Raw genomic sequence first — 87,346 nt, 5'->3', positions numbered from 1 at the left:
AACAGGGTTAGAAAGGTTGAGACTGAAGGTTGCCACCTCACCTTCAGAGACGGTCCCTGCGCCTGTCACGGTTAAGTCTGGGCGATCGAATTCATCATTGATCGTGCCCACTCCGAATTCATTGAGATTAAAACTCTCACCACCCACTGTGGCACTCGCATTAGCATCCAAAGTAAAGCTTTCGATTGCTTCGAAGATGTCATCATTCACGGTTTCAACAGAGACTTGTATATTGGTCGCGTTGCCCGGGATGGAATAACTGCCATCTTGGTTCGTAATAGCAGTTTGAGTAACACCCGCTATCTGAAAACTGACATTGATTGTGTTTTCAGCAAAGTCAGCGGCTTGAGCAGTGTCACCATTGAGATTAAGTGAAAAATTGTACGTTACATCACCGTCAACATTGTTTGACAGCGCAATATCAAAGACAGCAGTGTTGCCTTCAAGCACAGCTGCATTGCTGACAGTGAGTTGCGGAACATCTGATTCATTACTGGTATTGTCCAAAATCACGGTGCTTACACTGCTGCTACCAGCACCATCTCCAACCAGACCGAACAGAGGCAAAACGTTAAGTTGGTAGTCTTCCGAACCTTCAAATGTTGTGTCTTGGTTCGTATTGACAGTAACACCAAGAGAAGTGACACCCGCTGGCACTTCTACCGTTCCATCAGCACCTACTATGAGCGCAATTCGCTGTGACGGAATAGAATTGTCAGAAGAGTTCAACACTTCGACGCCCATCCCTGCCAAATCCGTTCCTTCAGCTGAGCCCAAGGACAAAGTCAATTTTAACGTTGTGGCTTGATTTGACGATTTATCGAATTCTATGATATAGCCAGCTTGACTACCTTCGTTAACTTGAGCATCTCCTAAAACAGATATCGCCGGAATTGGGATGACATCAACATTAACGATGACAGTGTCCGTCCCACCATTACCGTCATCTACCGTTACCTCAAACGAGTCAGAACCGTCGTAATTTTCTTCGGGAATGTACTCCCATACTCCAGATATAGGGTTGATTGACACAGAGCCATTTGCGGGGGGGGAAGAAATTAAAAAAGTGAGGGAGTCATCGGGATTAGGATCAGTAGCAGTCACCTGCCCACCTACCGATGTATCTTCATTAGTTGTTACAGATATGTCGTTAGAAAAAGGGCTGCTGTTTGTGCTCTGGTCAGTAAATGTAGGGGCTTGCTGAAAGGACTGGTACTGTTCCAATAGAGTGAGGCTCTGAGTTCTGGAAATACCAAGGTTTTCGAGACCTTGAGTAACAAACTCTGTACGGGCGATAGTTTCATCACCTGTTCTAACGATGGAGTCGATCGTCGTTAGGCTCGAAGCTATTTGGCCGCCTGCGGCAGTTGCAAACTCATCACCCAACTGGGTTGGGTCTTGGCCTTGTTCCAGCGCCGCGATGATATCATCGATTTCGTTTGTTAGATCTTGGAGTTCAGAGCTGTCATCAATAATGCCAATGTTCACGTCGGCGACATTCTGATTGGGCTCGCCCACGGACATCACCAACTCGCCGGGTGCAACGACTTCGTTGCTATCTAACACGCGAACTTTGCCGTCCTTATCTATTGCAATAGCCCTTCCAGCAGTCAGGTTACCAATTGCCACATATGCACCAAATCCCATGATAAACCCCTAATCCTTTACAGCGACTCCCTTGTCAAAGTGATAGCCGGTAACGTAACGACACACGTTGACACTATGGACAAATTAACATCGACGATTTTCAAAACAAACCATTTTTGCTTATTGTGTTAACGACCTCAGCTAAATTGATTGCTATTTCGGAACCATTTTTTGAATCAACATCACGCCCTGTTAACCTCTAAATGCAGTTTTATGTTGCATTTTTACGCAGGCATTCAAACTCTCTAAGCCGCGTTTTGCTAACGATCAATTCCCCCAGTTCCTAAATAGAGGTTAGTCTTCATAAGCGGACAGTGTTATTTTATTGACGTCGCAGATTGATAATTCTCATAAATGAGACCTTAACTTTAAGTAATATCTCTCGTTCAGAGGTACCCAAGGAGCCCCATCGTGAATTGGAATAGGATTAAGTTGTTGAGTGTTGTTACGATGCTCTCTTTTCCAGCGCAGAGTCAAACACTAGAACAAGCAGTAGCTTATACAATAACAAACAACCCTGACATTAAAGCTTCGTACAACGAATATATGAGTAAGCTTTATGATGCGAAAGCATCATCAGGTGCGTACCTGCCTTCCATCGACTTAGATGCTGGTATTGGTTATGAAAAGGTCGATTTAGCTTCTGGGACAGAAGATGAACTGACCAGAAAAGAAGCTACGCTGAGTCTAACCCAGTTAATCTGGGATGGTTCAGCAACGCTCAATGATATGGATAGAACAGCAGCCGACGCTGAATCTGTCAGACTTCAGTTGCTCGCAGACTCACAAGATATTGCACTCGAAGTTACCGACATATATCTCAACGCAACCAAAGCCTATGAGGTGCTGGCCCTTTCTGAGAGTAATCTGGCTGTACATAAAGAAATTTATAGCGATATAAAGAAACGCGTCGACTCGGGTATTGGTTCGACTGCGGATCTCTCTCAAGTTGAAGCACGTCTTGCGAAAGCTCACAGTAACCTACTCGCTGCTCAAAACAACCTTTATGACATTCATACCCAATTCACGCGTATTGTTGGTCAATCACCTCAAGCTTTGATTTTTCCAAGAGCCGATGAATATGCGATTCCGTTTTCTATCGATGAAGCTCTGGACTTTGCTTTTAAAAATCACCCAGTGATTAAAGTCGCTCAATCTGACGTCGACTCAGCACGTTTTCAGTATGACCAGACTAAGGGGGTAAACTACCCAACCTTGTCCATCGAAGCTAACCAAATTTGGCGTGATGATGCTGGGGGAATACGCGGTAATAGCAACGAGTCTTCCGCCATGCTTCGGATGCGTTACAACTTGTACAACGGTGGTTCCGATTCTGATCGAACTGAGAGTGCAGCTTACCAACTCAACAAAGCGAAAGATTTTCGTGATCGTACATTCCGCAGCCTTGAAGAAGGACTGCGTCTATCATGGAGTGCACTGGATCTCACGTTGCAACAAAAAGAGTTTCTTGCCGATCAGGTTGATTCAGCATCTGAAACCGTTGTCGCCTATGAAAAGCAATACAAACTTGGCAAACGAACCTTGCTTGATCTTTTAAACACAGAGAACGAGCTTTTCGAGGCAAGGAAAGATTACCTAGATGCTAAGTACGCAGAGCAGTATGCAAAGTATCGAGTCATGAATGCTACCGGCGGTTTGCTAGCAGCATTGCGTGTAGACACCCCTGAGAATTGGAATAAGGCGGTTGAGTATTAATATGAAAAAATCACTTTTCACCCTTACCGCTGCTGCTTGTCTATTGTCTACTGCAACCCATGCTGATGACATCTATGACTACCGAAAAACTCCCGTACCACATCAGGTAGCTGACTTACTCGATGATGACAAAGACGGTGTTATCAACGCACGAGATTTGTGCCCTGATACTCCATTGGGCGCCGATATCGATAACGATGGATGTGGGACATATGTTAAATCAGAAGAAGAAATGAACCTTCATATTTTGTTCGAGAATGACTCCAGTAATATCCAACCTGCATTCCTAACTCAAATTCGCGAGATGGCCGATTTTCTAAAAATTTACCCATCTACGTCGATCGAGCTGCAAGGCTATGCTAGTAAAGTGGGTAGCCACAACCATAACATGGCATTATCACAACGTCGCGCGGAAGCAGTTGAAAGAGCTCTAGTCAATAATGGAGTCAGCCATACTAGGATAAGAATTGTCGGCTTCGGTGATACTAATCTTTCTGACGTAGGAGATGACGAAATCACACATGCGAAAAACCGCAAAGTCGTGGCAACTGTCGTCGGCCATCAAGGCAGTGTAAAGAAAGAGTGGACAATCTTTACTAAAAAAGCGAAGTAACAGGCCTCCTATTGATTTAAATGGGCATTCAATGTGCCCATTTTTATTCAGCTTTCATAGCAACAGTGGTAACCTATGCGCGATTCTACTTATGAGATAAATCCTATGAGCAAATTAACTGCTGATATTCGAGCTAACCTAGAGCTATTCGTATCTGAAACCAAAGCAAATAGCTTGGTTTGGGGCCTTCGCAATGAAGAAGGTTGGCTGTCTTGCGACTCTACGGAATTTGAAAACAGCGAAGTCATGCCATTCTGGTCTTCTAAGGAAGACGCTCAAGCACATAACGTGGAAGAGTGGTCAGATTTTGAGGTTTTGGAAATTCCACTAGATATCTTCGTTGAAGACTGGCTACTAACCCTAGCGGAAGATGGCGTTCTAGTTGGAACAAACTGGAATGCACAGCTAGAAGGCAAAGAGCTTGAGCCATCTGAGCTTGCGAAAATGTATCTGGATTAATCACTCCTGATTAGAACAACGCCCTCATTTGAGGGCGTTTTTGTACTAGCTATCTTAGAAAGGCTCTACACTTCACTACTTTGCTTACTGACTAACGAGGCCATAACAGCGTCTCTGTTGTCGATATAATCATTTAAACCCGTTTTTCTTAAATCACACGCGGGGCAATCTCCACAGCCATCACCGATGATGCCGTTGTAACACGTCAGTGTTTTTTCTCTCACCAACTGCAGTGCATCGTATTGGTCAGCCAGAGCCCAAGTTTCCGCCTTATTTAGCCACATCAGCGGCGTAACAATATCTAGATTACGATCCATACCTTGAACCAACGCACTGTTCATCGCTTTAACGAAGTCATTGCGGCAATCAGGGTAACCTGAGAAGTCCGTCTCACACACGCCAGTAATCACAGTCTGAGCACCAATTTGATAGGCGTAAATACCCGCTAAGGTCAGAAAAAGAATATTACGGCCAGGGACGAAAGAGTTAGGTAAGCCATTTTCCTGCAGCTCATGTGAAACCGGAATGTCATCACGAGTCAATGAGCTAATAGCAAGCTCGTTCAGCAAGCCCACATCCATCACTTTATGCGCTTTAACACCGAGCTCTTTTGCAAGGGCTTGAGCCACTTCAATTTCTAGTTTATGGCGCTGACCATAATCGAAAGTGATCGCGTGGACTTCATCAAAATTCTTAAGTGCCTGCACGAGACATGTAGTTGAATCTTGACCACCACTAAATACTACAACTGCTTTTTTCATTTCGTTTCCCTTACGCAATACTTAGATACTTGTGTGTCTGGATAGAGAGTCTCCAGTTACGCGCAATACAAGTATCAATACATAGCTGAGTGGCGCGTGGTTTCTGGCTGATCGGCTGTAGGGCAACGGTCGTACTTTCAGGCACGCCTGCTCGCTCAATCAAAGCATCGAGTTGCTCAATGTCTTTATCGGTCGCCACTGGGTGTTTAATCTCATTGGCTCGGAGTAAAGCACAGTCCAGAACTGGCAGTTTACCTTTCATTGCCACCTTTGGTGACACTGTCACCCAAGTATTTTCACTCGCAAAAACTGGTGATGTACCACTGGTTTCAATTTGACAAGAACATCCAAGCGCTTCAAATGCTTCTGTGAGCGGACGCAAGTCGTAAATGCATGGTTCACCGCCAGTAATCACAATATGCTTAGCCTGATAGCCTTGTTGACGATACTGCTCGATAATGTCATCTCCAGACACACTACACCATGTTGGTGAGTCTTCCGTTTTCGCGAGCACTTCCGCTAACGGGCGTTCGTCTTGAGGTGTCGCATCCCAGGTTTGTTTAGTATCACACCAAGCACATCCTACCGGACATATCTGTAGGCGAACAAACACTGAAGGAACGCCGGTAAATACGCCTTCACCCTGAATGGTTTCGAACATTTCGTTTATTTTGTACAACTTTGTCTCAGCCTAACTCATCTTCAATATTTTGCAGGAACGAGACCATAAATGACTGCACTGCGAAGGTCAACTAAATCAGAAATTGATCATTGCGATTCACTCATTTAATCTGCTTCTTTCTTTAGTGATAACTTTAAAAAGTTTTAGGTAAGTATATGTACAAGCTAATTGCTTTGGATATGGATGGCACCTTGCTAACTAGCAACAAATCCATTTCAGAAAGAACAAAAACCGCCATAGAAAAAGCGCGCGCTAAGGGAGTAAAAGTCGTTCTTGCTTCAGGCCGTCCACTCGCAGGCATGCAAGAGAAACTGACAGAGCTCGGCATTGAAGGAAACGATGAGTTTGTTGTTTTTTACAATGGAAGTACTGTTAAAGAAATTGGCTCTGGAAAAGTCATTCATCAAGCCTTCATCGATGGTCGGCGTGCGAAGCAAGTGGCGAAGCTTGCTAAAGAGCTAGGATTGTACTGTCATGCATTTAGTACTAAGCACGGCTTAATTACACCTGAAAATAACGAGTTTACTACCTTGGAATCTGACATTAACCAAGTACCGATTACGCAAATGGCGTTCGAATTATTAGAGGATGACCACCCTATCATCAAAGCCATGATCGTCGGTGAACCATCAAAACTTACGCAAGCTGCGAAAGCCATTCCAGATTTACTCCATCAGGAATTCACCATTGTGCAAAGTGCCCCGTTCTTCCTAGAATTTCTCAACCTTGAGAGTAATAAAGGCGTCGGTGTTAAAGCGATTGCAGACTACCTCGGTATTCATGCCAGCCAAGTTATTTGCATGGGAGACGCGGAGAATGATCATCACATGATTCGCTATGCGGGGCTCGGAGTCGCAATGGAAAATGCCATGGAACAAACTAAAGCCATCGCCGATCACATTACCACCAGCAATGATGATGACGGTGTCGCATTAGTCATCGAAAAATACATACTCAAGTAATACTGAAACGTTAATGCTAAAAGCTGCCATCAGGCAGCTTTTGCGAATTTCCTAACGCCCACCATAAACAGAGCCATAAGTACTGGATAACGAACTACATCCAAACCAAATGACAAAACACTGCTTCTAGAAACCAATATTTCACTGTATTCGAACAACCAAAATACCGCGACCATGGATAAGGTGATTGGAACAAGAAGCTCTGATGTAATTTTCTTTTCACGTTCGTCGGTTGTGTACATCACTCCTAATGCCGTAATCATAATACCTAACCAAACACCAAATACGGGAATCGGCCATACGAAGACCATGACTAGCCCAGCAGCAATCAACCCCAACCACGTTACTTTGGATTGTATCAAAGGCATCACCTCTGCTTCAGGTTTATTATCTAACCGAATCAGATGCCAGGCACACAAACCGCCAATCAGCAACCCAGTCACCATGTCGACAATAAAGTGCGTACCAGTGTAAAAACTGGAAATAGCCAGCCAAGTAATCAAGCTCACACCCACACCTACTAGATAATCTGGCCTGTTTTCCCTCATTTTATTGATTAGTAGAGTAATAACACACATCCAAACAGCAAATGGTAAGCTCGGCAAACTATAACCTGAGAACTGTGGCAAAACACTGCTCGCAAGATAAACTTGTGGCGGTGGAAGCTGAAACCCTTGTTTCGCTAGTAAAACAAGCAGTGAAGTAATGGTTACAGCGAAAAACACTTTATAGCTAAAATCTCGCCCAAATCGCCAATAAAGATAAGGAAAGAGAACCAGCAACATGAGCGGATGATTGAGTTGAAGGCTTAACTTAAATAGCTCTTCAACAATAGCTTCAGCACGGATTGGTAACTTATCTAGTAACAAACGGAACTCATTTAACCAAGCCAATTCCATTTGATGTAATTTCGGTGCAGATTCGACCAAGTTATCGACATATCGGACAGACTGAGGCGTTGCTTGTTCAAAGTATTCTGCAATCCGTTTAAGTTGTTCAGGGAATCGATATTCGTGCGCATTGATCATCTCAGGTGGGATTAGCATTGCTGACGCAATTTCAACGCCATAATGCGGTGCAAACCATATTGGCATCTGGTGTGCATCAAATGAGTCATCAATATGGAAAGCAAGGATCTCCGAATCCGAAATACAATCGTAATAGATAGTGTTGTTTCTCTGTCCTAGCACTTTATTGATTGAAACAACCAGCCCCGTTTCTTCCCAAGTTTCTCTTTGCGCTGCCAAATCTGGCTTTTCACCTTGTTTGACATTGCCTGCTGGTAGCCATGACTTACCCGTCAAGATTTCATTAACGAGCACTAATTTGTCGTCCGCACGAATGACACAAGCTGCTCCTTCGATTTCAGGTTGTTTTTGTTCTGCTAATAATAGAGACGAAAAAAATGAGAGTGAAAAAAACAAAAACACTCGTTCCAACTGCTTAAAAATGGCCATTTATTACTTCTTGATTTAATCCACTGGCTTGCGGAGCCAATGGATATGATGTTCGAAACCGAATTCTTTATAAAAATCTAAGGCAATGCTGTTAAAATGCCACACTTCAACAAATATCTGCTTGACACCGCAGTCGTCAAAGCGCTGCTCGATCAACTCACATAATTGTTTTGCGATCCCTGACTTACGACACTCAGGCAATACATAAAGTTCATCGATACTTCCCATTTGCACAGGTCTACTCACACTAGAAGTCAGCTCACAAAAATGACCAGATATAAACCCGACAATCCGTTGTTTATAATTAGCGACGAGTACGATACATTCAGGGTCATCTAAATATCGACCAATACTTTTTTCCTGCTCAATTTCCTCAGCAGGTTTAAAGTGCTCTGAACATTGGTTATGGTGCTCATCGTGTAGTCTGAACATCAGATCATTGAGCTGTTCCAAATCATGTGGTTGGGCTGCTCTAATTTTCACTTCTTGCATACTTTATTTTCGCGCCACAAATAAAGCGACAGTGTGAGTCGAACATAAAAAATTATCAACTAAAAAGCCCCTTTCAAAAGGGGCGATTTAATAATTATGGAACGCCATCTCAACTATGAGTCGAGCGCTTTCTGAATTTCTTCTAAGCTTGAGGGGTCATCAATGGTGGAAGGAATGGTATAGTTTTCGCCGTCGGCGATTTGTCGAATCGTCTTACGTAGGATTTTACCGGAACGAGTTTTTGGTAAACGTTCAACAACCAGTGCGTGTTTAAAGCAAGCGACGGCACCGATTTCATCTCGTACCTTACCCACAAGTTCACCTTCAAGCTGCAAGTCATCGACTTTGACACCGTCCTTTAGCACCACAAACCCTAATGGTAACTGCCCTTTTAAGTCATCATGCACACCAACAACCGCACATTCCGCGATAGCAGGATGACCGCCAACAATTTCTTCCATTTCACCGGTCGACAATCGATGTCCGGCAACATTGATCACATCATCGATACGGCCCATGATAAACAGGTAACCTTCATCATCAAGATAACCACCATCACCAGACACATAATACCCAGAAAACTGACTTAAATACCCCGATTCGAAGCGGTCATGGTTGCGCCAGACTGTAGGTAAACAACCTGGTGGCAGCGGTCGTTTCAGAGCAACAAAGCCTTGTTTGTTCGGTGCAACCGACTCTCCCAACTCATCAAGAATCTCCACTTGATAACCGGGAATGGGTTTCGTCGCCGAACCTGCTCTCACTGGCAATAGCTCAAGACCTGTCGGATTGCCTGCAATAGGCCAGCCAGTCTCCGTTTGCCACCAATGATCAATCACAGTTTTTTGTGTTTTGGTTTCGACCCACTCTAGCGTTGGCGGATCCAAGCGCTCACCCGCCATAAAGAGCGCTTTTAAACTCGAAAGATCAAATTGCTTGATAAACTTCCCATCGGGGTCTTCTTTCTTTATTGCGCGAAAAGCCGTTGGCGCAGAGAAAAGCACATCGACTTTGTACTCTTCACATACTCGCCAAAAGGCGCCTGGGTTGGGTGTCCTAACAGGCTTTCCTTCAAACAAAATTGTTGTGCAACCATGAATGAGCGGCGCATAGACAATATAGGAATGCCCTACTACCCAGCCCACATCAGAAGCCGCCCAATAAACACCATCCTGAGGAACATCATAAATGGCACTCATTGAGTACTTCATCGCGACAGCGTGGCCTCCGTTGTCACGCACTACTCCTTTCGGTTTTCCGGTTGTTCCTGAGGTGTAAAGAATGTAGAGGGGGTCAGTAGCCAGAACTGGTACGCACGCATGAGGTAAAGCGTTGTTGCAAGCCTTTATCCAATCTACGTCTCGCGCCTGATTTAAATCTGCTTTACATTGTGAGCGTTGTAAAACCAAAACCTTTTCTGGTTTCCAACGGCTATCCATTACGGCTTTATCAACCATAGGTTTATATGGAATCACTTTATTAATCTCGATACCACAAGACGCTGTCATAATAACTTTTGGCTCAGCGTCTTCTATTCGTACTGCAAGCTCATTGGGAGCAAAGCCTCCGAATACAACAGAGTGAATAGCCCCTAATCGTGCACATGCCAACATCGCCATTGCAGCTTCTGGAATCATTGGCATGTAAATAACAACCCGATCACCTTTTTCAACCCCTTGTTCCGCTAGCATCCCAGCGATCTTAGCGACCTGATCCCTGAGTTCTTTGTATGTGTACTTTTGCTTGTTATTGGTGACAGGAGAGTCATAGATCAGAGCTGTGGTCTCCCCTCTTCCTTGTTCACAATGGTAATCAAGTGCAAGCCAACAAGTGTTAAGCACACCATCAGGGAACCAACGCTCAATACCGTTCTCATCCATTTGCAAAATGGTCTTAGGTTGCTCAAACCAGTCCAATTGCTCAGCTTGCGCTTTCCAAAACTGCTGTGGGTTTTTCTGTGCCCAAAGGTATTCTTTCTGATATGCAGACATAATGCTTCCTCCAGTATGTCCTGACATTACTTACATCGGGTTTGTTACCGACGAGTTTTATTCTTCAAAGACATTGGAGGGAACACGCACAAAGCCCTCCATCAAAATACGAGCGCTTCGGCTCATTGCGGCTTTTTCTACCACCCAGCCTTGGTTTGAATGAGCAGCCCGCGCGCCTACTTTTAGCGTTCCTGACGGATGCCCAAAGGTCACTGAATGTTTCTCCCCGCCTCCAGCAGCCAAGTTGACCAGTGTCCCTGGCACACATGAAGCTGAAGCAATAGCGACTGCAGCTGTACCCATCATTGCATGATGCAACTGGCCCATAGATAAAGCTCTCACCAGCAGTTCTACGTCATTTTCATCAATCTGTTTTCCGCTTGAGGCTTGATAGCTCTTCGCTTTGCTAACAAAAGCCACCTTAGGAGTGTGTTGGCGAGACTCCGCTTCTTCGACCTTATCGATAAGCCCCATTTTTAGTGCGCCGTAAGCTCGGACCTTTTCAAATCGTGCTAATGCCAACTCATCACTATTGATATCTTGTTGAAGCTCAGTACCAGAGTATCCAAGGGCATCGGCATCAATAAAAATGGTTGGGATACCAGCATTAATCAAAGTAGCGTTAAATGTACCAACCTCAGGTACTTCAAGATCATCGACTAAATTTCCCGTTGGGAACATACTTCCATCACCCGCAGCAGGGTGCATGAAATCCACTTGAATTTCAGCCGCAGGAAAAGTCACTCCGTCTAGCTCAAAGTCTCCAGTTTCCTGAACAAGTCCATTACGGATAGGCACGTGGATGACGATCGTTTTTCGGATATTGGCCTGCCACACTCTCACAGCAACCACACCATTTTCCGGTATACGCTCTGCAGGAATTAACCCAGCATGAATTGCAAACGGGCCAACCGCAGCCGATAGGTTTCCGCAATTTCCACTCCAATCAACAAAAGGCTTATCAATGGAGACTTGCCCAAATAGGTAATCCACATCGTGCTCTGGTTGGTTACTCGGCGAAACAATGACGGTTTTGCTTGTACTCGAAGTTGCCCCTCCCATACCATCGATTTGTTTAGCATAGGGATCTGGGCTACCAATAACTCTAAGCAGCAACGCATCTCGAGCCTTTCCCGGTTTTTGTGCCTCTTCAGGTAAATCAGAAAGATTAAAGAAAACACCTTTACTCGTACCTCCTCGCATATAGGTCGCGGCGACTTTTATCTGACTCGGTCTAATGTCATTCATAATCACTCCTTACTGAGCCAGAAAGTCTTGGGCGAAACGTTGTAATACACCGCCTGCATTGTAAACCGATACTTCATCGGCGGTATCGAGTCGGCACGTGACCGGTACGTCCAGCTTTTCACCGTTTTGGCGTGTGACTACTAAAGCTAGGTCCGTACCCGGCGTAATCTCACCAATCACATCATAAAGCTCGGTGCCATCAAGCATTAATGACTGACGGTTGACACCTTCTTTAAATTGCAAAGGAAGTACGCCCATCCCGACCAGATTGGTTCGATGGATACGCTCAAAACCTTCGGCAACGATAGCTTCGACGCCTGCCAAGCGAACGCCTTTTGCCGCCCAATCACGAGATGAACCCTGACCATAATCTGCTCCTGCAACGACAATGAGGGGCTGTTTTCGGTTCATATAGGTTTCGATAGCTTCCCACATACGCGTGACTTTTCCGTCAGGCTCAATTCGAGCCAGAGAACCTTGAACAACTTCGCCTTCGTCTCTAACCATTTCGTTAAATAACTTAGGATTTGCAAAGGTCGCACGCTGCGCTGTAAGGTGGTCTCCACGGTGAGTTGCGTAGGAGTTGAAGTCTTCTTCAGGAACTCCCATTTTCGCTAAATACTCACCTGCAGCACTGGACGCAAGAATGGCGTTAGAGGGAGACAAATGGTCGGTTGTAATGTTGTCACCCAATATTGCTAGCGGTCTCATTGAAGACAGTGTTCGCTCGCCCGCCAATGCGCCTTCCCAATAAGGAGGTCTGCGAATGTATGTACTTTGCGGCCGCCAATCGTATAAAGGATTACTGCTGCTTTGTTCATCATCGAGTTTAAACATCTGAATATAAACTTGATTAAACTGCTCAGGTCTGACGTACTTACCCACTACCGCGTCAATTTCTTCGTCAGTTGGCCAAAGGTCATTAAGGTAAATAGGCTTGCCCTTAAAGTCTGTACCCAACGCATCTCGCTCGATATCGAAGCGAATCGTTCCTGCCAACGCATAAGCGACAACCAAAGGCGGTGACGCTAAAAATGCTTGTTTCGCGTAAGGATGGATACGCCCGTCGAAGTTGCGGTTACCAGAAAGTACCGCCGTCGAATACAAATCTCGTTCAATGATTTCTTGCTGAATCTCTGGGTCTAACGCACCACTCATCCCGTTACATGTCGTGCATGCATACGCGACGATACCAAAGCCGAGTTTTTCCATCTCTTCAAGCAAACCTGCTTCTTCAAGATACAACTTCGCGACTTTTGAACCCGGAGCGAAAGACGACTTCACCCATGGCTTACGTACAAGGCCCAATTGGTTGGCTTTCTTGGCAACTAAACCTGCGGCGACAACGTTTCTTGGGTTACTGGTGTTAGTACAGGAGGTGATCGCTGCAATAATTACCGCACCATCGGGCAATTGACCTTCACTCTCTTGCCACTGGCCTGCAATACCTTGTGAAGCTAGCTCTGACGTTGGTAATCGGCGATGTGGATTCGAAGGGCCGGCCATATTGCGTGTCACCGCAGACAAATCAAATTCGAGCACTCGTTCGTATTGCGCTGAATCTAAGTCATCAGCCCAAAGGCCTGTTTGCTTGGCGTAGTTCTCAACCAGTTCAACTTGTTGGTCATCTCGCCCCGTCAATTTTAGGTAGGTAAGCGTTTGTTCATCAATATAGAACATGCCTGCTGTTGCACCGTATTCAGGCGTCATGTTTGAGATGGTTGCGCGGTCACCAATTGTCAGGTTACTGGCACCTTCACCGAAGAACTCAAGGTACGCTGAGATAACGCGCTCATTGCGTAAGAACTCAGTGATAGCCAGAACGATATCCGTTGCCGTAATACCAGGTTGGCGTTTGCCCGTGAGCTTAACACCCACAATATCTGGTAGGCGCATCATTGATGGTCGACCTAACATTACTGTTTCCGCTTCAAGCCCACCCACACCAATAGCAATAACACCTAACGCGTCCACATGCGGGGTATGACTGTCAGTTCCGACACAGGTGTCCGGATAAGCAATACCTTGTTTGGCTTGCACCACAGGTGACATTTTTTCCAGATTAATCTGATGCATAATGCCATTACCGGCAGGAATAACGCTGACGTTTTCGAAGGCCGTTTTACACCACTCTATAAAGTGAAAACGGTCTTCGTTGCGACGCTCTTCGATCGCACGGTTTTTCTCGAACGCATAGGATTCAAAACCCGCGTGCTCTACCGCCAGAGAGTGGTCGACGATCAGCTGGGTCTCCACCACGGGGTTCACTTTAGCAGGGTCTCCTCCTTGATCTGCAATTGCATCACGTAAACCAGCTAAATCAACCAAAGCCGTTTGTCCCAAAATATCGTGACACACCACGCGTGCTGGATACCAAGGAAAATCTAAATCACGCTTGCGATCAATCAGTTGTTTAAGAGAGGCCGTGAGAGACTCCGGCTCACACCTTCGAACTAATTGCTCGGCAAGAACACGCGATGTGTAAGGGAGAGTCTCATAAGCTCTTGGCGTAATATCATTGACTGCTTCTCGGGCATCGAAAAAATCAAGATCAGATCCCGGAAGCGGCTTACGATATTTTGAATTCACTGTACTACTCATATCATTGCTTCCATTCAGATAATATTCGGGTATCCGAGCCTCCTTACTAGCTGGTAAGGAGACTCATGGGTAACTGGGTGTTACCTCTTTTCGATAGGAACCCAATCCTGATGTTCAGGACCTGTGTAATCCGCACTTGGGCGAATAATGCGGTTGTTGGCACGCTGCTCATAAACGTGTGCAGCCCAGCCAGTCAATCGGCTCATGACGAAGATAGGTGTAAACAACTTGGTTGGAATGTCCATAAAGTGGTACGCCGAAGCGTGGAAGAAATCTGCATTACAGAACAGCCCCTTTTCACGTTTCATCACCGATTCGACTCGCTCAGAGACCGCATAAAGGTGTGTATCACCCACTTTATCTGAGAGCTCTTTCGACCAACGTTTGATTAATGCATTTCGAGGGTCACTTTCACGATAGATAGCATGACCAAAGCCCATGATTTTATCTTTATTGGCTAGCATCTGCATGATGTTGGTTTCTGCCTCATCAGGCGTATGCCAGTTTTCGATCATTTCCATCGCAGCTTCGTTTGCCCCACCATGGAGCGGACCACGCAGAGTACCAATTGCAGCCGTAATACAAGAATGGATATCCGACAACGTCGAGGCACAAACACGAGCCGCAAACGTCGACGCATTAAACTCGTGCTCCGCATAGAGAATCAGCGAGCAATGCATGACCTGCTTATGCAGTTCATTCGGATCTTTGTCTGTGAGCATTTTAAGAAAATAGCCACCAATACAATCTTGAGACTGATCTTCGGTATCAATTCGAACGCCATCATGACTGAAGCGGTACCAGTAACAAATGATGGCTGGGAATAGCGCCAGCATTCGTTCCGTCGCATCATGTTGCTCAGAAAAGTCCATTTCCTGTTCAAGGTTGCCCAGAACCGAGCAACCTGTTCGCATCACATCCATTGGGTGAGCGCTTGCTGGAACCAGTTCCAAAGCTTGCTTCAGCTCAGCAGGTAAGCCGCGTAAACCAATCAGGCGCGTTTTGTATTCATCCAGCTCCTGCTGCGTCGGTAAGTGACCACGCAACAGTAGATGAGCTACTTCTTCAAACTGCGCATTATTGGCTAGATCAGTGATATCGTAACCTCGATACGTCAGACCGGTACCTGTTTTACCGACGGTGCATAATGCAGTGCTACCGGCGCTTTGACCTCGTAGGCCTGCACCACCTATCTCTTTAGTTGGCATGTTGAACTCCTTTTCTGTCCGCTCTGCCCTCTGAATGGAGCATTTTTCTGTTCGGACAAGTTTCACGTTATTGAATTAAAAGTTTTCCGATACTTTTCTTGGGCTTCCGTTTGTTTCCGTTGGCTATTTTCCTTCTGAAAACAGCTGATCTAATTTATCTTCGTAATCGTGGTACTTGAGGTGCGCATAGAGCTCTTTACGCGTCTGCATCGAATCAAGCAGTGCTTCTTGATTTCCCTCTTTCAACAGGTGGGCATAAACCATTTCTGCGGCTTTATTCATTGCTCTGAAAGCACTTAGTGGATACAGCACCATATCAACATTTGATTTGGCTAACTCTTCACCACCGTACAATGGCGTTTGGCCAAATTCGGTAATGTTCGCCAATATAGGCACGTGTTTTCCGGTCGCTTGCTTTAGCGCTTCAGAGAACTGTGAATACTGATCTAATTTGTTCATTGCTTCTGGGAAGACCATGTCCGCGCCGGCTTCAACGCAGGCAATCGCTCGTTCAATGGCGCTATCCATTCCTTCAACTGCGAGCGCATCAGTACGAGCCATGATGACGAAACTCTCGTCATTGCGCGCATCTACAGCAGCTTTAATGCGATCAACCATTTCCTGTTGACTTACAATGGCTTTGTTTGGTCTGTGACCACAACGCTTTTGGGCCACCTGATCTTCCATATGAACAGCGGCAGCACCGGCTTTTTCCATCGCTTTAATCGTGCGACCAATATTAAATGCGCCACCAAACCCAGTGTCGATATCCACCAATAAAGGCAAATCACACGCGTTAGTAATGCGGTCAACATCGACCAAGACGTCATTGAGGGTCGTAATTCCTAAATCAGGGAGACCATAAGATGCGTTGGCAATGCCGCCACCTGATAAATAGATAGCTTGGTGGCCTATGTTTTTCGCCATCATGGCGCAGTATGGGTTAATCGTACCGACAATCTGCAAAGGATCATTTTGCTCTACGGCGGCTCTGAATTTCGCCCCTGGAGATAAACTCATGACAGTTTCCTTCTAGTCATTTTCAGCAAGTAAAATTTGTTGCTCTATTAACCGTCTGCTGCCTGAGATATGTCGTCTCATCAACATTTCGGCCAGCTCTTCATCACGATTACGAATCGCCTGAAGGATAAATTTGTGTTCGTTCAGCGCTTCTTTTGGTCTGGATTGAGCCCGCGGCGATTGGTATCGATACATACGCAGCAAGTGATACAGCTCATCACATAAGAGCGCGATCAACTTACTATTGCGACTCGCCTGAATAATGCGATAGTGAAAATCAAAGTCGCCTTCCTGATGAAAGTAAGAAGCGCCTGCAACTTCATCGATGTGCTTTGAGTGCTTGGCAAGCAATAGCTCCAAACTCAACAACTCTTCCTGAGAGATATAACGTGCTGCCAAGCGCGCAGCCATACCCTCTAAAGCCTCTCTAACCGCGTAGATTTCAACCAGCTTTTCAGGGGAGAAAGCAATCACTCGTGCTCCGACATGAGGAATGCGCTCAATCAACCCCAGCCCTTCAAGTCGCATGATGGCTTCTCGCAGTGGGCCTCGGCTTACCTCAAATCGTTTAGCCAACTCAGGCTCAGAGATCTTACTTCCGGGTTCTAAACTACCTTCTACAATTGCTTCAATCAGAATTTCGGTCAGGCTTTCTGATTTGGTGTTTTCTTTCTCTGTTGCTCTACTTTTCATACGAGTCGTGAGTTCATCATTCATACGTTTGCTCGCTTACCTTCTCAACCCAATGTGTCAACAGTTCTTATACGATACCTATAAAATAGCCGATCAAATTGTCGACAATCAAGAAAATTGTCGACAATTTAGACTAAGGTATAAGCTAATCCGTTATGGATATCTGGCTTTAAGGAAACAAAGTACGCGATTCTCATTGCTGTTTGTGAGCTCTATCGGCAAGAACAACACAAGAACAATGACTTAACTCTTACTTATCATTAGTATCGGTACTGTCGAAGTAACCACGGATATCTATGATAAGAATGCAGACTCTAATTGGTAAGATATCAATCGCTGCCGCTCTAGGCTTAGGCCTGACAGCGTGCTCAATGTTCTCAGAACCTAAGCGAGAACCCTATTACCCTCCACTTAGAGATACCGTCTATTCTGACGAAGACATTACGGTTATCGAATCAAACAATGTTCTTAAAGCCGCCATTAAGTCCAATCAATATGTCAACGTTGCCAACTACGATAATGTCAACGGCACTGCAGATAAAGTGTTTGCGGAAATATTAAATAGTTCTGCAGTAACACTGAAAGACATTCAAAATGAACAGTTTCATCAAGGCCTAGAGACCATCATCAAACAGTTCACTTGCGAGCTATATGCCAGCAAACAGCCTGCAGATTCAGTTCAGCTTTGTCCACTATCTTCTAAGATTGTCGACAATAATTTAAATTACCTTCCGTTTGAGGATGGATTGCGCTTTACTCAAAGACTGAGTACAACACTGTATGACAATGAGGATAGGCTCCAGATCGAGCTGTTTCTCAAAAGTACTCACGAGCGCTCACTCGATACTCTTTGGGGAGCAGTACATGAACTGGGGCATTTCAACAACAGCACCCTCTCGCCAGACAGCCTAGTCCTGACTGTGAATATGAAGGTATATAAGAAGTCGGACTCAAACTTACGTTGGATGTACCTTCACCCAGAGCCTTTAGTCTTCTTTGTGGTACTACCACCTGTGGACTTGATCATAAGCCGCCCAAATGAGGTAGAGAGTATGAATTTCTCCTATCGAAGCGCGAAACTGCTCGTTGTCGATAGCCGTTAAAAGAATGTTGGATTCTGAGAGCGGCTCACACATTCAGTTATTATGGGGCTAAACAGCCCGAATAATCAGTGGTAAGATTTATTTACGATAAGTTTACTGCTACTTTTTATAAATCCAACAAATTATACCTAGCGTATCAGTATAATTTTTAAGGTCTTTTTCGATCAGACTAATTATTTCAAGGATATTATATGGCTGATAAGTATTCAGCGTCGGCTAACTTAATTTCGGCAAAGGACTATAAGAATCAAGAGCATACAGTTAGCGAATTTACTGTAACTCAGGCTTTGTCCACTCCTTTTGAGATTACCGCCGTACTCGTCTCCTCTAGTTTCAGTGTTAAAGACCAACTTGGTCAGCTGTTGACGATAAATCGATATTCCAATGAGTCTGGCAGCAACAAGTTGCAACGCTCTTTTAATGGAGTTATTGCTCGCATCGAACAAATGGGGCTGGACGCTAATCTGCAATTCATGCAGTACCGAATCACGCTTCGACCATGGTTCTGGCTTCTCACCCACACACATTCTTTCCGTGTTTATCAAACTCAAACGACGAAAGACATCATCAGCGATATCTTCGATAACGCGGGTTTTAAAGGTAAATACAAGCTCTCTAGTTTACCTTCAACAAAAAGAGAATATTGCCTTCAATACAACGAGTCGGACTTCGATTTTGTAACACGTTTGCTCGCAGAAGAAGGCCTACATTACTATTTCACACATGAATCCGGTGATCACACTATGGTCATCCAAGATGCACAATCACCTTTCGACAAGGCTGATGTAGCAAAATTTGATATGCAGGAAACCCCTTCAGGAAGCTTGCCTCTGATTAAAACCTGGTCACCAGTTATGTCTTTTCACGGTGCTAGTGTAGAACTAACGGCATACGACTACTCACAGTCTAAATTAGTCACCAGCAAAGCAAAAACCAGCAGCAATACAATCGCAAATAATACGAAGCTGGCATCTGTCCACTATCCTGATTTAGGCATAAGTGGAGATATGACCGACTTATCTAGCAACTTGGCAAAAAGACGGATTGAGCAAATAGAGCAGGATTATCAATCTGTTATTGCTCAGGCCGAACATGATATGTTCGAGGTCGCCACTTGGTTTTCTCTGTCAAGCCACCTCGACAAATCACAACTTGGTGATTTTTCCGTAGTCAGCACATCAACGCATTATTCCGATGATGTTCGATGTGCTACAGAAATAAAACTAATACCCAAAGCAACACCAACATACCCAACGCCGCGTTCAAAACAAGTAGTGAATGGGTTGCAAAGTGCTACAGTTGCAGGCTCAACAGCAGGTGAAATCAACCAAGATGATCAAGGCAGAGTCCGTATTCAATTTCATTGGGATACTGAAGCCAGCGGCGATAAAACCAGTTGTTACGTGCGCGTCGCTCAAATGATGGCAGGTAGCGGCTATGGGACGCAGTTTATTCCGCGAGTAGGTCAGGAAGTACTGGTTTCCTTTATTGACGGCGATCCTGATCAGCCAATCATTACGGGCAGTGTGTATAACAGTAAAAACGCACCGCCCTATAAAGAAGCGAATACCACTAAAACTGGGATTAAGACGAAACTGACAGGCCAAACAAACGAGCTCTACTTTGACGACAAAAAAGACAATGAACTGGTTTATCTTCACGCCGCAAAAGACATCACACAAGAAGTCGAAAACAACCATACTGAAACCGTCAAAGGTGAACTCAGTCAATCAGTCACCAAAGCCATGACTATTGCCACTGAAGACAATTATACACTGAATGTCACTAAGGCGATGAGCGGCTCTGCGAAATCAATTACGCTGGAAGCAGATGACTCCATCGATCTCAAAGTTGGCTCAAGTAAGATTTCTATTTCCTCATCCTCAATATCTATCGAGGCCACTAATATTGATGTAAAAGCAAGCAGTGCGCTAAACCTAGAGGGAACGAATGTTACCAGCAAAGCCACCTCTGCGAATAAAGTTTCAGGAACAACAACAGCACTTGAAGCCACAAGTTCAAACAGTATTAAAGGACTGAGCATTGAAATCAAAGCCAGCACTACTCTCAGTGCTGAAGGTTCTCTCAGTGCCGAATTTAAGTCGGGGCTTAAAGGCACATTCGACGGTGGTGTATTAGGTGAACTCAAAGGCGCTATTGTGAAGGTTAATTAAATCTATGTATAAAAAAATCCCTTACCAGAGCAGTGCTCAAATATTACCAAGATTTCAAGCGTCAGACGAAGCCATGCAAATTATTGGCGATGAGTTACCCATCGACCAAGTCATAAGCAAGCTTCAGCAAGCAAAGTTGTACAACGACCTAGTGCAATTTCTGGCTCATGCTCTACCCGTTCGCGAGAGTATCTGGTGGGCATTGTGCTGTGTATCATCAAGAAATGATATTTGGAATGACACACAAAAGATGTCTCTTGACACGGTTAAACAATGGGCTCAGTCACCGTCGGAGGAACTTCGCAGACGAGCAGAGCTATTGGCGAATCGCCTTGAACTTAACTGTGGGCCATCATGGCTAACCCAAGCGGTGTTTTGGAACGGTTCTGGAAGCATAGTTGCGCCAGATCTACCAGTTGTGTTACCAGACCCTTTTCTTTACGCGAAAGCTGTCAGCGGTGCCATTAATCACGCGGCTTCGTTACCACAATGGGATAAATCCGAGCAATATTACGAAAAGGCAGTTCAAACTGCTCTCGACATTGCTTCAGGAGGCAACGGAGGTATTCAATGACACTACCCGCAGCAAGATTGACAGATATGCATGTCTGCCCGATGCAAACTCCAGCGGTTCCACCAATACCCCATGTTGGTGGGCCTATCACAGGGCCAGGAGCTCCAACAGTTTTGGTCGGGAGCCTGCCTGCAGCCACACTGGGAGATATATGTGTTTGTGTTGGCCCTCCTGATTCCATTATCAAAGGAAGTGCTACCGTTATGATAAACAGCAAGCCTGCAGCACGAATGGGAGACACGACCTCACACGGCGGAAGTATCGTATTAGGTATGCCTACCGTTTTAATCGGTGGATAGAATCAATTCTAGCTGCTTGTTACAAAACGACAGCCTTTTCGAACTTTGTGACTATCATTGACCAGTGTAAACACCTAATTTTGCCAGAAAATCACAACGCTGCATTTACAGAACGACACCCCTTAAAGACAATAAACTTCGACAAACCGCCTTAAGAGTACAAAAAATAGACACTTTTGGTTTTTGCAAACCATATAAAAAACAAGGTATTGATAAAAAATATACGTCATCCGGCCAATTTTCTAGAAGGGGATCACTTTTCAAGGTAAATAATAAAATTGGACGAGCCTTTTTCAAAAATAAGCCTAGACTATGGGAAATACGGTTTTATTAACTAATAATAAGTAAGCACACATTTTATAAACTTTCTTGTGAACTACTAATAACGGACGCTGTATGGTTGATATTGAAGCACTATTGAAACCTATATCTGAAGAACAACCGTCAGGAACATACCTGAAGCTAGATCGTAGTGCCTACCGTACGTTGAGAAACCACTACAACACTGCACAATCGTCATTCCGCCAGTTAATTGAAACCCCAGACGCTTCAAGTGATGAAGCGCTTATCGAAGCGAATCAGAGCAACTGGGACCTGTTGCGTACATCGACGTTTGACGCTCTGACTACGCAAACTAAAGATATTGAGTTTTTAGGTTGGTATATTGCTAGCCAGCTTTTTACTCCTGCACCTTATGACAACCTCGCTAGCTCAACGAAAGCACTAGTCGGGTTTGTTGAATCGTTTTGGCCAACGCTAAACCCTCATCCTCCAATTGAGAAGTTAAAAAGTAGTGACGAATCAGGTCAGGCTAAAGAACTCGTTGAGTTTCGAACAAAACCGCTTCTTCAGCTTGTTGGTGAAAGCCAAGATTCGACAGCACTTTACATGCCATTGCAAATGATCAGTCTTATTGATGAACTCTCTTTTGGTGATTTCCTACGTGCAGAAAGAGCAGGAAAGATTGCAGAGCTAAAAGATAGAGCACAAACCCTTTTCTCTAACGATGTGCTAAGTACACTAAATGGCCTGTCAGAAAGCTATCAAAATTTTGATGCGGCAGAAAAACTGATTGCAAAAGAATGTCAAACGCTAGGGGTTGCTCAAGTAAGCTTCAAATTTGTCAAAGCTAACATTGCCGACCTAATCAATGCGATACAGTTTTTAGTCGGCGACAAGTTTGCCCGATGGCCGCTAGATGATGAGTTCAAGCCTATTGTCGATGAACCGACACCAGCGGCTAGTCAAGAATCACAACCCGCTCCTGCTAACGAAACACCACAAACAGGTGTCGAACATTCAGGTCTGGTTGCCCCACAGCCTGTGGCTCAAAGTCCAAGTCAACCTCAGTCTGTAAGCTCGGTAGTCACTCATCGAGATCAAGCTTTCCACGAGCTGCGTAAGATCTCTGAATTTTTTCAAAAAACAGAACCTCATAGTCCTATTCCATTTTTGCTTGAGAGGGCAATTCGATGGGGCTATATGAGCTTGCCTGAACTACTGAATGAGATGACAGGCGGTAACTCCGGCGTCATCACTCATATTAATCAAGTTTCTGGCATGGATAACTTAGCGCAAGCAGATCTAAGTAACAAACCAGCCACTTCAACACAAACAGTTTCATCCGTACCTGGGCTATCACAGACAGGTGCTCATGTTCCGTCTCCGCAGACTTCAGCTCCTTCAGAGCCAGTCACAACGAGCGAACAAACTACTCAAACTCAAGCGAACACTACTCAACCTGAAAGTGGTATTAGTAGCTTCGAGTGGTAAAAACACTAAATGCTAATTAGCGAAGGAGATCAACATGGCTTCTATTTTCATGAGAATTGATGGCACTACACCTAAAGGTGCAGCAACTGTAGAAAAGATCGGTGGTAAAGATGGCTTCTTTGCTATTGACACCGTAACTTGGAACGCAGTTCGTGGTGTAGGTATTGATGTAGGTAACGCAAACAACGCTGACCAAGGTATGGTTGCGCTAGGTGAAATCAATATTACGCGTGGGTGTGACGGTGCAACCCCTTACCTAACGACCTTCTTGTACGCTCCGGGCGGCGAGGGTAAAACTGTTGAGATTGTAATGACTAAACCAAACCGTGAAGGTTCAGGTGCAGATCCTTACCTAATCGTTACTCTAAAAGCGGCTCGTATGTCTAGCTACAACATGGCTGGTTCTGACGGTACTCTTCCAAACGAATCATTCTCTCTAACTTACACTGAAATCTCGAAAGCTTACTACATCGAGGGTGAAGGCGGTAAGATCGAGAAAGGCCCAGAAGTAGGGTTCGACGCAACAACTGCAAAAGTGACATCGACAGCTAAATAATTAGCCAAGGAGAACCATTGTGGCACTAAACTCCCAACACAAACGTGTAAGTAAAAACCGCGTAAGTATTACTTACGATGTGGAAACTAATGGCGCGGTAGAAACCAAAGAACTCCCATTTGTGGTTGGGGTGATTGGTGACTACTCTGGTCATAAGCAAGACAAGGAAGACGTTGAAGATCGTACATTCTACAACGTTGACAAAGACAACTTTGACTCCGTGATGAAACGCGTCGGACCAGAGTTGTCTTTGAAAGTCGATAACGTACTTGCAGACGATGATAGTCAGTTTGAAGCAAATTTGACGTTCAATTCAATGAAAGACTTTGAACCTGAAGCCATCGTCGAGCAAGTTGAACCTCTTAAAAAGCTTGTTGAAACGCGTAACCAACTCAAAGTCCTACTTTCAAAAGCAGACCGTTCTCGTGATCTTGAGAAACTGCTGAAAGAAGTTCTACAGAGCGCAGATACTATCAACGCACTGTCAGAAGAGCTTGGTGTCAATAAGGAAGAAGGAGGCGAATAATGAGTACAGAAGCTGAAAATCAAACGCAAACCGAAGCAGCAGAAGGTTCGCTGAGTTTTCTAGACCGAGCAATCGAAGCGACTACTCAAACACCTGCTGATACAACAAAAGAGTTGTTTTCTGTTCTTGCGGAACAAGCGCTTTCAGGAACGGTAACGTGGGATAAAAACGTTACTAAAACAATCGAAAATGCAATTTCTGAAATTGACAAGAAGCTTTCTAAGCAGCTGTCAGAAGTCATGCAACAAAAAGAGCTTCAAAAACTCGAGGGCTCTTGGCGTGGGCTGCAGAAATTGGTTAAAGAGAGCGAACTAGGACGTGATCTAAAGATCAAAATGGTCGACTTCTCCCAAGAAGAGCTTCTAGACCAGTTTGAGGATGCTCCAGCAATCGACCGTAGCCCACTATTTAACGCTGTGTACCAGGGTGAATTCGGTACGGCCGGTGGTGAGCCTTATGGAACATTCATTGGTGATTACGAGTTTAGCGCTAAAGACGAAGATGTTGCCCTACTTCGCTATATGGGTGAAGTTGCAGCAGCATGTCATGCTCCATTTGTTGCAGCTGCAAATGCACAAATGTTTGAGTTTAATGACTTCACCACGTTCGACGAGGGCAAACCTGTAGCAGCTGGTTTTGATTCACCAGCATATGCCGCTTGGAATGCATTCCGTGAAAGTGATGACGCGCGCTATGTGACGCTGACTCTGCCACGAACGCTCGCGCGCCTACCATATGGTGCTAAAGGCCTTGGAACTGAGCTATTCGATTATGAAGAGCTTGGTACGGATATGGATGGTAATCCAAATCCAGAAAATAACGACCAACTTGTGTGGTCTAATGCAGCCTATGATCTGGGTCTCAAAATGACTCAGGCGTATACTGCTTCTGGCTGGTGTACTTCTATCCGTGGTCTTGATAACGGTGGTAAGGTTGAAAACCTACCTAATCTGACATACAAAACGGAAGCTGGCGACTTAGTTCAACAGTGTCCAACAGAAGTAAACCTCACAGATGAGCGAGAAAAAGAGCTTAGTGACCTTGGGTTCTTGCCTTTAGTTCATTACAAAAACTCGAACTACGGCGTGTTTATTGGTGGTCAAACGACTCAAAAACCAAAAACGTTCACTGACCCAGATGCAACCGCTAACGCAGCTATCTCCGCTCGCCTTCCATACATCATGGCAAGTAGCCGCATCGCGCACTACTTGAAAGTAATGGGGCGTGACAAACTGGGTTCGAACCTTGAAGCACCTGACATCCAGCGTGAACTTCAGTTATGGATCGACCAATACACTAACGCTGGTGCCATTGGTAACGAGCAACGTGCTAAGACACCACTTTGTGAGTCTCGAATTGAAGTAGTCGAGCAACCAGGTCGTCCAGGCTCCTACTCAGCTGTGGCACATCTACGTCCATGGCTACAACTTGAAGAATTAACAACCTCTGTACGTATGGTTGCTAAGATCCCAGGTTAATCAAATTTAAGGCCGGAGCAATCCGGCCTTCCTTTCTTCCTGTCTACAATCTAAGGACATTATGACATTGAATTTCAGCGCAGATTGGCAGCAGAAGCTTGCCTCTTTAGACAATAAAAAAAGCGACTTTCTTAGAGACGCGCTCTTTTTACTGTCTGAAGTTAACCCTGACGCATTAGCTAATAAACCGTCACTCGTTAACTTCGTGTCACGTCTTATTTCCTTCTTAGATGGAGCTTTGTCAAAGCAACTTGACAAAATCCTCCATGAGCCTGATTTTGAACACCTACACAGTAGCTGGCTGGGATTACAAGGCCTTGCAACCTTGCCAATCAATAAGCAGCGTACCAAGCTCAAGCTTCTTGATATGGATTGGGATGAAGTGTCAACCGACATCAACCAAGCTTACAATGTCAAAGCTTCCAGCCTATTCAACAAAATAGGTAACAAGGAGTTAAATACGCTGGGGGGTAGTCCATTTGGTTGTATTGTGTACACGCATCCAATCTCTATCGATATGGACTTCGATGCGGACTATGACGACCTTTTTACCGTCGAGCTATTGAGTAAACTCGGCGAATCAACCCTTTGCCCAATGCTTTTCTCACCCGATGAGAAATTCTTTGTTGATCCCGGAGCTGATTGGCTTTCAGATATCAATAGAATCGAAAAAATCATCACCGGCCCAGACTACGGCGCTTGGCAGTCCTTACGCACTAAATCAAGCTCAAGGTTTGTAGGTTTTATTATGCCTTCAATACGAATGAGACAATGCTATAGCAATACCAAGGCAGGCTTCATCTACAACGAAGTCGGAACTGGGCTTTGGGGCAGCGCGACCTTTGCGTTTGCCGCTACCATCATGCGCGAATATCACCGCGTAAATTGGTTTGGTTTTCTCAAATCGCGTTGGAATGACAAATCTCAAGGTGCCATTGTAAACATCGACAAACATAACTGCCTATTTTTGCGCGAACCTCAGACCAGTGTGGTCCTTTTTGGGCAGATATCGACGTTTTATGCACAAAATGGATTTGTACCCTTGACCAAAAGTCCACTCAGCGACAAATACTTTTTCAATGGAAACAACTCAATCTGGCAAAGCGGCTCTTCTGACAACGAGAAAATCTTAACTCAAATTCAGACTAGTCTGATGTCTTGTCGCATTGCCCACTATTTAAAGGTTCAGGTCCGCGAGATGCTTGGCAGTTTTAACACTGCGGCAGAATGTGAGTTGTTTTTAACCCAATGGATTGAAAAGTTTGCTAGTAATGTGACTTATGCGAACGAAGAAACGCTCGCTAAATACCCATTAAGCTTCGCTAAAATCAGCGTTTCAGAATCTGAAAATCAACCTGGTAGCTTTGTATGTACATTGAGGATTGTCCCACAATATCAATATGATCACTTCACTGGCGAGGTCATTTTAACCACAGAACTGGATGAGGCGGCCTAATGGGATTTTGGAAAACGTTTATAGAGCCGAATAGCTCAAGCCAAAGCGAAGAGATTGATGATATCAAATATCACCTAACTAAACTTCTCGAGTCAGAATCATCCCTAGTGGATATTGATGATCGATTCACAGAGCTACAGCGTTCTAATTTGCGCTTTGGCATAGAAGATGTTCAACTCTTGAGTGCCAGCTTAGATCAGACCCAACTAGCATTGCGTCTAGAGAGTTATATCAAGCACTTTGAGCCCCGCCTTACTCAGGTAATGGTTGAGTTACTTGAACGTAAGGAAAATGAGAACGCACTGGTTTTCAATATAATCGCTAGAGCAAGAACCTCCAAAGGAGAGCAAGAACTGATATTCGACTCTAAGATTTCACTCAACGATTTAACCACGGTAATGACGGAGGATAGTTATGACTGATCCTTTGATGCGTTACTTTGAACAAGAGCTGACTTTTGTAAGGCGTGCCCTAGGACAATTTGGTCAGCAACACTCAGAGCATGCAGAACGCCTCAATATTCATCAAGGCCAGATCGAAGACCCCAGCCTCGCTCGTTTGCTCGACGGCGTTGCGTTACTCAACGCCACTGTAGAAAAGCAGCTTTCCGAGCAACTCCCTGAAGTTGTACAAGGTCTACTCGGTGTGCTCTACCCTAGTTACATTCAAACTATTCCTAGTGCCGCCTACCTACAGTTGTCTCATGAGGAAGATGTTTCAGAGTCTGTTCTGATTCCGAAAGGTTCGCACTTTACCTCAGAAGCTAAGGGGAAACTTTGCCAGTTTACCACCGTTGATGATTTAAAGACGGCGCCATTCTCCTTAACGGATACAGCAGCAGCCAGTGCACCATTCAAGTTTAATCGTCCAGCTGGCACTGAGCAGTCTACTGCTGTTATTCAACTTTCGTTGTCAACAGGCGATCCCGACACCTATTTTTCACAACTGAGTCATCAAGATTTAGATCTCTTTGTGCAAGGTTTTGAGAACAACGCAGACTCACTGGTTGAATTACTGTTAGGTCAAACTAAGGCGGTATCCATCTCTGATAGCGAATGCAAAAAACACGTTGTTTTACCAGCAGAAAAGCTAAAGAGCCGTATCAGCGATCTCAACTTTTTGTTTTTGCCACAAAAGGGCAATCAGTTTTCAGGTTTTCAACTCATCAGCGAGTTTTTCTTTTACAAAGAGAAGCGCCAGTTTTTTCGCTTAAAGGATTTTGGGCAAGCCATTAAGCAATTCGACTGCGCTGACATCAAGCTCAACTTGTTTATGAATTCGATACCAACCGAGTTCATGCGTTTATTTGACAATCAAGTGTTTAAACTCGACATCATTCCTGCAGTCAACCTGTTTGAGCAAACGGGCGAGCCGACGAATTATGACCAGAGATGCTTAAGTATTCCTGTTAACGCCGATGCACACAGCGAAAGTGATATTGAAGTTGTTGAAGTCAAAGAAGTATTCGAGATTACTCCTCAAGGGGAGAAACCGTTAATTCCTTTGTTTAGAGATAGCTATAAGTCAAACCCAAATGCAGATTATTGGCAAAGCTCTCGAGATATTAATGGTCAGTTTAAACTTGCCATCAGTTTAAGACCTAATCACGACCTTGAGTTCAATAAACTCTATGGAACACATCTTCTGTGTACCAATGGAAAACAGGCATGTGGTATTAGCGGCGACATGGAATGCCTTGAAAGCATCGATTTGCCAGGTTCTTTTAAGGCTATTTACCCACCGACTGCACCTATTGAACGAGAACAGAACCTGAATTTGCACTGGCAATTTGTTGGCTTACTGAATGGTAATTTTTCGTCCCTTCTCCACTCAGATAACCCAACAGAAAAGCTCAAGCAGATGCTTCAACTATGCAGTCGTGAGCAAGTATCAGCAGAAGAAATTCAGACAATCCATAGCGTCTCAATTAAATCTCAGGTTTCAGCTTTACGTATAATGGGTAAGAACGTCTTCTCTCCTGGCACTGAAATAGAGTTGACACTCGATACTCAGAGTGGGTTCCTTGTATTTAGTGATGTTCTCAATCGCTTCTTCCAACAGTTTTGTAGCTTCGACCGTTATATCCAGCTGTCTATCCGAATCTATGGAAGAGATGGGGTTGCCAAGCGCTACCCTAAAATTCATGGGAGCCAACTAGCAATGTGATTGTTGGTTGAGAGATACATATGACATTGATTAGCGATTTAACCCAACATCCTCAACAATACGATTTCGCTCAGGCGATGCGATTGCTGAATCATTGGATAAATCAAAACCCGAATCGGGTAAAGCTTGAACTTAAAGCAGAGGCAATGCCTACCGGCGACGCGAGCGAAATACAGTATTTTTCACTTAAAAACAATCGCTTGAAACTTAGGTTAGCCAAGCAGGCACTGTCTGGTGTCAAAGGTGTCATACCAAACTATATTTACGAGGAACTTTTATCCGCGCTTCACAATGACGATCATGCACTGAAAGATTTTCTTGATGTATTCAATCAGCGTTATTTTGAAATTGTTGGCCAACTGGAAACAGGTTCTTGGCTTGTTGTTCAAAATGAACTTCAACCAGCAAAAACGGCATTACTCAACCATATTGCTACACTTAACAACAAACATGGAAAGTATTTTCAGTACTCCATGTTGCTTAACCAAGGTCAGAGAAACCTTAGTACCCTGAGTCAAATGCTTAATGACTATTTTCCGTTCGGTATCAAAGTCTCGACTAAAACTCATGAGCGCCGTCAGCTTCCATCTGACTCTCTGACTCGATTGGGTCGGAAAGAGCAATTCAATAGTCGGGTTGGACAAGGTTTTTTGCTCGGAAAAACCTGCTTAACGCATTTTAGTCATTTGATGGTTTATATAACCCCAAAAACGGAAAATGAGTTGATCGCGATCCAAGCCGATCCACTGCTGGCAAGCCACATGAAAGAATTGATTCAGCATTATTTGCAAGACAATACTCCGACTTCTGTTTACCTCAACGTAAAGCGGGAGTATCTGAATAGACCTCGTCTATCCAGCAACAAATACAACGCGGCGAAACTGGGTGAAGTTGATTGCCTAGCGCCGGAAAGGAAACCACAACAAATAGTAAGTATTCTCCTGAAGTAACGCACTTCAGAACCAAAACGAGTTGGGTATTAAAGACGTATTGATGCCTTTTGAGATACAAGGAAAACGGTATGACGCAAGTTACGCTAACAAATCTAGTCGCCAAGTTGTCACCAGAATTGAAACAAGCACTTGAAGTTTCTGCTGGGGCCGCTATGAATCAAAATGTCCCTTCTATTGAGACAGAACATTGGCTGTTGCAGTTGCTCTCACAGCAAGACAAACACTTAAATAGCCTCATTCAGTCACAAAACCTATCTCAGGATAATTTGGTCAACGAACTGTCCTCGAAGATTGCTCGTTTTCCAAAAGGGAATGAGGGTCAGCCAACGCTTAGCCAAGCACTCACCGAAATCGTAAAAGACGCTTGGATGATTGCTTCGGTAAACTATGGCCATGGTGAAGTTATCAGCCTTCATTTGGTTCAAGCCATGCTGCAACAAAACGTGCTGGGTATGAATACGCTTCAGCTAGAAAGCTTACAAAGTGTTTCACTGGAATCTCTTCAAGGGCTAATCAATAAAACAGCCGTTGCTAGAGCAAAAACTGGCGCTGCTGCAGCCGATGGTACTGGCGGTGCCCCTGTCGGCAATGACGCATTAAGTAAATACACAACGAATCTGACACAGCAGGCATTGGACGGCAATATTGATCCTATCTCTGGTCGAAATTCAGAAGTGCGTAAAGCCATCGACATTCTGTGTAGAAAACGCCAAAACAACCCTATCATGGTTGGGGAACCAGGGGTTGGTAAAACAGCAGTTGTAGAAGGCTTAGCATTGCGCATTGCGGCTAATGAAGTTCCAGGCGCACTTCAAGGCGTACAAATTCATTCGTTGGATCTTGGTTTGCTGCAAGCAGGTGCGAGTGTAAAAGGTGAATTCGAGAACCGACTCAAAGATGTGATCAACGAAGTAAAGAATAGCGAAAAGCCGATTATTGTTTTCATTGATGAAGCTCATACCCTAATTGGCGCAGGCGGCGCGGCAGGCCAGAACGACGCAGCAAACTTATTGAAACCCGCTCTTGCTCGCGGTGAGTTCAAAACCATCGCAGCGACCACGTGGGCAGAGTACAAAAAGTACTTTGAAAAAGATCCGGCATTAACTCGACGCTTCCAAGTCGTGTCGATCGAAGAACCGAATGCAGAAGACGCGAAACAAATGCTTCGTGGTATTGCGGCGTCACTGCAAAAACACCACGGCGCCTTTATCGCTGAATCCGCTATCGATGCCGCTGTTCATTTGTCTATTCGCTACCTACCTAGTCGCCAGTTGCCTGATAAGGCGATTAGCTTACTCGACACTGCAAGTGCTCGTATCGCACTTACTCAAGGCGCTAAACCTGAAGTTATTGAAGCACTTGAGCAGACGATCCGTTATCAGCAAAATGAAAAAGCAGCGCTAGAAAAAGAGCACGCTCTGTTTGGCATTGCAGAAGATGAAATTGCCGAACTCACTGGCGAAATTGCAGATAACGAAAAGAAACTCGCAGATTACCAAGCTCGTTGGAAGAAAGAGGTCGATTTCGTTGACCAAATCAAAGAGCTTCAGCAAGAAATCAGCGATGAACAAACCGAAAATAGTGTTGATAAAGCCAAGCAAGACAAACTGAATGAACTTATCGATCAGTTGGGTGAATTGCAGGGTGAAGAGCCGCTGGTCAACGCAATGGTTGATGACAATACCATAGCTCAGGTCATCGCTAACTGGACTGGTATCCCGGTCGGAAACATGATGAGTGATGAAATCGCTCGACTTTTATCCCTAGAAGAAGAACTAGATAAGCGTGTCATCGGTCAAGATGTAGCAAAACAAGAACTTGCCAAAGCGATCCGAATTTCTCGTGCAGGCCTTACCGACAGTCGAAAACCGATTGGCGTGTTCCTCATGTGTGGTCCAAGTGGTGTGGGTAAAACCGAAACAGCCATGGCGCTTGCAGAGCAACTATACGGTGGTAGCAACGATCTGACAGTAATTAACATGACCGAGTTTAAAGAGGAACATAAAATATCTATGTTACTTGGTTCTCCAGCTGGCTATGTTGGCTTTGGTGAAGGCGGAGTTTTGACGGAAGCTATTCGTCGAAACCCTTATTCAGTCTTGTTACTCGATGAAATGGAGAAAGCGCACCCTGGCGTCCATGATCTGTTCTACCAGATTTTCGACAAAGGCCATATTAAAGACAGTGAAGGCCGAACTGTCGACTTTAAGAACACCATCATCATCATGACATCCAACGCAGCAGATCAGGCCATCTGTGATGTTTGTGCGGACAATAGTGATCGCCTAAGCAATGAAGAGCTTCTCGAATCAATTAGGCCAGATCTTCAACACTATTTTAAACCTGCATTCCTCGGACGTACGACTATTGTGCCGTACTACCCATTAAACGATGAAGAATTGTCTAAAATTACTGAAATATCCCTCAATCGAATTAAGAAAAAACTCGCTGAGCAATATCAGGCTTCGTTTACATGGAATGAAGGCTTCGTAGAGTACGTCGTTGGCAAGAACACTGACCCTACGACAGGTGGACGCGCCGTTGAGCAGATCATTAACCGCTCTTTGATGCCTAAACTCGCAGAAGAATGTATCAGTAGATTGAGTCAGCAACAGCCAATCACTCAAGTTTCCGTTACGACCGCAAATTGTGAGGAAGGATTCGATCTTACGATTAAGTAAGTGAGAAAGACGAACAGCAAGATGGATACTGGATACATGATTAAGCCTAGACGATTTATCTCACTAAGAGCCAAACTCATCTTGGCAATTGTCTCCGCCTTGCTGTTCTCTAATGGGCTGAATACAACATTAAACTATCTCAATTTCGATAAACGACTCACCCAGACAAGTGATTCCACCTATCAAGTTGTGCTCGACGAAACGGATAATGATATTCGTCAAGCGATGAGCTTAGGTCTTCCCCTTTCCTCGATATCAAACATTCAATCTTTGATTGAAAGGCGCTCAGACCTTGTCGATGGCATCAGCAAAATTCAGGTCGTCAATCGTACCAATCAAGTATTGTTTACTACTGGTGTAGCCAAATTTGACACCGACAGACTACTGACTACGGACATAGTCAATACATTCAATGTAAAAGAAGGCGAGTTGAGACTTTACTACTCACCGCTATACCTAGAAAAAATCAAACAGACATTATTGTCTCAACAAATCATGGATACCCTTTTATGGGTATTAGTCGCAGCGGTAATAGGCTACGTTTTCCTGAACTCGCTACTTGATTTTCTGCTCAAAAAAGTTCAGGCCGCCACCAAGGCAATCAACGACCAAGACCTGACTGATAGGCAAGTGATGCTTTCAGTAAGGAATTACATTATTGCAGGGCGCTCTGGGTCCAAGTGGGACAAAATGCGAGCACGATACTTTCCTCTGCTTATCATTCTACTCGCCATTATCTTAACCGTCGCCTCAAATTTAGCTAGTTCCTACCAGTCTTTGAGTAAATTCTCGAGCGTCTACGAAAAGCAGCTTGAGCAAAAATCTAACCTAATTGGTGATACGCTATCTCATATGATTGGGCGCATCATTGACGAGGGGGTTCCTCTTGAGCGATTGGTCGGATTGGAGGAAGAATTTTCAGCGTATATTGAGCATCATCCTGAATTACTCTCAATTCGTTTGGAGAACAACAAAGCTGCTATCTATCAATATCCAAAATTTTTCCCAGATTATGTCGAGGCCAGTGAATTATCTATTCCAATAGACACCACTGGAATCATCAAGCTCCAAATGATGGCTGATACCAACATCATCCCTCAGATGATCAAAGACAGTATCATGGACATGATCACTGTCCTCGTTGCGTCAGGCTTGTTTGTTATCGAAATCATCCTGTTTATCTGTCATTTCATGATCATCAAACCGTGGAAACAAATTAAGCAGCTAATCGCAATGGGCGAAAACAAACAAGTACCCTATCTAGTACAGGTTCAATCTAATGACGAATTTGGTACCCTAATTGGAAAGCTTAACCTGCGGATAAAAGCGACCTTTGCGCGTGAAAACTTACCTGAACGAAACATTCAGGATTATCGCTTTATCAGGCTCCCTTTGTTTATCTTGATTTTCTCCGAAGCGGCCTCCCTAGCCTTTTTCCCAAACTTTGTCGCCAGTTTACCAAGCAATCAAAACTGGATCCCTGCAGACTTAGTGACCAGCCTACCTATTTCACTCTTTATGTTATGTTGGGCAATTTCTCTTCCTTTTGCGGGTTACTGGTCCGATAAAGTCGGTAGAAGAAAGTCGCTGATCAGTGGTGGGCTTATTACAGCATTTGGTTTGGTTGCAACAGCTTTAAGTCCTAATTTGGAGTTGCTGCTCATTGCCAGAGCACTTACTGCTATTGGATATGGTGTCGTATTTATCTCAGCTCAGGGCTACGTCACTGACACGACGAACACGCAGAATAGAACCAAAGGTATGTCGACCTTCTTATCTGCTTTTTTCTCCGGTTCACTTTGCGGGGCAGCAATTGGTGGCGTCTTAGCCGACAAATTGGGCTACTCGATGACATTTCTACTTGCAGCGACTTTGGCTGTCATAGGTGTGATACTGGTCATAAGCTTCTTTGACCGTGGAGAATCGAATAGCGAAAGTAAGCCCGTACAGCTTAGTGACTTTAAAATACTCTTAAGCAACAAGTACTTTGCTCTCATCACCTTTTTTAGTGCTATCCCTGCAAAAGTAGTTTTGACCGGCTTCTTGTATTACATCTGCCCGGTTTATTTGCAGTCTTTGGGAGAGAGCAGCGCCGTTTCAGGACGAGTAATGATGACATATGGGCTGGCAATCATCATCATCTCGCCTCTCGCCGCGATGCTAATCGATAAGTGGAATAACAAGATCGCCTTTATCTTTGCCGGCGGTATCTTGTCTGCTGCAGCATTGATGAATATTATGTTATTACCGGGAACTTCTGGATTACTGATGATAGTAATATTAGTGGGTATAGCGCATGGCATATGCGTTTCTCCACAGGTACCGCTTATCATAGAGTTGTTATCGGATTCCGGATTAGATAAAGGCAAAACGATTGGTATCTTCCGATTGACGGAACGCATTGGCAATATTGCTGGCCCTCTGGTTGCAGGACTGGCTTTAAGTGTTTTGGGATTTCAAAACACGATAGTGCTGTTTGGCATTGCACTACTAATCAGTTCTATTGTTCTGCTTGGCTGTTATAGCTTATTTGTTCGCAGAGATAAGAACCAACTGGAGGTGCTGAAATGAAAGCGTTGTTTTTATGCTTGGTTATTCTTTTCCCGTTTGTAACATCAGCGGAAGATTCTGAAGACAAAAAACATGTCGTCATGATATTGTGGCGCGGTGTGACGGATGCCGAGCGTGGATTCATCGATTACCTGTCCGGAAAAATGAACGTAAGATACACCGTCTTGGATGCTAATCGTGACAAATTCGTCCTGAAGCAGCACCTAGAAAACATCGAGCATTTAAAGCCGGATTTGATCTATACGTTTGGCACGACTATCACCCTCAATCTTTTAGGTACTGAGCATAACCCTAGCCAATTCAGAGAAAACAGTGATACCCCCGTTGTATTTAGTATCGTAACAGACCCTGTGGGGTCGAAGATTGTTAACGCTTTAGATGAAGATGGACGAAACTTTACAGGCGTCAGCCATATCGTTCCTCACGACGTACAGTTGAACGCCATCAGTCAGTTGAGTGGAATCCAAACCATAGGTATTATCTTTAATCCTTTAGAAAGCAATGCCGTAGTGACTGCAAGAAATATACAAACGCTTTCGGCAAGATTTAAGAAAGATGTATACTTGTATCCGCTAAGAACGAGGAACGATAAACCCGATTCTAGCTCCGTTGAAAAAGTCGTCGATCTCATGATTGAGGACGGTGTTCAACTGGCTTATCTTCCCCCCGATTCGTACATCATTAGTCAAGGTAAAAGCATTGTAGACAATTTACATCAACAAGGTATTGCAACGTTTTCTGCAACCGAATCTCCCATACGAAAGCACGACGCACTGTTTGGTATTGTCAGTCGCTATTACAACGTTGGCCAGTTTGCTGGTCACAAAGCGGAACAAATATTAAGTGGAAAATACATACCCAGCGACGTCCCTATTGAACCACTTACTCAATACTCATATATAGTTAATGTCGGTGCTGCTCGTACACTTAATTATTATCCACCCGTATCAATTTTAAAAATTTCCGAACTTATTGGAGGAAATGAATGGTCAGAATGATGCCGTATTTTACTTTCTGCCTAGCGATTTTTCTTGGCCTAGTTACTATAGCCAATGCTTCAGCACAAACTACTTTTGGTCCTGCGCGTTTGCACTTAACAACGCAGGACTGGCCTCCTTACCAGGACTATAAACATGGTCAGATGCAAGGCATTGCGTTGGATAAAGTGAAATGCGCTCTCAGTCATATGGGGCAACCCTACCAGATCACGATGACAGTCTGGTCAGACGCGCAGTTGCGAGTGCAAAGTGGTACTCAACACGGCTTTTTTGTCGCGACTCAAACAGCGGAGCGTGATGAGTATGCGACGTTATCAGCCCCGATCGCGCAGCAAAAACTTCGTTGGTACTTTGGCCCAGGAGTAGAGCCTAAAATGGATGAGCTTACCAAAGTTAACCTTAAATTTTCTGCTAAATTTGGGTCCAACAAGTGGTTTTGGTTAAAGCGCAACGGATTCAACGTAGTCAAACAGCCTCGAGATGCTAAAGTATTACTAAAGCTTTTAAAACAAAGGGATATTGATGTCGCACTGGAAGATGAAAAAGTCTTTGAGAGTGAGCTAAAAGAAGCCTCTCTACCAGACGATTTTTTCCAGTCACAATTGATGGACACTCAACCTATGGGTGTTTACTTCTCGAATCGATTCCTTAAAAAATACTCTGGTTTCCTATCTGCATTTAATGCAGCGACTTTAAAGTGTGAGGGGTAACGAATGACTATTAGCATTCATTTGATTTCTGTACCCTCTGATGAGGTAGTCACCTCTCGCGTGGTGTACTTACCAAAAACAGGTGGTGAATTTGGAAGGGCAACATCTTGTGACATCTCTTTACCCGACCAAAGCAAACGCATCTCAAGAGTGCATGGCAGTATTCGTCTCACAGACAGCGGATACTGTGTGAAAAGTACAGGACAAAACAGCGCTGTACTCAATGACAAAAACATGGTCCAAGGAAAAGAGTACCCGCTCAACGATGGGGATATTCTAAAGGTAGAAAACTACACCATGCTTGTCTCGACACTCGTGACCTCGAATCAAGCTCAAGACGAAGTGAAAGACGATACGTTGTTTTCTGAGCCATTTTCTCTTCAACTAGATAATGACGAAATCGACTTTTTAGAAGAGGAACCAACCCCAGTGAACAGTCAAAAGAGCAGCCCGTTTTCAGAAGACAACGTACTAAGCGATGACCCTTTTGCTGCGGACCCTTTTGAAGACTTAGACGCAGACGTGATTGCAGCCCATGTTGAGGTTGATGACATCCATGTTAACGTCCCTCAAAATCCCGAAGCCTCTGAGTTTCTGCCTGTTGATTCGAAAGTTGGTGCTCCTATCGAAGCATCACTTGAAAAACTTCTATCAATGACTGAAAAGAACCATAAATACTTGAGAAATCCGACTCTGCACCATGATGCTCTCTTTGAAGCTTTAGAGAAAACTGTAGATCAGTTCTTGAACGAGTTCGCCCCCAATCAGCTTGAAAGACAATTTAGTGATTACATCTCTGGTGGTATGTTTACCAACAAGGAGAAAAAGTACTGGAAGATATACCGTAAACATTTCCAGCACAGACAAGACAACGGCGACTTCAGGCGTCAGTTCAAAGCTCTCTTTATGGAGAATATGCAAAAACAAAGAGAGGAAAATTAATGGCTAAGTGGTGTGTAGTTTTGGCTCTGTTTCTGATCGGATGTTCATCAGATCCTGCGCCTGTTGTGACTCAATACTCTTTAGCAATTAAGTCAGATACATCGACCAACCCTTCGGATTCCAATGAATCCAATCCGGTAGTGGTTAGATTATACCAACTGACTGATGCACAGATGTTTAAGCAACAGCCTTTCATTGATTTGTACAGCAATGATACCCAGTTGCTCAGTGCCAACCTTGTATCAAAGCAAGTTTTACCGGTTATTATTCCGGGTAGTGAGCAAAAAATCACGCTAGATATCAATAATCAAACACAATATCTCGCGGTATTAGTCGAGTTTATTGATTACCAGCAAAGTGAGCCAAAGTCAGTTTCAATGTTGCCTAAAAACTCTGACGAGTATTTACAACTTAGTCTCTCAAGTGACAAGGCCAAACTAGAAGTTATTACGCCAGATTCTCCCTGGTGGAAATTGTTTTAATCATAAGATAGGGAAAGTACGTGGACGCATTCAAAAAAGTAGTATGGCAAGAAGGTATGTTCATTGCCCCACAACATTTTCAGCAACAGGATCGATATGTACAGAACTACGTTCGCCAAAATATTGAAACGTTAGCCGGATTTGCTCCCTTTTATGGTGTCACTGAATTAACCATCAATCACGATTTGCTTAAAATAGGTAAGCTCTCTATCACTTCTTCAGCTGGTGTCTTTCCTGATGGGACTCATTTTGAGCTAAAAGAAGAAGTAGCTCGAGATATCCCTCAAGGTACAATCGAGACTATCGCTTTTCTCGCTTTACCCATTTCATTGCAAGGCAACAATGACTATGGGAGTGACGAATCAGAGCAAAGCCGTTATGTCACTCAATCGATTAGCGTATTTGATACCTCAACATCAGAGAATGCCAGCGTTGAAATAGACGTTGCACAATTAAACATTTCTATAAAGCTTGCCGGCGAAGATACGTCCGGCTTTACACTTATCCCGATATCTAAGATTCTGGAAAGTAACGAGTCTGGTGAGGTTGTCCTCGATCGTGCCTTCATTCCAGCTTGTCTTCACTACGGCGCGTCGACACTGCTCATGGAACGAATGAAAGAAATACATGCCCTATCTTCTAACCGCGCAACTAATTTGCTTAAACGAATTCATGCCGGCCAAGGACAAAAAAGCCCGCAGTCGATGATGCAAGACTACCTTTGGTTACAGACATTGAACACTTGGCTTCCGTGGTTCGATCTCACGATTAACAACCCCAAATGTCAGACACATGATTTATATCTGGAACTACGTAAATTCGAAGCTCAAGTCATGGCTTTAACGCCTGCGATACCTGAACCATGCAGTCAGCTTCAGTATCAAAAGCTCTATGATAGCTTTAACCCATTGTTCTCTAGCCTGCGCAACATGCTAACGCTAGTTCAACAGGATTCCGTAATCGAATTTAACTGGGATTCTTCCCTGTTTGAGCGTCGTCGCCTTCTAAGGACATTGATAAAAGATACGGCAAGCGTCTCTAATCGTCGTTTTGTACTGGCGGTTAAATCTAATATCAGTAGTGCTGAATTGAACGAACTTTTCCCAGTCGCTGCAAAACTGGGTAACAATGCACGTATCGTCGAGCTGGTTAGAAACAGTTTGTCAGGGATCGCATTGTCTCCCCTACCTGTTGCCCCGAGCGAGCTGAAGCCAATGCAAGGCGTTGCCTACTTTGAAGTCGATACTTCAGACAGAATGTGGCTAGAGATGCTAGAAAATCGTGATGCGATAGCACTGCACGTTGATACTCGCATTGCTGAATTAGAAGTCATGTTGTACGCGTTGAGATAATGCCAATGGACTATTTAGACGAAGAAACACTGGTTTGGGACACAAATAAATCTGACTTCACCGACAAAAACAGCGACGAAAGTACCACGAGCTGGGCGTCGGTCAACGCCAGTAAAAATCATCATGAATTTCTGAATTATTTCGATAAAGCAGAGAATCAATTGATCAACATCAGTAGCGAATTACTGGCGACTACCCTGAAAGTCTCAACGTTGCCCGAACCCGAAGACGTCACAACGCTGCGCCATCAGCTTGTTAGTAACATCAATGATATTAAGGCCAAAGGTGCCGAGTTAGCTTATCCCGTTGCGGTGATCGATAAACTCTGTTTTTTGTACGCGGTTGTTCTAGACGAGCTCATTATCTACAGCGAATGGGGAGAAAAGCGAGGTTGGGAAAATAAAACCTTACTGAGTGAATTGTTTGGTATGCGTAACGGTGGTGAGCTGTTTTTTACTGTCGCAGAAAAAGCAACACGACAGCCTCACAAACTTATTGATTTACTTGAGGTTATCTACATTTTTCTCAATATTGGCTTCAAAGGTCAGTACAGAGAAACGGGTAGCGAGCAATTGAAAGCCTTCATTCACCAGCTCGAGCAAGTTATTAGCCAATACCGTCAAAGCAACAGCATTCATTGTCGCACACGGGTGAAGCAGCCTAAAGCACGCAAGCCGACACGGAGAAAACGTTACTTATTGACCACACTGTTTTTTAGTACTTTGATTGCTTTAAGCATATTCTTAACCGACTTCTGGTACGACAAAACAATGCCCCAAAGGGCCCGTGATTTCAGCTTTTTACCCGACTTCAGCGAACGTTACATCTTATCTGGAGAAGTCAATGACATCGTTTTTATCAGTAATGATGAAGATTTGGTCAGCCCACCTCAAAGAGCAAGCAAAGTCGAAATGGTGGACGCAACACCGCCTCCTTCGATGATCACAAGCAAGTCGACGTGGTTAGTACAGCTAGCAACATTTTCATCACAGAAGAATGCTGACGCTTTTATTAGTACACTATCACCTTCAGCATACACGCCTTCAGTAGAACAATTTCACTCCTATTTTCGTGTCATTGTACACAGTGATTCGGCTCAGCAAGCTCGTGAGATAAAGGCTTGGTATTTGGAGAAAGATGCTATCAAAGCCATCGTTGTGCAGAACAGAAAAACAACAAAAGACACTAAGAAAACATCAGAGGCTCCATAACAATGGCAGAATCAACTTCATCTAAACCCGCGAACCATAGACGAAGCAGCATACTTTGGACTCTGCTGTGTTTGGTTGTTATTTTTGTCATAGGTGGCGTATTGACTTGGAAGTTCGCCTACCCTGCGCATACCTTAGTTGGTGTTTTGTCAACGCTGCTCGTCGCGATCATTTTAGGCGCGTTTTGCTACTGGTTACTCTCTAAGCGAAAAAGTAAGTCACAAGCACCAAGTCAGGATAAGGCCCTAATAAACAAACGTTGTAAGCTGCTGGCACAACATTTCAAGTTGATGCTCAATGTTCAGAAACGCAAAAAGCGCTTAATGAGCCGTTATGACCTCCCAATCTACCTCCTCCTAAGTGATGATCCACGAAAGGATAAAAGTATCATCACTCAAATGGGGTACGAGGCATACAAAGTCGACGATTTCGGCAACGACATAGAGTTCCCAGTTCTTTTCTGGTTGAGTGAGCATTCCATTCTGATCTCAGTGAGTCTTGGTGAAGATCAGAATCCCGCCTATATTAAAACATTATGTAATAGCTTGAATAAATGGCGCCCTCGCCAAGCACTTAACGGCCTGATCCTTACCACTGATGTCCGCCAACTACTCAATACAACTGAAGTGTTGACGCAAAAGGCAGATCAAATAAAATCGGAAATTCAAAGCTTTAATCGCACATTCGGTTTGAACCTTCCCGTTTATAACATTATCACTCAGATGGGTCAGATAAACGACTTCTGTCAGTTTTTCTCCGCATTTGATGAAACCAAACGCAACGAGGTATTTGGGGCAACCTCACCAATTCAAAAACATGGTGGGATTGATGGTGATTGGTTTAATGAAGAGTACGACAGCCTCATTAGTCAGTTGATCGCCAATATGAGTACGGCATTGGCTTCCCAGCTCAATCAAGACTACCGTAATGCCATCTGTGCGGCACCATATCAGTTTGGACTGCTCAAACAGAGCTTGTGGCAGTTCCTGAATCGCTTGTATCGAGGTGACCAACTCCAAGATGGTCTAAATTTCCGCGGATTCTACTTTACCCATAGCGGTTCAGTTCAAAGCCAATTTGACGTATTAGCAAATGTTGTCAACCAATCCTTAGGACACGAGCAATTCCAACAACACCAACAGATACCTGTACAGCAAACTCTGTTTGCGCAGCACTTGGTGAGTCATACCATAATCAATGAGCATGACCTAGTCGGAGTAAACCGTCGTAAGGAGAACATACTTCTCGCTATGCAAACTGCCTACACGCTGTTTTGGCTAGGTCTGTTTGTCAGTGTTTTACTTGTGATCAAACTGGATTTTGACTATCAAAGCCAGCGTGAAGCTCGGGCCGATAACATGGTTGAGCGTTACAAGGAAGCGATTGCAGCTCAACCCTATGACATAGAAAACATGTCGGATAACATACCGAACCTGTACTCTCTGAATAGAATCTATTCTCTCTACCTTGAGCCAAAACCTTGGTACACCCTACCCTTCATGCCAAGTTCTAGCATCATGAGCGAAGTACAAAACGCTTACTTTAGTGAGTTGCAACGCGTACTCATTCCTTCGATGGAAAACACGCTAGAAAAGGACTTGTTTGTCTACGTCAACCTTGAAGATCAATCTAAGACTTTGTCATTGTTAAACAACTATCGTCTCTTATTCAATGCAGATCGCACCAATATTGGCGAGCTCAAGAACTACTTTGTCACGACCTTAGAAGAACAGGGCGAAGCTGACAGTGTTAAATTGGCTCAGCTCAAAGTGCTGCTAGACGATGTGTTCGCTCAAGATTTAGTGCCAATCAAACCAAACTTCGACTTAGAAAGTTTAGCTAAGAAAGTGATTAACCAAACCGGTATTGAAACACTGCTTTATGAGCATATTGTCAATTCTCCAAAATACTCGAAGCGTATAGATGTCCGTCAAGAGCTCGGTAGCAATTTTGGTCAACTGCTGTCTTTTTCACCCGACTACGTCGGCTATCTAGTGCCTTACTTGTTCACGCCAGCAGGCTTTAGCGACATAGACTTGTCTGTTGATTCACCAGTACTGAAAGATGCACTTAAAGCGTATGAAGGTGTCGCAGGTTCCTCTCCAAGTGCATTAGAAATGTATCGTATCAGTCGCGACCTCAAACAAATGTACCAAGGTGATTACATTAACTACTGGCGTGATTTTGCATCACACATCGAGGTTAAAAGCTTAACCAACGCCGATGAGCTTAAACAAACGCTATCAGTTCTCACAACGGCATCAAACAACCCGTTAGCTCAACTGTATAATACGATGAGTAAATACACGTCGGTTGAACTTGTTCAGCCAGAGACGACTAAGGAGGGAGAACAACCTCCTGAGCAAGATATCGATAAGAAAGAGTCTGCGCGACAGATCTCCATTGCATTCAACCAGTACCACAAACAGGTAACCGCTGATGAGCAAGGAACAAAGCCCATCGACTCTTTGCTAGGACAGTTTACCGATGCTGAAACTTGGTTAGGCAAGTTCTACGACGCAGAAGATCCTCAGAAAGTCGCTTATCAAGCCCTGACTGCTGAAATTAAAACCAGCAATCCGGTTTCTCTACTTGCTCAGCAAGAGGATTCACAACCTAGTATTTCTCGTCAAATATTGTCTCAGGTAACGCAGCAAGCCAATGATTTGGTCATGGGCCTAGCCCACGCCTACCTAAACAGCACATGGAAAGTAGAAGTCTATCAACCTTATGAAACCACGATTGCTGCTTATTATCCGTTTAACAAGACAGCAAGCTTAGATGCAAGTACCGCAGACGTTGCGGCATTCTTTAAAGTCAACGGTACCATCGATCAGTTTTATCAAACTAAGTTGAAGAGTTTCTCCACTGAAGAGCGCTCACCTTATCTCTACGGTTTGTTACCAAACACGGGGTTTGCACTAGACCCAACTGTATGGCAAATGATCGAGAAGGCACGTGATATCCGCAGTGCTTTATTCTTAGCTGATCCGCAGAACATGTCTTTACAGTTCCAGCTCAAAGCCAAAGAAATGAGTTCTGACGTTACAGAGTTTATTATTCGCGGTGAAAAACCCTTATTTACTTACCAGCATGGTCCACGGCTATGGAGTAAACAAAGTTGGAATTCAGCATCTATCGAGCAAGATAGCTTAGGGTTCCAGATCATGGCCCAAGCGAACGCGATCGCCAACGAAAAGTTTGAAGGTAATTGGGCTTGGTTTAAGCTTATTGAGCCAAGAGTCGCCTCAACGACATCCCAACAAACCGAAGTCGCCATTAAATACGGAGAGAGTCAGGTTCAATTGAGTATCAAAACTCAGGGGCAAAACAACCCGTTTGTGCCGAACTTCTTCTCAGCATTCTCACTACCTTCGAGTATCTAAATGTGAACATGAACAACGAAGCAGGCCACAAAATAGAATCTTGTTTTAGAGTACTGGGCATCACCCAGTACTCACTGCTTCGTAATGCAACCTATCTTGCTACTCATCCTCAGTTTGGTTCAACCATTGTAAAGTTCGCTCAAACTGTACCAGCAAAACAACAGCTCAAAACCGAAGCTGAATTCCTGCATCATCATTCTTCTCCCTACTGGCCCAAGTTTCTCGACTATGGATCCGACATGGGGATGGACTGGCTGATGCTGGAATTTTTTGAGTCTCTGTCAATCGATTATTCACAGTTAGACCTATGTCTAAAAAAAGAAATTACCAGTAGCGCAGAACAAGCTCTCATTGCCTTGCATGGCACAGGATACATTCATGGTGATATCAAACCTTCTAATCTGATAGTCACCCCATGCTACCGAACCCTATTGGTCGACATGGGGAGCATACTCCCCATAGGGTCCAACTACGAACACCAAACACACTCTTCTCTCTCTCCTATGTTTTCTGCTTTAAACCCCAACCTACGAACTGGCAAAATCTCCCCTCAGAATGATTTCTTTTCACTCGCCATTTCACTGCAGACAATGTGGGAACATCACCCTTTTTCAGAGCAGTCTTTAATCGAGTTTATAAAAACAGAAAAGCCCCCCAAATTGGGGAGCCTTTCGAGTTGTTATCAAATCCTCATTGCCCAACAAGTTAAACGGGCTAAGCAACTTGCTCCGGCCTCAAATACTGACTGATATCCACTTTATCGTTCTGGCTTTTAGGCAAAAACTTGTTGGCATACTCAAGATAAGCACCGCTTTGTAAAAACAATAAGAACAGATCCATATCGACATGTTTATCCAACGCCATTTTATAGAGGATATCTACCGCTACACTCACTGGCTTGGCTTTTTTGTACGGCCTATCGGCTGCGGTAAGCGCTTCAAAAATATCCGCTATGACCAGTATTCGTTCTGGTACCGACAAGTCTTCCGCCGTGAGTTTACGTGGGTAACCCGTCCCTTTTAGGGTTTCATGATGCGTTGATGCATAGCGTGGGACGCGGCTAAGCTCGGGAGGGAATGGTAACGCTTCCAGCATTTTGATACCGCTAATCATATGCTCATTAATTTTGAATCGGTCTTCCGCTGTTAGTGTACCCTTTGAGATCGACAAGTTGTACACTTCCCCAAGGTTGTACTGGTATTGCGGCACATCCATCTTGATGCCAAATTTGGGATCAAACTCCAACGGTCTAATCCGATGCTGTATGTGTTCTGGTTTGTCATCAAGTAGCTTCTCTGTTGCTGGTAGAGTTCTTTGACACACTGGCTTATTCAGTTCTTCAAAGGGTGATAAACCTAAACGATCATCAAAATGACGCTGCCAAGTCATTTTACTTATCGATTTAATTCTATCTACTTGGTCTTTGCCAAAGAACTCTCCGCCTACATTCGATTTCGCGACAAATTCGAAATCCTCTTTCAGTTTGGCTTTCTTTGCACGCAATATCTGTAGGGCTTGCGCTTTCTCAGCCTTTCCAACTAGCTGAGATTGTAGAAATTCGATTTCAGCATCTCGCCAAAGTACTTCAAAACGCATTCTTACTTCATGAATACGATTGTAGTTGGCTTCAAGTTTAGTGCCTTTATCAACGATGTGTTCAGGTGTCGTGATCTTGCCGCAATCATGTAGCCAAGCTGCGATTCGGAACTCCCGACGCTCCTGATTATTGGTAAACGAAAAGTCTTTCAGCGCGCCCGAAGCACATTTCTCAGCCGCTTGAGCAAGTAACATCCCAAGCTCAGGAACCCGATTACAGTGACCTGCGGTATAAGGCGATTTGTCATCGATGGCTTGCGCAATCAACTTAATAAATGACTCGACAAACGCTTCCTGTTGCTGTTCATGCCGTTTAATTTCGTGTGCCATATCATGAATCGAATGTGATAACGCCCAGACTTCCTTAATATTAGAATTCACTATCTTTACATCATCAAACTTACGGCATTTGATCTTCTTTGTTTCTTTCTGCAGTTGGCTAATAGGGTTCACAATCGGGTTACCAAATACCCAAGCCACTGGGAGTAACAAGCCTAAGACCACCACCGTGCCACCAATCGAGGTATACAACCTATCCACTACCTGCGCCATTACCACACCTTCAGGCACGATCACCGCGAGGAACTCTTCATTACTTTGAGCATTTTTCCCCAATACCTCTACATAAAAGAACTTACTACTGCCATTCACTTCACGTTTGTGGATTGTTCCTGAGCCCGCCAAAGCGTCTAAGTCTTCGTAAGGCACTCGATGCTCTTTTACCTGACTGAACCAAGTATCACTTAGTGCTGTCAGCTCATCGGGTGTAATACTGTCAATAGCTCGAGCTAATAGTGGTTTGAGAGAGTGATACTTCTCACTAATGGTTAGGTAAAAAGGTGCCGATGCCTCAATGGGCAAGAATTGGAATTTGACACTACTATTTTGGCCTAAATATTCCAGAGTCTTCCGCGTGTCGAGCAAAAGCTGAATGTCCCCTGTGATTAACGCCTGATACGCTTCTTCCCCGTCACTAAACACTATCGGGCTGATTTTTCCCATAACAGAACCTGTGGGAAAGCGATGGCCATTAATCACCCCAACTTTACTTGAGAACCAGTCAGGTGCTGTTTCCCCCAAATAAGCAAATGCTAGAGGTTCTTTAAATAAGAGTATCTGAGCATATTCAGCATTCACATCAAGTTCCGGAAGCGAATGCACTATATCCAGCTGTTTTTGACCTAACTTACGATTTAACTCATCACTCGAAAATCCATTAATAAACTCAAAATAGAGGCCCGTCTTCTTTGCAAGTAGATTGAGTAGCGCGATAGAGTAACCTTGTGGTTCTCCGGCGAGAGCGTAGTCATATGGTCGCCAACCCAGTTGGTTCGATACCAACAAAGATGGAGTTGTATCCACCAGTTCTTGTTCACTCTGGCTTAATGTTAGCGGCCTGGTTAAAGATGGCATCTCGCTCACTCCATGCAGATTGGAAGCGATGATTTCACCCGTACGATGAAAAACAAAGGACTCTACACCAGCATCGGCTGGCAACCCCATCGCAGCGGCGGTAATTCTTGAACTGATCGAAGAAAGAACGATATCAATACCCAATACCGCTTGCCGTGTCTTCAGTGAATAGGTCTGCCCGGTAATTTTCAAGTGCTTAAAAAGATAGGGTTCCGTTTTGTACACCTCATCTGCTGAAGCAGCCTGATACCAAGGTCGTTGTGTGGGGAGATAATTACTTTTTTTGGTACGGACACTGGTTTGTTCGAAATCAGATGTGTAATAAATCGTCTGGCGTATACGATTAGGCTCCTGACCATTAATTTTTATCACCACCCACCGGTCATCTGGTCGAGCTTCAATACGCTGCCGCACAATGGGATCGGATTCTAAATTGATAATCTGGTAGAAATCCTCTTGGTCATTACCAAAATAAATGCTGTAGAACAGTGGGTTATCATTGAGAACTTGAATTAGTATGGTACGAATTTCTTCTTCACTGAAATCATGATCGATCGTTTTTGAAATGCTGCTGAGAAGACGAGCGCTACTTTTGGCGTTCAGATCGACCTCTTGAATATATTCACTGACGCCAGCTGTCACTCTAGTCAGCTTGCTTAATACATGCTCTTCGGACATCTGACGAGTAAAAAAATACTGTAAGCTAATAGCAAACATGGATGTGACGACTGTAGCAATGATGAACATGGTTCCGACGGTAAAGCGTATCGAGTATGTGTGCTTCTTCAATTCGTCCAACTGCATGCCCTCCATGGCGAAGACTTCTAAATTTTGAGGTGAACTCAACCAACAATTTAATAGTGTAGTAATTGCATATAAAGCAGAGGCCTATTTGTAGGAAGAATTTCGATTATTCGCGCTACGTCAACAATTTAGCTAGAGAACAGTGCTGATTATAACAATTATTCAGATCTAGAACTTCGCCATGAACTTTATGAACAAAATCGTCACAATGCTCAATATTATTTTTATCTACGTATTAGCGACAACTATTTAACACTCCATTAACCTTAATCGCATCTATTGACGAGTGTCCCTGCCTTGTTAATGGAAAACTGATAACGATAAGTGCAATCTCAATGAAGATGCACCTGAACATAAGGAACGTGAATCATGTTTAAGGTACTCAAGCCAACACTGGCAGCTTCAATCATCGCTGCGTCTTTTTCTTTCAACACTTTTGCAGCTGATCTTGAAAAAATACACTTCCTAATCCCCGGAGGTGCTGGTGGTGGCTGGGATATGACAGCACGTGGTACAGGAGATGTACTCGTTAAGTCAGATATTGTCGATAACGTATCATTCCAAAACTTATCCGGAGGTGGTGGTGGTAAAGCCATTGCTCACCTAATTGAAACCGCTAAGCGTCAAGAAGATACGCTAATGGTGAACTCAACTCCGATCGTAGTACGCTCACTGACAGGTATTTTCCCTCAGTCATTCCGTGACTTAACGCCTGTTGCAGCCACTATTGCAGATTATGGCGCCATCGTGACCTCTGTTGATTCCAAGTACAACACATGGGAGGACGTGGTTAAAGATTTCGAGTCTAACCCTCGCAAGGTCAAAATTGCCGGTGGATCCGCTCGTGGCAGTATGGACCACCTAGTCGTAGCAGCAGCCTTCAAGGGCGAAGGTTTCGATGCACGAAAAGTGCGCTATATCGCTTATGATGCAGGCGGCAAAGCCATGGCGGCTCTACTCTCTGGCGAAACGCAACTGCTCTCAACAGGTCTCGGCGAAGTACTTGAAATGTCAAAATCTGGGCAAGTTAAGATCCTCGCGGTCACAGCGCCTAAGCGCCTAGAAGCAGCACCAAATATTCCAACTCTGACTGAGTACGGAAACCAAACCGTTTTTGCTAACTGGCGTGGGTTCTTTGCCGCTCCAGGTACAAGCCAACAGAAACTGGATGAGTGGAACACTGCACTTAAGAAAATGTATAACACTGACGAGTGGCAAGTGGTTCGAGATCGCAACGGCTGGATTGACAACTACAAGGCAGATAAAGAGTTTTACGCTTTCCTTGAAGATCAAGAAAAGCAAATGGGTGACCTAATGCGTGAATTGGGCTTTCTTAAGTAATCCTGTCGAGGGCAAACTTGCACTTGCCCTCTTTTCCTTTTGCCGTACCTGAGATAACGACACAATCTCCTCTGTTTAGAAATAAACAGCTAAGCCTCTTTGACTAGCAGCAAATGGCTTATTGGTTAGTGATACATGCTCATTAATCCCTCTTGTACGGCTTTTTTCTTCCTTCAATGTGAATGCAAATGGAGTTGGATATGTCGGACTTGCCAACGAATTCTTTCAACAAAGGTCAATTTTTCTCAAAAGAGAACTTGCTTTGTCGCGATCGCGTCGGCGCTATGATCTTTCTTTTAGTATGCCTTTGTTATGGCTACCAAACATCACAAATTCCTCTTTTTCCCGGTGACGAATATGAACCCTTCACGGCTCGCACCTTGCCCACACTACTGACCTTTATCGGTATTGGTTTATCTCTGATTCTTCTGGTGACAGGTCAAGCGGATAAACTAAGCGGCGCAGTAGTGGATTTTAACTGGAAACTGCTGATCGCTTTTCTTGCGTTAATGGCGTTTTACGGTTTAGGGCTAACTTACGTTGGGTTTGTACTCGCAACGGGATTATTTCTACTCGCAGGTTTTTACCTGCTAGGTGAACGTCGGAAAAAAGTCCTGTTCGGAGCCTCTTTTCCTTTTGTCATCGCATTTTATCTGCTGCTCACCCAAGGACTGGATATTTATCTAGAACCGGGCGTCATTTTCACCATGTGGTCGTAAACAGTAAGGAATAGCAAATGTTAGATGGAATCTTACAAGGTCTTTCGACCGCAGTGATGCCGATGAACATCATGATGGTGATCGTCGGTTGTTTCGTTGGTACTTTCATCGGTATGTTGCCTGGCCTTGGCCCAATTTCAGCCATTGCTTTGATGATACCCATTACGTACGGCTTAGATCCTTCATCAGGTCTAATTTTGATGGCTGGTGTGTATTACGGTGCCGTGTTTGGCGGCTCGACCTCTTCTATCCTGATCAACGCTCCGGGTTGTTCTTCTACCGTTGTGACCGCTTTTGATGGCTACCCAATGGCACAGAAAGGTCAGGCAGGTAAAGCGCTGGCACTGGCTGCCTACTCGTCATTCACGGGTGGTACTCTATCCGCGATTATGCTGCTTGTCGCGGCGCCTGCTCTCGCAAGCGTCTCACTTAGCTTCCAGTCATCTGACTACTTCGCACTGATGCTATTAGGCCTATCAGCCGTTGCGGCCTTTGCTGGTAAGGGTCAGGTCATCAAAGCTTGGATGATGACCATTCTAGGACTGATGCTGTCCACGGTAGGTATCGACAAAGGCGTTGGTGTTGAGCGCTTCACGTTTGGACTGACAGACTTAATGGATGGATTCAGCTTCCTGCTGTTGGCTATGGCGACTTTTGCATTAGGCGAGACCTTAATGGGCATCCTTAAACCAGAAAAAGACACTCGCAACGAAGAACAAAGCAAAATGAGTGACATTGGCAGCATGAAAGTCACCAAAGAGGAAATCAAAGAGGTCGCGCCTGTTGCGATTCGTTCTTCCATATTGGGCTTCTTTACCGGCGTGTTGCCAGGCGCTGGTGCAACTATCGCAGCTTTTCTGAGCTATGGTATGGAACGTAACCTAGCACCTAAAGATAAAAAAGAACAATTTGGTAAAGGCAGCATCCGCGGGTTGGTTGCTCCAGAGTCAGCGAACAATGCAGCATCAAGTGGCTCATTTGTACCGCTTTTAACCTTGGGTATTCCAGGTTCAGGCACAACAGCGATCATGTTAGGCGCACTGATTGCTTATGGTATCCAACCGGGCCCACGTCTGTTTGTCGAGCATCCTGACGTCTTCTGGTCAGTCATCATCTCGATGTACTTTGGTAACATTGTTTTAGTTATTCTCAACTTGCCACTGATTCCTTATATTTCCAAGTTGTTGGCAGTCCCTAGAACCGTGCTATTACCAATGATTTTGTTCTTCTCTATTACTGGTGTTTACCTAGTGTCATTCAACACTATGGATGTCTTCATCATGTTGTTGATTGCGATAGGTGCCATTGCACTAAGGCTAGCTAATTTCCCTCTCGCTCCACTGTTGCTTGGTTTTATCCTTGGCGGATTGATGGAAGAGAACTTACGTCGGGCATTAATGATCAGTGACGGAGAACTCAGCTTCCTATGGGAAAGACCTATTTCAATGACCTTTACCGTGTTAGCCGTATTGGTATTGTTTAGCCCTATTATCGTTAAGCTGTTTCAAAGACTAAAACCTAGTCCTGTTAAAGCGGAGCAATAAACACCCATTCTAAGGAGGCAATTTAGCCTCCTTTGTTACCTCTATTTGCCAACAATATCAGTTAGAGTTTATACTCTATTTTTTACAAGTAGAGTTCATTGTATGTCGCTGCGTCCTATTGCCTTGATAATTGGCTGCCTTAGCTCATTCCCGTTTGCAGCCCATTCTGCGGCAATCAGTTTTAGTGAAGCTTGGCAGCTATTGCAAAACGAAAACAATTCGTTAGCTGCACAAAGAGCGAATGTTGACCGATATCAACACTTAGAAAATGCGACGGCTAACCTGAACCTACCATCAGTGACGATTGGGGCAAACTACACGCGCTTAGATACCGATGTCACTCTATCGGGCAACCAATTGCTTGAAAGTACTCATGGCACCTTACCCAGTGTTGGTAGTCTCTCACTCCCTCCTTCATTACTCTCAGGTCTCGGTCAACTGTTTACCGATCTAGGTAATACAACGTCTACGATTACCGAACGGGACATTTTTACGTCTTCTATCAGAGCCATTTGGCCTATTTTTACTGGTGGTCGAATTACTGCAGCACAATCAGCCGCACAAGGTAAATCAGAGGAAGCGCAAAGCCAACTCGCTATGGAGACTCAAGCGCGGTACGAAGACTTAAGCAAATACTATTTTAGTGTCTTGCTAGCGAAAGAAGTGGTCGAGACACGCCAGTTGGTAGAAAGCGGCTTAAAAACACACAGGGACAACGCACTTAAATTAGAGCAGCAGGGACAAATTGCTCGAGTTGAACGCCTTCAAGCAGAATCCGCACTCGATCAAGCGACCATTGAACGCAAGAAGGCACAAAAGAATCTTGATATCGCACAGACAGCGCTGACTCAAATACTCAGCCAATCTTCAACGGTTGAGCCACGCGACCATCTGTTTATCAACGACACACTCCCCCCAATGGACGCATTCATTAACCAAACTCTCATCACCTACCCGGGTTTGTCGTTGCTTGATGCAAAAGAGAAGCAGGCTCGGAGTCTGATCAAAGCAGAAAAAGGGAAATATTACCCTGAGGTCTACCTGTATGGTGATTACAGCCTGCATGAAGACGACTCACTCGCTAGTCAGATGAAACCAGATTGGCTGGTTGGCGTTGGCGTCAGTATTCCACTCATTGAGTCAACCGGTCGCTCGGATCAAGTTAAAGCGGCTCATAGTGCTGTATCTCAAGTGCAGTACCTCAAAGCACAAGCCAAACAAGATTTAACCGTGCTAGTGCAAAAGACTTATCTAGAAGCGCAGCAAGCTCAGGAAGAAGTGCTCGGACTTAACTCCAGCATTGAGCTGGCTGAAGAAAACATCAAACTACGAGAGAAAGCTTTTTCTCAAGGCCTTTCTACCTCGACGGACGTCGTTGATGCTCAGCTTTACTTAGCCAGTATCCAGACACAGAAATCAGCTGCAAGCTTTAACTACTTAATATCATTATCAAAGCTTCTTGCCTTATCGAGCGAAATGAACACATTTCAGCAATATCAGCAAGCCTCTATCAACACTTCAAACCTTTAGGATACCAAGATGAAAAAAGCCAAACCAATTGTCCTGACTGTTGCAGCTTTAGCCATATCGTCTTGGATTGGGTACAGCTTCTATCAAGCCTATCAACCAAAGCCAGTGCGTCTGCAGGGGCAAATTGAATCACAACAATACAGCATTTCTTCCAAGGTACCGGGCCGTATCGACAAGGTGCTGGTTCGCAAAGGTGACAAAGTAGAAAAAGGCGAGTTGATCTTCACTCTCCATAGCCCAGAAATAGAGGCTAAACTGGAACAAGCCATTGCTGGTCAGAAGGCCGCAGGCGCACTCGCTCAAGAAGCAGAAAAAGGCGCAAGAATACAGCAAATTCAAGCGGCAAAAGATCAATGGCAGAAAGCCAAAGCCGCCTCTCAATTAATGGAGAAGACCTACCTTCGGGTTAACAATCTCTACAAAGATGGCGTCGTCGCTGAACAAAAGCGCGATGAAGCCAAAACTCAATGGGATGCAGCAAAATACACCGAAAGTGCCGCCTATCAAATGTACCAGATGGCTCATGAAGGCGCTCGCGACGAAACCAAGGTTGCGGCTGCAGAAAAAGCACGCATGGCAGCAGGCGCCGTTGCCGAAGTCGAAGCTTATGCACAAGACACACAAATCGAAAGCTGGTTTGAAGGGGAAGTCTCACAAGTACTATTGCAAAGTGGTGAGCTGGCTCCTCAAGGTTTTCCTGTCGTAACCGTCATTGATACGAACGACTCCTGGGCAGTACTGAATGTCCGCGAGGATCAGCTTCGTCATTTTACTAAAGGTCAGCGATTCAATGCTTATTTACCCGCACTTGGCCATTCACTGGAATTTGAAGTGACACATATCGCCGTCATGGGTGACTTTGCCACTTGGCGTTCAACCGATGCCTCACAAGGCTTCGACTTACGCACATTTGAGGTCGAGGCTCGCCCATTGACGCACAAGGATACCCTGCGCATGGGCATGAGTCTGGTTGTTGAGTTGTAACATGGCTGATTTATTCGCCACGCAGTGGCGCATACTGCAACGAGACCGATGGTTGCTCTCGTGTCTGACATGGATACCGCTTGTTTTGGTCGTATCAATCTGGGCGATATTCTCTCAAGGTATCGCAAGAGACCTCCCCATTGGCATTGTCGATTTATCCCATAGTCAACTTTCAAGACAGCTTAGTCGCAACTATGATGCGACCTCCACGTTGTCTGTCGCTCATCACTTTACTGACATTTCCCAAGCAAAGCATGCATTGGTTTCAAGCCAAGTGTATGCATACGTGATTATTCCGAATAATTTTGACAAAGACATCTATCGCGGCCTGCCTCCAAAGGTGAGTGCATTCTACAACAGCCAAACGATATTGATTGGTAAGCTAATCAGCTCAGCGTTATTACAAGCCCACACGACATTCAATGCGCACATTGATGCATCAAAAGCGCTTGCCAAAGGAAACCATACCTTGGGCTCTGCAGTAGGCAATGCACTTCCAGTGCAAACGCAAATTACACCTCTGTTTAACAAAAACACCAACTATGCTCAATTCCTAGTCTCTGCAATTGTTCCCGCTTTGTGGCAAATCATCATCGTGGTTTCAACCATATTAGTGTTGACCGCCAATCACAGAGACAGAGGTTTGGCTCATTGGTTAAACAGAGCCCCAACCACACAGTGGTTTTACACATTGCTGCCTTATTTCCCCGTATTTATGGCGCAAGGTTTCACTTTTCTTTGCTGGTTTTATCTGGGTTTTGATTGGCCAATGAATGGCAGTTTACTGGTGCTGATGTTTGCTCAAGGGCTGACAGTGATAGCCTGTATGATCATGGGCAGTTTTTTCTTCTTTTTAACACTCGACCCTGCGCGCGCAATGAGTTTTGCAGGGGCATTTACTGCGCCCAGTTTTGCTTTTATGGGCATCACTTTTCCAGTCACTGACATGAACCCAATCGCACAGTTCTGGCGAAGTTTGCTCCCTATCAGCCATTACATCGAGGCTCAAGTAAGCCAAGTCAGCTATGGGCAACTTGGGGTTACCACGGCGCTACATCTGTTACCAATGTTAGGGTACCTGCTGCCCGCATTACTATCGGTATTTTTGATCAACAAGCATCTATCCCACCATCACAGCCTCAATATAAAGGGGGCCAAATGACATTTAAAGAAGTGTTCTACGCTGAATTCAAAGCGCTTCTAACAAATCCGGTTGTAATGCTCACGGTATTTGGAGGTGTTGTGTTTTATTCTTTCCTCTACCCGCTCCCGTATAGCCAACAAACCCCGAGAGAGCAAAAAATCAGCATTGTTAACCTTGATCAAAGCCAGATAAGCTTCAAACTGGAACGCATGGTGGATGCGACACCACAAGCCAAGGTTGTTCAACGAGATTACACCATCGAATCAGCGCACCAAGCTTTTCTCAGCGGTGAGGTCAGTGGTTTTTTAGTCATTCCTGAACATTTCTATAAAGATTTGTTGTTAGGAAAAAGCCCAACGCTCTCTTTCGCCGGAGATGCTTCCTATTTTTTGGTTTACGGCACCATCGTTGAGGGATTGGCCCAAGCTGGTGGAACACTGGCCGCACAAACTAAGGTCTCTCGTTTGCTCTTGGACGGCACCCCTATGGCGTTGGCGAGTGAGCAATATGCTGTAACCACACTCAATCTGAAACCGACATTTAATCCGCGTCTCGGTTATATCGATTACGTTGTTCCTGCGGTGTTTGTTCTCATTCTGCAGCAGACAATGGCGATGGCTTCTGGCTTGGTGACAGGCAGCCAAAAAAACGGGACAGGTTATTGGAGCTCAACCCAACCCATCACATTGCTTCTGGTTAGATTCAGCCTGCTTATCGGTATTTACTATCTCCTGAGCATGTTCTACTTCGGGGAAAGTTTCTCGATGCATGGCGTCAACCAACTAGCCAATATCACTCAGCTAGCGGCGTTATTGTTCCCATTTCTTTTTGCATCCTGCGCCATCGGCATCTGGCTCGGTACAATCGTTCCAAGACGAGAGCTCGTCACCTTGGTGGTACTCATAAGCTCTATGCCTTTAATTTTCAGTGCAGGCTTTATCTGGCCATTAGAAAGTATCCCAACACCGATAATCTGGATATCACAACTTTTTCCTAGCACTCCCGCTATTCAGGGGTTTCTCGCATTGAATCAAATGGGGGCCACTTGGGATCAGATTTCCTCCCAATGGATTTTACTCTGTCTCCAGTGCGTTTTATGGGGGGGGCTAGCCTTAGTTAGCTATCGGAAATGGCGTTAACAAAGGTTAAAGTCATGTCAGCCCTCACTGCATGTGCAATAATAAACTCTGGCCGACATCAGATTTTGGTTAGTTAGCCATAGAATCGATCAGCTGATGCAAATGGCAGGTTATAATCTATGATCGGTTCTATATACTAGAATCCAATTAAGCCTCATCACAAGCAATTATCCAATATGAATAAAACAGCACCTTTGCTCAATTTAACTTTTGAAACCAAATCTCTGCTTGCTTATATATTGATACCGCTTGTCATTGTCTTCCCTGCCTCACTTTATCTCGCCTATCAGGGAATTAACGACAGTTTAAAAAACATCGCTGTGACATTTCAAGAAAGAATAGAAGATGTCATCACTGAACTAAAAGACGAGAACGCTCAGGCGATGAGGTACCCTGAACGTTGTAAATCCATTCAAGAAGACCTTCTGTTTGAAAGCTACCTAAGAGAATTAATTATTGTTCAGGATGGCATTGCAATCTGCTCCTCTAAACGTGGCGAGCTTCACTTAGATTTAACAGGTGTATTTCAGCGCAAAGAAGCGGCATCCGGCGTTTTTCTCTTCGATATTAAGGGGGATCCGCGTCAAAGAACAATGGTCGTTGTGACCGCACAAGATAACAGTGATAACAGTGGCGCCTTTGCCATTGTTGACAAAAACTATCTGGTCGAAAGGCTGGGTAAGGTAGAGGATGATAAGCTCAGTTTTATTACAGCTCGATTTGGCCAAAAAGTGTATCCTGCAGATAGAATTTTTGTGTCAGATACGCTTCATTACATATCAACATCACCTCTTTATGGCTTCTCTCTTTTGGTCGAAGCAAGTCCTACATTCATCAAAAGGCGGGCGATTTTTTATGGACTTAGCAGTCTCCCTCTTTCACTACTGATTTCAATCACTCTATTCGCGGTCATGTCTCATATACGAAATAGAGATAGTCTGGCCGATGATTTAAAGAAAGGATTAAAAAGAAAAGAACTGTTTCTCACCTATCAGCCCATTGTAGATAGTCAAACAGAAACTCTGACAGGCCTTGAAGCACTTATTCGATGGCAGCACCCTACATTAGGATTAATCAGACCCGATGTTTTTATACCGCTAGCCGAGCGCCAACAGCTTATAAATACTATCACTGATTATGTACTAGAGCGGGCATTAGCTGATCTTCAGAGCATAGCGAATTTCAAGGGTATACATTTAGGAATTAATGTTCCTCCTTCCTATCTGCATGAAGACAGACATCTTACCAGCCTACAAAATTATGCTAGGCAATTCAGGCATATTGGGATTCAGTTAACCGTAGAAGTGACAGAACGTGAAATACTTGACGACAAAGGTCGCTCTGCGCTCGTTCAACTGCGTAAAAGCGGTATTCTCATCTCAATTGACGACTTTGGTACTGGTCATACCGCTCTTTCCGTCATTCAGAAGACCCAATTTGACTACTTAAAAATTGATAAATGTTTTGTCGATACTATTGGTGTAGAGACGGTTAATTCGGCTGTGTTGAACACTATTATTGATTTAGGTCATCGCCTCGATGTGAAAATGATCGCTGAGGGCGTCGAAACAGAGCAACAAGTTCAGTATCTCGGCGCAATGAACGTTTCCTATCTGCAAGGTTACTATTTTTCTAAGCCTCTAGAATTAGAGGCGCTAAAACAGTCGTGGTTATAAAATGCGCCAGTGCGACACACGGGCGCTATTTTTAAAACCCTCGCCGTTTCCAAAACTCACCCTCATCGCGGCTGTATATATCGAACGTTTTATCAGCGATGAGCTTGCCGCTCATTTCAATAGTCATTCGCCACTTGCCAATATTGGAGTCAAAGCCGTGAATCGGATCCAATAGTTGGATGGTATCACCGAGATAAAAATCCCAGTCGTTACTGCCAATGTGCAAATCACCTGTAAAAGGATCCAACACTTGGCCCTTTTTCCCTAACACTCCGGGGTGTTCAATACAGTACTCAATAACTTGCCCTTTGGCTTTTTTGATATTGACAATCAAACCAAATTCAATATCCGGATCGGCTGGCACTTTTGTTGTAAATTCCTGTATCTTCGGTAGATGCTTTGCCTTCGAGTCCCACTTGCTATAGATGCCGTAAGACGTCAATTCTACTATGGCTGATCTTTTCGCCATTCTTGCCACCGTTTTTTCATTTGTTGAATAGTAACCGATGTTACCCCGTGAATATTGCCATAGTTATCTTTACACTCAATGATTTCAAACTCGGCACCGTATCGCTGTGCCATCTGATAGTAAGGCGCGATTTCCCATCTCATGACAAACGTGTTCGACACAACCACACTTTGCCCATTGAGCAAGCTGTCTCGCGTCATGTACTGACACCAATCATGAGCCTTGGCAATATGTTCTGGTCTGAATTCATAATCACCGTTGTCATCAACAAAGTACATGTCTGCTTCGTAATGATTCACACCTAGAGTTTTAGCCAGAGTACTTTTCCCTGAGCCAGGCAAGCCGCGAACAATGGTCAGTTTTAAGGTCATAAAAATGGTTATATCGAATAATGAAGCGCTGATCTTAGCGTAAATAGGCATAAAAATGCTATCGACATCTCATTTCGTTTGAGTTAACTTTGGAAGTATAGACGTCCAAAAAAGCTTAGGGAGAAAGCTGTGCCGATCAAGATCCCCGACCAATTACCTGCCAGTGATGTATTACGTCAGGAAAACATCTTCGTAATGCCTGAATCTCGGGCATCGACTCAGGAAATTAGACCACTCAAGGTTTTGATTCTAAACCTTATGCCGAAGAAGATAGAAACCGAGACTCAGTTTCTTCGTTTACTTTCCAACAGTCCACTTCAAGTCGATATTGAGCTACTTCGTATTGATGACAGACCAAGCAATAATACGCCGACCGAACACCTTGATAACTTCTATCGTCAATTTGAGATGGTGAAAGGGCGCAACTTCGACGGACTGATTATTACTGGTGCTCCTCTGGGCTTAGTCCAGTTCGAAGATGTTATCTACTGGGAGCATCTACAAGCAATCATGAGTTGGGCGAAGCAGCATGTTACCTCAACCCTGTACGTCTGTTGGGCTGCGCAAGCCGGTTTAAAACTGCTTTATGATTTGCCAAAACGCACACGTAAAGAAAAACTCTCCGGAGTTTATCACCACCAAATTCATCAGCCATATCACCCGATACTACGTGGCTTCGATGATACGTTTCTTGCGCCCCACTCACGATATGCTGACTTTTCTCCAGAGTATCTAGCCGAGCATACTGATTTGGATTTACTCGCCACCTCGGATGTTGCAGGTGTGTATTTGGCCGCAACAAAAGACAAGCGAAATGTATTCGTTACAGGCCATCCCGAATATGACGCGTTTACACTTCATAACGAGTATATTCGGGATCTTGGTGAAGGTATGGAACCCGTCATTCCGGTGAACTACTACCCAAACAATAACCCAGATAACAAACCTATCGCGAGCTGGCGTAGCCATGGCCACCTACTTTTCTCAAACTGGCTCAACTATTGTGTTTACCAGCAAACGCCTTACGATCTGGATCACTTCAGTGAAGCAAACTTTACTAAGGACGATTGAAGTCAGCGATACTGATTAGTTTTTTGATCTCGTTAATCACCTTCGGGGTATTTTGCCACAAAATAAAATGCCCCGCCCCTTGCACCTCTATGAGTTTTTTCTCTGTACCTGTTAAGCGCTGAATCGCAAATATTGAGTTTTTTGGATCGGCAATATTGTCTTCATCACCATGAATCAAAGTCACAGGCACTGAGTCCAGTAAGCCCCAGTCTTTATTGCTCAACTTGGAAAGCTCATCAGCCAGCGGCATCATTTCTCCATTCGACTTTTTCCAGTTGTCAGACAAAAACACACTGACCAACCAAGTATCTGCAAGCTCGTTATACCATTTGGGTTCCTCTAGTTTGGGATCAAAGGCAGGCGCCACCAGCACCATCCCCTGTACAAGATTGGGGAACATTAGGGCAAGATTCAGAGCAATTGGGCCACCAAGGGAATGGCCAATGAGAATGTTAACTTTGTCTTTAGCAAGTAAGGACTCTATCGACTTTGACTGCGAATCCAAATCCGCTGCGAGCGCTTTTGGAGACTGGCCATACCCTACACGATCCATAGAGATAAGCTCGGCATTTTCCAGCAACCATGCATCTTTAAGATACGCTTCATACCCCTCTTTATTACCCGGTGAACCATGTATGAAGATCAACCGATAATGGCTGGCTTGGTTGCCCTTTGCTACATAAGCAACACCACTGCGAGCAAAATGAGTGGTGGTATCCAGATCTGAAGCAATGGACGACTTTATCGATAGCCCAGCGAGGAAGCTTAAAACGGTTGCACCAACGACCTGTTTTCTCACACTTCTTCTCCTTTATTTTCTAGCATAGTTACCAAGTCACTCGCATGATTACGTTCATTTTTACCAGACCGGATAAACCTCGTTATACATTCAGGATACTCGGAACTTTCTTCAGCTATGTTATGCGCTTCTTTTATCTCGTCGTTACCATGCTTTTACCCGCCTGTGTCACAATTGACACTCCATTGGTTACCTCGGATGCACAACATAAGGCCGATGCACGAGTCACATTAGGCTTTGGTTATTTGCAACGAGGCAATAGAGTGAAAGCAAGAAAGAATTTCCAGCAAGCATTGGATCACGCACCAAAATATTATCGTGCTCAATTGGCGATGGCACATTATCTCGACCAAGCTTCAGAGTTCACCCTCGCAGAATACTGGTTTCAAAAAGCGATTTCTCAACATCCTGACAATGGGCAGTTGCTCAACGATTATGGTCGTTTTCTGTGCAAGCAATCTCGCTATCAGGAAGCGAGCGTACTGTTCGAAAGAGCGGTACTGCAACCCAATTATTATTATGTTGCCGACAGCTATGAGAATGCCGCATTTTGCGCATTGAAAGCAGGCCAACCAAAGACTGCCACTCGTTTCTTTGAACGGGCGATCGCTCATGATCCGAGCCGGCCGCAGACCATTTTAAATCTAGTGCAATTGGAAATAAATCAAGGAAAATATGAATCAGCGCAAAACCGTCTAACACTGTTTCATCAGCAGTTTGGCGTTCAGGCACTATCACATCGGCTCATGGTCGAGCTAGAGCTCAAAAAACGTCGACGTTCCGCTTTACCCAAGCGATAAATTTCTCGACAAGTTTATCGTTTTTTCCGTTGGGAGAGTGGAATCTTACGGCGATGGCGGACTCGCGAAGCGCGCTGAATTTTGAGATATTCTTTGTAAACAATATAAATAAACCCGAGTAGGCCAGAGACAAACAGAAGCGCAAAAAAAACAAGTAGACTGTCGCACAGCCAATCAGGTTCACAGGGCATATAAATTTCAAACTCCATATACCCTCCATTAAGTCTTCGACAAGATTAGCTCTTAAGTTTCAGCCACTTTTGGCGTTCGGCTTCCGTTTTAAATGTCCAAGCGATAAATCGGCTCACTTTTTGCCCTTGGCTCATTTCCACCACTTTCACTTCTTTAGCACCCGCTTTTTCGAGGTTTTTTCGCATCCATCGTACATTCTCTTTCTTCGAGATCAACGTAGAGAACCACAGGACTTGCTGCGCAAAATCACGGCTTTCAAACGCCATGTTTTTTACAAACGCGGCCTCGCCACCTGGGCACCAGAGCTCTGCTTTTTGTCCACCAAAGTTAAGTATAGGTGACGACTTAACTTTCATTTGCTCAGAAGGCTGACCACGCTTACTTTTGCTGGACGATAAGTTTTTGATCTTTCTCTCTGTGCCTTGCAGTGCTTCTTCTAGTGACTTATGAAAAGGCGGATTACAGGTGGTTACGTCATAGAACTCGTTTGGTTTGATGATGCCTTTAAAGAAATGACGGCTATCTTTTTGCAATCGAGCTTCAACGCGCCCACTCAGTACCTTATTCGACTGGGCAATGTGATTAGAATTATCAACTGAAACAACATCAACATCAGAGCCTACATAGTGCCAGCCATACTGAGTCACACCAACGATAGGGTAAATACAGTTAGCCCCAAGCCCGATGTCTAGTGCACGAACTTGATTATGTTTCAGGCTTTTGCTCTCTTTGGTTAATATCTCAGCGAGACGATGAATGTAGTCTGCACGCCCAGGAATAGGTGGGCACAAATAACCTTGTGGTATGTCCCACTCTGTGATTCCGTAGTGGTGAGCAAGCAAAGCCCTATTAAGCAATTTAACCGCTAACGGATCGGAAAAATTGATGCTCGACTCGCCCTTGGGATTCTTCACGATATGCTTTTTAAGCTCTGGCAGTGCCGCTGTGAGTTTTGCGAAATCATATCGCCCTTGGTGCAAATTGCGCTTATGCAGACCTTTCTGCCCTTTGATCGTAAAGACTTTCATCTCGCTAGCGTTCAGCGTGCCTTTTCCTGAAGGTTTAATTGCGTTATGGGGGTGACTTGAAGGGGGCATAAAATGTACTTCTATTGACAAAAGAGTGTTACTTACCATTCCACATGGCTCTAACACAACAGAGGTACATAATACAAAAAGTTAGCAAAATTTGTAGTTGTTTCACTACGTAAGCAACTAGTTCTTATTGCACAGAGTGTTTATCTTACGTGAGTACACTATCAAGATACTTGCTAACAACATTTCAAATATCCCGCTAACGATAAACATCCCTTTTAAAAAATCCACATTAGAGCTAAGTTCATAATACTCAATGAGAATTGCACACATAAGAATGGACACAGGGTATACTCCCTGCCCAATCAGGCGACGAAAGCCAAATAAGCTTGCTCTTGAGTCCTTTTCAGTTTGCTCAACCCAAAGAATCTGGTTCGCCATATTCCCTATGGGAATTAAAGCAGAACGAACAGCGACGAATATGCTGAAGGCTACTAAACTAGCCGTAAAGCTAATCGCAAACCTGCCTAATAAAGCACAAAACAATGTCGTTAGCCCTATCAAGAACAAAGGTTCAATACTTAGCTTTTTTATCGAGTATAAAGTGCCAGCCAATGTCCCTACAGCGACTAAAAAGTTATAGAGTGAAAGTGTTTGCTCGTACGAACCAAAAACCATTAAAACATAAGCAACCAAAAAGGCTGACGCAATACCATTTGCAGTGTTGAAAGCACAGAAAAAGAAAAGTGATGCTTTCAACTTCGGTTTACCAGCTAGAAAGCTAAGGCAAGATCTAATGTCTATTTTATTCTTAGTAACAAGATCGCCTTTATTCCATTCCGCCAATACTAAAGCCAACCAAAGTGAAGAAGCGGACAATATAGCGGAAACAATCAAAACTGATGAAGAATCAATATCATTATAAATAACTCCTGCTAAGACAGGGCCTATTATCAACGCACCTTTATTGAAAAAACCTTGAAATCCATAAGCAATTCTTAAATTTTTTTCCTCTACTTTCTCCGGAATCCAAGCCATTATCGCAATGTCATGAAAAGAGGAAATTATTGCCCTGATAAATATAAAAAAAAGTATTAATGTGATAGTCAAACTTTCTTCATAAGAAGATATTGCCAAAATTAAATAAACAAATAACAACAATAGACTACAAGAGATTATCACTTGGCTCTGTCCTATTCTATCAACAATTCGACCAGCAATAAAACTGAGATAAACCGTTGGTGCAATCGCAATGAAGATAGATATAGCCATCATGGAGGAACTATTTGAACCTTCAAAAATAGCGATACTAAAATAGAAACTTACGACATTATTCATTAAAACCAAACAAGATTCAATTATAAGAAATAAATATATCACAACAATAACTAGAGTATGCTTATTATAATATCGGTTTGAGCTGGCTGGATAAAATCAAAGCCACTATCTGTTAGATAAGTTCTATTCTCTATTATTCGATCTCTTGAAAAGCACAAAAGAATAAAATATTTATCTTCAATTTCTGAAATAATATTTAAACCTATCACTTATATACCAATAAATATATATCGGCATAACAGTTAAATAAAAAAGTAACATCTTTTATCCGTTTGGTTTGCCTGGGGAAGGCTTGTCAGGATCTGGTACTGAGTGGTCTAACCGTTTTGTTAGCTTAGAGAGCCTCTGTTTTAGTTTTGCACTATTCATCATCTATTTCCTTTCATTTAGTTATAAAAACACCACTAAATCCTAGCGGCCAGAAAAATTTAAATTTATAACAATTTAAAAACAAATAAATAATTAAATTATATTCAGCTTAGTGAGTATTGGAGAGTTAAATTCGTTCAAATCTTCTCTTGATATTAAATAATAAATAAAGAAAAGCGAACTTTTAAACGACAAAGGTAAAATGAATTCTGATTTGGTATGCTACTTGTTCGTAGTGAGATAAATCATAAATAAGCGAGCATCCAACTCAAGTTGATGATAGTCAGGCTCCATATAGCAGCAGAGCTGATAGAAGGCCTTGTTATGTTCTTTTTCTTTAAGATGGGCAAGCTCGTGAACCACTAGCATACGAAGCAATGGCTCCGGTGCATTCTTAAACACACTAGCAATACGAATCTCATTCTTTGATTTTATTTTTCCACCATGAACCTTAGCCACATAGGTATGCAGCCCCAGAGCATTGTTGATAAGGTGAATTTTGTTGTCGTAGATGACTTTGCTCAAAGGCGCCGTCTTCTTCATATAGCGGTTTTTCAGCGCCATTGTATAGTCGAACAGCGCTTTCTCACTCTTTATGGTGTGGTTGTCTGGATAACGCTGTTCAAACCAATTTTTTAAGCGGCCGGACTCTACCATCTGAGTCACAGGCGTCACAATATGTTCAGGGTAACCTTGGATGTAACGAAGCGCTGGGTTCATAGGATAAGTTTCAGTCAGCTAAATTGGAGACGAGTAAGTCTACCTGAATCACACTTGCCATTCACTGTCTTTTCATTACACTCTGCTGCAAAGAAAGAGGTAGGACATTAACAATGAAAAGACTTGTGCTGTATGTAAAGGATAAATGCCCTCACTGCAAAGATGCACAGCGGTACCTAGACGAAAAGGGTTATGCGTACAGATTAACCAACGCAAAAATGCAACGGGGCAGAAAAGAGCTAGATGCTATTGGAGCACGTTCATTACCCGTGCTCAAAATTGGTGATCGCTATATGATTGGCTGGAACCCCAGAAATTTCGAGAAAATGTATAACTCGAAGTGATCATGCTTCACGCATCGTATTGGCTTCTATAGGTTTTAACGTTGCGTGAAACACTTCATCCAGTTTGTCAGAGCTAATAGGCTTTGTGATCACGTCCGCGCACCCCTCAGAAATCATCCTTTCTCTCGTCTTTTCGAACGCATCCGCTGTACAGCCAATAATCACGGGGGGATTGGCTAAATTGAGCGACATAATGGTCTTTGTTGCTTTCATGCCATCCATTACCGGCATATGATTATCCATTAAGACACAATCAAAGTGTTGTTGTTGAACTCTCTCAACCGCAAGTTCACCATTCTCAACCACTTCATACTCAAAGCCTTTATTTTTAAGAAATTTGCCTAGGACCAGCGCATTAACTCGAGTATCTTCAGCAATTAACACCCTCAGTCCAGTACCGTCAAAAGGAGAGAGTCGTTCTTGTTTATTATTGCCCTGACGCACCTTTTTCAAACCGACAGGAACCACAATAGTAAAACTACTCCCTTTACCTACCTCACTGGTAAGATTAAGCGTGCCATTCATAGCCTGAACCAAGTCCCTCGTTATCGATAAACCTAAGCCAGTACCACCGAACCTTCTGGTTGTATCACTCTCAGCCTGTGAAAATGGGTCAAAAATTGCTGACTGTTTCTCTGTGCTAATACCTATCCCGGTATCGGAAACATCAATATGAAGTTCAATACCCTGATTCTGCTCTACCACATTTAAAGACAACACAATGCTACCCTCAGATGTAAATTTGAGGGCATTACTTAGCAGGTTCTGCAGAATTTGTAGTATGCGAGTCTCATCTGCTACTAGCGCACGTTCGCAAGATTGAGAGTACTCACACTTAAACTCCAGCTGTTTCTCTGCACACAATGGGGCATAAAGTCGAGTCAGCCTTTCCACCACATCTTTCAGCAGAAACTCAACTTTTTCTAGCTCCAGCTTACCCGCTTCAATTTTAGAGAAATCAAGTATGTCATTCAGCACGTTTAACATGTGTTTTCCTGAGCCGAGGAATGTATCCACATACTCCTGTTGTTCCTGGCTGAGTGGCGTATTTTTGAGGAGGTCACCAACGCCAAGAATACCATTCATTGGTGTTCGCAGCTCATGACTCATTGCCGCCAAGAATTGGGATTTTGCGATGTTTGCCGCTTCTGCTTCAATCGCCTTAATCTTCAAAGATTCTTCCAACTCTACGCGCTGAGTAATATCCCTCTCAACCGCCATAAAACCCTCTATCTGACCATGCGTAGAGTATAAAGGTGTCAGTGCAATTTCTATCCAGTATGAACGTCCTTCCTTGTTGTAGTTCAGTAGCTCGAAGAATCCAGGTTCTCTGCGATCTATCATTTGTCTTATTTTTCGTGTGGTTCGCTTATCGGTTTCATCGCCTTGAAGCACATCTCCAGGCTTTTTACCGATCATTTCTGACAGACAATAGCCTGTAAGCCTCTCAAATGCCCCATTGACCCACGTTACCTTGGAATCGAGATCGGTGAACACCACAGCATCGCGCATATGTTTCACCACTCGAGCTAAACGGGCCGATTCCGCCTCACGTATTTTTAGCGACTCAGATTGCTCATAAAGCTGCTGTTCAGATTCCGCTAGCTTGCGAAATGGTGAGACTAAAATTCGTCGCCCAAAAATGAACATAACGAACAATGTCAAACTAGTAGCGATCACCATCCCTACAAACAGGCTGCCCGTTAAATTCGATTCTGCATCAATGACAAGTTGTGGCGAGACAGAATACAACAAAGACAAATCAGTCCCGGCAATAGGAAACCTATCCATCGTCCAATTGTTAGGAGCTTGCATGTTCCAATTAAGTCTGTTTTGGGCAATGCCAAACCAGTGCATACTGTCAGTGCCCAAGCTTTCGAAAAACTCACTTTCATTCAGTGACGTAACATAAGTGCCTAGCCCTTCAGCATAACCATTGTAAAAAATCGGCGAGCTTACAAGGAGGTAATCACTGCCAGCATGTTGGTAGAGTGAGTACGAAGGCTTTTCCATTAGAGCCTCGTTTTCGATACCGGTCGTGATGAAGGTATGCACAACGTCAGGCAATGTTATCTCCTGATAAACGTTACCACCCGAGAAATCATAGATGTTTACGTAAGCGGTCGAACCAGAAGACTTGAGCAGCTCAAGTTGATCTTTAAACGCACTCTGATCACTCACTCCCTCTAAGACTGCACCTTTAGTAACAGGGTGAGAGGTCACGCGCTCAAGTCTCTGCTCATGCAGTTTTAAAAACTCAAATACGTACCTCTCAATGGCAACGAACTTTCCTTTCAAGCTTTCACTTATCAAGATCTGAGCGGTTTCTCTGGCTTGATGTTGAACAAAAGCAAAGCTCGCAAGCATAAAAACGCAGGCACCAACGATGAGAAACAACGAAAACAGATGCATTCCATTTTTCTTATCAAACTTCAACATAGACCTGCGTTACCTTTGCGTTTTAGATGGACTTAGGAATCAGCTTGACTGCGTTTTTATCGTCATAAGTCGCCATACAGAAATCATCTGCACCCAAGGCCTCATGCGCGTCAAAATTATCTTCAGTGAACGGAATGAACGGAGTACGATACTCTTTAATCAGCCCCTGAACTGGCACATCCATCGACTCCAATGCTTGCTTTAGTGCAATTCGGTTTTCTTCAGCATCATCAGTTAGCTCCACTGTGCTAGCGGCTTGAAGAAATACCTTGGCCAAGTCGTAACCGTGAACAAAACCGGCAGGCGCTTCAATATTGGTATCTTCAAAGTAAGCCGGAAATAGGGTTTGCGCATCCTTGAACACATTCTGATTGAAACGGTTTGACTCTGAGCTGTAGAAATTGAAACACGATTGAATGAAATGAAGGTTAGCTTTTTCGCGAATAGTGAAAGGCACATTCTGTGCAAACTTACCGCCAGTAATGCCCCAGTGGCTATATATCGGCATTTCCACGCCAACGCTGGCGACACTCTCAACAATGAGCTTGCCTTCACGGCTATTAGCCACCAGCAGAACACAATCGCCTCCGCTCGATTGTGCTTCACGAATCAAGATTCGCGCATCAACATCTTTGATTCCCCAATCAAACCAACTAGTTTTTACGCGCTCGACCAAATCTTCTGGTAGAGCAGACATCATCGCTTTGTGGTTTGACTTGCCCCACCCCGTGTTTTCTAGCATCAAGTGAGGCTGTTTGCACTGTTGGCTTAACGCATAATTAACCAGTATTCTCCCTACTTTGGAATCATCAACCGAAAGACGGAATACATAGTTTTCCTCGGTAGAAGGATATCGAGTGATAGGCGTCCCTGCAGCCCAAGGGACCAAGGTCAACATTTTTGATTTATTGATGTACTCTCGGTATTTGATCAATGGCGGAGAATGCAGACCACCGATGTAAACCAATCCGTCGCTGTCTTTGAGAAAACGATCCATGTTTTTCTTACTGCGTAATACATTTCCTCTATGGTCAGTGGTCACAAACTCTACTGGAATACCTGATATTTGGTTGCCTTGCTGAGAGAAGGCGACCTTGACTCCATGCTCAATAGAGAGTGCTGATTCCAGATGCCCTGTCCTGTCTGCATCAAGATAGATCTTAAGCACATCGGGTTTTGCAGCCTGTGCCACGCCGACAAACATCGCGACGACTACAATTAAAAATGTCCTAACCATATATATCACCAACCTAGACGTTATAATTTAGTTCTCTAGTTAGCCTAGGAAAGCATGCCGTTTTTTCCAGTAATTTGTTGACTTTAATAAACAAAAAAACAGATTTCATTCACTCTTCAAGATACAAGCCCGCGTTTACTGTATCAATGGTAATACTGTTACGATCACCTTGAAAAGAAACGTGAACTACACATATTGCTTCACAAACTCGATAAAGGTTCGGTCTGCAATTGAGAGGTAAGCATTCTTTCGCCATGCTAGGGATAAGGTAAGATTAACCGGTTGATCAAAGGGAATAGCCACTACGTCTTTTTCATGCTCTGTCACCAGCTTCAAAAGTGCAGTGATTGCAAACTCATGTTTAACAATACTGAGTATCATTGGCAATAGATTCGTTTCAAATGAAAACTTCATTTCTTTGTTGTGTAAACGCGCCTTTTTCTCGACAAAATCACGGTGAAAATAACCGGGCTTAAACATGACTAGTTCATGTTTGAAAAACTCTTCAAAACTAATGCTTTTGTTCTGTGCCAAAGCATGTTCCGGCCCAACAACAGCAACCATTTCTACATTCAATAAATGGTCTGTTTCCAGATCTTCCGGCACATTTTCATCATCAATCACGCCAATATCGAGTTCACCATCCAAAAGCATCTTTCGAATAGATCGGGTACCCGCATCAATTAGCGTGAGCTTGAGATTAGGATAATGCGATTTGAACGCCATCAGGACTTGGGGAAAAAAGTAAGACCCCATCATACTTGGCGCACCAAGTCGAACTTCTCCTTTTTCAAGGCCTCTCAGTTCATCTATTGCTAACTTGGCATCATCGATTTGCTGCAAAACACGCTTGGCGTGTTCATAGAGCACCTTTCCCTCATCGGTTAGCGTGACACGCCGCTCTTCTCGTCGGAATAACTCTACACCTAATTGTTGTTCAAACTTCTTGATTGAAATACTCAGTGCAGGCTGCGCAATATGCAACGTTTTTGCTGCCATAGTGAAATGGCCATGCTCAGCAACGGCAACAAAGTGTTTCAAATGTCGAGAGTCCATGACCACTCCATAAATAAAATATATTACCTTGATATTTTTAATATATTTTATTTATCCAGATTTCACTGATATTTTGATCACAATAACTCACTGAATCACTAGAGTAGTCAACAATAATGATCGAACTCGGAAGCCAAGATTACCGACGGGTAACACTGAGCCTTGCCCTCGGCTCATTCATCGTATTTTGCAACCTATATTTGTTTCAACCTATGCTGCCTTATATGGCTCAGCACTTTGCCGTCTCAGAGACTAAGATTAACTGGCTGTTTGCTGCGAGTACGTTGGCGCTTTCTTTAAGTCTGGTACCGTGGGCAGTGGCATCTGAGGCTGTGGGTCGAAAGAGGATAATGCTTGCAGGTCTTCTCACCATGCCTGTCATTGGTATCGGAATGTTACTGTCTCCTTCACTTCTTAGCTTGGTTGTCATGCGTGCACTCATGGGAGTCGCTTTAGCTGCTTTCGCTTCTGTAGCGGTTGCTTACATGGTGGAAGAGCTGTCGCCTAACGCTTTCGGCCAAGCAATTGGTGGCTATATAGCGGCCAACTCACTCGGCGGCATTGTAGGGCGTATTGTCGGCGGTACTCTTACAGATGCCTTCGGTTGGCAACAAGCCGTGATTGCTATGGCCGTGTTTACCTTGATTGGTGCAATCAGCGTATGTGCTTTACTGCCAAAGCAGAAGCACTTTTCTCCCCAAAAAGGGATGCTTCGCTACCACAACCGTGCATTGGTTAAGCACCTTAAAAATAAAACCGTTTGGTTTGCCATGCTAATTGGTGGGGTAAATTTTGCTTTGTTCGTTAACTTGTACTCAGTAATGGGCTTTCGCCTCGTTGAAGCACCACACTCGCTCCCTATTGGCCTAACCTCATTGATTTTTCTCTGCTACTTACCCGGAACCTTGAGTTCAAAACTCACGTCCGTATGGAACCGATATCATCAGCCCATTTCAGGCATGGTTTGCGGCACAGTCTTAAGCCTGATCGGTATGGTCGTTGCCTATGTCGATCGGATACCATTTATGATTATCGGGTTAGCACTTATCAGCTTTGGTGCCTTCTTTACACATACGCTGGCCTACGCCTGGGTTAGTCAAAAAGTAAACCAAGCGAAAGCCACTGCAACAGCTCTATACCTCGTCCACTACTACGTTGGTGGTAGCCTAGGAGGCTTTTTCTTAATTTACTGCTGGCAACATGGTGGTTGGGCGTACGTTATCGCCGGCGGAATGCTGTTGTATCTAATGATTTTTACGCTGTGCTACAAACTGAATGTGATTCACCACAGTTCATCAGAGCTGGAGAGTGAAGCGACCACTGGCTCAACATCTGAGTTAAAGACAACACATTCCTCTCACTAGAGTTATTTCGACGCTTACAGCCCCAAACCGAATCTGGTATTCTTGCTTCCAAATTGAAAATTGGAAGTAAGATGACAACCCCAAGCTCAACCCAAACCATCGCAGAGCATGTTAATCAATGGCTTAACAATGTGGTAATTGGTCTAAATTTGTGCCCATTCGCTGCTAAGCCACAACGCAATAAACAAATAAAAATATTTGTCAGTGAAGCTAAGCAAGAAGAAGCATTGCTGGAAAACATCCTCAGCCAACTCATGGAATTAGAATCTAAAACCGCTGAGGAATTAGAAACCACATTGGTCGTTGTACCAAACATGCTTGAAGATTTTTATGACTATAATTTGTTCATTGACTGGGTTGAAGCATTAATCCGACAGCAAGGCTGGGAGGGAACCTACCAGTTAGCGACATTCCATCCAGACTATTGTTTTGGTGGAGCACAGCCCGACGATGCAGAGAACCTGACTAACCGCTCTCCTTACCCTGTGTTTCATCTTATTCGAGAAGAAAGTATGGAGAAGGTGCTCAAACATTATCCGGACCCTGAATCTATCCCCGATACCAACATAGCTCGCGTTGAATCCCTTAGCCAGGCCGAGTTAGTGAAACTTTTCCCTTACTTGTTTAAACGGTGATCGCAACATGAGTGGAGACCTGTCTCTACTCATCATTTATGAGGTTCTAGAGCACGGGTCACGACTCGGTTTCGTCCCTGATTTTTAGCCTGATAAAGCGCTTCATCAGCCACCAAGATGAGCTGGTCAAGTGTTCCCTTCTGGCTATCAACCTGTAACTCGATTCCAAAATCAAACTCACACACACCAATGGATACCGTTATAGGGACCCCATCGAGGAGAATTTCGTGGACAGATTGATGAAGTTCTTCGAACAGTTGACGCCTTTCAAGTTCTGTTCTCTCGGGCAGCCAAACGACAAACTCTTCTCCCCCGAACCGAGCAATAAAGTCACTTTCAGACAAACAGGACTGTAGTTGTTGCGCGGTTTTCTTTATAACGTCATCACCAATTTGATGACCGTAAACATCGTTGACCTTCTTGAAGTGATCAATATCAATCACGGCCAGTGAACCTTTGCCAGATGCGAGTTTCATACGTTCGATATCAAGATGGATGGTTTTGAACATACACCGGCGGTTGGCGATATTGGTCAACGCATCATGATAGGCTTGATACTCGAGTTGGCTATTCAACTTTCGTAACCGCTCTTCCTGCTTACGGCGGATCAACTCCACTTCCACCCAAGACGCCATTAGCTTGAGTACATCAATGTCGATATCTTTGAACTTCCTTGGGTAAGGAGATGCAGATGAAAAATTCAGCGTACCAAAAACTTCATCGTCAACAAAAATTGGAATACCAATGTATGACTCCAATCCAAACGCTTCGTAAGCAGGATGTTTTGCATACTCATTGCTTTCTCCCATATGCTCAATAGATACTGGACCAAATGAACCGCAGGTGATTTGGCAATAAGTAGATTCATAGCTAAACGTATCTCCGGGTTTTAGCTCTACCCCCTCCGACGTCACACAATACAGTACAGTATATAAATCGCCATCAATTCGGGATAAAATACCAATATCCAGATTAAAACGTTCCAAGCCCATCATGATGAGTTGGGTGATCTGAATATCAAATCCTTTCTGATAATCGTTAGTGATCTGATAAAGTCGTCTTATGATCTTTTCACTTTCACTCGCTACAACCATATCCTGTCCTGATATCTAGTATTTCTTAAGAAGAAGATAGACTTATCCCGCTAATGATATCAATAACCTGACGCACAAAACGTTCAACATTTAGACCTCAAAGCATTTATTTTCTTGCTGTAATGGCACGTTTCATGAGGCTTTGTTAGTATGTCGTGATAATTACCAAATGCAGGTTAAGTGAATGCACCTATCCAAACTTACTCAAGAAATCTTTGACCATCTTTACCGCGACATTACTGAGTTTCGTACTACTTTCGACTTGCCTGTTGCCTCTCCAGAAAGCTTAGACCAAAAAGCAGATACACTGCATACCTCTTTAGCAGTAGAAGAGCTTACCGAACTGGCAGAAGCGGATAATAAGACAGAACAAGCGGATGCTATCGTCGACAGCGTTTACGTTTTGATGGGCCGTCTAGTTCATTTGGGTGATGACAAGGTTGAATCGAACCTTGCGATCAGTTATCTGATTGACCTACTGCTTAATGTTGCCGTTAATCGTGGCATCAACTTTATCCCTTGTTGGGACGAAGTCCACTCAAGCAACATGAGCAAGGTTTGCCGCAACGAAAAAGAATACGCGGAGACAGAAGCCCATTACGCTGAACAGGGCATTCAATTAATGGCGGTGCAAAAAGGTAATTACATCATCGCAAAATGTGCCGAAGATTTCGTTTCTGAAGCGAAAACTATCCGCCAAGGCAAGGTATTGAAGTCTGTTTACTACCGACCTGCTGATCTGGCGCCGCTAACGGCATAAGTCTCCAGAAAAAAAGCCGCCACCTTCGGAAATCCTTAGGTGGCGGAAGCTGCCATAGTCATAAAAATGGCTTATTGTTGTCAAATGTCCGGTTTCCCTTCACATTGACTAAGCCTAACAAGAACGAGAATGTATCGTTTTTATTAAAGCTAAACTTATGCCAAGTTTTTACAAAACGTAACTTGTTGATTTTTATAAGAATGACATTTCCAGCAATTTATGTGGCGTTGAGACGTGCTCAAACATAGTGCGTAACGCACTATATTTGAGAATTGGCTAATGGGGCGATTACCTGATTAATCAAAGATTAATACCGGTTCTCCGTTAAAATCCGTTTTTTGAACTCGAGTTTTGAATACTTTAGAAAGCTCACTTGGCTCGAATACCTGCTCTACAGAACCTACTTTCTGAATAACGCCTTTATCCAATAATAAAGCCTTATCGGCATGCTTAAGCGTTCGATTAAGGTCATGATTAGACATCAACACAGTGATACCCATATCAGCAACTTTACGAATCAGTTTATAGAGTAACGCTTCCTGACCTATATCCAGTGGCGCCGCAGGCTCATCCAATATAAGAAGCTTCGCATAAGGATTTAGAGACGGCCAGATTTGCAGGCATATTGCACATAACCTCACTCGCTGCCACTCGCCTCCAGACAATTGGTGAATCGAACGATGAAGCTTATCCTCCAGCTCAAGTACACCCACCAGCTCTTTGACGACTTGTTCCACCGCATCATCCAAGTTCTGCACAGAGCTTGGGAGTGACAGGGAAAGATATTGTGAAACCTCAAGATTGAAAGCAGGACGATCACTCTGGCTCAAAAATCCGCGATGACTTGCAAGGCTCTCAATGGAACTACTTTTAACGTCTAAATCAAAAATCGTCGCGTCACCCTCAAAGTCTAACAAGCCAGCAACCGCCGTCAGCAAGGTGCTTTTACCACTGCCATTTGGACCAACAACATGAAGCACTTCACCTTTGTCTACAGAAAACGAAAGCGGCAGCAAACGTGAGCCAACCGATAAACTATTAACGTGAATCATGATGTTTCACCAGCATCCAGATAAAGACAGGAGCCCCGATGGTTGTCGTGACTACTCCAAGGGGCAGCTCAGCAGATTCTAGGGCGACTCGAGCAATGATATCGGCAAACACCAACAGCATCGCACCAGACAGTGCGGAGATAGGCAGCAAATATCGATTCTCACTACCCAATGCAAGCCTAAGAAGATGAGGAACGATCAAGCCAATAAATCCAATCACACCACCAAGTGCAACTGCGCCGCCAACCAGAATCGAAACGGCTAAGATTAACTTCCAGCGCACAGCTTCCACGTCAACACCAAGCTGCTTAGCATGTAACTCACCCATCATCAGCTTGTCTAGTGTCTTACCTTTCATGCATAGCCAAACAAGTACAGGGACAAGAGTCAGCGTCAATACGTGGTGATACCAACTTGCCCCCCCAATGCTACCCATGAGCCAATACATTAACTGTCTTAAGCTAAGATCGTCACTGAAATAGAATGCCCAGGTGACAATAGCGCCTGTCAAAATGCCTAACGCCACCCCAACCAACAAGAGTCGAGTAGTACTTAAACGCATGACTTTCGCCATTGAAACAAGCAACAGTGTAAACACCAATGCGCCAATGACAGCGGCGATCATAAACCCGATGGGTGTTGCAAGCGCAGGAAGGAAAAACAACACAATGACCATCATGACACTGGCGCCACCAGAAATGCCAAGTACACCGGGTTCTGCCAGAACATTACCAAGTAAAACTTGCAGCACAGCACCAGAAACCGCCAACGAGGCGCCTATGGCAATCGCGGCAAGCAGTCTTGGTAAACGAAGTTGAGTGATCAATTGCTGTTGAAGATTTGTCAGCTCAGAAAAAGGAGAAATAAAGACTTCACCAACCATCAGATGCATCGCTGAGAACAGAACAAGCGCAGATAGGATCACAATATAGTAGCGCTTCCAGCGTTGATGCCTACGGCTTAGTAATTGACTCAGTTCCATGCAGCTTAGATTGGCCTTAAACGGCTAAAGTTATCGGTATAATAAAATAATGGCTTAACGATACCGTTAAGCCATTAAAATAGAAAGCGTCTGTGCTGAGTTTAGACTGTAAACGCCTTAATCGTAGACAAGTTGGCCTTCTTCATAACGCGTTTTCACTGGGCACACCATGAGGGCTGCACGCTGACCAATTGCGACATGGCGATTAGGGAATACAACCGCTTCTCCCTCATTTTTCGCCATCAGCGGTTTGTCACCATCGTGACCGAACACTTCGCCGTGCTTAAATGAGGTAAAGTTTTCAACGTCATCATCAAACATGAAATCAAAGTCATCATGTAGACGCACAATAGTTCGGCTGACACGATACATCATAGGAGCACGTGGCAAGTGCTCCGCCTCGCTGGAAGCGATCAAATCCCGCATCGCCAAATCAAAGGCAACCAGCTTATCTAGGTCATTTTCACCGATGCGGGCAACTCGCCCTAGCTCAACTGTCAATGCCTGCGCAGCGAAGTTTTCGGCACTGAACCAACTGAACGTGCTCGATGGTGCGTTAGAAAACATCACCGCATCAATATGTCCACTTGCGACAAACTCCATCAACGCCTTACTGCGCACTGGGTGGCGTGTTTTCGGGCTCACGACAAAGGTGTAGTGTTTGGACAAACGGATCGCACAATGCAGATCGAGGTGCCAACGTTGGTCAGACGGTGTGTCCTGATAGAAATCAGCAACAATACGTTTCAGATTCTGCGCTATCGCCAGCTCTTTCGTCGGCTCATATTCTTTATCATCAAACAAACGGTTAAGGTTCATTTCAAGGAAACGGGTATGAGCATTGGTTGACTCAGGGTGAGCAATGATGAACAACAAACGTTCTGTTACCGGTTGGAAACCAGATTGGATATCAGAAATAATTTTATCCACCAGTTCCATAGGTGCGGTTTCATTGCCATGCACACCACAAGAAAGAATGATGTGTTTGCTGTTCTCATCCAGCGTTGATGGGATGACTTCCAGAACTCCACGTTGATGCAGCTTGAACACAGTGCCATTGGCAACGGTGATTTCCCCTGCTGGCATCTCTTGTTCTAAGTTCAGGCTGTCAAAAAGAAAAGATTGGCGAAAGAGGTTTTTCGTCATGCGCTACTCCTTTATTGCACAGCGGGTATGTTAGTGAATTGTTCAGGCAATTTATGTAGCCACGATCTCACTTATCGAGAGAAAACCAGCACTTCATTGTAAAAAACTCAATTGCCACGCCCGATACCATTTTTCGTTCGGGATAGAATGCTTTAGCTGTACATAAAACAACCGGGCAGACTCCCTGCCCGGCTTGTTGACTATCATATCATATTTGTGGTGAATTTATTCGGAATCCAATAGAGATTCAAACATATCAATTTTGTGTTTTACCATCTCGACACTTTGTTGCCAAAACGCCTCGTTGCTCAATGTCATACCTAAATGTTTATCGACCACATCTTCAGCCATCATAGAGCCAGTATCACGCAGGAGGTTGACGTAATCTGAGTAGAAACGTTCACCTTTTGCTTCCCGTTGCGCATACACACCTTTGCTAAACAGATAGCCAAACAAATACGGATAGTTGTAGAAACTAACTTCCGAGATAGAGAAATGCAGTTTACTCGCCCAGAAATAAGGATCCGCTTCCGTCATTGATTCGCCGTACCACTCTTTCCAAGTTTGGCTCATTAAGTCACACAGCTGCTCAGCGCTGAGCTCGCCTGCCATTCGCTGCTCATAGAACGCTTTTTCAAATTCGAAACGCACCGGGATGTTAATCATCAACGCGTAGCAACTCGAAAGTTCTTCCCAAAGCATCTCGAGTTTATCTTCGCGACTCTCCACTTGCTCAAAGAGATAATCACGCACAATATTCTCTGCGAAGATCGATGCTGTCTCTGCTAGCGTCATGGGATAACGTGTTTGACACAGCGGCATATCTCGCATCACCCAGTTATGGAAAGCGTGGCCGAGTTCATGAGCAAGTGTCAGCAGATCCGAACGACTCCCACCCCAGGTCATAAACACCAATGGAGAGCGCGTTGCCGCAAATTTAGTACAATAAGCCCCAAGTCTTCTGCTGGCAGAAGGCGCGGCATCAATCCAGCCATTTTCCACCATCATGGCAACAAATTCCGCCATCTCCTCATCCACTTGGGCAAAGGCTTTAGTAATGATGTCAATGCCTTCATCAAAACTGTAGACCTTCGGCTCGCTGTCTTTCAGGCTCGGCATTCCTGCTAAGTGGTTCCAAGGTTTCATTTCATTCAAGCCGTGAACCCGAGCCATAAGTAGACCGGCTTTCTGGCCTATGTGACGATTATTTTTAGCGACTTGCATCATAGCCGTTAGTGTCTCTGGTTGAATGCGGCTGTCATGAAGACTGTTATCTAGGAAATGAACGTCTTTTGCGTAAGCGCGTTTTTGGTTTTCTGTGTGACGCCACCCCGCTAACGCGTTTAATATTCCAGCAAAGCTTTGCTGATGAGTTCTCATCGCTGCTTGAATACCACGCCACGCCGATTCCTGATTGTTGAAATCAGTGCCATACAAAATACTGGCAGCCTGAGAAAAACCAATACGGTTCTCTTCCCCTTCTGCCAGCTCGACCTCAAGTGAGCCTGTGATATTGTCGTACATTCGTCCCCAAGCATCACGGCCATCCACCTGCATGGCTGACAATAACTGCTCTTCCGCGACACTGAGCTTCGTATCTGCCAGCTTTCGCGTGCATTCGATCTGGAACGCCTGGCCAGACACATCGCCATGTTCATGGTTTAAAACTTCAGAAATAAATTCTTGGGGCGCGTTAGTTAGGGTGTCTTGATAAGGAGTAAATGCTTGCGACAACTCTGAGCTCAATTTCGCAACTCGGCCAATCATGGCTTTCGCCTCACTGTCCATCGCATCGACAGACGCGTGACAAGTGGCAAAGGTGTTGATCGTCGCAAGCAGCTTGCCCGCCGCTTCGCTGGTCAATATTGCGTTTTGCATCACCGCAACCGAACTGCGTTTTTCTACGTTCAGTCCTAATATTTGAATGCATTGTTGAACCAAAGCGACGTCTTGCTCAATTTTACTATCATCTAATCCAAGGTAAGCAATTGACAAATTCCAACTGGGTGTCGTCATGTTTTAATCCTTTATGTTAAGTGGCGTGCCAATAGAGCACACTCGCTGATACAGACTGTCCGCTTTGATCAATTGAATATGGGTTAGGCTCTGGTTGCCTATCTGTAAAACGGAGTAAAGCGCAGGGTTTCGCCAGTCTAAGTTTAATAGTGAAGTCAATATCATGCGTATGGTACCACCATGGCAGATAATTAATGTATCACCTTGAACATCCTCCACCAATGAAGCCCATTGTCGAGTAACGCGCTGATGAAACGCTTGTAAAGTTTCTGCTTGAGGTAACTCAACTGCCGCGGGGTCATTCCAAAATCGTTCGAGTAAAGGCCATTGTGACTTAAGTGAGTCAAATGGTTTTCCGTCCACCTCACCAAAATTCATTTCTCGCAGCTGTTCATCGATCGACAAAGAGCACTGGGCATTCTTTGCAATCAGTAGTTCAGCTAAATCAGCACAACGGCAAAGTGGTGAAGTGATGATATGTTCAAAACTGATTGGAGTATCTAACAGACTTTGGCAAATCGCATGCTGTGTGCTTTCAGCGACAGAGACGTTGGTCGCTCCATTGAGCGCCGGTTCGCCTAACGTTTTTCCATGCCGTAACAGGTAAATATTAACTGTCTTCACGTCCTTTCCCTTTCAGCACCATAGGCAACCCCGCCGCAACAAACGTTACTTTATCTGCTACCTTAGCGATGGCTTGATTCATCCAACCCGCATGATCAACGAATAGGCGAGTGACTTCTCCCATTGGAATCACGCCTAATCCTACTTCGTTTGAAACAACCACTAGATTAGCTTCACTTGCGGCCAGCATTTTTACCAAACGCCCCACCCTGTCAGATATCTGGAGTGGCTCAATAGGTTGGCCTTGATTGTAAATAACGTTATTTATCCAAAGGGTTAAACAATCAATCAACACGATATCTTGAGATGTGAAGCGTTCGATCTGTTGTTCGAGATCATTCGGACATTCATGCTCTACCCACCCACTGCCTCTGTTGGTTTTATGATGTGCAATTCTTGCTGCCATTTCATCATCAAAAGCCGTTGCAGTCGCAACATAGTGGCGTGTATAAGCAGAACTATTCTCGGCCACTAGTAATTCTGCATAGTTGGATTTCCCAGATCGAGCTCCGCCCAATATCAGGTGTACACTCATTCACTCACCTTAATGACCAGCCAAGGAAAATCATGTAAATCAGCAGTTCTGTAATTTGCTGTGCGCCGCCTAAGCAATCTCCCGTAAAACCACCAATCCGTTTCATCAGCCAGTATTTAAACACTATACGGAAGATAACGGTGGTTCCGACGATCACAGCAAACAATTTAAAATCAAACCACAACAATGGTATCAACGCCGTTACTATCAGTATTGCAAGCTCACTTTTAGATTGTTGGTTCGCAAGTGGCTTACTTTTGCTCGCATCAGGATCGCTCACATATGGCATGTCATAAATAAACGATGCAGCCACGGCGCGGCTTAGCGTGTACGCAGCAACAATAACCAATAAAACATTCGTCAATGGCACAAGCTCAGTTAGCAGGACATACTTACCCAGCAGCACCATCACCAATGCACTAGCACCATAAGTACCAATACGGCTGTCTTTCATGATGGTTAAACGCTTTTCCAGCGTCATCCCACCACCAATGCCATCTGCCATGTCCGCCAGCCCATCTTCATGAAAGGCACCTGTAAGCAATAAACTGAACCCCATCATGACAATAACCGCCACGTTCGAGCCCAGTACACTTTCAGCCACCCAATAGACGGCCGCACATAGCGAGCCCAAACACAGGCCGACCAATGCAAAATAGCGCCCTGCCTGATTCATACGTTTTTCAGAATAAGGCGTAGACTGGGGTATTGGTAGGCGAGAAAAAAAGCCCAAAGCCAACCAGAACAATTCAAGTTGATACTTGAGGGTACTGATCACACGGTTACTCCAGCATCTTCAAAACTTGCCATTGAGTTGTAAAATTCAGCCGCTGCACGAATCAAAGGGACAGCAAGGGCAGCACCCGTACCTTCACCAAGGCGCATTGACAAATCCAACAAAGGTTTAGCACCTAATTCTTCAAGCAGAAGTTGATGCGCCCGCTCCTCTGACTTATGGGCAAAGATCATAAATTCGCGACATTCAGGTTGAATCAAACTCGCGGCATAAGCGGCCGTCGTGACAATAAACCCGTCAACAATAACTGGCGTCTGGGTTTCACAAGCAGCTAAGAAGGCCCCTACCATCTGAACGATTTCAAAACCGCCCACTTCGGATAGCACTTGGTAAACATCCTGGCCTTGGCATCGTGAGGCTCCCTTAGCGACTAGAGCCACCTTTTTCGCTAGCTGTTCAGCGGTGATTCCTGTACCTAGGCCAACACATGATTGAGCATCCTGACCTGTCAAAGCTGCAACTATGGCAGCGGCACTTGAGGTATTGCCAATTCCCATTTCACCAAACATAACAAGGTTGCTGCCTTCATTGATTGTTCGCCTAATCAGCTCGCGACCAAACTCAATACCCTGTTTGACTTGCTCACTAGACATTGCTGCTTGATTGGCAAAGTTTGCAGTTCTGTCACCCAGTCTTTGTACTACAAAGTTGGGCGCTGTCGCCTCAACAGGAATCAAAATTCCCGTATCAACCACCTTAAGCTCAATCTGGTTTACCCGACAAAAACAATTGATTGCCGCCCCACCAGCAAGAAAATTTAACACCATTTGTTGAGTCACAGCACTTGGCGCGATGCTCACGCCTTCGTCCGCAATGCCGTGGTCACCGGCAAAGACTATCGCGGTTGGCTTAGCAATACTCACATTAGTGACAACGTCACCCTTTATGTGACTTTGAATCAATGCGAGATGATGAGCCAGTGATTCAAGCTGCCCTAGAGCACCCAGTGGTTTAGTTTTTTGATTGATTCGATGCCAAATAGCATCTGAATAAGATTGCTCTAGCATACGACTTTATTTCGGTCTGGCGACAGTAAAGGTTTGATCTAGGTTGGCGTATTGACTGCCACCTAAACGAGAAAGAGGGTTCACTTTTAGTGCGTCAATAACTAAACGTTCTTGATTATCTCCAATCACTTCCGGCGCAATGTATATGTCTTCAATTTGAGCAAAGACTAGGCTTTGAGGGGTTTCGCCAATTTCTTTAACTTCAAACAGCTTGCACCCAAAAGCAATTGGGCAATCTTTGAGTCGGGGTAATTCGAACCCTTCAAAATCGACCAGCTCTAGTCCCGCTAAACCAACTTCAGATTCACCGTGTGGCAAGCTTGCTGAGGTCTGAGTCACTTGCTCAGCCAGATCAGCATTCGCGATATGAACTACCATTCTACCTGTTTCGAGTACATTGCGGGTTGTATCTTTTATTTCTCCAGTTGGCTTCTTACCTACAGAGAACATCAACAAAGGCGGACTGCTAGAGATAGGAGTGAAGTAGGAAAATGGAGCTAGGTTGTAATCAGCTTGACCAGATTCCGTCAAAACCCAAGCGATTGGCCTAGGAATCACAGCCTGCGTCATTAGGTGGTACATCTGAGTAGGAGCGAGCGTGCTAGCGTCGATATTCATCTTGTTGATCCTTTTGGTATCGCGAGTCCCCTGTGAGTCTCAGAGTGTAACGTGAAATCAGTCAGTTAACACCCTCAACTATCAATGGAAAAACACTAATCTCTTGTCATTTTTGCAATCAAATTGATACCAAAAATGAAATTTTTTTCATTTATCACCTATCTTATTAAGTGGGTACAACCTAATCGAAAGCTAACTTATTGAATTACCACAACCTGAATTTTAGACGGCACAAAGACTGCATGTTCTCAGCCGTGATGAAGTTTACCCAACTTTGATAGTGCAAGGAGGTTTGTATGTTTGCCAATCAAAAGTCAAAGAAACAGAAGCAACACAAGTCGAATCCAAAGACTCAAAAACGAGTCCCTCTCTCTCTAACTTGACAACTCCACCATCATATTTGGCCTCAATAAATGGGGCCAAACGTAATCCAATTTTACTCACAACCTAAAAGGTTGATCACAGACTTTATGCATTGGTTGTTAGATGCTCTATTCGTCAAGATTTACGAAAGGAATCCAATTTGTCTGAGTCTAGAGAGCTGATCGTTATGGTCGCCGGAGCAACAGGGTTAATAGGTACTGAGCTCATCAAGCAGATGTTAGAAGAAGATCCTATCAGGCATATCTATGTACTGAGCCGACGCGAGCTGCCTTTTTTCCATCCTAAATTGGAGGTCATTCAAAATAAACAGCTTCAAGTACAGGAATGGGATGACAACAAACTAACACCCAAGTATGGATTTATCTGCCTAGGCACAACCATCAAGCAAGCCGGTTCTAAGCAAGAGCTAGAGCGTATTGATTATGAACTGGTGTGCGATGTCGCCCAGACGATGAAAGTACTTGGTGTTACCCATCTAGCGGTTGTGTCGAGCTACGGTGCCTCCGTACGTTCTCTCTCCCACTATCTTCGCTGTAAAGGGAAGATGGAAATGGCGATTGAACGTCTCGGTTTTGAACATATCACCATAGTTAGGCCAGGTCCCTTAGTGGGCTTAAGAGACAAACCGCGTACCGACGAGGCTGTGGTACAAGTAGTGCTTAAATCTTTGCGTCCACTCATGTTTGGAAAACTCGCAAAACTGATACCGATTCAAGCAAATGAAGTCGCGAAAGCAATGCAATATGGACTCATGGCTAATACTAAACAAAAACTTCAAACGTTGGATAGCATGCAAATGCGAAGCTTGATTAACAAATATAAATAATGCGTCTATTTTCTCCGCTGCTTGAGCAAATTCAACACAGCTCACATCTTTTAATAACTAAAACGAATACTAAATATCTTTTTTTCATTTCTATCCTACATTTCAAATCATTATCGTTTGTTACAGAATTTAATCCTGTAATCAATTTTATCAATAAATAACTTACAAACTCTCAACAAGGACTATTAATTATGTCAGTAGCGGCTATCGCTTCATTGGTGGTATTTGTCGGCATTATGTTCTTCCTCTATGGCCAGCAGCAAAAAGAGAAGACTCTATCACGACTTGTACTACTCGGTTTGGTACTAGGTAGCTCATTTGGCCTGGTGCTTCAGCTTGTATTTGGAGAAGGCAACCCTGTCATCGCGCAAACCCTAGAATGGGTTAACGTGGTTGGACGTGGCTATGTTGGCCTACTTAAAATGGTCATCATGCCTCTAGTCCTAGTGTCCATGATTGCAGCGGTTGTGAAACTAGACAAAGGTGGTTCACTGGGCAAAATTTCAGGTCTGACGATTTCAGTGCTACTTGCGACGACCGCAATCTCAGCCATTGTTGGTATTGTCATCACCCAAGCATTTGGTCTATCTGCTGAAGGACTCACAGAGGGCGCACGTGAAACTGCTCGTATCGCCGTGCTTGAAAACCGCGTAGATACTGTTGCCGATCTCACTATTCCACAAATGCTGGTAAGCTTTATCCCTACTAACCCATTCGCTGATCTCACAGGTTCTCGCTCTACTTCGATTATTGCTGTGGTGATCTTTGGTGTTTTGACCGGTATTGCTGCACGTAAGGTGATGGCTGAAAAAGAACAGTTAGAAGCACCAATTCGTACTTTTGTTGAAGCAACTCAATCTGTTGTGATGCGCTTGGTGAAGATGATTATGGCCCTCACACCCTATGGTATCGCAGCGTTGATGGCGAAAGTTGTCGCGACATCCAGTGCAGGCGACATCCTAAATCTATTAGGCTTTATCGTTGCCTCTTACGTTGCAATCGCTCTAATGTTTGTGGTTCACGGTATTTTGGTGTCCTTCGTTGGGGTTAGCCCGAAAGAGTACTTCCAGAAAATTTGGCCAGTACTGACATTCGCATTTACCTCACGCAGCTCAGCAGCCACCATTCCACTCAATGTGGAAGCGCAAATCAACAAACTGCGCGTGCCTCCAGCGATTGCAAACCTTTCAGCTTCGTTTGGTGCAACTATTGGACAAAATGGTTGTGCAGGCATCTACCCTGCAATGTTGGCCGTGATGGTGGCTCCAACCGTCGGCATAGACCCAACAGATATTAACTTCATTTTGTCTCTAGTGGCGATTATCGTGGTCAGTTCATTCGGTATCGCAGGCGTGGGTGGCGGTGCGACGTTTGCAGCACTCATCGTGCTTCCAGCAATGGGATTACCAGTAACCATTGCCGCATTGCTTATTTCCATTGAACCTCTGATCGATATGGCTCGAACTGCACTCAACGTGTCAGGTGCTATGACTGCGGGCACTATTACCAGTCGTCTGCTTGGTGAGAAAGTGACGGACGAAGAGTTAGAGGCTCAACAAGTCTAAAATGACCAAGCCCCGTGTGAACAACTCGGGGCTTTTCTATCCGCTCAATTTTCTAGCAATCAAGCGCCTCACCCTAAATTTGTCTTCTTTGATTATTAAACCACACCATCATAAGTGACTAAAAATTAATATAAACGCATCAAACTATACATCCTGCCAATATATAAAAACGAGCTTGCGCGTTATCACTTTTTAACCGAGCGCGTTATCTTAGCAAAAATAGCGACAATCCAATTAATAACAATAATTTATAAGCACTAGCGGCTAAATGAGACTGGGCTGTCGGAAAACAAGCCTTTTCATATTCAAACCGATCCTAACCCCAATAGCGATATAAATGAACAGCACAAAGGCTAGAGCGAACGCCCCACTCCAAGCTTCGCTAATTCTGTACCTGCTCGTTGATAGCCAATTAACGCGAGGTGAGAATTTGCTCTGCCTTAAGCGTTTTAACGATGCCATCTCGCTGACTATCGCTCAATGGAAACCAGCGGTTCTTCTGGATCTGCGGTTCAGACAGTACCTCAAGCAGTGCATCTGGGCTCAGTTTCGCCTTCCCGTGCGCCACCAGCTCGATCGGCTGTGCGCACAAAGAGTGCAAACGACAAATACATTGGTCGACATCTTGGGTAAAACACAAATTATAAGCGTTTTGGTTCTGCATCTTGATTAAACAAAGATCGGGAGTGCCAGGAGATGGGGAGCAGTGCTCAGTAAAGCGATTAAGTTGTGCTTGTCTAATAAACGCTTCGAGCCAGCTATATTGGGACGCTTGTTTAGGGTCGGCCCCATTGAGCAGCGTCGATAAATCTCGCATATGGGAGCGCATCAATTCAGGCTCGGTGTGAATACGGTAACAAATAGAATTGAGG

General features: G+C 44.3%; 74 protein-coding genes. 42 read left to right on the top strand and 32 right to left on the bottom strand.

Going from position 1 to position 87,346, the window contains the following annotated elements:
• Positions 1 to 1,647 (bottom strand): Ig-like domain-containing protein (locus tag TW84_RS13110; protein WP_045976087.1); only part of this gene is annotated, 1,647 nt, incomplete at its 3' end.
• Between the two features lie 411 nt (positions 1,648 to 2,058).
• Between TW84_RS13110 and TW84_RS13105 the strand changes: the two genes are divergently transcribed.
• From TW84_RS13105 to TW84_RS13095, 3 genes are all read left to right on the top strand, one after another.
• On the top strand, positions 2,059 to 3,363 hold the full coding sequence (locus TW84_RS13105) for a TolC family outer membrane protein (RefSeq protein WP_045976086.1): 1,305 nt from the start codon (positions 2,059 to 2,061) through the stop codon (positions 3,361 to 3,363).
• Between the two features lies 1 nt (position 3,364).
• Positions 3,365 to 3,976: an OmpA family protein gene (locus tag TW84_RS13100; protein WP_084720232.1), complete on the top strand. Its 612-nt coding sequence runs from the start codon at positions 3,365 to 3,367 to the stop codon at positions 3,974 to 3,976.
• Between the two features lie 105 nt (positions 3,977 to 4,081).
• Positions 4,082 to 4,435 carry a DUF2750 domain-containing protein gene (locus tag TW84_RS13095; RefSeq protein WP_045976084.1) on the top strand — a complete coding sequence of 118 codons (354 nt, stop codon included), beginning with the start codon at positions 4,082 to 4,084 and terminating at the stop codon, positions 4,433 to 4,435.
• Between the two features lie 65 nt (positions 4,436 to 4,500).
• Here the strand turns inward: TW84_RS13095 and queC are convergent, their stop codons facing one another.
• Positions 4,501 to 5,196 carry a 7-cyano-7-deazaguanine synthase QueC gene (queC, locus tag TW84_RS13090; RefSeq protein ID WP_045976083.1) on the bottom strand — a complete coding sequence of 232 codons (696 nt, stop codon included), beginning with the start codon at positions 5,194 to 5,196 and terminating at the stop codon, positions 4,501 to 4,503.
• 10 nt (positions 5,197 to 5,206) lie between these two features.
• Positions 5,207 to 5,857: a 7-carboxy-7-deazaguanine synthase QueE gene (gene queE, locus TW84_RS13085; RefSeq protein WP_045976082.1), complete on the bottom strand. Its 651-nt coding sequence runs from the start codon at positions 5,855 to 5,857 to the stop codon at positions 5,207 to 5,209.
• A 176-nt stretch (positions 5,858 to 6,033) separates the two neighbouring features.
• On the opposite strand from queE, the gene TW84_RS13080 reads away from it, so the two are divergent.
• Entirely contained in the window at positions 6,034 to 6,840 is an 807-nt protein-coding gene (locus tag TW84_RS13080) for a Cof-type HAD-IIB family hydrolase (RefSeq protein WP_045976081.1), read from the top strand.
• A 29-nt stretch (positions 6,841 to 6,869) separates the two neighbouring features.
• Here TW84_RS13080 and TW84_RS13075 read toward each other — a convergent pair whose 3' ends face one another.
• The 8 genes from TW84_RS13075 to TW84_RS13040 all read right to left on the bottom strand — a co-directional run bounded on the left by TW84_RS13075 (position 6,870) and on the right by TW84_RS13040 (position 17,574).
• Positions 6,870 to 8,297 carry a bifunctional NUDIX hydrolase/phosphatase PAP2 family protein gene (locus TW84_RS13075; RefSeq protein WP_045976080.1) on the bottom strand — a complete coding sequence of 476 codons (1,428 nt, stop codon included), beginning with the start codon at positions 8,295 to 8,297 and terminating at the stop codon, positions 6,870 to 6,872.
• A 15-nt stretch (positions 8,298 to 8,312) separates the two neighbouring features.
• Positions 8,313 to 8,789 carry a GNAT family N-acetyltransferase gene (locus tag TW84_RS13070; protein WP_045976079.1) on the bottom strand — a complete coding sequence of 159 codons (477 nt, stop codon included), beginning with the start codon at positions 8,787 to 8,789 and terminating at the stop codon, positions 8,313 to 8,315.
• Positions 8,790 to 8,902: 113 nt separating this feature from the next.
• Positions 8,903 to 10,780 (bottom strand): propionyl-CoA synthetase, encoded by a 1,878-nt coding sequence (locus tag TW84_RS13065; RefSeq protein ID WP_045976078.1) that lies wholly within the window; start codon positions 10,778 to 10,780, stop codon positions 8,903 to 8,905.
• Positions 10,781 to 10,837: 57 nt separating this feature from the next.
• Positions 10,838 to 12,028 carry a 2-methylaconitate cis-trans isomerase PrpF gene (gene prpF / locus TW84_RS13060; RefSeq protein WP_045976077.1) on the bottom strand — a complete coding sequence of 397 codons (1,191 nt, stop codon included), beginning with the start codon at positions 12,026 to 12,028 and terminating at the stop codon, positions 10,838 to 10,840.
• Positions 12,029 to 12,037: 9 nt separating this feature from the next.
• A complete protein-coding gene (acnD, locus tag TW84_RS13055) occupies positions 12,038 to 14,629 on the bottom strand; it encodes a Fe/S-dependent 2-methylisocitrate dehydratase AcnD (protein WP_045976076.1) in 2,592 nt (863 codons plus the stop codon).
• An 80-nt stretch (positions 14,630 to 14,709) separates the two neighbouring features.
• Positions 14,710 to 15,837, bottom strand: a complete 1,128-nt coding sequence (prpC, locus tag TW84_RS13050) for a bifunctional 2-methylcitrate synthase/citrate synthase (protein ID WP_045976075.1) — start codon at positions 15,835 to 15,837, stop codon at positions 14,710 to 14,712.
• A gap of 123 nt (positions 15,838 to 15,960) precedes the next feature.
• Complete coding sequence (gene prpB / locus TW84_RS13045) at positions 15,961 to 16,857, bottom strand: methylisocitrate lyase (protein WP_045976074.1); 897 nt, start codon at positions 16,855 to 16,857, stop codon at positions 15,961 to 15,963.
• A 12-nt stretch (positions 16,858 to 16,869) separates the two neighbouring features.
• Positions 16,870 to 17,574, bottom strand: coding sequence for a GntR family transcriptional regulator (locus TW84_RS13040; protein WP_021458177.1), 705 nt, complete (start codon positions 17,572 to 17,574; stop codon positions 16,870 to 16,872).
• Positions 17,575 to 17,855: 281 nt separating this feature from the next.
• Here TW84_RS13040 and TW84_RS13035 point away from each other — a divergent pair, with 281 nt between their 5' ends.
• The 22 genes from TW84_RS13035 (at position 17,856) to TW84_RS12930 (ending at position 45,690) form a co-directional block, all read left to right on the top strand.
• Positions 17,856 to 18,653 carry a hypothetical protein gene (locus tag TW84_RS13035; protein WP_045976073.1) on the top strand — a complete coding sequence of 266 codons (798 nt, stop codon included), beginning with the start codon at positions 17,856 to 17,858 and terminating at the stop codon, positions 18,651 to 18,653.
• A gap of 191 nt (positions 18,654 to 18,844) precedes the next feature.
• Positions 18,845 to 20,827 (top strand): type VI secretion system Vgr family protein, encoded by a 1,983-nt coding sequence (locus TW84_RS13030; protein WP_045976072.1) that lies wholly within the window; start codon positions 18,845 to 18,847, stop codon positions 20,825 to 20,827.
• 4 nt (positions 20,828 to 20,831) lie between these two features.
• The gene (locus TW84_RS13025; RefSeq protein WP_045976071.1) at positions 20,832 to 21,401 is read left to right on the top strand and encodes a DUF6931 family protein; all 570 of its coding nucleotides are present in this window, start codon (positions 20,832 to 20,834) and stop codon (positions 21,399 to 21,401) included.
• A complete protein-coding gene (locus TW84_RS13020; protein ID WP_045976070.1) occupies positions 21,398 to 21,700 on the top strand; it encodes a PAAR domain-containing protein in 303 nt (100 codons plus the stop codon). The genes TW84_RS13025 and TW84_RS13020 overlap by 4 nt, the downstream gene beginning before the upstream one ends.
• A 396-nt stretch (positions 21,701 to 22,096) precedes the next feature.
• Complete coding sequence (locus TW84_RS13015) at positions 22,097 to 23,473, top strand: type VI secretion system protein TssA (protein WP_045976069.1); 1,377 nt, start codon at positions 22,097 to 22,099, stop codon at positions 23,471 to 23,473.
• 34 nt (positions 23,474 to 23,507) lie between these two features.
• Positions 23,508 to 24,029: a type VI secretion system tube protein Hcp gene (locus tag TW84_RS13010; protein WP_045976068.1), complete on the top strand. Its 522-nt coding sequence runs from the start codon at positions 23,508 to 23,510 to the stop codon at positions 24,027 to 24,029.
• Between the two features lie 19 nt (positions 24,030 to 24,048).
• Positions 24,049 to 24,555 (top strand): type VI secretion system contractile sheath small subunit, encoded by a 507-nt coding sequence (tssB, locus tag TW84_RS13005; RefSeq protein WP_045976067.1) that lies wholly within the window; start codon positions 24,049 to 24,051, stop codon positions 24,553 to 24,555.
• Positions 24,555 to 26,033 (top strand): type VI secretion system contractile sheath large subunit, encoded by a 1,479-nt coding sequence (tssC, locus tag TW84_RS13000; RefSeq protein WP_045976066.1) that lies wholly within the window; start codon positions 24,555 to 24,557, stop codon positions 26,031 to 26,033. Before tssB ends, tssC begins: the two co-directional genes overlap by 1 nt.
• 61 nt (positions 26,034 to 26,094) lie before the next feature.
• A complete protein-coding gene (locus TW84_RS12995) occupies positions 26,095 to 27,489 on the top strand; it encodes a type VI secretion system contractile sheath domain-containing protein (protein WP_045976065.1) in 1,395 nt (464 codons plus the stop codon).
• Positions 27,489 to 27,911: a type VI secretion system baseplate subunit TssE gene (gene tssE / locus TW84_RS12990; RefSeq protein WP_045976064.1), complete on the top strand. Its 423-nt coding sequence runs from the start codon at positions 27,489 to 27,491 to the stop codon at positions 27,909 to 27,911. The genes TW84_RS12995 and tssE overlap by 1 nt, the downstream gene beginning before the upstream one ends.
• Entirely contained in the window at positions 27,904 to 29,655 is a 1,752-nt protein-coding gene (gene tssF, locus TW84_RS12985) for a type VI secretion system baseplate subunit TssF (RefSeq protein ID WP_045976063.1), read from the top strand. The genes tssE and tssF overlap by 8 nt, the downstream gene beginning before the upstream one ends.
• A 20-nt stretch (positions 29,656 to 29,675) precedes the next feature.
• The gene (locus TW84_RS12980) at positions 29,676 to 30,605 is read left to right on the top strand and encodes a type VI secretion system baseplate subunit TssG (protein WP_045976062.1); all 930 of its coding nucleotides are present in this window, start codon (positions 29,676 to 29,678) and stop codon (positions 30,603 to 30,605) included.
• A 71-nt stretch (positions 30,606 to 30,676) separates the two neighbouring features.
• Positions 30,677 to 33,289 (top strand): type VI secretion system ATPase TssH, encoded by a 2,613-nt coding sequence (tssH, locus tag TW84_RS12975; RefSeq protein WP_045976061.1) that lies wholly within the window; start codon positions 30,677 to 30,679, stop codon positions 33,287 to 33,289.
• A 21-nt stretch (positions 33,290 to 33,310) separates the two neighbouring features.
• Positions 33,311 to 35,860, top strand: a complete 2,550-nt coding sequence (locus tag TW84_RS12970) for an MFS transporter (protein WP_045976060.1) — start codon at positions 33,311 to 33,313, stop codon at positions 35,858 to 35,860.
• An 80-nt stretch (positions 35,861 to 35,940) separates the two neighbouring features.
• Positions 35,941 to 36,858 carry an ABC transporter substrate-binding protein gene (locus tag TW84_RS12965; protein WP_240478182.1) on the top strand — a complete coding sequence of 306 codons (918 nt, stop codon included), beginning with the start codon at positions 35,941 to 35,943 and terminating at the stop codon, positions 36,856 to 36,858.
• Positions 36,855 to 37,568 (top strand): substrate-binding periplasmic protein, encoded by a 714-nt coding sequence (locus tag TW84_RS12960; RefSeq protein ID WP_045976093.1) that lies wholly within the window; start codon positions 36,855 to 36,857, stop codon positions 37,566 to 37,568. The genes TW84_RS12965 and TW84_RS12960 overlap by 4 nt, the downstream gene beginning before the upstream one ends.
• A gap of 3 nt (positions 37,569 to 37,571) precedes the next feature.
• Positions 37,572 to 38,510, top strand: a complete 939-nt coding sequence (locus TW84_RS12955; protein WP_045976058.1) for a type VI secretion system-associated FHA domain protein — start codon at positions 37,572 to 37,574, stop codon at positions 38,508 to 38,510.
• Positions 38,510 to 38,992 carry a type VI secretion system lipoprotein TssJ gene (tssJ, locus tag TW84_RS12950; protein ID WP_045976057.1) on the top strand — a complete coding sequence of 161 codons (483 nt, stop codon included), beginning with the start codon at positions 38,510 to 38,512 and terminating at the stop codon, positions 38,990 to 38,992. The genes TW84_RS12955 and tssJ overlap by 1 nt, the downstream gene beginning before the upstream one ends.
• Positions 38,993 to 39,012: 20 nt before the next feature.
• Positions 39,013 to 40,344, top strand: coding sequence for a type VI secretion system baseplate subunit TssK (gene tssK, locus TW84_RS12945; protein ID WP_045976056.1), 1,332 nt, complete (start codon positions 39,013 to 39,015; stop codon positions 40,342 to 40,344).
• A 5-nt stretch (positions 40,345 to 40,349) separates the two neighbouring features.
• On the top strand, positions 40,350 to 41,555 hold the full coding sequence (gene icmH, locus TW84_RS12940; protein WP_045976092.1) for a type IVB secretion system protein IcmH/DotU: 1,206 nt from the start codon (positions 40,350 to 40,352) through the stop codon (positions 41,553 to 41,555).
• 2 nt (positions 41,556 to 41,557) lie between these two features.
• Positions 41,558 to 44,941, top strand: coding sequence for a type VI secretion system membrane subunit TssM (tssM, locus tag TW84_RS12935; protein WP_045976055.1), 3,384 nt, complete (start codon positions 41,558 to 41,560; stop codon positions 44,939 to 44,941).
• A gap of 8 nt (positions 44,942 to 44,949) precedes the next feature.
• Positions 44,950 to 45,690, top strand: a complete 741-nt coding sequence (locus TW84_RS12930) for a protein kinase domain-containing protein (RefSeq protein WP_045976054.1) — start codon at positions 44,950 to 44,952, stop codon at positions 45,688 to 45,690.
• Here the strand turns inward: TW84_RS12930 and TW84_RS12925 are convergent.
• Positions 45,656 to 48,754 carry an HD domain-containing phosphohydrolase gene (locus TW84_RS12925; RefSeq protein WP_045976053.1) on the bottom strand — a complete coding sequence of 1,033 codons (3,099 nt, stop codon included), beginning with the start codon at positions 48,752 to 48,754 and terminating at the stop codon, positions 45,656 to 45,658. The genes TW84_RS12930 and TW84_RS12925 overlap by 35 nt on opposite strands.
• Positions 48,755 to 49,123: 369 nt before the next feature.
• Here TW84_RS12925 and TW84_RS12920 point away from each other — a divergent pair, with 369 nt between their 5' ends.
• The 8 genes from TW84_RS12920 to TW84_RS12885 all read left to right on the top strand — a co-directional run bounded on the left by TW84_RS12920 (position 49,124) and on the right by TW84_RS12885 (position 58,831).
• On the top strand, positions 49,124 to 50,095 hold the full coding sequence (locus TW84_RS12920) for a tripartite tricarboxylate transporter substrate binding protein (RefSeq protein ID WP_045976052.1): 972 nt from the start codon (positions 49,124 to 49,126) through the stop codon (positions 50,093 to 50,095).
• Between the two features lie 200 nt (positions 50,096 to 50,295).
• The gene (locus tag TW84_RS12915) at positions 50,296 to 50,814 is read left to right on the top strand and encodes a tripartite tricarboxylate transporter TctB family protein (RefSeq protein WP_045976051.1); all 519 of its coding nucleotides are present in this window, start codon (positions 50,296 to 50,298) and stop codon (positions 50,812 to 50,814) included.
• A 17-nt stretch (positions 50,815 to 50,831) separates the two neighbouring features.
• Complete coding sequence (locus TW84_RS12910) at positions 50,832 to 52,358, top strand: tripartite tricarboxylate transporter permease (protein ID WP_045976050.1); 1,527 nt, start codon at positions 50,832 to 50,834, stop codon at positions 52,356 to 52,358.
• A 102-nt stretch (positions 52,359 to 52,460) separates the two neighbouring features.
• Entirely contained in the window at positions 52,461 to 53,888 is a 1,428-nt protein-coding gene (locus TW84_RS12905; RefSeq protein ID WP_045976049.1) for a TolC family protein, read from the top strand.
• Positions 53,889 to 53,897: 9 nt separating this feature from the next.
• Positions 53,898 to 54,872, top strand: a complete 975-nt coding sequence (locus TW84_RS12900) for an HlyD family secretion protein (protein ID WP_045976048.1) — start codon at positions 53,898 to 53,900, stop codon at positions 54,870 to 54,872.
• Position 54,873: 1 nt separating this feature from the next.
• Positions 54,874 to 56,034 carry an ABC transporter permease gene (locus TW84_RS12895; protein WP_045976047.1) on the top strand — a complete coding sequence of 387 codons (1,161 nt, stop codon included), beginning with the start codon at positions 54,874 to 54,876 and terminating at the stop codon, positions 56,032 to 56,034.
• Positions 56,031 to 57,155 carry an ABC transporter permease gene (locus tag TW84_RS12890; RefSeq protein ID WP_045976046.1) on the top strand — a complete coding sequence of 375 codons (1,125 nt, stop codon included), beginning with the start codon at positions 56,031 to 56,033 and terminating at the stop codon, positions 57,153 to 57,155. The genes TW84_RS12895 and TW84_RS12890 overlap by 4 nt, the downstream gene beginning before the upstream one ends.
• 176 nt (positions 57,156 to 57,331) lie before the next feature.
• On the top strand, positions 57,332 to 58,831 hold the full coding sequence (locus TW84_RS12885) for an EAL domain-containing protein (protein WP_045976045.1): 1,500 nt from the start codon (positions 57,332 to 57,334) through the stop codon (positions 58,829 to 58,831).
• Positions 58,832 to 58,862: 31 nt separating this feature from the next.
• Here the strand turns inward: TW84_RS12885 and TW84_RS12880 are convergent, their stop codons facing one another.
• A complete protein-coding gene (locus tag TW84_RS12880) occupies positions 58,863 to 59,300 on the bottom strand; it encodes a DUF3859 domain-containing protein (RefSeq protein ID WP_045976044.1) in 438 nt (145 codons plus the stop codon).
• Complete coding sequence (locus tag TW84_RS12875) at positions 59,279 to 59,722, bottom strand: ATP-binding protein (RefSeq protein WP_084720231.1); 444 nt, start codon at positions 59,720 to 59,722, stop codon at positions 59,279 to 59,281. Before TW84_RS12875 ends, TW84_RS12880 begins: the two co-directional genes overlap by 22 nt.
• A 78-nt stretch (positions 59,723 to 59,800) precedes the next feature.
• Between TW84_RS12875 and metA the strand changes: the two genes are divergently transcribed.
• Positions 59,801 to 60,742, top strand: a complete 942-nt coding sequence (gene metA / locus TW84_RS12870; RefSeq protein ID WP_045976043.1) for a homoserine O-acetyltransferase MetA — start codon at positions 59,801 to 59,803, stop codon at positions 60,740 to 60,742.
• On the opposite strand, the gene TW84_RS12865 is transcribed toward metA, so the two are convergent.
• Positions 60,729 to 61,541 (bottom strand): alpha/beta fold hydrolase, encoded by an 813-nt coding sequence (locus tag TW84_RS12865; RefSeq protein WP_052707924.1) that lies wholly within the window; start codon positions 61,539 to 61,541, stop codon positions 60,729 to 60,731. The two genes, metA and TW84_RS12865, sit on opposite strands and share 14 nt — an antisense overlap.
• Before the next feature lie 44 nt (positions 61,542 to 61,585).
• Here TW84_RS12865 and pilW point away from each other — a divergent pair, with 44 nt between their 5' ends.
• Positions 61,586 to 62,341 (top strand): type IV pilus biogenesis/stability protein PilW, encoded by a 756-nt coding sequence (gene pilW, locus TW84_RS12860; protein ID WP_240478181.1) that lies wholly within the window; start codon positions 61,586 to 61,588, stop codon positions 62,339 to 62,341.
• Positions 62,342 to 62,577: 236 nt separating this feature from the next.
• Here the strand turns inward: pilW and rlmF are convergent, their stop codons facing one another.
• The 3 genes from rlmF to TW84_RS12840 form a co-directional block, all read right to left on the bottom strand.
• Positions 62,578 to 63,630, bottom strand: coding sequence for a 23S rRNA (adenine(1618)-N(6))-methyltransferase RlmF (gene rlmF, locus TW84_RS12850; RefSeq protein WP_045976040.1), 1,053 nt, complete (start codon positions 63,628 to 63,630; stop codon positions 62,578 to 62,580).
• 117 nt (positions 63,631 to 63,747) lie between these two features.
• Positions 63,748 to 64,947, bottom strand: coding sequence for an MFS transporter (locus tag TW84_RS12845; protein ID WP_275041672.1), 1,200 nt, complete (start codon positions 64,945 to 64,947; stop codon positions 63,748 to 63,750).
• Positions 64,948 to 65,496: 549 nt separating this feature from the next.
• Positions 65,497 to 65,994 carry a M48 metallopeptidase family protein gene (locus TW84_RS12840; protein WP_045976038.1) on the bottom strand — a complete coding sequence of 166 codons (498 nt, stop codon included), beginning with the start codon at positions 65,992 to 65,994 and terminating at the stop codon, positions 65,497 to 65,499.
• Positions 65,995 to 66,107: 113 nt separating this feature from the next.
• Between TW84_RS12840 and TW84_RS12835 the strand changes: the two genes are divergently transcribed.
• A complete protein-coding gene (locus TW84_RS12835) occupies positions 66,108 to 66,338 on the top strand; it encodes a glutaredoxin family protein (protein ID WP_045976037.1) in 231 nt (76 codons plus the stop codon).
• Here the strand turns inward: TW84_RS12835 and TW84_RS12830 are convergent, their stop codons facing one another.
• The 3 genes from TW84_RS12830 to TW84_RS12820 all read right to left on the bottom strand — a co-directional run bounded on the left by TW84_RS12830 (position 66,339) and on the right by TW84_RS12820 (position 71,070).
• Entirely contained in the window at positions 66,339 to 68,777 is a 2,439-nt protein-coding gene (locus tag TW84_RS12830; protein ID WP_045976036.1) for a hybrid sensor histidine kinase/response regulator, read from the bottom strand.
• Positions 68,778 to 68,799: 22 nt separating this feature from the next.
• Positions 68,800 to 70,014, bottom strand: coding sequence for an ABC transporter substrate-binding protein (locus TW84_RS12825; RefSeq protein ID WP_045976035.1), 1,215 nt, complete (start codon positions 70,012 to 70,014; stop codon positions 68,800 to 68,802).
• A gap of 186 nt (positions 70,015 to 70,200) precedes the next feature.
• Complete coding sequence (locus TW84_RS12820) at positions 70,201 to 71,070, bottom strand: LysR family transcriptional regulator (RefSeq protein WP_045976034.1); 870 nt, start codon at positions 71,068 to 71,070, stop codon at positions 70,201 to 70,203.
• A gap of 116 nt (positions 71,071 to 71,186) precedes the next feature.
• On the opposite strand from TW84_RS12820, the gene TW84_RS12815 reads away from it, so the two are divergent.
• A complete protein-coding gene (locus TW84_RS12815; RefSeq protein WP_045976033.1) occupies positions 71,187 to 72,434 on the top strand; it encodes an MFS transporter in 1,248 nt (415 codons plus the stop codon).
• 71 nt (positions 72,435 to 72,505) lie between these two features.
• Entirely contained in the window at positions 72,506 to 73,069 is a 564-nt protein-coding gene (locus tag TW84_RS12810) for a DUF1415 domain-containing protein (protein ID WP_045976032.1), read from the top strand.
• A gap of 32 nt (positions 73,070 to 73,101) precedes the next feature.
• Here TW84_RS12810 and TW84_RS12805 read toward each other — a convergent pair whose 3' ends face one another.
• Complete coding sequence (locus TW84_RS12805; protein WP_045976031.1) at positions 73,102 to 74,163, bottom strand: sensor domain-containing diguanylate cyclase; 1,062 nt, start codon at positions 74,161 to 74,163, stop codon at positions 73,102 to 73,104.
• Positions 74,164 to 74,347: 184 nt separating this feature from the next.
• Between TW84_RS12805 and TW84_RS12800 the strand changes: the two genes are divergently transcribed.
• Entirely contained in the window at positions 74,348 to 74,923 is a 576-nt protein-coding gene (locus TW84_RS12800) for a nucleoside triphosphate pyrophosphohydrolase family protein (RefSeq protein WP_045976030.1), read from the top strand.
• A 296-nt stretch (positions 74,924 to 75,219) separates the two neighbouring features.
• Here TW84_RS12800 and btuD read toward each other — a convergent pair whose 3' ends face one another.
• From btuD to TW84_RS12755, 9 genes are all read right to left on the bottom strand, one after another.
• The gene (btuD, locus tag TW84_RS12795) at positions 75,220 to 75,975 is read right to left on the bottom strand and encodes a vitamin B12 ABC transporter ATP-binding protein BtuD (RefSeq protein ID WP_045976029.1); all 756 of its coding nucleotides are present in this window, start codon (positions 75,973 to 75,975) and stop codon (positions 75,220 to 75,222) included.
• On the bottom strand, positions 75,962 to 76,957 hold the full coding sequence (gene btuC, locus TW84_RS12790; protein ID WP_045976028.1) for a vitamin B12 ABC transporter permease BtuC: 996 nt from the start codon (positions 76,955 to 76,957) through the stop codon (positions 75,962 to 75,964). The genes btuD and btuC overlap by 14 nt, the downstream gene beginning before the upstream one ends.
• A 117-nt stretch (positions 76,958 to 77,074) precedes the next feature.
• Positions 77,075 to 78,103 carry a succinylglutamate desuccinylase gene (locus TW84_RS12785; RefSeq protein WP_045976027.1) on the bottom strand — a complete coding sequence of 343 codons (1,029 nt, stop codon included), beginning with the start codon at positions 78,101 to 78,103 and terminating at the stop codon, positions 77,075 to 77,077.
• A gap of 225 nt (positions 78,104 to 78,328) precedes the next feature.
• A complete protein-coding gene (locus tag TW84_RS12780) occupies positions 78,329 to 80,119 on the bottom strand; it encodes a M3 family oligoendopeptidase (protein WP_045976026.1) in 1,791 nt (596 codons plus the stop codon).
• 3 nt (positions 80,120 to 80,122) lie between these two features.
• The gene (locus tag TW84_RS12775; RefSeq protein WP_045976025.1) at positions 80,123 to 80,743 is read right to left on the bottom strand and encodes a histidine phosphatase family protein; all 621 of its coding nucleotides are present in this window, start codon (positions 80,741 to 80,743) and stop codon (positions 80,123 to 80,125) included.
• Positions 80,730 to 81,278 carry a bifunctional adenosylcobinamide kinase/adenosylcobinamide-phosphate guanylyltransferase gene (gene cobU, locus TW84_RS12770; protein ID WP_045976024.1) on the bottom strand — a complete coding sequence of 183 codons (549 nt, stop codon included), beginning with the start codon at positions 81,276 to 81,278 and terminating at the stop codon, positions 80,730 to 80,732. Before cobU ends, TW84_RS12775 begins: the two co-directional genes overlap by 14 nt.
• A 4-nt stretch (positions 81,279 to 81,282) precedes the next feature.
• Positions 81,283 to 82,056, bottom strand: a complete 774-nt coding sequence (locus TW84_RS12765) for an adenosylcobinamide-GDP ribazoletransferase (protein WP_205622490.1) — start codon at positions 82,054 to 82,056, stop codon at positions 81,283 to 81,285.
• Positions 82,053 to 83,081: a nicotinate-nucleotide--dimethylbenzimidazole phosphoribosyltransferase gene (cobT, locus tag TW84_RS12760; RefSeq protein ID WP_045976023.1), complete on the bottom strand. Its 1,029-nt coding sequence runs from the start codon at positions 83,079 to 83,081 to the stop codon at positions 82,053 to 82,055. The genes TW84_RS12765 and cobT overlap by 4 nt, the downstream gene beginning before the upstream one ends.
• Before the next feature lie 6 nt (positions 83,082 to 83,087).
• Positions 83,088 to 83,699, bottom strand: a complete 612-nt coding sequence (locus TW84_RS12755) for a flavin reductase family protein (protein ID WP_045976022.1) — start codon at positions 83,697 to 83,699, stop codon at positions 83,088 to 83,090.
• Positions 83,700 to 84,222: 523 nt separating this feature from the next.
• Between TW84_RS12755 and TW84_RS12750 the strand changes: the two genes are divergently transcribed.
• Both TW84_RS12750 and TW84_RS12745 read left to right on the top strand, forming a co-directional pair.
• Complete coding sequence (locus tag TW84_RS12750) at positions 84,223 to 84,909, top strand: NAD(P)H-binding protein (protein WP_084720229.1); 687 nt, start codon at positions 84,223 to 84,225, stop codon at positions 84,907 to 84,909.
• Positions 84,910 to 85,100: 191 nt separating this feature from the next.
• Complete coding sequence (locus TW84_RS12745; RefSeq protein ID WP_045976021.1) at positions 85,101 to 86,474, top strand: L-cystine transporter; 1,374 nt, start codon at positions 85,101 to 85,103, stop codon at positions 86,472 to 86,474.
• Positions 86,475 to 86,886: 412 nt separating this feature from the next.
• Here TW84_RS12745 and TW84_RS24585 read toward each other — a convergent pair.
• On the bottom strand, positions 86,887 to 87,346 hold a 460-nt coding region (locus tag TW84_RS24585; protein ID WP_045976020.1), incomplete at its 5' end, for a hypothetical protein.

This window comes from Vibrio neptunius (assembly GCF_000967495.1).
In the GTDB taxonomy this organism is placed as follows: Bacteria; Pseudomonadota; Gammaproteobacteria; order Enterobacterales; family Vibrionaceae; genus Vibrio; species Vibrio neptunius.
The sequence above is the reverse complement of the archived record's forward strand: the minus strand, read 5'-3'. Positions and strand labels throughout refer to the sequence as shown.

Excerpts from the sequence above, each read along its gene's own strand:
- TW84_RS13100 (WP_084720232.1), top strand. The coding sequence starts at position 3,365 with ATGAAAAAATCACTTTTCACCCTTACCGCTGCTGCTTGTCTATTGTCT.
- TW84_RS13095 (WP_045976084.1), top strand. The coding sequence starts at position 4,082 with ATGAGCAAATTAACTGCTGATATTCGAGCTAACCTAGAGCTATTCGTA.
- queC (WP_045976083.1), bottom strand. The coding sequence starts at position 5,196 with ATGAAAAAAGCAGTTGTAGTATTTAGTGGTGGTCAAGATTCAACTACA.
- queE (WP_045976082.1), bottom strand. The coding sequence starts at position 5,857 with ATGTTCGAAACCATTCAGGGTGAAGGCGTATTTACCGGCGTTCCTTCA.
- TW84_RS13080 (WP_045976081.1), top strand. The coding sequence starts at position 6,034 with ATGTACAAGCTAATTGCTTTGGATATGGATGGCACCTTGCTAACTAGC.
- TW84_RS13075 (WP_045976080.1), bottom strand. The coding sequence starts at position 8,297 with ATGGCCATTTTTAAGCAGTTGGAACGAGTGTTTTTGTTTTTTTCACTC.
- TW84_RS13070 (WP_045976079.1), bottom strand. The coding sequence starts at position 8,789 with ATGCAAGAAGTGAAAATTAGAGCAGCCCAACCACATGATTTGGAACAG.
- TW84_RS13065 (WP_045976078.1), bottom strand. The coding sequence starts at position 10,780 with ATGTCTGCATATCAGAAAGAATACCTTTGGGCACAGAAAAACCCACAG.
- prpF (WP_045976077.1), bottom strand. The coding sequence starts at position 12,028 with ATGAATGACATTAGACCGAGTCAGATAAAAGTCGCCGCGACCTATATG.
- acnD (WP_045976076.1), bottom strand. The coding sequence starts at position 14,629 with ATGAGTAGTACAGTGAATTCAAAATATCGTAAGCCGCTTCCGGGATCT.
- prpC (WP_045976075.1), bottom strand. The coding sequence starts at position 15,837 with ATGCCAACTAAAGAGATAGGTGGTGCAGGCCTACGAGGTCAAAGCGCC.
- prpB (WP_045976074.1), bottom strand. The coding sequence starts at position 16,857 with ATGAGTTTATCTCCAGGGGCGAAATTCAGAGCCGCCGTAGAGCAAAAT.
- TW84_RS13040 (WP_021458177.1), bottom strand. The coding sequence starts at position 17,574 with ATGAATGATGAACTCACGACTCGTATGAAAAGTAGAGCAACAGAGAAA.
- TW84_RS13035 (WP_045976073.1), top strand. The coding sequence starts at position 17,856 with ATGCAGACTCTAATTGGTAAGATATCAATCGCTGCCGCTCTAGGCTTA.
- TW84_RS13030 (WP_045976072.1), top strand. The coding sequence starts at position 18,845 with ATGGCTGATAAGTATTCAGCGTCGGCTAACTTAATTTCGGCAAAGGAC.
- TW84_RS13025 (WP_045976071.1), top strand. The coding sequence starts at position 20,832 with ATGTATAAAAAAATCCCTTACCAGAGCAGTGCTCAAATATTACCAAGA.
- TW84_RS13020 (WP_045976070.1), top strand. The coding sequence starts at position 21,398 with ATGACACTACCCGCAGCAAGATTGACAGATATGCATGTCTGCCCGATG.
- TW84_RS13015 (WP_045976069.1), top strand. The coding sequence starts at position 22,097 with ATGGTTGATATTGAAGCACTATTGAAACCTATATCTGAAGAACAACCG.
- TW84_RS13010 (WP_045976068.1), top strand. The coding sequence starts at position 23,508 with ATGGCTTCTATTTTCATGAGAATTGATGGCACTACACCTAAAGGTGCA.
- tssC (WP_045976066.1), top strand. The coding sequence starts at position 24,555 with ATGAGTACAGAAGCTGAAAATCAAACGCAAACCGAAGCAGCAGAAGGT.
- TW84_RS12995 (WP_045976065.1), top strand. The coding sequence starts at position 26,095 with ATGACATTGAATTTCAGCGCAGATTGGCAGCAGAAGCTTGCCTCTTTA.
- tssE (WP_045976064.1), top strand. The coding sequence starts at position 27,489 with ATGGGATTTTGGAAAACGTTTATAGAGCCGAATAGCTCAAGCCAAAGC.
- tssF (WP_045976063.1), top strand. The coding sequence starts at position 27,904 with ATGACTGATCCTTTGATGCGTTACTTTGAACAAGAGCTGACTTTTGTA.
- TW84_RS12980 (WP_045976062.1), top strand. The coding sequence starts at position 29,676 with ATGACATTGATTAGCGATTTAACCCAACATCCTCAACAATACGATTTC.
- tssH (WP_045976061.1), top strand. The coding sequence starts at position 30,677 with ATGACGCAAGTTACGCTAACAAATCTAGTCGCCAAGTTGTCACCAGAA.
- TW84_RS12970 (WP_045976060.1), top strand. The coding sequence starts at position 33,311 with ATGGATACTGGATACATGATTAAGCCTAGACGATTTATCTCACTAAGA.
- TW84_RS12965 (WP_240478182.1), top strand. The coding sequence starts at position 35,941 with ATGATATTGTGGCGCGGTGTGACGGATGCCGAGCGTGGATTCATCGAT.
- TW84_RS12960 (WP_045976093.1), top strand. The coding sequence starts at position 36,855 with ATGATGCCGTATTTTACTTTCTGCCTAGCGATTTTTCTTGGCCTAGTT.
- TW84_RS12955 (WP_045976058.1), top strand. The coding sequence starts at position 37,572 with ATGACTATTAGCATTCATTTGATTTCTGTACCCTCTGATGAGGTAGTC.
- tssJ (WP_045976057.1), top strand. The coding sequence starts at position 38,510 with ATGGCTAAGTGGTGTGTAGTTTTGGCTCTGTTTCTGATCGGATGTTCA.
- icmH (WP_045976092.1), top strand. The coding sequence starts at position 40,350 with ATGGACTATTTAGACGAAGAAACACTGGTTTGGGACACAAATAAATCT.
- tssM (WP_045976055.1), top strand. The coding sequence starts at position 41,558 with ATGGCAGAATCAACTTCATCTAAACCCGCGAACCATAGACGAAGCAGC.
- TW84_RS12930 (WP_045976054.1), top strand. The coding sequence starts at position 44,950 with ATGAACAACGAAGCAGGCCACAAAATAGAATCTTGTTTTAGAGTACTG.
- TW84_RS12925 (WP_045976053.1), bottom strand. The coding sequence starts at position 48,754 with ATGCAGTTGGACGAATTGAAGAAGCACACATACTCGATACGCTTTACC.
- TW84_RS12920 (WP_045976052.1), top strand. The coding sequence starts at position 49,124 with ATGTTTAAGGTACTCAAGCCAACACTGGCAGCTTCAATCATCGCTGCG.
- TW84_RS12915 (WP_045976051.1), top strand. The coding sequence starts at position 50,296 with ATGTCGGACTTGCCAACGAATTCTTTCAACAAAGGTCAATTTTTCTCA.
- TW84_RS12910 (WP_045976050.1), top strand. The coding sequence starts at position 50,832 with ATGTTAGATGGAATCTTACAAGGTCTTTCGACCGCAGTGATGCCGATG.
- TW84_RS12905 (WP_045976049.1), top strand. The coding sequence starts at position 52,461 with ATGTCGCTGCGTCCTATTGCCTTGATAATTGGCTGCCTTAGCTCATTC.
- TW84_RS12900 (WP_045976048.1), top strand. The coding sequence starts at position 53,898 with ATGAAAAAAGCCAAACCAATTGTCCTGACTGTTGCAGCTTTAGCCATA.
- TW84_RS12895 (WP_045976047.1), top strand. The coding sequence starts at position 54,874 with ATGGCTGATTTATTCGCCACGCAGTGGCGCATACTGCAACGAGACCGA.
- TW84_RS12890 (WP_045976046.1), top strand. The coding sequence starts at position 56,031 with ATGACATTTAAAGAAGTGTTCTACGCTGAATTCAAAGCGCTTCTAACA.
- TW84_RS12885 (WP_045976045.1), top strand. The coding sequence starts at position 57,332 with ATGAATAAAACAGCACCTTTGCTCAATTTAACTTTTGAAACCAAATCT.
- TW84_RS12880 (WP_045976044.1), bottom strand. The coding sequence starts at position 59,300 with ATGGCGAAAAGATCAGCCATAGTAGAATTGACGTCTTACGGCATCTAT.
- TW84_RS12875 (WP_084720231.1), bottom strand. The coding sequence starts at position 59,722 with ATGCCTATTTACGCTAAGATCAGCGCTTCATTATTCGATATAACCATT.
- pilW (WP_240478181.1), top strand. The coding sequence starts at position 61,586 with ATGATTACGTTCATTTTTACCAGACCGGATAAACCTCGTTATACATTC.
- rlmF (WP_045976040.1), bottom strand. The coding sequence starts at position 63,630 with ATGCCCCCTTCAAGTCACCCCCATAACGCAATTAAACCTTCAGGAAAA.
- TW84_RS12840 (WP_045976038.1), bottom strand. The coding sequence starts at position 65,994 with ATGAACCCAGCGCTTCGTTACATCCAAGGTTACCCTGAACATATTGTG.
- TW84_RS12835 (WP_045976037.1), top strand. The coding sequence starts at position 66,108 with ATGAAAAGACTTGTGCTGTATGTAAAGGATAAATGCCCTCACTGCAAA.
- TW84_RS12830 (WP_045976036.1), bottom strand. The coding sequence starts at position 68,777 with ATGTTGAAGTTTGATAAGAAAAATGGAATGCATCTGTTTTCGTTGTTT.
- TW84_RS12825 (WP_045976035.1), bottom strand. The coding sequence starts at position 70,014 with ATGGTTAGGACATTTTTAATTGTAGTCGTCGCGATGTTTGTCGGCGTG.
- TW84_RS12820 (WP_045976034.1), bottom strand. The coding sequence starts at position 71,070 with ATGGACTCTCGACATTTGAAACACTTTGTTGCCGTTGCTGAGCATGGC.
- TW84_RS12815 (WP_045976033.1), top strand. The coding sequence starts at position 71,187 with ATGATCGAACTCGGAAGCCAAGATTACCGACGGGTAACACTGAGCCTT.
- TW84_RS12810 (WP_045976032.1), top strand. The coding sequence starts at position 72,506 with ATGACAACCCCAAGCTCAACCCAAACCATCGCAGAGCATGTTAATCAA.
- TW84_RS12805 (WP_045976031.1), bottom strand. The coding sequence starts at position 74,163 with ATGGTTGTAGCGAGTGAAAGTGAAAAGATCATAAGACGACTTTATCAG.
- TW84_RS12800 (WP_045976030.1), top strand. The coding sequence starts at position 74,348 with ATGCACCTATCCAAACTTACTCAAGAAATCTTTGACCATCTTTACCGC.
- btuD (WP_045976029.1), bottom strand. The coding sequence starts at position 75,975 with ATGATTCACGTTAATAGTTTATCGGTTGGCTCACGTTTGCTGCCGCTT.
- btuC (WP_045976028.1), bottom strand. The coding sequence starts at position 76,957 with ATGGAACTGAGTCAATTACTAAGCCGTAGGCATCAACGCTGGAAGCGC.
- TW84_RS12785 (WP_045976027.1), bottom strand. The coding sequence starts at position 78,103 with ATGACGAAAAACCTCTTTCGCCAATCTTTTCTTTTTGACAGCCTGAAC.
- TW84_RS12780 (WP_045976026.1), bottom strand. The coding sequence starts at position 80,119 with ATGACGACACCCAGTTGGAATTTGTCAATTGCTTACCTTGGATTAGAT.
- cobU (WP_045976024.1), bottom strand. The coding sequence starts at position 81,278 with ATGAGTGTACACCTGATATTGGGCGGAGCTCGATCTGGGAAATCCAAC.
- cobT (WP_045976023.1), bottom strand. The coding sequence starts at position 83,081 with ATGCTAGAGCAATCTTATTCAGATGCTATTTGGCATCGAATCAATCAA.
- TW84_RS12755 (WP_045976022.1), bottom strand. The coding sequence starts at position 83,699 with ATGAATATCGACGCTAGCACGCTCGCTCCTACTCAGATGTACCACCTA.
- TW84_RS12745 (WP_045976021.1), top strand. The coding sequence starts at position 85,101 with ATGTCAGTAGCGGCTATCGCTTCATTGGTGGTATTTGTCGGCATTATG.